The 115343-nt window shown below is 67.1% G+C and carries 102 protein-coding genes, 1 tRNA gene, 3 rRNA genes and 3 pseudogenes (2 of these 109 running past the window's edge); 51 read left to right on the top strand and 58 right to left on the bottom strand.

The window, feature by feature from the left end; genetic code table 11:
• Positions 1–3559 carry the 3' portion of an indolepyruvate ferredoxin oxidoreductase family protein gene (locus GKZ92_RS06590; RefSeq protein ID WP_155225122.1) on the top strand. The gene continues 20 nt to the left of window position 1, outside the view, so the window shows 3559 of its 3579 coding nt (coding positions 21–3579); the start codon falls outside the window, past its left edge; it ends in the stop codon at positions 3557–3559.
• A 66-nt stretch (positions 3560–3625) separates the two neighbouring features.
• Here the strand turns inward: GKZ92_RS06590 and GKZ92_RS06585 are convergent, their stop codons facing one another.
• The 7 genes and pseudogenes from GKZ92_RS06585 to GKZ92_RS06555 all read right to left on the bottom strand — a co-directional run bounded on the left by GKZ92_RS06585 (position 3626) and on the right by GKZ92_RS06555 (position 11907).
• Positions 3626–4444: an SAM-dependent methyltransferase gene (locus GKZ92_RS06585; RefSeq protein ID WP_051406013.1), complete on the bottom strand. Its 819-nt coding sequence runs from the start codon at positions 4442–4444 to the stop codon at positions 3626–3628.
• Entirely contained in the window at positions 4425–5117 is a 693-nt protein-coding gene (locus tag GKZ92_RS06580) for a DUF5336 domain-containing protein (RefSeq protein WP_155225121.1), read from the bottom strand. The genes GKZ92_RS06585 and GKZ92_RS06580 overlap by 20 nt, the downstream gene beginning before the upstream one ends.
• Positions 5118–5374: 257 nt before the next feature.
• A pseudogene (locus tag GKZ92_RS06575) lies at positions 5375–6613 on the bottom strand (DUF222 domain-containing protein).
• A 259-nt stretch (positions 6614–6872) separates the two neighbouring features.
• Positions 6873–8108 (bottom strand): acyl-CoA dehydrogenase family protein, encoded by a 1236-nt coding sequence (locus tag GKZ92_RS06570; RefSeq protein ID WP_006359777.1) that lies wholly within the window; start codon positions 8106–8108, stop codon positions 6873–6875.
• Positions 8105–9766: a class I adenylate-forming enzyme family protein gene (locus GKZ92_RS06565; protein WP_006359776.1), complete on the bottom strand. Its 1662-nt coding sequence runs from the start codon at positions 9764–9766 to the stop codon at positions 8105–8107. The genes GKZ92_RS06570 and GKZ92_RS06565 overlap by 4 nt, the downstream gene beginning before the upstream one ends.
• A gap of 39 nt (positions 9767–9805) precedes the next feature.
• A complete protein-coding gene (locus GKZ92_RS06560; protein WP_155225120.1) occupies positions 9806–10786 on the bottom strand; it encodes a cyclase family protein in 981 nt (326 codons plus the stop codon).
• 281 nt (positions 10787–11067) lie between these two features.
• Positions 11068–11907 carry a TetR family transcriptional regulator gene (locus tag GKZ92_RS06555; RefSeq protein ID WP_006359774.1) on the bottom strand — a complete coding sequence of 280 codons (840 nt, stop codon included), beginning with the start codon at positions 11905–11907 and terminating at the stop codon, positions 11068–11070.
• 97 nt (positions 11908–12004) lie between these two features.
• On the opposite strand from GKZ92_RS06555, the gene GKZ92_RS06550 reads away from it, so the two are divergent.
• On the top strand, positions 12005–13636 hold the full coding sequence (locus GKZ92_RS06550; protein WP_155225119.1) for a class I adenylate-forming enzyme family protein: 1632 nt from the start codon (positions 12005–12007) through the stop codon (positions 13634–13636).
• On the opposite strand, the gene GKZ92_RS06545 is transcribed toward GKZ92_RS06550, so the two are convergent.
• The 9 genes from GKZ92_RS06545 to GKZ92_RS06500 form a co-directional block, all read right to left on the bottom strand.
• Positions 13637–14278 carry a TetR/AcrR family transcriptional regulator gene (locus GKZ92_RS06545; RefSeq protein WP_040004255.1) on the bottom strand — a complete coding sequence of 214 codons (642 nt, stop codon included), beginning with the start codon at positions 14276–14278 and terminating at the stop codon, positions 13637–13639.
• A gap of 17 nt (positions 14279–14295) precedes the next feature.
• Positions 14296–14916 carry a nitroreductase family protein gene (locus GKZ92_RS06540; RefSeq protein ID WP_040004254.1) on the bottom strand — a complete coding sequence of 207 codons (621 nt, stop codon included), beginning with the start codon at positions 14914–14916 and terminating at the stop codon, positions 14296–14298.
• 80 nt (positions 14917–14996) lie between these two features.
• Positions 14997–15302 (bottom strand): hypothetical protein, encoded by a 306-nt coding sequence (locus tag GKZ92_RS06535; RefSeq protein ID WP_006359770.1) that lies wholly within the window; start codon positions 15300–15302, stop codon positions 14997–14999.
• Positions 15302–15595 carry a hypothetical protein gene (locus GKZ92_RS06530; protein WP_006359769.1) on the bottom strand — a complete coding sequence of 98 codons (294 nt, stop codon included), beginning with the start codon at positions 15593–15595 and terminating at the stop codon, positions 15302–15304. Before GKZ92_RS06530 ends, GKZ92_RS06535 begins: the two co-directional genes overlap by 1 nt.
• An 11-nt stretch (positions 15596–15606) precedes the next feature.
• A complete protein-coding gene (locus tag GKZ92_RS06525; RefSeq protein ID WP_230461915.1) occupies positions 15607–16956 on the bottom strand; it encodes a hypothetical protein in 1350 nt (449 codons plus the stop codon).
• A gap of 406 nt (positions 16957–17362) precedes the next feature.
• Positions 17363–17761, bottom strand: coding sequence for an NUDIX hydrolase (locus GKZ92_RS06515; RefSeq protein WP_006359766.1), 399 nt, complete (start codon positions 17759–17761; stop codon positions 17363–17365).
• Positions 17758–19227: a carboxyl transferase domain-containing protein gene (locus GKZ92_RS06510; protein WP_042376629.1), complete on the bottom strand. Its 1470-nt coding sequence runs from the start codon at positions 19225–19227 to the stop codon at positions 17758–17760. Before GKZ92_RS06510 ends, GKZ92_RS06515 begins: the two co-directional genes overlap by 4 nt.
• Positions 19228–19321: 94 nt before the next feature.
• A complete protein-coding gene (locus GKZ92_RS06505; RefSeq protein ID WP_006359764.1) occupies positions 19322–19798 on the bottom strand; it encodes an RDD family protein in 477 nt (158 codons plus the stop codon).
• The gene (locus GKZ92_RS06500) at positions 19795–20478 is read right to left on the bottom strand and encodes a hypothetical protein (RefSeq protein ID WP_230461914.1); all 684 of its coding nucleotides are present in this window, start codon (positions 20476–20478) and stop codon (positions 19795–19797) included. Before GKZ92_RS06500 ends, GKZ92_RS06505 begins: the two co-directional genes overlap by 4 nt.
• Positions 20479–20638: 160 nt before the next feature.
• Here GKZ92_RS06500 and GKZ92_RS06495 point away from each other — a divergent pair, with 160 nt between their 5' ends.
• Positions 20639–21682 carry a GmrSD restriction endonuclease domain-containing protein gene (locus tag GKZ92_RS06495; protein ID WP_042376627.1) on the top strand — a complete coding sequence of 348 codons (1044 nt, stop codon included), beginning with the start codon at positions 20639–20641 and terminating at the stop codon, positions 21680–21682.
• Between the two features lie 75 nt (positions 21683–21757).
• On the opposite strand, the gene sucD is transcribed toward GKZ92_RS06495, so the two are convergent.
• On the bottom strand, positions 21758–22660 hold the full coding sequence (gene sucD / locus GKZ92_RS06490; RefSeq protein WP_127963556.1) for a succinate--CoA ligase subunit alpha: 903 nt from the start codon (positions 22658–22660) through the stop codon (positions 21758–21760).
• A 14-nt stretch (positions 22661–22674) separates the two neighbouring features.
• Entirely contained in the window at positions 22675–23838 is a 1164-nt protein-coding gene (sucC, locus tag GKZ92_RS06485; RefSeq protein WP_155225118.1) for an ADP-forming succinate--CoA ligase subunit beta, read from the bottom strand.
• Between the two features lie 446 nt (positions 23839–24284).
• Between sucC and GKZ92_RS06480 the strand changes: the two genes are divergently transcribed.
• Positions 24285–25433, top strand: coding sequence for a M23 family metallopeptidase (locus tag GKZ92_RS06480; RefSeq protein WP_035754802.1), 1149 nt, complete (start codon positions 24285–24287; stop codon positions 25431–25433).
• A 145-nt stretch (positions 25434–25578) separates the two neighbouring features.
• Here the strand turns inward: GKZ92_RS06480 and GKZ92_RS06475 are convergent, their stop codons facing one another.
• Positions 25579–28089, bottom strand: coding sequence for a UvrD-helicase domain-containing protein (locus tag GKZ92_RS06475; RefSeq protein ID WP_155225117.1), 2511 nt, complete (start codon positions 28087–28089; stop codon positions 25579–25581).
• Between the two features lie 194 nt (positions 28090–28283).
• On the opposite strand from GKZ92_RS06475, the gene GKZ92_RS06470 reads away from it, so the two are divergent.
• Positions 28284–29840 carry a hypothetical protein gene (locus GKZ92_RS06470; RefSeq protein ID WP_035754804.1) on the top strand — a complete coding sequence of 519 codons (1557 nt, stop codon included), beginning with the start codon at positions 28284–28286 and terminating at the stop codon, positions 29838–29840.
• Position 29841: 1 nt separating this feature from the next.
• Here the strand turns inward: GKZ92_RS06470 and GKZ92_RS06465 are convergent, their stop codons facing one another.
• Positions 29842–31644 (bottom strand): hypothetical protein, encoded by a 1803-nt coding sequence (locus tag GKZ92_RS06465; protein WP_006359756.1) that lies wholly within the window; start codon positions 31642–31644, stop codon positions 29842–29844.
• Between the two features lie 65 nt (positions 31645–31709).
• Between GKZ92_RS06465 and GKZ92_RS06460 the strand changes: the two genes are divergently transcribed.
• The 4 genes from GKZ92_RS06460 (at position 31710) to GKZ92_RS06445 (ending at position 35031) form a co-directional block, all read left to right on the top strand.
• Positions 31710–32069, top strand: coding sequence for a chorismate mutase (locus GKZ92_RS06460; protein WP_006359755.1), 360 nt, complete (start codon positions 31710–31712; stop codon positions 32067–32069).
• 74 nt (positions 32070–32143) lie between these two features.
• A complete protein-coding gene (pgi, locus tag GKZ92_RS06455; RefSeq protein WP_006359754.1) occupies positions 32144–33841 on the top strand; it encodes a glucose-6-phosphate isomerase in 1698 nt (565 codons plus the stop codon).
• A 111-nt stretch (positions 33842–33952) separates the two neighbouring features.
• Positions 33953–34477 carry a hypothetical protein gene (locus tag GKZ92_RS06450; RefSeq protein ID WP_035754878.1) on the top strand — a complete coding sequence of 175 codons (525 nt, stop codon included), beginning with the start codon at positions 33953–33955 and terminating at the stop codon, positions 34475–34477.
• A gap of 20 nt (positions 34478–34497) precedes the next feature.
• Positions 34498–35031, top strand: coding sequence for a hypothetical protein (locus GKZ92_RS06445; protein ID WP_006359752.1), 534 nt, complete (start codon positions 34498–34500; stop codon positions 35029–35031).
• A 123-nt stretch (positions 35032–35154) separates the two neighbouring features.
• Here GKZ92_RS06445 and GKZ92_RS06440 read toward each other — a convergent pair whose 3' ends face one another.
• Together GKZ92_RS06440 and GKZ92_RS06435 are read right to left on the bottom strand one after the other, a co-directional pair.
• Positions 35155–35781, bottom strand: coding sequence for a response regulator (locus GKZ92_RS06440; protein WP_006359751.1), 627 nt, complete (start codon positions 35779–35781; stop codon positions 35155–35157).
• The gene (locus GKZ92_RS06435) at positions 35778–36950 is read right to left on the bottom strand and encodes a sensor histidine kinase (protein ID WP_035754880.1); all 1173 of its coding nucleotides are present in this window, start codon (positions 36948–36950) and stop codon (positions 35778–35780) included. Before GKZ92_RS06435 ends, GKZ92_RS06440 begins: the two co-directional genes overlap by 4 nt.
• A gap of 184 nt (positions 36951–37134) precedes the next feature.
• Between GKZ92_RS06435 and GKZ92_RS06430 the strand changes: the two genes are divergently transcribed.
• Complete coding sequence (locus tag GKZ92_RS06430) at positions 37135–38202, top strand: ABC transporter permease (RefSeq protein ID WP_035754888.1); 1068 nt, start codon at positions 37135–37137, stop codon at positions 38200–38202.
• Positions 38203–38230: 28 nt separating this feature from the next.
• On the top strand, positions 38231–38911 hold the full coding sequence (locus GKZ92_RS06425; protein WP_006359748.1) for an ABC transporter ATP-binding protein: 681 nt from the start codon (positions 38231–38233) through the stop codon (positions 38909–38911).
• Here the strand turns inward: GKZ92_RS06425 and GKZ92_RS06420 are convergent.
• The 6 genes and pseudogenes from GKZ92_RS06420 to GKZ92_RS23695 form a co-directional block, all read right to left on the bottom strand.
• Positions 38892–39641, bottom strand: coding sequence for an SDR family oxidoreductase (locus GKZ92_RS06420; RefSeq protein WP_006359747.1), 750 nt, complete (start codon positions 39639–39641; stop codon positions 38892–38894). The two genes, GKZ92_RS06425 and GKZ92_RS06420, sit on opposite strands and share 20 nt — an antisense overlap.
• 30 nt (positions 39642–39671) lie before the next feature.
• Positions 39672–40706: a pyridoxal phosphate-dependent aminotransferase gene (locus GKZ92_RS06415; RefSeq protein ID WP_006359746.1), complete on the bottom strand. Its 1035-nt coding sequence runs from the start codon at positions 40704–40706 to the stop codon at positions 39672–39674.
• On the bottom strand, positions 40703–41728 hold the full coding sequence (locus tag GKZ92_RS06410; protein ID WP_081474352.1) for a 3-oxoacyl-ACP synthase III family protein: 1026 nt from the start codon (positions 41726–41728) through the stop codon (positions 40703–40705). The genes GKZ92_RS06415 and GKZ92_RS06410 overlap by 4 nt, the downstream gene beginning before the upstream one ends.
• Positions 41725–41880: pseudogene (locus tag GKZ92_RS23700) on the bottom strand (SRPBCC family protein); the annotation flags it as partial. The gene GKZ92_RS06410 and the pseudogene GKZ92_RS23700, both read right to left, overlap by 4 nt.
• A 29-nt stretch (positions 41881–41909) precedes the next feature.
• A pseudogene (locus GKZ92_RS06400) lies at positions 41910–43514 on the bottom strand (thiamine pyrophosphate-binding protein); the annotation flags it as partial.
• A 396-nt stretch (positions 43515–43910) separates the two neighbouring features.
• Positions 43911–44081 carry a hypothetical protein gene (locus tag GKZ92_RS23695; RefSeq protein ID WP_006359743.1) on the bottom strand — a complete coding sequence of 57 codons (171 nt, stop codon included), beginning with the start codon at positions 44079–44081 and terminating at the stop codon, positions 43911–43913.
• A 158-nt stretch (positions 44082–44239) separates the two neighbouring features.
• Here GKZ92_RS23695 and GKZ92_RS23690 point away from each other — a divergent pair, with 158 nt between their 5' ends.
• Positions 44240–45118, top strand: a complete 879-nt coding sequence (locus GKZ92_RS23690) for a HAMP domain-containing sensor histidine kinase (protein WP_306302402.1) — start codon at positions 44240–44242, stop codon at positions 45116–45118.
• Here GKZ92_RS23690 and GKZ92_RS06390 read toward each other — a convergent pair.
• On the bottom strand, positions 45103–45771 hold the full coding sequence (locus tag GKZ92_RS06390; RefSeq protein ID WP_006359741.1) for a response regulator transcription factor: 669 nt from the start codon (positions 45769–45771) through the stop codon (positions 45103–45105). The two genes, GKZ92_RS23690 and GKZ92_RS06390, sit on opposite strands and share 16 nt — an antisense overlap.
• 3 nt (positions 45772–45774) lie before the next feature.
• On the bottom strand, positions 45775–46680 hold the full coding sequence (locus GKZ92_RS06385) for an Fpg/Nei family DNA glycosylase (protein WP_006359740.1): 906 nt from the start codon (positions 46678–46680) through the stop codon (positions 45775–45777).
• Between the two features lie 25 nt (positions 46681–46705).
• On the opposite strand from GKZ92_RS06385, the gene GKZ92_RS06380 reads away from it, so the two are divergent.
• Positions 46706–47446 carry a 3'(2'),5'-bisphosphate nucleotidase CysQ gene (locus GKZ92_RS06380; RefSeq protein ID WP_005201111.1) on the top strand — a complete coding sequence of 247 codons (741 nt, stop codon included), beginning with the start codon at positions 46706–46708 and terminating at the stop codon, positions 47444–47446.
• Positions 47447–47456: 10 nt separating this feature from the next.
• Positions 47457–48206 (top strand): ABC transporter permease, encoded by a 750-nt coding sequence (locus tag GKZ92_RS06375; RefSeq protein ID WP_042376620.1) that lies wholly within the window; start codon positions 47457–47459, stop codon positions 48204–48206.
• Positions 48207–48211: 5 nt separating this feature from the next.
• Here the strand turns inward: GKZ92_RS06375 and GKZ92_RS06370 are convergent, their stop codons facing one another.
• From GKZ92_RS06370 to GKZ92_RS06355, 4 genes are all read right to left on the bottom strand, one after another.
• Positions 48212–49792, bottom strand: coding sequence for an HNH endonuclease signature motif containing protein (locus GKZ92_RS06370; RefSeq protein WP_042376618.1), 1581 nt, complete (start codon positions 49790–49792; stop codon positions 48212–48214).
• 156 nt (positions 49793–49948) lie between these two features.
• Entirely contained in the window at positions 49949–50728 is a 780-nt protein-coding gene (gene cobF, locus GKZ92_RS06365) for a precorrin-6A synthase (deacetylating) (protein ID WP_042376616.1), read from the bottom strand.
• A 2-nt stretch (positions 50729–50730) separates the two neighbouring features.
• Entirely contained in the window at positions 50731–51540 is an 810-nt protein-coding gene (locus tag GKZ92_RS06360) for an SDR family oxidoreductase (protein WP_042376615.1), read from the bottom strand.
• A 25-nt stretch (positions 51541–51565) separates the two neighbouring features.
• Entirely contained in the window at positions 51566–51781 is a 216-nt protein-coding gene (locus GKZ92_RS06355) for a hypothetical protein (protein ID WP_042376614.1), read from the bottom strand.
• Positions 51782–51863: 82 nt separating this feature from the next.
• On the opposite strand from GKZ92_RS06355, the gene GKZ92_RS06350 reads away from it, so the two are divergent.
• The 7 genes from GKZ92_RS06350 to GKZ92_RS06320 all read left to right on the top strand — a co-directional run bounded on the left by GKZ92_RS06350 (position 51864) and on the right by GKZ92_RS06320 (position 56939).
• A complete protein-coding gene (locus GKZ92_RS06350) occupies positions 51864–52823 on the top strand; it encodes a GlxA family transcriptional regulator (protein ID WP_155225116.1) in 960 nt (319 codons plus the stop codon).
• Between the two features lie 209 nt (positions 52824–53032).
• Entirely contained in the window at positions 53033–54136 is a 1104-nt protein-coding gene (locus tag GKZ92_RS06345) for a site-specific integrase (RefSeq protein ID WP_155225115.1), read from the top strand.
• A gap of 211 nt (positions 54137–54347) precedes the next feature.
• The gene (locus tag GKZ92_RS23685; RefSeq protein ID WP_230461913.1) at positions 54348–54545 is read left to right on the top strand and encodes a helix-turn-helix transcriptional regulator; all 198 of its coding nucleotides are present in this window, start codon (positions 54348–54350) and stop codon (positions 54543–54545) included.
• Between the two features lie 152 nt (positions 54546–54697).
• On the top strand, positions 54698–55984 hold the full coding sequence (locus GKZ92_RS06335) for an AAA family ATPase (RefSeq protein WP_155225113.1): 1287 nt from the start codon (positions 54698–54700) through the stop codon (positions 55982–55984).
• Between the two features lie 261 nt (positions 55985–56245).
• The gene (locus tag GKZ92_RS06330) at positions 56246–56446 is read left to right on the top strand and encodes a hypothetical protein (protein WP_155225112.1); all 201 of its coding nucleotides are present in this window, start codon (positions 56246–56248) and stop codon (positions 56444–56446) included.
• Complete coding sequence (locus GKZ92_RS06325) at positions 56443–56664, top strand: hypothetical protein (RefSeq protein ID WP_155225111.1); 222 nt, start codon at positions 56443–56445, stop codon at positions 56662–56664. Before GKZ92_RS06330 ends, GKZ92_RS06325 begins: the two co-directional genes overlap by 4 nt.
• Positions 56661–56939, top strand: a complete 279-nt coding sequence (locus GKZ92_RS06320; RefSeq protein WP_155225110.1) for a hypothetical protein — start codon at positions 56661–56663, stop codon at positions 56937–56939. Before GKZ92_RS06325 ends, GKZ92_RS06320 begins: the two co-directional genes overlap by 4 nt.
• A gap of 438 nt (positions 56940–57377) precedes the next feature.
• On the opposite strand, the gene GKZ92_RS06315 is transcribed toward GKZ92_RS06320, so the two are convergent.
• Positions 57378–57590 carry a hypothetical protein gene (locus tag GKZ92_RS06315; protein ID WP_155225109.1) on the bottom strand — a complete coding sequence of 71 codons (213 nt, stop codon included), beginning with the start codon at positions 57588–57590 and terminating at the stop codon, positions 57378–57380.
• A 14-nt stretch (positions 57591–57604) separates the two neighbouring features.
• Between GKZ92_RS06315 and GKZ92_RS06310 the strand changes: the two genes are divergently transcribed.
• From GKZ92_RS06310 to GKZ92_RS06280, 7 genes are all read left to right on the top strand, one after another.
• Entirely contained in the window at positions 57605–59071 is a 1467-nt protein-coding gene (locus GKZ92_RS06310) for a terminase large subunit domain-containing protein (RefSeq protein ID WP_155225108.1), read from the top strand.
• A 14-nt stretch (positions 59072–59085) separates the two neighbouring features.
• Entirely contained in the window at positions 59086–60453 is a 1368-nt protein-coding gene (locus tag GKZ92_RS06305; protein WP_155225107.1) for a phage portal protein, read from the top strand.
• Positions 60450–60935, top strand: a complete 486-nt coding sequence (locus tag GKZ92_RS06300; RefSeq protein WP_230461912.1) for a hypothetical protein — start codon at positions 60450–60452, stop codon at positions 60933–60935. The genes GKZ92_RS06305 and GKZ92_RS06300 overlap by 4 nt, the downstream gene beginning before the upstream one ends.
• A gap of 20 nt (positions 60936–60955) precedes the next feature.
• The gene (locus GKZ92_RS06295) at positions 60956–61306 is read left to right on the top strand and encodes a hypothetical protein (RefSeq protein WP_155225106.1); all 351 of its coding nucleotides are present in this window, start codon (positions 60956–60958) and stop codon (positions 61304–61306) included.
• Positions 61307–61441: 135 nt separating this feature from the next.
• Positions 61442–62272: a phage major capsid protein gene (locus tag GKZ92_RS06290; RefSeq protein ID WP_155225105.1), complete on the top strand. Its 831-nt coding sequence runs from the start codon at positions 61442–61444 to the stop codon at positions 62270–62272.
• A 79-nt stretch (positions 62273–62351) separates the two neighbouring features.
• Entirely contained in the window at positions 62352–62669 is a 318-nt protein-coding gene (locus tag GKZ92_RS06285) for a hypothetical protein (protein WP_155225104.1), read from the top strand.
• A complete protein-coding gene (locus GKZ92_RS06280) occupies positions 62669–62986 on the top strand; it encodes a hypothetical protein (protein ID WP_155225103.1) in 318 nt (105 codons plus the stop codon). Before GKZ92_RS06285 ends, GKZ92_RS06280 begins: the two co-directional genes overlap by 1 nt.
• Before the next feature lie 153 nt (positions 62987–63139).
• On the opposite strand, the gene GKZ92_RS06275 is transcribed toward GKZ92_RS06280, so the two are convergent.
• A tRNA-Arg gene (locus GKZ92_RS06275) sits at positions 63140–63215 on the bottom strand.
• A gap of 301 nt (positions 63216–63516) precedes the next feature.
• Here GKZ92_RS06275 and GKZ92_RS06270 point away from each other — a divergent pair.
• A complete protein-coding gene (locus GKZ92_RS06270; protein ID WP_155225102.1) occupies positions 63517–64794 on the top strand; it encodes an acyltransferase in 1278 nt (425 codons plus the stop codon).
• An 82-nt stretch (positions 64795–64876) separates the two neighbouring features.
• Here the strand turns inward: GKZ92_RS06270 and GKZ92_RS06265 are convergent, their stop codons facing one another.
• Complete coding sequence (locus tag GKZ92_RS06265) at positions 64877–66100, bottom strand: oxygenase MpaB family protein (protein WP_155225101.1); 1224 nt, start codon at positions 66098–66100, stop codon at positions 64877–64879.
• A 150-nt stretch (positions 66101–66250) separates the two neighbouring features.
• On the opposite strand from GKZ92_RS06265, the gene GKZ92_RS06260 reads away from it, so the two are divergent.
• Positions 66251–66943: a TetR/AcrR family transcriptional regulator gene (locus GKZ92_RS06260; RefSeq protein ID WP_006359730.1), complete on the top strand. Its 693-nt coding sequence runs from the start codon at positions 66251–66253 to the stop codon at positions 66941–66943.
• A 55-nt stretch (positions 66944–66998) separates the two neighbouring features.
• Complete coding sequence (locus tag GKZ92_RS06255) at positions 66999–68630, top strand: MFS transporter (RefSeq protein WP_155225100.1); 1632 nt, start codon at positions 66999–67001, stop codon at positions 68628–68630.
• Positions 68631–68637: 7 nt separating this feature from the next.
• Here the strand turns inward: GKZ92_RS06255 and GKZ92_RS06250 are convergent, their stop codons facing one another.
• The gene (locus GKZ92_RS06250; protein WP_035754830.1) at positions 68638–69078 is read right to left on the bottom strand and encodes an SRPBCC family protein; all 441 of its coding nucleotides are present in this window, start codon (positions 69076–69078) and stop codon (positions 68638–68640) included.
• 139 nt (positions 69079–69217) lie between these two features.
• On the opposite strand from GKZ92_RS06250, the gene GKZ92_RS06245 reads away from it, so the two are divergent.
• From GKZ92_RS06245 to GKZ92_RS06235, 3 genes are all read left to right on the top strand, one after another.
• Positions 69218–70591 (top strand): MFS transporter, encoded by a 1374-nt coding sequence (locus tag GKZ92_RS06245; RefSeq protein WP_035754832.1) that lies wholly within the window; start codon positions 69218–69220, stop codon positions 70589–70591.
• Between the two features lie 16 nt (positions 70592–70607).
• Entirely contained in the window at positions 70608–72599 is a 1992-nt protein-coding gene (locus tag GKZ92_RS06240; RefSeq protein WP_035754834.1) for a gamma-glutamyltransferase family protein, read from the top strand.
• 191 nt (positions 72600–72790) lie between these two features.
• Entirely contained in the window at positions 72791–74962 is a 2172-nt protein-coding gene (locus tag GKZ92_RS06235) for a glutamine synthetase III family protein (protein WP_006359725.1), read from the top strand.
• A 121-nt stretch (positions 74963–75083) separates the two neighbouring features.
• Here the strand turns inward: GKZ92_RS06235 and GKZ92_RS06230 are convergent, their stop codons facing one another.
• Positions 75084–76691, bottom strand: coding sequence for a PucR family transcriptional regulator (locus GKZ92_RS06230; RefSeq protein WP_155225099.1), 1608 nt, complete (start codon positions 76689–76691; stop codon positions 75084–75086).
• Positions 76692–76766: 75 nt separating this feature from the next.
• On the opposite strand from GKZ92_RS06230, the gene pruA reads away from it, so the two are divergent.
• Both pruA and GKZ92_RS06220 read left to right on the top strand, forming a co-directional pair.
• Positions 76767–78419 (top strand): L-glutamate gamma-semialdehyde dehydrogenase, encoded by a 1653-nt coding sequence (gene pruA, locus GKZ92_RS06225; RefSeq protein WP_035754840.1) that lies wholly within the window; start codon positions 76767–76769, stop codon positions 78417–78419.
• Positions 78416–79366 carry a proline dehydrogenase family protein gene (locus tag GKZ92_RS06220; RefSeq protein ID WP_155225098.1) on the top strand — a complete coding sequence of 317 codons (951 nt, stop codon included), beginning with the start codon at positions 78416–78418 and terminating at the stop codon, positions 79364–79366. The genes pruA and GKZ92_RS06220 overlap by 4 nt, the downstream gene beginning before the upstream one ends.
• Positions 79367–79420: 54 nt before the next feature.
• On the opposite strand, the gene GKZ92_RS06215 is transcribed toward GKZ92_RS06220, so the two are convergent.
• From GKZ92_RS06215 to GKZ92_RS06195, 5 genes are all read right to left on the bottom strand, one after another.
• Positions 79421–81016, bottom strand: coding sequence for an oxidoreductase (locus GKZ92_RS06215; protein ID WP_006359721.1), 1596 nt, complete (start codon positions 81014–81016; stop codon positions 79421–79423).
• Positions 81013–81900 (bottom strand): FAD:protein FMN transferase, encoded by an 888-nt coding sequence (locus GKZ92_RS06210; RefSeq protein WP_155225096.1) that lies wholly within the window; start codon positions 81898–81900, stop codon positions 81013–81015. The genes GKZ92_RS06215 and GKZ92_RS06210 overlap by 4 nt, the downstream gene beginning before the upstream one ends.
• Positions 81901–81926: 26 nt before the next feature.
• Positions 81927–82433: an FMN-binding protein gene (locus GKZ92_RS06205; RefSeq protein ID WP_006359719.1), complete on the bottom strand. Its 507-nt coding sequence runs from the start codon at positions 82431–82433 to the stop codon at positions 81927–81929.
• Positions 82434–82493: 60 nt separating this feature from the next.
• Positions 82494–84206 (bottom strand): substrate-binding domain-containing protein, encoded by a 1713-nt coding sequence (locus GKZ92_RS06200; RefSeq protein WP_006359718.1) that lies wholly within the window; start codon positions 84204–84206, stop codon positions 82494–82496.
• 87 nt (positions 84207–84293) lie between these two features.
• Positions 84294–84731, bottom strand: a complete 438-nt coding sequence (locus tag GKZ92_RS06195; RefSeq protein ID WP_006359717.1) for a type II toxin-antitoxin system Rv0910 family toxin — start codon at positions 84729–84731, stop codon at positions 84294–84296.
• Here GKZ92_RS06195 and GKZ92_RS06190 point away from each other — a divergent pair.
• Complete coding sequence (locus GKZ92_RS06190; protein WP_006359716.1) at positions 84709–85350, top strand: DNA-3-methyladenine glycosylase; 642 nt, start codon at positions 84709–84711, stop codon at positions 85348–85350. The genes GKZ92_RS06195 and GKZ92_RS06190 overlap by 23 nt on opposite strands.
• Before the next feature lie 4 nt (positions 85351–85354).
• Here GKZ92_RS06190 and GKZ92_RS06185 read toward each other — a convergent pair whose 3' ends face one another.
• From GKZ92_RS06185 to GKZ92_RS06175, 3 genes are all read right to left on the bottom strand, one after another.
• A complete protein-coding gene (locus tag GKZ92_RS06185; RefSeq protein WP_006359715.1) occupies positions 85355–85594 on the bottom strand; it encodes an antitoxin in 240 nt (79 codons plus the stop codon).
• Positions 85595–85665: 71 nt separating this feature from the next.
• A complete protein-coding gene (locus GKZ92_RS06180; protein WP_006359714.1) occupies positions 85666–88152 on the bottom strand; it encodes an HAD-IC family P-type ATPase in 2487 nt (828 codons plus the stop codon).
• A complete protein-coding gene (locus tag GKZ92_RS06175) occupies positions 88149–89333 on the bottom strand; it encodes an MBL fold metallo-hydrolase (RefSeq protein WP_035754900.1) in 1185 nt (394 codons plus the stop codon). Before GKZ92_RS06175 ends, GKZ92_RS06180 begins: the two co-directional genes overlap by 4 nt.
• Before the next feature lie 174 nt (positions 89334–89507).
• Here GKZ92_RS06175 and GKZ92_RS06170 point away from each other — a divergent pair, with 174 nt between their 5' ends.
• The 3 genes from GKZ92_RS06170 to GKZ92_RS06160 are packed head-to-tail and all read left to right on the top strand — an operon-like array spanning position 89508 to position 92762.
• Complete coding sequence (locus GKZ92_RS06170) at positions 89508–90167, top strand: TetR/AcrR family transcriptional regulator (RefSeq protein WP_230461911.1); 660 nt, start codon at positions 89508–89510, stop codon at positions 90165–90167.
• Positions 90168–90216: 49 nt separating this feature from the next.
• On the top strand, positions 90217–91443 hold the full coding sequence (locus GKZ92_RS06165; RefSeq protein WP_006359711.1) for an alanine racemase: 1227 nt from the start codon (positions 90217–90219) through the stop codon (positions 91441–91443).
• The gene (locus GKZ92_RS06160; RefSeq protein ID WP_042376604.1) at positions 91431–92762 is read left to right on the top strand and encodes a D-arabinono-1,4-lactone oxidase; all 1332 of its coding nucleotides are present in this window, start codon (positions 91431–91433) and stop codon (positions 92760–92762) included. Before GKZ92_RS06165 ends, GKZ92_RS06160 begins: the two co-directional genes overlap by 13 nt.
• A gap of 2 nt (positions 92763–92764) precedes the next feature.
• Here the strand turns inward: GKZ92_RS06160 and GKZ92_RS06155 are convergent, their stop codons facing one another.
• On the bottom strand, positions 92765–93874 hold the full coding sequence (locus tag GKZ92_RS06155; RefSeq protein ID WP_042376602.1) for an XdhC family protein: 1110 nt from the start codon (positions 93872–93874) through the stop codon (positions 92765–92767).
• A 121-nt stretch (positions 93875–93995) separates the two neighbouring features.
• Positions 93996–94727 (bottom strand): enoyl-CoA hydratase, encoded by a 732-nt coding sequence (locus GKZ92_RS06150; RefSeq protein WP_006359708.1) that lies wholly within the window; start codon positions 94725–94727, stop codon positions 93996–93998.
• A 54-nt stretch (positions 94728–94781) separates the two neighbouring features.
• On the opposite strand from GKZ92_RS06150, the gene GKZ92_RS06145 reads away from it, so the two are divergent.
• The 5 genes from GKZ92_RS06145 (at position 94782) to GKZ92_RS06125 (ending at position 99048) form a co-directional block, all read left to right on the top strand.
• The gene (locus tag GKZ92_RS06145; protein WP_006359707.1) at positions 94782–95918 is read left to right on the top strand and encodes an NAD(P)-binding domain-containing protein; all 1137 of its coding nucleotides are present in this window, start codon (positions 94782–94784) and stop codon (positions 95916–95918) included.
• 79 nt (positions 95919–95997) lie between these two features.
• Positions 95998–96312 (top strand): helix-turn-helix transcriptional regulator, encoded by a 315-nt coding sequence (locus tag GKZ92_RS06140; RefSeq protein ID WP_006359706.1) that lies wholly within the window; start codon positions 95998–96000, stop codon positions 96310–96312.
• On the top strand, positions 96309–96929 hold the full coding sequence (locus GKZ92_RS06135; RefSeq protein ID WP_035754851.1) for a hypothetical protein: 621 nt from the start codon (positions 96309–96311) through the stop codon (positions 96927–96929). The genes GKZ92_RS06140 and GKZ92_RS06135 overlap by 4 nt, the downstream gene beginning before the upstream one ends.
• Positions 96926–97822, top strand: coding sequence for an ABC transporter ATP-binding protein (locus GKZ92_RS06130; RefSeq protein WP_035754854.1), 897 nt, complete (start codon positions 96926–96928; stop codon positions 97820–97822). The genes GKZ92_RS06135 and GKZ92_RS06130 overlap by 4 nt, the downstream gene beginning before the upstream one ends.
• On the top strand, positions 97819–99048 hold the full coding sequence (locus GKZ92_RS06125) for an ABC transporter permease (RefSeq protein ID WP_035754856.1): 1230 nt from the start codon (positions 97819–97821) through the stop codon (positions 99046–99048). Before GKZ92_RS06130 ends, GKZ92_RS06125 begins: the two co-directional genes overlap by 4 nt.
• A gap of 207 nt (positions 99049–99255) precedes the next feature.
• Here the strand turns inward: GKZ92_RS06125 and rrf are convergent.
• The 7 genes from rrf to GKZ92_RS06090 all read right to left on the bottom strand — a co-directional run bounded on the left by rrf (position 99256) and on the right by GKZ92_RS06090 (position 109232).
• Positions 99256–99372: ribosomal RNA gene (rrf, locus tag GKZ92_RS06120) — 5S ribosomal RNA — on the bottom strand.
• A 111-nt stretch (positions 99373–99483) separates the two neighbouring features.
• Positions 99484–102618: ribosomal RNA gene (locus GKZ92_RS06115) — 23S ribosomal RNA — on the bottom strand.
• A 462-nt stretch (positions 102619–103080) separates the two neighbouring features.
• A 16S ribosomal RNA gene (locus GKZ92_RS06110) occupies positions 103081–104603 on the bottom strand.
• Together the 16S, 23S and 5S rRNA genes form the textbook arrangement of a ribosomal RNA operon.
• A gap of 564 nt (positions 104604–105167) precedes the next feature.
• Positions 105168–106454: a cryptochrome/photolyase family protein gene (locus GKZ92_RS06105; protein WP_035750968.1), complete on the bottom strand. Its 1287-nt coding sequence runs from the start codon at positions 106452–106454 to the stop codon at positions 105168–105170.
• A 14-nt stretch (positions 106455–106468) separates the two neighbouring features.
• A complete protein-coding gene (locus GKZ92_RS06100) occupies positions 106469–106837 on the bottom strand; it encodes an FKBP-type peptidyl-prolyl cis-trans isomerase (protein ID WP_005198205.1) in 369 nt (122 codons plus the stop codon).
• 73 nt (positions 106838–106910) lie between these two features.
• Positions 106911–108233, bottom strand: coding sequence for a citrate synthase (locus GKZ92_RS06095; protein ID WP_006361229.1), 1323 nt, complete (start codon positions 108231–108233; stop codon positions 106911–106913).
• Between the two features lie 60 nt (positions 108234–108293).
• Positions 108294–109232 (bottom strand): carbohydrate kinase family protein, encoded by a 939-nt coding sequence (locus tag GKZ92_RS06090; protein WP_006361230.1) that lies wholly within the window; start codon positions 109230–109232, stop codon positions 108294–108296.
• Positions 109233–109290: 58 nt separating this feature from the next.
• Between GKZ92_RS06090 and GKZ92_RS06085 the strand changes: the two genes are divergently transcribed.
• From GKZ92_RS06085 to GKZ92_RS06060, 6 genes are all read left to right on the top strand, one after another.
• Positions 109291–109959, top strand: a complete 669-nt coding sequence (locus GKZ92_RS06085; RefSeq protein ID WP_006361231.1) for a 5-oxoprolinase subunit B family protein — start codon at positions 109291–109293, stop codon at positions 109957–109959.
• Positions 109956–110828 carry a biotin-dependent carboxyltransferase family protein gene (locus tag GKZ92_RS06080; RefSeq protein WP_035750965.1) on the top strand — a complete coding sequence of 291 codons (873 nt, stop codon included), beginning with the start codon at positions 109956–109958 and terminating at the stop codon, positions 110826–110828. The genes GKZ92_RS06085 and GKZ92_RS06080 overlap by 4 nt, the downstream gene beginning before the upstream one ends.
• A 71-nt stretch (positions 110829–110899) precedes the next feature.
• The gene (locus tag GKZ92_RS06075) at positions 110900–111295 is read left to right on the top strand and encodes a phage holin family protein (protein ID WP_035750963.1); all 396 of its coding nucleotides are present in this window, start codon (positions 110900–110902) and stop codon (positions 111293–111295) included.
• A complete protein-coding gene (locus GKZ92_RS06070) occupies positions 111296–111553 on the top strand; it encodes a DUF3618 domain-containing protein (protein WP_006361234.1) in 258 nt (85 codons plus the stop codon). It begins immediately after the preceding gene.
• Positions 111554–111576: 23 nt separating this feature from the next.
• Positions 111577–111846, top strand: a complete 270-nt coding sequence (locus GKZ92_RS06065; protein WP_006361235.1) for a DUF4235 domain-containing protein — start codon at positions 111577–111579, stop codon at positions 111844–111846.
• A gap of 45 nt (positions 111847–111891) precedes the next feature.
• Positions 111892–113013 carry an oxygenase MpaB family protein gene (locus GKZ92_RS06060; protein WP_006361236.1) on the top strand — a complete coding sequence of 374 codons (1122 nt, stop codon included), beginning with the start codon at positions 111892–111894 and terminating at the stop codon, positions 113011–113013.
• A gap of 103 nt (positions 113014–113116) precedes the next feature.
• Here GKZ92_RS06060 and GKZ92_RS06055 read toward each other — a convergent pair whose 3' ends face one another.
• Positions 113117–114190: an isopenicillin N synthase family dioxygenase gene (locus GKZ92_RS06055; protein ID WP_035751328.1), complete on the bottom strand. Its 1074-nt coding sequence runs from the start codon at positions 114188–114190 to the stop codon at positions 113117–113119.
• A gap of 44 nt (positions 114191–114234) precedes the next feature.
• Positions 114235–115343, bottom strand: the 3' portion of a protein-coding gene (locus GKZ92_RS06050; protein ID WP_035750961.1) for an MFS transporter. 160 nt of this gene lie beyond the right edge of the window; 1109 of the gene's 1269 nt are visible here — the last part of the coding sequence; the start codon falls outside the window, past its right edge — the gene reads right to left on this strand; the stop codon is at positions 114235–114237.

Genomic DNA, 115343 nt, shown 5'->3' with positions numbered 1-115343 from the left:
CGCACGCTTCCAGCAGGTGCCGACCGCACAAACCGGCTTGTCAGCAACACGCTCGTCCGAGCCCCTTCCTGACGACTTCTCGCTCGACGATCGCTACGCCCGCGAGTCGGGCACCATCTACCTCTCCGGCATCCAGGCTCTGGTTCGCATCGTCCGCGACCGCGCTCGCGTCGACCGCCGCCAGAACCTGAACACCGCCTCGTTCATCTCCGGCTACGAGGGCTCTCCCCTCGCCGGTTACGACCTCGAACTCGCCCGGCGTCGCAAGCTGCTCGCGCCCTACGACATCACCCACCGGCCCGGCCTGAACGAGGAGATCGCCGCGACCTCGGTGATGGGCTCGCAGGTGGCCGCACAGGTTGCCGACCTTGCTCCCACCACCGACGGCACGCCCCGCGACGGCGTCGTCGGCTACTGGTACGGCAAGGCCCCCGGCCTCGACCGCGCCACCGACGCGATCCGGCACGCCAACCTCGTCGGCACGCATCCGTCCGGTGGCGCCGTCGCACTGGTCGGCGACGACCCCGGCGCCAAGTCCTCGACGGTGCCGTGCGCGTCGGAGATGGCCCTGGCCGACCTCTACATCCCGATCCTCTACCCCGCGGACTCGCAGGACATCCTCGACCTCGGCGTGCACGCGGCGATCATGAGCCGCGTCAGCGGACTATGGACGTCGCTGAAGATCTCGGCCCATGTCGCCGACGGCGCGTCGACCGCACACGTCCATCCCGACCGCGTCATCCCCACCTATGGCGACCTCGGACGCAGTCCGCACGTCCCGAGCGGTCGACTCCTGGGCGCCAATCTGATGGAGCTCGAACAGAATCAGCTCACCACGCGCATCCCCCGCGCGCTGGAGTACGCGCGGCTCAACGGGATCAACAAGATCGTGGTGTCGACCCCCGACGACCGGATCGGCATCGTCGCCGCGGGGAAGACCTACCTCGATCTCCGAGAGGCATTGCGCCTGATGAACATCGGCGACGACGACCTGCGGCGTCTCGGCATCCGCATCCTCAAGCTCGGGATGGTCTACCCGATCGAGCGGGACATCCTCGATCGCTTCATGTTCGGCACCGCGCGCGGTGATCTCGACGAGGTCATCGTCATCGAGGAGAAGCGCGACTTCATCGAGACGATGATGCGCGACATCCTCTACCGGCATCCGCGTGCACCGCGGATCGTCGGCAAGGTCCACGAGGACGGATCGACCCTGTTCTCCCGCTTCGGCGAACTCGACGTCGACGCCGTCACCCGCGGTCTCGCGGATCGTCTGGCACGCCATCACGTCGACGCGGCGCAGGCGTGGATCGACAAGAAGTCGCGGCGTCGTACCCGCATCGAACTCCCCCTCGCCGTGCGCACGCCGTACTTCTGCTCGGGATGCCCGCACAACAGCTCGACCAAGGTGTCCGAGGACACCCTCGTCGGCGCCGGAATCGGTTGCCACGCGATGGTTCTCCTGATGGACCCGCGCCAGGTCGGCGACGTCGCCGGGGTGACGCAGATGGGCGGCGAGGGTGCGCAGTGGATCGGCATGGCTCCGTTCGTCTCCGCCCGGCACTTCGTGCAGAACATCGGTGACGGCACATTCATGCATTCGGGCTCGCTGGCCCTCCGGGCCGCCGTCGCGTCCGGCGAGAACATCACCTACAAGCTGCTCTACAACGGCACCGTCGCCATGACCGGCGGCCAGGACCCGGTCGGTGAGATGGACCTGCCGCGGCTGACCTCCCTCCTCGTCGACGAGGGCGTCAGCAAGATCGTCGTGACCTCCGACGATCCGAAACGTACGCGCGCGCTGGGCCTTCCCAAGAAGGTGGAGGTCCGCCACCGCGACGAGTTGGTCGAGGTCCAGACCGAACTCGCCGGCGTACCCGGGGTGACGGTCCTCGTCCACGATCAGCACTGCGCCGCGGAGAAGCGCCGGAAGCGCAAGCGCGGCACCATGCCCACCCCCACCACGAGGGTGATGATCAACGAACGCATCTGTGAGGGTTGCGGCGACTGTGGCGAGAAGTCGAACTGTCTGTCCGTGCACCCGGTGCAGACCGAGTTCGGGCGCAAGACCCAGATCGACCAGAGTTCGTGCAACCTCGACTACTCGTGCCTGAAAGGCGACTGCCCGTCGTTCGTCACCGTGACCCCGGAAACGACGCGGACCAGGGCCCGCGCCACCGACCTCCCCGGCGCACTGCTTCCGGAACCAACGCTGCCCGCCGTGCGGGACACGTTCTCGCTGCGGGTCACCGGCATCGGCGGCACCGGTGTCGTGACCGTGTCGCAGGTGCTGGCCACGGCGGCGGTCCTCGACGGCCATGCCGCCCGCACCGTCGACATGACGGGCCTGGCACAGAAGGGCGGTGCCGTCGTCAGCGACATCAAGGTCGCGCCGCACGAGGTCGAGCAGGCCGCCAAGGTCGCCTCCGACGACTGCGATCTCTATCTCGTCTGCGACCCGCTGGTCGGCACCGATCCGGTCAATCTGAAGGTCGCGGCACCGGAGAAGACCGTCGCCGTGGTGTCCACGACGCAGGTTCCCACCGGGCTCATGGTCATCGACACCTCGGTGGGCTTCCCGGCGGAGACCGCGATCCACTCCGCGATCGACGCGAAGGTGACCCGCGGCCTCTACCTGGATTCCGGGGCGCTGTCGACCGCACTCTTCGGTGACGAGCAGTTCGCCAACATGCTCATGGTCGGTGCGGCGTATCAGGCAGGCGCACTGGCGATCTCGGCCTCGTCGATCGAGCGCGCGATCGAACTGAACGGCGTGGCGGTCGACGCCAACGTGCAGGCCTTCCGGCGCGGACGTCAGGCGGTGGCCGACGCCGATGCCGTGTCCGCGACGATCGCCTCGCTGCACGGCGCCGCGTCCACGGAACCGGAGCCGTCCGACCACGCGATGAGCGTGGTCCGTGCGAGCGGTTTCGGCGACGAGCTCACGCGTACCGTGGCACTCCGCTACGACGAGCTGATCGCCTACGCCGACGAGCGTTACGCGCGTGAGTATCTCGACGTCGTCGAACGGGTGCACCGCGGCGCGGACAACGACGCGTTGACCGATGCGGTCGCGCGCAACCTGTACAAGCTGTTGGCCTACAAGGACGAGTACGAGGTCGCTCGCCTGACGCAGGATGCCGCTTTCGCGGCGAAGGTCGCCGATCAGTTCGGTGAGGACGCCGGGGTCTCGATCCGGCTGCATCCGCCGACACTGCGCCAGATGGGCATGCGGGAGAAGATGTCCCTCGGTGCCTGGGCGAACCGTCCGATGAGCACGCTCGCGAAGATGAAGAAGCTTCGCGGAACACCGCTCGACCCGTTCGGCCGCAACGAGATCCGTCGTACCGAACGTGCGCTGATCGTCGAGTACCGGGAGATCGTCGACCAACTGCTGGCCGCCGTGCAGGGCGGACGCGTCGGCGACGCCGAGATGCCGGCCGTGGTGGAACTCGCCGGCCTCCCCGACATGGTGCGCGGCTACGAGAGCGTGAAGATGCGCAACGTCGAGAAGTACCGGGCGGAGGTCAGCCGGCTGCGGGGCGGCCTCGGAATCTGACACCCCGCCCCGGAAGCCACCCGTCGCTGAACACCGCTCCTGGAATCGGCTCTCCAGGAGCGGGTTTCAGCGATGCCGCCGGAAGCGCGCGACGACGGTCTGGCCGTCCTCGCCGGGGACGGCGTCGATCACGAACGGCGACGAGTGACCATCGCGGGAGGCGACGGCGTCGAACTGCCCGACGTTCATCTCGATGAGCAGGACCCCGTCACCGGACAGCCATGTCTGGGCGCCGGTGATCAGTGCGTCGACGTGATCGAGGCCGTCCGCTCCCCCGGTCAGGGCACGCCGGGGCTCGTGGTCACGCGCTTCCGGCGCGAGCAGTCCGAAGGCGTGATCGGGAACGTACGGCGGGACGGCTGCGATCACATCCACGCGACCGCGGAGTGACTCGGGAACGGCGTCGAAACCGATGCCGTGATGGATCTGCGCGTCGACGGGCAGGTTCCGCCGGGCGTGGACGAGCGCATCGGCGGCGATGTCGGCAGCGTGCACCTGCACACCATCGACGGCTGCGGCGACTGCGGAGGCGATCGGCGCCACTCCGCAGAACGCCTCGAGGACAACGGCTCCGGGCCGCCCCGTCGCGGCGTCGACGGCTTCCTGCGCCAGCAGCAGGGATCGCTGCCGCGGCACGAACACACCGAACCCGACGCTGAGCCGGAGGTTCCCGAACTGGACCCACCCCAGCAGATGTTCGAGTGGCTCACCCGCAATCCGGCGTGCGCACAGGTCGGCGAGTTCGTTTGGACCGGCGGCGTGCCGGCTTAGCAGCTCGGCCTCGTCCTCGGCGAACACGCAGCCCGCACGACGAAGAGCATCCGCCAGCGGGTCTCCGAGAAGTCCGGCCGGCTGCACGTGTACGTCAGGAGATTGCGGCGTCATCCTTCTTGAGACCGTACAAGAACGATGCGGTCATCAGGAGCGCCACCTGCACGAATCCGAAGATCAGCCCGAGAATGGCGCCGGCCCCGAGTTCGACGGACGGCGGCATGATCAACGCCGAGGCGAACAGTGCCAGCCACCCGGCGAGCGCGATCACGGCGAGGAAGGGCAGGGCCTTTCGATATCGGGGAACCAGCATGAACGTCGTCGCGACCCCGACGACGCCGAGCACGACGAAGAACTTGCCGGGGTTCAGCACGATGTCGTCGGAGAAGAACCCGGGGATACTGTCCCGCCCTTCCATGAAATCGCGTTCCCACGAATCGAGCCCCTGCTGCGCCCCGGGCAACGCGGTGATCCAGCTGACGAAGCCCATGCAGTAGGTGACGATCCCGGCGACCGCCGCACCGAGGGCAAAGATCACCGACCGATCGGGCCGCGGCCCCATTCGCTGAGGACCCATGCCGGACGCGGGACCCCAACCACCTGTCGAGTGCTGGTACGCCGGTGGATTTTCACCCCACTGCTGGCCGGGAACCCCTCCGGTGGGCCGTCCGCCCTGGAACTGCCCGGTCTCACCGTGATTGCTGGGGAATCCGCCGGTCTGCGGCTGCCCGGGTGGGGCCGGTGACCGCTGAACGCCCTGCTGCTGGTTGGGATCGCCTGAATTCACGGTGCACTCCTCGTCCTTCACCCCCGAACGATCGCGCCTCGTCGTCGCGACCTGCGGGCCAGGGTAAGCCGACCAGAACCCCGATGCACCTGCGGCGACGAGATTCATTCGACCGGTCGTCGCACGGAACCAGACCCCGCTCGTGCCGATGGCCACGGATCGGAGATTCGGTGTTCACACTGTGGACTTGTCACGGGACGGATGCGGTCCCGGTTGGTGGCCGGGGCGCGGAAGGTACTGCGCGAAAGTCTGCTGTGTCAGGCGGCGTCGTCGAGTCGCATGGTGCGGCGGTTGTAGGCGGGTAACGGGCGGCGTCGGGGGTCGATGTCGGCCGGTGGGATCAGCCACGGGTGTCGGTCGAAGCCCATCATGATGTCCCAGCCGTTGTGGTGAACCTGGGTGTGGCAGCGTTGGCAGAGCAGGCAGCCGTTGTCGAGGTCGGTGTCGCCGTCGTCGGACCAGTGCTCGATGTGGTGCACCTGCGTGTGCGATGGTGGCGCGCCGCATTTGATGCAACTCTGGTCGCGGATGATGATCGCTTTGCGTAGGTGCGGTGGGAAGAGTCGTCGTTCGCGACCCATCTGTAGCGGCACGGTATCACCGTCGATGACGATCTCGGTCAGGGTTCCGTCGCAGGACAGTTGTCGGGCGATGGCGTGGGTGGTCGGGCCGGTCCAGGGCAGGGATGCGGGGTCACCACCGTCGGCGGGGATGGTCAGCAATATCTGGGCGCGTGGTGTGCCGATGGTGTCCATCGCAGCGCCGACTGCGGCTTGATCCAACAGCACCTCCATTGCGTCGGCACGGATCTGGGTTGCTGAGCGTCGGTCTGGGGAGCCGTCGGGTTCGGGGCACGGCACCGAGCGTTCGTCGATCATCGCGATGAACTTCTCGCCGACGGCCTGGGTGACGTTGGCGTTGATCTCCACGCGGCTGTCATCGGTCACCCGGTGCGACAACGTATCCAGTGACCGGTCGTCGCACGCGGGGATACCGCCCTCGTCGTCGGCGATGGTGTTGCCGATCGTCTGCGCGTGCTTTTGTATCTCGGCGGGTGTGGCACCTGACAGGGCTTGGGCGAGGAGTCCGCTCTCGTAGGTGCCACGGTCGTTGCCGGAAAGCGCGGCGGGTGAACGCTTCTCGATGATTGTCATGCCACGGACAATGGCGTCGGCGACCTCTCCCGAGAGGTTTCCGTCGGCCGCGCAACTCTCGAGCCTGCTCAAGGTGCCGATGCTGTCGGCGATACGAATCGCCCGAGTGGCGACCACCGGCGGGAATCACATCTCGATCAGCAGCTTCTTGGTGGTCGACCCTGCCTTCTCCGCGACACGCAGATCATCGAGATCGCCTGCACAAGTGGCGATTCGGTGATCAGCCAGATTCCGGACCTTTCTCCAGAGCTCCAGTTCGGAAATTGTCGTGCGACCAGTGGGATCGTCTGTGGGTGGAGTGATTCCCGCGAGCTGGTCGAGGAGGGATTCGAGCGGTGCCATGACGCCATGGTAATCGAACATCCGTTTGAGTACTGTAGGTATTCCACAGCAGTTTTCGGTGATTTGTCAGTGGCGGCAGGATAGTTCGCGACCCTGAGAACTGGAGGTTTGCAACACATCTCCCCCCGTCACCCCGCTAACCAAGGAGCGAGCGCCACGAAGGGCTGGCGACATCTGCTCACCAGACCTTCGTGGCTCGTCGCTTGCGCTCCTCGCACCTCAGGCAGCAAGGGTGAAGGAAACCGCTACGCGGCAACCATCACCGACGCAGCTCCGACTTCGCGATCGTGCGGAGATGCACCTCGTCCGGTCCGTCGAAGATGCGCATCGCGCGATGCCAGCCGTACATGGCGGCCAGCGGCACGTCGTCGCTGACGCCGGCGCCGCCGTGGACCTGGATCGCCCGGTCGATGACCTCGAGCGCCACGCGCGGTACCGACACCTTGGCGGCCGAGACATACGGCGCGGCGGCCTTGTTGCCGAGTTCGTCGATCGTCTTGGCGGCCAGCCGGCACAGCAGGCGGGCCTGGTCGATCGCGATACGGGACTCGGCGATCTGCTGCTGGACGACACCTTGCTCGGCCAGCGGCTTGCCGAAGGCGACGCGCCCCTTCGACCGCTGGACCAGGTGGTGCAGGGCGCGTTCGGCAGCGCCGAGCGCGCGCATGCAGTGGTGGATGCGGCCGGGGCCGAGCCGCGCCTGCGCCATGGCGAACCCGCCGCCTTCCTCACCGAGCAGGTTCTCGACGGGCACCCGGACGTTCTCGTAGACGATCTCGACGTGGCCGTGCTGGTCGTGACGACCGAACACCGGCACGTCGCGGACAACGGTGACGCCCGGGGTGTCGATCGGGACGAGCACCATCGACTGCTGCCGATGGGTCGCCGCCCCGGGATCGGTCTTGCCCATGACGATGAGCACCTTGCAGCGCGGGTCGGCTGCGCCGCTCGTCCACCACTTCCGGCCGTTGATGACGTAGGAGTCGCCGTCGCGTTCGATGCTGGTCTCGATGTTCGTCGCATCCGAACTGGCGACGTCCTTCTCGGTCATCGAGAACGCCGACCGGATTCGGCCGTCGAGCAGCGGTTCCAGCCAGGTCTGTTTCTGCTCGTCGGTGCCGAACAGGTGCAGCAGCTCCATGTTCCCGGTGTCAGGTGCCGCACCGTTGAGGGCCTCGGGCGCCAGATGCAGGCTCCACCCGGTGATCTCGGCCAGACCGGCGTAGTCGAGCTGGCTGATCCCGGATTCCGACGGCAGGAAGAGATTCCACAGGCCGCGTGCGCGGGCCCGCTTCTTCAGCTCCTCGACGACGGGCGGCACGTCGTGATCGTCGGGTCCGGCGAAGCCGCGCTCCTCTTCGTAGCGTTGCTCCGCCGGGAAGACGTCGGAGTGCATGAACGCGATGAGCTCCTCGCGCAACTCCGACGCCTTCGCCGACGGCCGGAGATCGAGCGTCTCGTCCGGGATGCGGCCGGTCAGATCTGGCTGGATCACTGTGCCACCGTCCGCAGTTCACGACGCAACAGTTTGCCCGTGGCGGTCTTCGGGATGTCGCCCATCACCACCACCTCACGCGGGTACTTGTAGGCAGCCATCCGCGTCTTGCAGTGGTCGATCAGCTCCTCCGGCGTCGCCTCGGTTCCCGGCCGCAGGCTCACGAACGCCTTCACGGTCTCGCCGCGGTAGGAGTCGGGCACGCCGACGACCGCTGCTTCCCGCACCGAAGGATGCTCGTACAGAACGTCTTCGACCTCGCGTGGCCACACCTTGAAACCGCTGGTGTTGATCTGGTCCTTCTTCCGATCGACGATGTAGAACCATCCGTCGGCGTCCATGTAACCGACGTCGCCGGTGTGCAGCACGCCGTTCGGGATGCCCTTCGCGGTCGCCTCCGGCTTGTTCCAGTAGCCGGCGACCACCTGTGGGCCGGCCGTGACCAGCTCGCCGACCTCGCCCGCGGGCAGGTCGTTGCCCTGCTCGTCGACGATCCGGACGACCGTGTCGTACACCGGGATTCCCACCGAGGTGGCCCCGGTCTCCTCGTCGGCCGGGGCCGTCACGCCGAACGGCACCGCATGCGACGGGGAGGTGGTCTCGGTCAGGCCGTACACGTTGTGGATGTAGTGACCGAACCGCTTCTGGAACTCGGCGATCGTGCTCGGCGGGATCGGCGCGCCGCCGGAGTAGATCTTCGACAGACTCGCCAGCGACGCCGGGTCGATGTCCGGCACGTTCATCAGGGCGATGAACACCGTGATCGATCCGACCGTGAACGTCGCCTTCTCGCGGGCGATCGTCGCGATGGTGTCGGCCGGGTCCATCCGGTACATCAGCACGAGCGGCGCCCCGGTGAGTTCGGCCAGCGCGATGTGCGCGATGAGACCGGTGATGTGGAACAGCGGTGCCACGCCGAGGATCACGTCGTCGCTGTCGACGCCGACCCAGTCGCGGTAGGTCTGCGCGTTGAACACGACGTTGCGATGGGTGGTCATCGCACCCTTGGGCGGCCCGGTGGTTCCCGACGTGTAGGTCAGGAAGGCGACGCTGTCCCCGGTGAGATCGGCCTTCGGCGGACGCTGTCCCCGGTAATTCGCGAGCATCGTCGCCAGGTCGACGGTGCCCGGGCAGTCGATCTTCTCGACGCCCGCCAGGGTTCCGCTGTTCGCGGTCTGGTACTCCAGCTCCGAGGTGGTAATCACGGTCCGCACCGCGGTCTTGTTGTCGCGCAACGCCTCCTGCGCGACGTCCCGGTACAGCGACTGCATCGCGACCAGTACCGTGGCGCCGGAATCGACCAGGATCTCGGCGAGTTCGCGGCTGCGGTACATCGGGTTGGCCGACACGGCGATGCCGCCGGCCTTCCAGATACCCAGCTGGGCGATGACGAACTGCGGGATGTTCTGGGCGTAGACCACCGCGCGATCGCCCGGGGTGAAGCCCAGGTCCAGGATGCCGACCGCGAACGCGTCGGTCAGCTCGTCGAGCTCACCGGCGGTGACCGATCCGTCGAAGTAACGGATCAGGTCGGCATCCGGGGTGCGCGCAGCGGTGGCCGCGAACATGTCCAGCGCGGTGTCGAATTCGATGCTCCGCGGCGCGAGATCCTGCTCGCGGTAGTGGCTGCGCCACACCTTGTCGTCGTAGACACTCATGTCTGACGTTCCTCTTTCGGCGAATGACTCGTGGGCGAGTCAGCGGATGACGACGGGGTTCACCGGCGCACCGGTGCCGCTGACGACCTTGAGCGGGGCCGCGACGTACAGGAAGCTCCAGCGGTTGTCGGCGGCACACGCCTCGGCCAGCTCCTCGAGCCAGACGATCTCGGTGAACACGACACCCAGGTTGCGCATGAGCGCGTTGTGGAGCGGAAGCGCCACACCGGATTCCGGGTCGGTGGTGACCTCGTTGGCGATAGTGTCGGTGACCAGGTTCGGGATCTCCTTGTCCTGGAACCACTGCACGAGTTCACGCGAGTAGGTCAGGCCGGGCTCGCAGAAGCCGTCGTAGAACTGTTCCGGGTTGTTCAGCTCGTACCAGTAAGTCAGCCAGCCGGTGCGGATGATCAGGATGTCGTGCGGTTCGATGGTGACACCCTGTGCGGCGGCCGCGGCTTCGAGATCGTTGTGGTCGAAGGTCTCACCCTTCTCCAGGTACTTCTTGCCGCGGTAACGGGCCATGTCGATCAGCACGCCGCGGCCGACGACACCCTTCTCGGCGATCGGCAGGACCGACGCCTTGTCCAATGCGTCGACGGTGCTGCGGGCGTCGTAGCCGTTGTAGAGCTTGCCGTCATACCAGACGTGGCCGAGGGCGTCGTACTGCGTGGAGCCCTGCAGGAAAATGTTCGCGGTGTCGTCGGCATAGTGCAGGCCACCGGGGAACTGCGGTGCGCCCTCACCGTCCCACGACGACTCGTCGAGGATGTTCTTCCGGTTGATGCCCTCGCGGCCCGGCCACAGCGGATCGCCGGGGCTCTCCGTGCGCCCCATCTCGATCTGGAGGGTGAAGGTCTCCCCCGACTTGATGTGGCCGACACCGCGCAGAACCTCACTCGCGTCCAGGTAGTTCAGGGCACCCACCTCGTCGTCGGGTCCCCACTTGCCCCAGTTCGACGGGGTGTCGGCACCCAACAGGTCACCCATGGACGGCGCAGTGGTCTCGATCTCGGTCATCTCATCTCCTTTGATTCGATCCAGAGCGGAACCGACGGTTCCGGGTCGCACACTGAACGGTGCGAACTGAATTTCTCGACTGAACTTTGTGAGCGCTCGCTCGGTAAGTTCATTGTGACGAGCATCGCACTCGTTCGCAGCGCCGTCAAGAGGCGAAATCGGTGATGTCTCAGCATTTGTCAGCAAGAGAAGGGAAAGCCCAGTACACACGGCAGGTTCAGCAAAGCTGAACTTCCCCTGTCCAGGGGTAGGCCGCCTGGACGCGCCGAAGGTCGGGGGGCCTAGCGGTCGGCCCGGAAACCCACCATGCCGAGAGCGAGATTCGCGTACTCGCGAGCGATGCGACGTCCCTGAGCGGCGTCGGAGTCATCGGTCCAGGTCGGGACGGCCAGGCACATCGTGACGATCGCCTTGGTCGCCACGGACAGGTCGCCGGACCGGAAGGCGCCGAGGTCGGCGGCGCGCCGGGCCGTATCGAGCAGGCGACCCTCGATCTGCGCCATCGACGCCTGCAGGTGAGTGCGGTTGGGTTCCTCGAGTCGCCGCAGCTCGGTCGCCAGGACCAGAGCCAGCGCGCGACGCTCGACATGGAAGAGCGTGAGCGCCTCCACCATGTTGGCGAAGGCGGTCACCGCGTCGACGCCGTCGCCGGCTGCGTCGAGACGTCGCGCCAGGTCAGCGTGGGCGATGTTGACCAGCGCGACGAGCAGGTGCTGCTTGCTCGGGTAGTGGTGATAGATGCCTGCGACACTGATGTCGGCGCCGGCGGCGATGAGGCGCATCGTCGCACCGTGATAGCCGAGTTCCTCGAAGACGTCGATCGCCGACTCCAGCACCGGGTCGAGGGTCAGCGGGGCGAACACACGCCAGTCCGTCGGGTCCCCGGCGGCCTCCGCCTTCTCCGGTTGCGGCGACTCGAGGAAACGAGCGACGGGCACGTCCAGGCACTGCGCGATCTGGCGCAACCGGTCGACGGTGAGCCCGACCTTCCCGTTCTCGATGGCGCTCATGGTCCCGACGCTCACCCCGATACCGGCCGCCAGCCCACGCAGCGTCACGCCCGCCTGCTTGCGCAACTCACGCACGGCGGCGCCGCTGTCGGTCACCGGTTGTTCGACCACGCTGAACAGCTTATGGGGAGCCGCGCATTTTTCGTAGACTCATCCTCGTGGTCCACAACCTGCCGCCTCGCTCGCGTCACCCCGAACGCTCGTACGCATGAACGCCTACGAGAGCCGTCCCTGGCTGGCCCACTACCCGTCCGGACTCTCCGAGCACCTCGACGTCGAGTTCGGATCCCCACTCGAGATGTTCGACGCCGCGATCGCCGCATCCCCCGACGCTCCGGCCGTCCACTACTTCGGCGCGACGCTGAGCTGGGCCGACCTCGACGCCGCATCCGACGCCCTCGCCCACGCATTGCAGGAACACGGCTTCGCGGTCGGCGACCTGCTGGGCATCGCCGTCCAGAACGAGCCCGCGATCGTGCTCGGGCTCCTCGCGGCCTGGAAGGTCGGCGGTGTCGCCGCCCTCATCAGCCCCATGTACAAGCGCGGCGAATTCCGCAGGGCCCTGGACGATTTCACTCCGGCCGCCCTCCTCGTGCTCGACGAGGTCCACGCGGAGGTCGCCGACGAGCTCGGGTCGATCGGACTCGTCGTCACGGCCTCGCCGCTCGACTTCGCCGGCAGCGACGATCTGCAGCGCGTGTTCGACGTGTCCCGGGTTTCCACGGCAGGCACCGTCGAACTCCTCGACCTGATCGGCACCGGCTCGCGTGCGGTCACCCGGCACGCACCCGCACCGGATGATGTCGCGGTGCTGGCGCCGACGTCGGGAACCACCGGTCCACCCAAGGGCGCCAAGCTGACGCACCGCAATCTGACGTTCAGCGCGCAGGCCTATCGCACCTGGACGGGCCTGCAATCCGGCGAGCCGATCCTGTGCATGTCGCCGATCTTCCACGTCACCGGCCTGGTGGGCTCGGTGATGCTGGCGCTGTCCCTGCGCTCGCCGCTCATCCTCACCCACCGATTCGACGCCGGCCTGGTCCTCGACGCGGTGCGCGCCTGGCGTCCGGCCTTCTCCGTCGCCTCGATCACCGCCTACATCGCGCTCGCCGACCACCCCGAAGCGACGCCCGAGGCGTTCGACTCACTCCGACTCCGCTACTCGGGCGGCGCACCGGTTCTCCCCGACGTCGCCGAACGGATCGAAGAACGCCTCGGCGGGATGATCCACAACGTGTACGGGCAGACCGAGTCCACCTCGCCGACCCACATGGTGCCGCCCGGTGTCCTCGCACCGGTCGATGCCGAAACCGGCGCTCTCTCAGTGGGTCTGCCGATCTTCGACACGATGGCGCGCGTCGTCGACGAGCGCGGCGAACCGGTACCGCCGGGGACGTTCGGCGAGATCGTCACGGCCGGACCGCAGATCGCCGCCGGCTACTGGGGTCAGGACGACGACGGCTCGGCGCTGCGCCACGGTGAGATGCGCACCGGCGACGTCGGTTTCATGGATGCCGACGGCTGGTTCTACGTCATCGACCGCAGCAACGACCTGATCAACGCGTCCGGGTACAAGATCTGGCCGTTCGAGATCGAGCAGGTGTTGCAGTCGCACCCGGCGGTGCTCGAGACGGCCGTGGTCGGCATCCCCGACGACTACCGCGGTGAGTCGACTCGCGCCTACGTCGCCCTGCAACCGGGTGCGGAGGTCACGCCGACCGAACTCATCGAGTACTGCCGCGAACGGATGGCGGCGTACAAGTACCCGCGCGAGGTCGAGATCGTCGGCGCACTCCCGCGCAGCGCGACCGGCAAGCTGTTGCGCCGCGAACTGCGCTGATCAGACCCGGCAGCCGAGCGCGGCCAGGGCCATCGCGGTGAGCAGACGCCGCAGCTGCGCCTCGTCGTAGGCGGGCAGCCGGGGCGAGGAGTTCAGCAGGCCGAACGTCGCGTGTACGCGGACGCGAGCCTCCGCCCGGTCGAGTGTGCGGCCCTCCTGCTCGTAGATGGCGATCACGACGTCGACCCAGCGTTCGACGTAGCGCCGCTGCAACAGCCGGACCCGGTGGTTGGCCTCCGGCGTCATCGACGACAGGTCGCGGTCCTGGACGACGATCAGATCGGGTTTCGTGACGAGCACGTCGATGTGAAAGCCGATGAGCGCCAGCAGGGTCTCCGACGGCGGACCGCCGCGGTCGACCACCTCGGCACCGCCGTCGTACAGCCGCTGGCTGATGTCGACGAGCATCTCGTCGAGCAGTTCGGTCTTCGACGAGAAGTGCCGGTACATGGCCGGCCCGCTCACCCCGACCGCGCGGCCGATGTCCTCGAGACGCACGCCGGCGAAGCCGCGTTCGGCCATCTGCCGCGCGGCCGCGGTCAGCAGCTCGGCGCGCCGGGCGGCCTTCGCCTGGGTGCGACGGGTCGGCGGGCGGGGAACGTCCCCCGTGTCGACCGGTGGGGTGTCACTGGTGGCGGACATGGTGATCCGCACTCTACTCACCAGCCGTCGATGTGGAGCACCGAGTCGAGGGGCTTACGCGGAGCCGGCTTGAAGTCGGTGCCGGTGTAGTAGGCCACCGGCAACAGGACACCCTGGTGGATGCCCGCGGGGATGCCGAGCAGCTCGGCGATCTCCTTCTCGTGGGCCAGGTGCAGCGTGGTCCAAGCGGATCCGAGGCCGCGGGCACGCAGCGCGAGCTGCAGACTCCAGGCGCCCGGCAGCAGCGAGCCCCAGACGCCGGCCTGGTTACCCTCGGGCAGGTCGCCGCCGGTGTATATCGCGCCGATGACCAGCACCGGGACCTGCCCCATCGTGTCGGCGAGGTACTGGGCGCTCGACGCGACCCGCTTGCCGGTCTCGTCGCGCGGCTGCTGGGCGGCGTAGTACTTCGAGAAGGACTGCGCGTAGTAGTCGGCGACCTTCTGTTTGAGTTCGGGGTCGGTGAGCACGATCCAGTGCCAGGTCTGGCTGTTGCTGCCGGTCGGCGCCTGCAGTGCGACCTCGAGCGCTTCCTTGACCACGTCGAGCGGGACCGGGCGGTCGTAGTCCAGACGTTTGCGCACCGAGCGCGTCGTCGAGAGCAGCTGGTCGGGATCGAGCGGCAGGAGTTCGGTCATGTCCCCCATCTTCCACACGTCGGGCGGTGGACACCACCAGCCGTGGTCAGATCAGGCTCGGACCGGGCGGTTTCGTCGGTTCAGGCGATGGCCGATCCGAGCGCGGCCCCGGCCAGGAGAACAGGTATCGAGATGATCGCTCCGGCACCACCCGCCACAAGTCCCGTTCCGGCCCGCCTTACCGATCGCACGCCCCGAACGGGTGCCGTGCTCAGTGCGAGCAGGACCAGCCCGGTCAACGGTGGCCCGACGACCAGCCACAGCGCATCCCTGGAGGCCAATCCGGTGAACGGCAACGACATCACGAGCATGCCGATCACGACTGCACCAAACGATTCCGGCCCGAACCAGTCCTCACGTCGATACCTCGTCGACAGGGTCGTCATCACAGTGTCACCAACGCGACGTACGCGACCACCACACTCGCGGCCAAGACACCCAGAGCTGCTCCCGCACACCGCGGTGTTCGGCGCCACCACAGGCCGACAGCGATCGTCAGGAGGACCACGCCTGCAATGCCTATCACCACTCCCAGCGACGACGACCACTCCGGATTCAGTCGGTCCGTGATCCCGGCCAGAATCATGAAGACGAAAATGGCGAATGCCACCGATACCGGTACGGCCACGGTGGCTGCCTGCCAGAATCGGGAATCCGCGAGTAGCGCACGGTGCTTCATCGGCCGCGACACTATCGCACCATGACAACGGTGGGGGGATTGTCCGGGTCTCCGAGGTTCGTCGGTCTGTTCCGTTCCCAGTTCGGGTCGTCGAAGTCGGCCTTGAAGGGATCCATCATCGCTCGGCCCCCGCCGACCTCGTGGTAGTCCGGCAGGTTGAACAACGGCCCCACTGCACTGCCGGAGTCGGCCGCGTCGATCAGCACGGGGCGGCTCTGTCCGGCCGAATTGTCCTGGTAGATCTCGACCGACGGATAATCGGTGATCTCACCACCGGCAATGATCCGAGCAGTGCCGGGGTTTCCGCTGGTCGGTTGCAGGACAAGCGAGCCGTTGACGGTGTGGCCGGTGACCGAAGCGCCGGGCGGCGCGAACGGATTCACCGCGTCGTACTGAACCATGACCGATCCATCGGGTCGCTGCTGTGCCTGGACCTCAGGCTCACCGACCCGTACCTGACCAGTGGAGTCGACCGAGGGATTCTGTCTCGTGACGATCAGGCCGTTCTCGTAGTCCACGTACATGACGACACGGGCATGCTCCGGGTCGAAGTTCGCAACCTCTGCCCGATCGTCCCCCAGGTCGTAATGCGGAGCATTGAACACCTCGGCCGCCGGTATGTACAGTGCCGCGCGTACAACACCTTGCCCGGGCACCGGTTCGATGCGCGCGACCTTGATTCCGGGTCCGACGCCTTGGTATTTCGGGTCGTAACTGTTCGGATTCAGCGCCTCGGCAGTCTTCCAGTCGACCGAGCCAGATGGTTCGCGCCCGAATATCTCCTCGAAGGCAGCCGCAGAGGCACGCATGCGCTCCGGATCTGCGCGCGGACTCTGTCGCTTGGAGTCCGCGATCACCGCGAGCGCAGACGTCAGTGCTTCCTCTGGCGCCATGGTCTCGAGAGTCTGGGTCGCCCCGGCGACCTCGGCACCCCAGGTGGCGTCGGCGCCGACGAGAGAGGACACCAATCCGCCGAGTCGGGCCAGCTGCAGTCCTGCTTCGGAACTCCAGTCCTCGACGCCGTCGACGACCCATGAATCAGACAGTGTGACAGGGGGAATCACGTAGTTCTGAATGATCGAACGAATCTCGGAAACGGGATGCGACATCGCCCCATGAGCGCCGGCCGCCGCCGCCGAGAGCGCGTCGTAGCCGGACGCCACCGCGCCGATCTGCTCTCGTTCTCGTTCGGCCCGGTCTTCAGCAGCTCGTCGCCCACCGCCTGTCCAGGCCAGATCATAGACCGTGTCTCGCATGGTCTTTGACGTCCCGACCATTGCATCGGCGATCGCCGCGGACCGGGTGGACAACTCTCGCAGAGAGTCGATGTTCCAACTCAGAACGTCACTTGGAGTGGTCACACTCACCCACCGCTAGTCGCGGAGTTGATGTCGGGCACACCCGCGATGCGAGCTGCGGCCTCCGCGTCCGAGTCGCTGTATGTGTCCGCAGACAGCGACAGGAGACTTGCGAACTGGTCATACCTCGCCTTGACCACCTGCTTGGCGCGTGTACTCGCCGTATTCGACTCACCGAGCGCAGACCCCACACTGCTCCCCACCAGTTGTGCCGCGACTTCGGCGGCGCCCAGGAAGGGAGCCGAATCGACATCTCCAGAAAGCTGAGCCAGCGTGCCCGACGCCACTCTCAGGCTGTCCGGATTCACTTCAACCGACAAGACAATCCCCTCCCCGCGCCCTGATTCGGAAGAATATACCGCTGGACGTATCGGCACTGTCGCAGCAGTCCACACCCGACCGAGGCTCCCTAGCCCAACACTCCGTGCTTGCGAAGGTGCTTCAGCAACCCGCGGGTCACCGGGAGTTCGGTCAGGTCTTCAGCCGTGAACCAACCGGCGTCCACGGCGTCGTCACCGGCGCACAGGGTGCCGGACACGATCCGCGCGGCGAAGTCATGGACCTCGAACACCACGTCGTCAGGGCCGGGGATGTCGACGGTCCACAGCAACTCCCCCACTTCGACGTGAAAGCCGGTTTCCTCCAGCATCTCCCGCGCGACTGCCGCCTCGATGGACTCGCCGGGTTCGACCTTTCCGCCCGGCACGGTCCACTTCCCGGCCTGCGGCGGGTTTCGCCGTTGGATGAGCAAGACGCGTCCCTCGCCGTCGGTCAGCACAGCACCGACCGCGACGATGCGCGTGGTCATCGGACGTCCGCCGCGGGCACCCGGGTGCGCGCCCGCGGATCCGGCGCCGGCGAACTTGCGAGATACCGGCCGATCGCCTCGCGGATCCGGTCCAGCGCGTCCGCATCGGAGTCCGCGTCGACGATCACGTCGACCATGCCCTGAACCGCGAGCCGGCCGGCGAGAATGCCCTGGCGCGTGGCCATCTCGCCGGCATGTTCGAGGTCGCGGTGGACGATGAGACTCGCCCCCTCCGGCGGTAGCGGCGACAACCACGCGTCCGCGCGGGCCACCCGCAGGTCGGCCGGGAACAGCGCCAACGCCGCACCGCCGGCACCCTGGCCGAGCATCACCGAGACGGTCGGTACCGGCACCGTGATCAATTCGACCGTGCAGCGGGCGATCTGGGCGGCGAGTCCGCCCTCCTCGGCGACCACCGACAGCTCCGCCCCCGGCGTGTCGATGACGGTGACCACGGGCAACCCGAGATCGCCTGCCGCGATGATCGCCCGGCGCGCCTCACGCAGATGCCGGGGACCGGGCAGCTCGCCGTTGTCCTGGGACACCCTGTCGTAGCCGACGACCATCGCCACGCGGCCGCCGAAGTCGCTGAGTGCGAAGCGAAGTGGCCCGGCGTCGGACAGCGCTGCCGAATCCCCTTGCGAGAGGAACTCGATCAACCCCGCCCGACCCGGTTCACGGGTCGCGAGGACGCTGGCCCAGGCGTGGTGCGCCGGCGTGCCCGAATCGTCGGGCGCGGTCTGCGGAGCCTGCGTCGGCGGCGCGCCACCGTGCAGGGTGAGCAGTCGCAACACCGCCGCGAGCCGCCCGGCCAGAGCGTCCGGTTCCACCACATCGTCGACGACCGTTGTGCGGAAGAGATTCTCGGCCGTCTGTACCCCGTCGGGAAACGGTTCGCCGTAGAGTCCTTCATAGACACGGGGCCCGAGGAACCCGACGAGCGCGCCGGGTTGCGCCCACGTGACGTGACCGAGCGACCCCCAGGAGGCGAACACCCCGCCGGTCGTGGGGTGCCGCAGATAGACGAGGTACGGCAGCCCGGCCGCCTTGTGCGCGGTGACGGCTCCGGTGATCGCGACCATCTGGAGGAACGCCGCGGTCCCCTCCTGCATGCGGGTGCCGCCCGACGCGGGCAACGCAATCAGCGGAATCCGTTCCCTTGTGGCCCGGCCGATCGCCTCGACGATGCGCGCGCCGGCATCACGGCCGATAGACCCGCCGAGAAAGCCGAACTCGCTGAGGACGATCGCCGCGCGGTGACCGCCGATCAGACCGGCGCCGGTGATCACCGATTCGTCGGAATCGCTACGCACCCGGGCGCGGGCCAGGTCGTCGGCGTAGGCACGGTCGTCGCCGTCAGAGGTGACCGCGGGGCGGACGATCGCGGTGTCCCACGACTCCCACGACCCGTCGTCGACGATCATCCCCCGCAGCTCCACGGCCGACAGCCGTGCCCGTTCACCCATGCCTCACACCGTATCCCGCTCGTGCACTGCCTCCCGGGAGATCAGCCTCCAGAGGAGAGAGCCGATGAACTCCGTCTGGCCCTGTTGAAGTCGGTCAGCGAGAGTAGATGACGCGGGTGCGCAGGACGACGTCGGCGACCGAGCGTCGTCGGCGATCGACCACCGCCCACGCCAGTCCGATCGCGAAGAGCGTGCAGATCAGCGCCCGCAGAACCGCGACCGCCGGCCGGATGCGCTCGCCCTTGCTGTTCACCACGCGGAGTCCCATCACCACCGAGCCGAGCGTGCGCCCCGACACCTCCCAGCACGTGGCCAGGTAGAGCACCGAGGTGACCACGAAACCCGTTGTGGTGAAAAACAGATTGACCTCGGGAAACCGGTACTCACTGACCGAGACCACGAATTTCATCAGCGCGAGTCCCGCGTAGCAGGCTCCCAGGATCGTCCAGACGACGAGCAGGTCGAGGAATGCCGCGATTCCGCGACTCACGATCCCGGCGTTCTTGTCCCGGTCCTGCACGGCATGCGCCCGATGGACCGCCGGGTGAGCAGGTTTGGGTTCAGCGGTCATTCGGTCGCCCCGTCCTGCCTGGTGGCCTCGACCGCCTCGGCACCACGGCGACGCAGGAAGCGGTTGACCGCGTTGGCGACCGCGTCGTCGGCACGTTCACTGGTGCTGCGCACGTCTGTCATCACGTCGGCGGTGACCGAGGTGCTGGCCTCGCGGATGATGTCGGGGAGGTCGACGCCGTCGATGATCTCCTCGGCCAGCTCGACGAGGTCGACACGGTCGAGGACCGCGTCGATGTCGAGTTTGGCGGCCACCGCGTCGAGGTCGACCTTCCCGATCACCTCGTCGAGGTCGACCAGGTCGATCGCCTTCATCAGATCCACCTGCGCGACAGCACGATCGAGGTCGACGGTTTCGATCACGGCGTTGAGGTCGATGACCGCGAGGACCTCGGCGATGAGCCGCTCGAGATCGACGTGGTTCAGCACGAGGTCGGTGAGATCCACCTCTTCGGTGAGCACCTCGACGACCTCGCGGATGACCGCACCGAGGATCGTTCGGGTCGTCGTGGCGACCCAGGCGCGGGTGTCGACGACGAACTCCTGCACGCCGGTACGCGCCGAGCCGACCACTCCGCCCACGACCGGTAGACGCTCGGCGACGTCGATGACGACACCCGCGAAATGCAGCGACTCCCTCGTCAATTGGGATAGCGCGCTGCGCCGCGCCTCGGGGTTCACCGACGAATTATCGCACGAGGGGATGAGCCCCGACCGTCGCAATCGTGTCACGTCGAGTGTCATGTAACGGCACCGGTTCAGGACCGATATGGTGCCCGAGGCCCGTCGAGACAAGTGCGCGTCATGATGGTGATCAGTCCTATGAGAGGTTTGCTCGACGATGCCCGAATCCGTACCCCCACGCGCGCACCCGGTGTCCCGATGGCTGCTCGCGGCCCCCGTCGCGGCGTTCACACTCGTCGTCGCCGGTTGCGGCATCAGCCAGCAGACCGCGGCGACGCCGCCGACGCCCGAGATCACCTCCGCCGTGGCGGCGCCGACCACCGACGCACCGCTGCCCACCCCCTCGCCCGTGATCACCGTGGCCTCGGCACCGGCTGCGGACGACGCACTGAGGACGCTCAACACCCTGGCCGTCAAGGGTCGCGCACCCAAGACCGGATACGACCGCGACCTGTTCGGCCAGGCCTGGTCCGATGACGTCACCGTCGACGGCGGGCACAACGGGTGCGACACCCGCAACGACATCCTGCGTCGCGACCTGACCGGCATCACCCTCAAGCCGGGGTCCAACGGCTGCGCCGTCCTGTCGGGCACGCTCGACGATCCCTACACCGGCACGACGATCCGGTTCGTCCGCGGTCAGGGGACGTCCTCGGCGGTCCAGATCGATCACGTCGTCGCACTCTCGGACGCGTGGCAGAAGGGCGCGCAGCAACTCTCCCCGCAGCAGCGCATCGACTTCGCCAACGACCCGCGCAACCTGCAGGCCGTCGATGGTCCGACGAACCAGAAGAAGGGTGCCGGCGACGCCGCGACCTGGCTGCCGCCGAACAGGGGCTACCGGTGCACCTACGTGTCCCGTCAGGTCGAGGTGAAGGCGGCCTACCGGCTCTGGATGACCCAGGCGGAGAAGGACGCGATCATCCGTGTCCTGTCCTCGTGCGGCGCCACGGCACCGACGACCACCGAGCGCACCGCGACGCGCACCTCAACGGCGACCCCGGTCCCCGAGACGACCTACACGCCCCCACGGCTCTACGCCCCGCCGGCCGAGACGACGCCGCCGGTGGACGCGCCGTCCTCGGCGTACTACGCCAACTGCTCGGCGGCCCGTGCGGCCGGAGCGGCCCCGCTGTACGCGGGTCAGCCCGGTTACCGCGCCAAGCTCGACCGTGACGGCGACGGGGTCGCCTGCGAGTAATCCCGCTCAGAACGACGAACGCACGAAAAAACCCGAGCGGATGATCCCGCTCGGGTTTTTCGGTGTCGAGACGACTTACAGGGCCTCGAAGAGCTCCCGTGCCAGCGAGGCGGTCTCGGACGGCGTCTTGCCGACCTTGACGCCTGCGGCCTCGAGGGCCTCCTTCTTGGCCTGCGCGGTGCCGGAGCTACCGGACACGATCGCACCGGCGTGACCCATGGTCTTGCCCTCCGGCGCGGTGAAGCCCGCGACGTAGCCGACGACCGGCTTGGAGACGTTGGCCTTGATGTAGTCGGCGGCACGCTCCTCGGCGTCGCCACCGATCTCACCGATCATCACGATCAGCTTGGTCTCGGGGTCCTTCTCGAACGCCTCGATGGCGTCGATGTGGGTGGTGCCGATGACCGGGTCGCCGCCGATGCCGATGGCGGTCGAGAAGCCGAGGTCGCGCAGCTCGTACATCATCTGGTAGGTCAGGGTGCCCGACTTGGAGACCAGACCGATCGGGCCCTTGCCGGTGATGTTGTTCGGCGTGATGCCGACCAGAGCCTCACCCGGGGTGATGATGCCGGGGCAGTTCGGACCGATGATGCGGGTCTTGGCGCCCTTCTCCACGTTGTAGGCCCACGCGTAGGCGCTGTCCTGCACCGGGATGCCCTCGGTGATGACGACCAGCAGCGGGATCTCCGCGTCGATCGCCTCGATGATGGCGTCCTTGGAGAACTTCGGCGGCACGAAGGCGATCGAGGTGTCGGCCCCGGTCTCCTTGATGGCCTCTTCGACGGAGGCGAACACCGGCAGTTCGATGTTGTTGCCGTCGGCGTCGACGTGCGAGACCGTGGTGCCGGCCTTGCGGGCGTTGACGCCACCGACGACGTTGGTGCCGGCCTTGAGCATCAGGGCGGTGTGCTTGGTGCCCTCACCACCGGTGATGCCCTGGACGATGACCTTGTTGTCTTTGTTCAGAAAGATCGACATTTTCCGTGGCTCCCTTACTTGCTCGCCAGCTCGGCGGCCTTGTCGGCGCCCGAGTCCATGGTTTCGGCGAGCGTGACCAGCGGGTGGTTCGCATCGGCCAGGATCTTGCGACCTTCGTCGACCTTGTTGCCGTCGAGGCGGACGACGAGCGGCTTGTTGGCCTCCGACCCCAGCTTCTCGAGCGCACCGACGATGCCGTTGGCGACCGCGTCACAGGCGGTGATGCCACCGAAGACGTTGACGAAGACGCTCTTGACCTGCTCGTCGTTGAGGATGACGTCCAGGCCGGCGGCCATGACCTCGGCCGAGGCACCGCCACCGATGTCGAGGAAGTTGGCCGGCTTCACGCCGTTGTGCTTCTCACCGGCGTAGGCGACGACGTCGAGGGTCGACATGACCAGACCCGCGCCGTTGCCGATGATGCCGACCTCACCGTCGAGCTTGACGTAGTTGAGGTCGTTCTCCTTGGCCTTGAGCTCCAGGGGATCGGTGGCGTCACGATCCTCGAACTCCTCGTGGCCGGGCTGACGGAAGTCGGCGTTGGCGTCGAGGGTGACCTTGCCGTCGAGGGCCAGGATCTGATCGTCCGGGGTGCGGACGAGGGGGTTCACCTCGACGAGGAGCGCGTCTTCCTTCACGAAGACCTCCCACAGCTTCGCGATGGTGACCGCGGCTGCGTCGAGGACCTCGGCGGGCAGGTGGCCCTGCTCGGCGATCGAGCGGGCGGTCTCGAGGTCGACGCCCTTGACGGCGTCGACGGAGACCTTGGCGAGCCGCTCGGGCTTGGTCGCGGCGACCTCTTCGATCTCCATGCCGCCCTCGACCGAGCACATGGCCAGGTAGGTGCGGTTGGCGCGATCGAGGAGGAAGGAGATGTAGTACTCCTCCGCGATGTCGCTGGCCTCGGCGACCAGCAATTTCTTCACGACGTGGCCCTTGATGTCGAGGCCAAGGATGTTGGAGGCGTGGGACTGCGCGTCGCCCGGGGTCGCGGCGTACTTCACGCCGCCTGCCTTGCCACGTCCGCCGGTCTTGACCTGCGCCTTGATCATCACAGGCCTGCCGATTTCCTCGGCAATCGCCCGCGCGTCGGCGGCATCATCGGTCACCCGACCGGGTGTGGTGGGAACCCCGTGCTTGGCGAACAGTTCCTTCGCCTGGTATTCGAAGAGATCCATTCAGCTCACCATCTCGTAGATTTGCCCGCCTAAGGGTGTAACGCGGGCCATATCGGACTTTAAACCCGTGCTTTATCGCCCCTTCGCGCGCACCCTGCCCATGTGCGACAGATCACTCGCTCGGTACGAACCTACTCCCGAGTACGTCTCGATACCTCTCACCTGGCAGATTCGCCGGACGCCGGACCCGGCCGGACACGCCCGCGGCCCGGGGTGTTGAATCGATCGCGGCGACAAACCCGGGGAAGCCACGCATCCAGGTCGGCAAACCCAAGATTCGACGGTTTGACGAAGTTGGAAATATCTTGTGACTCAGCTCACAAATTTCCGATTAGCGGCTTTCTACGGTTGGACTTGCCGCAATCATTTCGTTACCGTCGGCTCTCAGAGTTGGTCACAGAAGGATTACGGACATTACGTCGGATCCGCGGTAGCGAAGAGATGAGGTGGACGATTTGGCGGGACCCGGAGTCTCACGCGGATCGAGCCGCGTCCGATCGGGCGGGTTGGTCGACGACCTCACAGCAGAGGAGATGACCACCATCATCCCCTTCGTCGACGACGACACGGACTACGACCTCAGCGATTACGACTTCGGCTACGAAGCCCCCCGCTCGTCTGCTTCCACCACCCGGACACCGTCCGAAGAGACCACCTGGACCCCCTCGTCCTGGAAGGGCTACTACCGCCCGACCCACTCGGAGATCACCCAGGACATCCTGATCCCCGAGCACGAGTTCGATCAGTACGAACACGACGAGCCGTTCGACGTCGAGGGCGCCGAGCTCGACATTCTCGTCGACGACGAGAACGAGTCCGACTCCGACCTCCGTCCGTTCCGCACCAATCCGGCCGGCCAGCGCGTCCGTCGCCGCGGCAAGCACCGCATCGCGGCCCCGCCGAACGCCCTCAAGGGTGGGCGCGCCGCCCTGATCGCCATGGCGGCCGGCGCAGCCGTTGCCGCGGTCTCCCAGGTGGGTGCCACCGACGACCCGTCGACCACCACCGCCACCACCAACGCCGCAGCTGTCAACGACGCCACGGCCCCCGTCGACCTCGGCCCGGGAGTGGCCACCGCGTCGCCGGTCACCGACCAGATGAACGTCTTCACCGACCAGCTCGGCGTCGGCGCCAAGATGGCCGCCGACGAGGCGCAGCGCGAGGCCCTGGCCCGTCGCCCACTCTTCACCTCGCCGATCCCGCTCGGCAAGTACGACTTCACCTCCGCCTTCGCGATGCGCTGGGGCACCATGCACGGCGGCATCGACATGGCCGCCCCGCTCGGTACCCCGATCCACGCGGCGACCGACGGCGTCGTCATCAAGGCCGAACCGGCCTCCGGTTACGGCCACTGGGTTCAGATCCGCGCCGACGACGGCACGGTGACCATGTACGGCCACATGTCCTCGTCGGGCGTCCTCGTCAGCGCGGGACAGAAGGTCACCGCCGGCGACGTCATCGCACTCGTGGGCAACGAGGGCTTCTCGTTCGGCCCGCACCTCCACTTCGAGGTGTGGAAGGACGGCAACACCAAGATCGATCCGGTGCCGTGGCTCGCCGCCAAGGGCGTCAAGCTCTCCGGCTACACCGGCTAGATCCTCTCTCCGCCATCTGAGGCGTGCGACGCGCTCACGCCCGCCCCGTCGCTCCCTGAAATCACTGCCGGCACGATCACATTGCGATCTGTCCCGGATCAGACCATCCCGGCATGCGGGACCAAACGCAACGTGATCGTGCTGCTCAGAGCTTTTCTCCCGGGATGCCACCTGCGGTCAGCAAGGTGACGCGTCCGGCACTGCCGCCGTAGTCGATGGTGACGCGTTCGGTGGCGCCACTGCCCTCCTTGGCCACGACCTTGCCCATGCCGTACTTGGGATGGTTGTGCCGGTCGCCGATGTCGAGGTGGACCTGCTTGTTGCGTCCGCGGGCCGGGTCGGAGGAGTACGACGACCGGCCGCGACCGAACGACGAACCGCCGCCACTGCCCGAGAACGAGTCGTCGCGACCGAACACGCCGCCCGACGATCCGCCGAAGCCACGTACCGAACGACGCGGCTCGGTGCGCCGCCAGTCGATCAGGTGCTGCGGGATCTCCGGCAGGAAGCGGGATTCCGGATTCGACACCGGCTGCCCCCATGATGCACGGGTCACCGATCGGGTCAGGTACAGACGCTGCTTGGCGCGGGTGATGCCCACGTAGGCGAGGCGGCGTTCCTCACTCAGTTCGTTCGGGTCACCGAGTGCACGCATGTGCGGGAAATGCCCGTCCTCCCAGCCTGTCACGAACACGACCGGGAACTCCAGGCCCTTCGCGGTGTGCAGCGTCATCATCGTGACGACGTCGTCACCCTCGTCGGGCACCTGGTCGGCATCGGCGACCAGCGAGACCCGCTCGAGAAATGCTGCAAGAGAACCGGGTTCGGGTTCACCCTCGCGGTCCACCTCGATGGACGGATCATCGTCCGCCTCCAGATCGACCTGGGCGGCATCGGCGCTGAACTCCCGTGCGACGGCGACGAGTTCGTTGATGTTGTCGAGCCGGGCGCCGTCCTGGGGATCGTTCGACGCCTCCAGCTCGGACCGGTAACCGGTGCGTTCGACGATCGCGTCGACGAGTTCACCGATGTCGGCGGACTCCTCGGTGGCGTCGAGGAAGGCGGTGTCGGCGTCGTCGGTGTCGGATTCGCCGAAGTGCGTGAGGAAGTCGGCGCGCAGGCCCTCGATGAGTTCGACGAAGCCGCCGATCTGCTTGACCGCGCGTGTGTTCAGTAGCGCGACCTTGCCCTCGGCGGCGTCGACGAGCGACTCGTAGAAGCTGCGGCCGGTGTTCTCCGAATGCACGGCGACACAGGCCTCGGCGCGATCGCCGATTCCGCGTCGGGGGGTGTTGAGGATGCGCCGCAGGCTCACCGAGTCGTCGGGGTTGGCGACCACCCGCAGGTAGGCGACCACGTCCCGGACCTCTTTGCGCTCATAGAACTTGGTGCCGCCGACCACCTTGTAGGGGATGCCGTGGCGGACGAACACCTCCTCGATCGCACGGGAGCCGGTGTTGGTGCGGTAGAAGACCGCGATGTCGGAGTACTTGTAGCTCGATGACCCGCCGATCGAGTAGTCGGTGAGTTCCTCGATCTCCTTGGCGATGAACGTCGACTCCTCACGATCGGAGTCGGCGACATAGCCGACGATGAGCTCGCCGTCGCCGGAGTCGGTCCAGAGCTTCTTCTCGCGACGGCCGGTGTTGCGCGCGATGACCGCGTTGGCAGCCGACAGGATCGTCTGCGTCGAGCGGTAGTTCTGTTCGAGCAGAACTGTTTCGGCGTTCGTGAAGTCACGCTCGAACTCTTCGATGTTGCGGATGGTGGCGCCGCGGAAGGCGTAGATCGACTGATCGGCGTCACCGACGACGCACAGTTCGGAGGGTTCGAGGCCGCTCGCGGTGGTCTGCTCCCCCACCAGTTCGCGGATGAGGACGTACTGGGCGTGGTTGGTGTCCTGGTACTCGTCGACGAGGACGTGCCGGAAGCGGCGCCGATAGTACTCGGCGACCTGCGGGTGACGGTGCAGCAACGCGACGGTCTCGCCGATCAGGTCGTCGAAGTCGAAGGCGTTGGCCGCCCGCAGCCGGCGCTGGTACTCGGCGAAGATCTTCGCGATCGTCGCCGCGGTGAAGTCGTCCTCGTTTACCGAGGCCGCGGCCGCGTCGGGCGAGATCAGCTCGTTCTTGAAGTTCGAGATGGCCACCGAGACGCCGCGCGGACTGAACTTCTTCGGGTCCAGGTCGAGGTCGCGGATGATCATGCCCAACAACCGCTTCGAGTCGTCGGCGTCGTAGATGGAGAAGTTGGAGTTCATCCCCTCCAGCAGGCCCGACTGCGCCCGCAGGATGCGGACGCACGTCGAGTGGAAGGTCGAGACCCACATGTAGGCGGCCCGCGGCCCGACCAGGTCGATGACGCGCTCGCGCATCTCGGCGGCGGCCTTGTTGGTGAAGGTGATGGCCAGGATCTGCCCGGGCGTCACGTCGCGGGCCGCCAGCAGGTAGGCGATGCGGCGAGTCAGGACCGAGGTCTTGCCCGAACCCGCGCCGGCGACGATCAGCAGCGGCGCGCCCGCGTGGAGGACCGCGGCGCGCTGCTGCGGGTTGAGGCCCTCGAGCAGGCGGGCGACACGGTCGTCGGCGGCAGTCGTCCCCGAAGACGAGGAAGACGTGCGACCGGCGAGGAGAGGGGCAGAAGAAGAGCTGTTCATCGGTAGTCCAGGCTACCCGCCCGCCCCGACACCGCCCCGTCGGCCTTGGGCCGGATGCCCGTCGTCCGATCGCTCGACCACCCCGTGCGTTGGGACCCGAGATGCCTGGTCCCGCGGCTACGATGACCCGGTATCACTGGCTCGGGGCGCCCGTCGATGCGGTTGGCGTGCCTCGGCGACCGAAAGAGGCGAACATGAAGAGACCGTCGATTGCCCCCGCCGCCATCACCCTCGGTGTCGGAGCGCTGGCTCTCGTGCTCGCCCTGATCCTGTCGTTCGTGCCGTTCAGCAGCGCGGGCACGGTCGAACCGACCGCCGCGTTCCGCGCGCAGAAGAGCCTCGACGAGGTGCTCTTCAAGATGGCGACGAGCCCCGCGGCCAAGTACACCGGCAAGGTCGCCTACAAGTACGACGACGCCCGCGGCGAAGGCACGGTCGAGTTCAGCGATCTGATCGTGACGACATCCAACACCGCCGAGGGCACGGTGTCGCTGGGTTCCGAGCAGGGCGAATACCGCCAGATCAGCAACAACCCGTACATCAGCGCGCCCACCTCGCTGTGGAACGAGCTGCTCGTCGCCGACGAGAAGCTGAACCTCGACATGGCACCGCTGGACAACAAGTGGGCGTCGACGCGGTTCACCAGTCTGCCCCGCTTCGGGACCATCCTCGGCCCGGACAACCTGGCCGGCGACATCGGCAACGTCGAGTTCGGTTCCGAACCGCAGCTCGGCGTCGAACTGCCGGCCCCGAACAAGGGCACGCCCGACGCCCGCCGCTGGCCGACGAGCGATCCGCCCATCGAGTTCGTCGGTGACAACAAGGTGAAGGTCGGCAGCTGGGAGGTCACCTTCGACCCCGAGTCCAAGAACGTCACCAACGTCAAGGGGCAGTCCAAGCAGGGATCGGCGACCTACGACATCGACACCTCGGTGAGCCTGCAGCCGGCCGACCAGGCGCAGAAGGTGTTCGCCAATCAGCGCGCACTCGTCGGCGATCTGCTGTCGGCGCCGGCACCGGGCCTGTGGGCCAAGCAGCCGGTCGTCACCCCGCGCCTCGTCGGCGAGTGCACCACCGCGGCCTGCGCCTACGACTTCTCCGTCTCCGGTATCCCGTGGGCCGACGACGTCACCGGCCATTTCAACTACGGCATGACCCTGAACTTCGCGGTCGGCGGTCGTCCCGCGGGCGCGCTGGGCGGCGAGTGCAAGCCGGTCGTGCGCGTCGACTTCGGCCGCACCGCCACCACGAGGTGTACGGCGACCAACCTGCCGGCGAACTCGTCGATCGGACCGCGTTCGGCCTATACGTACCTGGCCTTCCTGGACACCACCGAGGCCGATCTCAACAAGCTGATCGACGACAACGAGAAGCAGACCAACACCGAGGTCGTCTACGTCCGCACCGGCAACAAGAGCCCCGACCAGGCCCGCTACGGCGCCGGGATCACCGGCCTCCCCAGCTACTACGCGGTCAAGCGCGGCGAGTATCTCTTCGACGGCATCGGCACCGACGGCAACCTGCACATCACCTTCGGTCCGGGTTACAAAGAGCACATCAGCGGCGGCAGTTTCGACCCGAGTTGGGAGGGCACCGAGGTGCTCAAGAAGCAGATCGGTGAGCAGGTCGAGGCCGCCGGGGACGTGCAGGTCGTCTACTTCGTCAACGAGCCGGAGGCGGCGTCGGCGCTGCGTGCACTGATCGCATCCGAGGGGCAGACCGACAACGTCAGCGCCTACTTCTACGAGTAGGTCAACCGCCGACGAAGCGCGCCTCGACCGCCTCGCCGACCCGGCCGGCGCCGGTGTGGAGTCGTAGGCCTGCGGTCACCGGGCGTATCGAGATCGCGTCGCCGCCGCCGTCGAGGCGGACGTAGATGGAGCCGAGGCCCAAACGGACCGTTACGCGCATGGCCTGTCCACCGTCGAGCTTCATCTCGACCTCGCCGTCGCGGGTGGCGCAGTAGCTCAGTGCGACGGTCCACGGCCACGGGAACAACGGGCCGTCGAGTGCCAGGCGCGTCGGCCCCGAGACCTCCGGCCGGGCACAGTTGCCGAGTCCCGCACCGACGAGCCGTCGCTGGGTCACCCCGCCGGGCATTGCGTTGCCCGCGGTGTCGAGGACGAGGAGCCGGTCGGTGCTGGTACCGAACTCCGGTCGCGGATCGACGCGACCGAAGATGCGGCTGATCTGATTGTCCGGGTAGACGACCGGTTGCAGGATCTCCAGCGGGACCGACTGATCCAGCAGCGTCGCTTCGGCGTTGTCGTGCAGGGTCGCGACCGCCGTCTTCAGGTAGTCGCCGGTGGGATTGTCGCGCCACGACGCGGAGAACGACACGAGCGAGACCACCGCCGACACCATCGCGAGCGCAGCGACAACCGGCACGAGCAGCACGGCGGGCGACTTCTCCTCGGCAGAGTGGCGGCGTTCCGGGGCGGGCGCGGTCGTCGACCGGGCGCCGGCCAGCAGCGCGATCGCGATGGCGAAGACGAGCGCGGTGTCGGGGAGGTACCGCATGTGCTGCGCGAGGGCGACCGCGGTCTCCGGGCTCGAGCGGTTCCACATCACCGGGATCTGGGCGGCCACCGCGTACAGCGCGGCGAACGCGATGATCGGTACCGCCCCACGCCTGCGGCTGACCGCCCACCACGTGACCGCCGCCAACACCAGCCAGCCGGCGACGATCATCCACGTTGCGGGGAAACCGGTGGGCGGGCCCGGCGTCCACCGGTCCCACTCCCACGGGCCGCCGACCAGCGACGGCACGATCGCGTGGTTCACCGACCGCCACACCAGTCGCGCGCTCTGGCCGACCGAATGGTTGCCCGCAAAGGGATCGGCGGTGACGAAGTACACGACGACCCAGAGCGCGGTCACCACGGCGAGCGACGACCACAGCTCGCGGCCGGCGCGCAGGGTCGCGGTCAGCGCGGTCCGTCCCGCACCGCTCGCGAGCACCGCGGCGACAAAGGCGATCGGGAGGATGAACAACGACTTCTCGAAGAAGGCCAGGGCGACAACGAAGACCACCGTCGAGCGGATCCACACCGCCCGGCGTCGCTCCGGGTCGATGTCTCCCCGCGCGAGTCCCACGGCGTCGGCGACGATCCACGCCAGTGCCGCCTGCATCGGTAACGTGTTGAGGCCCGACGCCCACCAGGCGAAGGCGGGCACCGTCATCGGGCTGAACAGATAGAACGCCAGCGCCACCAGCGCCCCGGCGCGGGCCGCGGGTGCGATGACGCGGATCATCCGCCACACCGCGACCGACGCGATCGCCTGCAGGACGATCAGCGTCAGCGCTGGGAGCGCCCAGTTGACCGGCGCCAGCCAGGTGGCCACCCCGGCCAGCAGGAAGGCCGCCGGCATGAAATGGCCGTCGTGGCTGTGCCCCAGGTACTCCCAGGACAGGATGGGATTCGACGAGGCCCGGGCGATCAGCACCAGATCGTCCCAGTAGAAGTTGCCGGTCGCGACGAGCCACCCCCGGATGATCAGCTGTCCGGCGATCAGGGCCACCGCGATCATCGACATCATGCGCGCGTTGAGCATGCGCTCCAGTGTCCATGTCGTGGGCACCGGCGGGCCGGGGAGGTGCGCCGTGGCAAAATCAGGCCGTGACCGATCGCAGCCCGAGCTCCGGATCCGACGAGCCCCGACAGTCGACTCCGACGTCCTTCGAGAACTCGATCGATCTCGATAAGTACCAGCTGACCTCGGACGTCGACGACCTGCCGGACGACATCGACGAGCTGCGCCTCGAGATCGACCGGCTCGATGCCGTCATCCTCGGTGCGATCAAACGACGCTCGGCGGTCTCGAAGAAGATCGGCGCCGCGCGCATGGCGTCGGGTGGTCCGCGACTCGTGCACAGCCGCGAGGTCAAGGTCATCGACCGGTTCGCCGAACTCGGCAAGGAGGGTCACACCCTCGCGATGCTCCTGCTCCGACTCGGCCGGGGTCCCCTCGGCCGCTGACGCCACGGTGAAGTTTCACCGCCGGGTGTGACGACCGTCGCGGTGGAGACGCCGACGACATAGGGTTGGGTGTCATGAGCACGCAGGCACCCGGCAGCGACTTCACCGGCACCGACCACGGCGACATCACCGCAACACAGTCCTGGCAGGCTCTCGCCGCGCACCAGCCGCATGTGTACGCCATGCATCTGCGCGAGGTGTTCGCGATCGATCCCGAGCGCGGCCGCGAACTGACCGTCGACGTCGGCGATCTGCACATCGACTACTCCAAGCACCGGGTGACGCGGGAGACGCTCGAACTGCTCATGAGCCTGGCGCGCGAGGTCGGGCTGGAGGAGAGCCGCGACGACATGTTCGCCGGGGCGCACATCAACACCTCGGAGGACCGCGCCGCCCTGCACACCGCTCTTCGTCTGCCCGCCGACGCGACACTCTCCGTGGACGGGCAGGACGTGGTCGCCGACGTTCACGAGGTCCTCAACCGGATGGGCGAGTTCACCGACCGTCTCCGCAGCGGAGAGTGGAAGGGCCACACCGGAAAACGCATCACCGATGTGGTGAACATCGGCATCGGCGGATCGGATCTGGGACCGGTCATGGTGTACCAGGCGCTTCGCCACTACGTCGACGACGGTATCCGCTGCCACTTCGTCTCGAACGTCGATCCCGCGGACATGGTCGGCACCCTCGACGGTCTCGACCCCGAGACCACCCTGTTCATCATCGCGTCGAAGACCTTCACCACTCTCGAGACGCTGACCAACGCGGCCGCCGCGCGGAGCTGGTTGCTGCAGGCCCTCGACGCCGGGACCGAGGCGGTGGCAAAGCATTTCGTCGCGGTGAGCACCAACGCCGACGAGGTGGCGAAGTTCGGCATCGACACCACCCACATGTTCGGCTTCTGGGACTGGGTGGGCGGTCGCTACTCCGTCGACTCGGCGATCGGCCTGTCGGTGATGGCCGCGATCGGCAAGGAGCGCTTCGCCGAGTTCCTCGAGGGATTCCATCTTGTCGACGAACACTTCCGCACCCGGCCGCTCGAACAGAACGCACCGGTCATCCTCGGCCTGATCGGCCTCTGGTACAACAACTTCTGGGACATCGGCACCCGGGCTGTCCTCCCCTACAGCAACGACATGGCGCGCTTCGCCGCCTACCTGCAACAGCTGACGATGGAGTCGAACGGCAAGTCGGTGACCGCGAGCGGACACCACATCACCACCGACACCGGCGAGATCTTCTGGGGCGAACCGGGAACCAACGGCCAGCACGCCTTCTACCAGCTCCTGCACCAGGGCACGCGGATCGTGCCGGCCGACTTCATCGGTTTCGCCGAGCCCACCGACGACCTACCCGCAGGCCCCGACGGGTCGGGGTCGATGCACGACCTGCTGATGAGCAACTACTTCGCGCAGACCAAGGTGCTCGCCTTCGGCAAGACCGCCGACGAGATCGCCGACGAGGGGGTGCCCGCACATGTGGTGGCGCACAAGGTGATGCCGGGTAACCGTCCCAGCACCTCGATCCTCGCTCCCCGGCTGACGCCCTCGGTGATCGGACAGCTGGTCGCCCTGTACGAACACCAGGTCTTCGTCGAGGGCGCCGTCTGGGGGATCAACCCGTTCGACCAGTGGGGCGTCGAACTCGGCAAAACCCAGGCAAAGGCGCTGCTGGGCACCATCACCCAGGCCGACGCGCCCGCCGCCGACGCCGATTCGTCGACCAATGAGCTGGTCGCCTGGTACCGCAGGCACCGGGGTCGCGCGGTCTGAAGATCGGCCGCTCCCGCGTGCGGGTTTCCTTCCCGCCCGGCCGGTTCCCTCGCGCTTATCGGATCCAATAAGCGGATGGGAAGCGGTGCCGCGGGAAGCTACCGTGGCGGGATGCTGCCACAACGGATTCGACGACTCGCGGCCGGATTCGCGGTCACCGCACTGGCTCTCGTGGGCGCCGGCTGCACGCCCGGCGATCCCGTCGACCGTGCGCCCAGGACCTCGACCTCCACGTTGCCGTTGGCCAAGGTCGTAACCGCCGGTCCCAGCAGGGACATCGAGGCGGTCGCAATCCGGTTCCCGCTGCTCGCCGACGGGAACGTCGACGGCTGGGTGGCCGGCACGCTCGGGTCCGCACCCGGCGCTTCCGAGCGTGTTCCCGGTCCCACCACCTACTGGTTCGACGCCGTCGTCGACGTCGGCCCCGACCGAGTAACCGCCTGGGCCGATGGGTACCACGCTGTGCCTGTCTCTACGCCCGACTCGGTGGCCGCCGACTTGCGCGACGTCATCCCGGCCGGCGATTTCGTGGGTGGGCCGCACGTCGACGACGCGTTCTCGTCGGGCGAATGGCAGGCGACCGTGTATCTGTCGCCGTCGACAGGCCGCGTGGTCGTGCTCGGCATCGACGACTGACGTGCGTAAGGTGACGGTCTGTGGCGAACAAGCAGGGACAGATCGTGGCGTCGGGCGCATTCCAGCTGTTCGGGAGTCGCCGTCGCGAGCAGGTCAGCGAGTTGCTAGGAGACATCTTCGGGCGGACCGACATCGAGGCACTGGCCTCGGATTGGCGTGGCGTCGTCTACTTCACCCTCGCCGAGGACGAATCGATTGACGCCGAGACGGTGTTCGGGTTCGACGCATCCAGCGGATCATCGGGTGAGCTGGCGACCCTCGTCGACGTCCTCGCCGCCGTCCGGACGGGCGAGGTCGCCGAGGCCGTCGACGTCGCCAGCTTTGACGCCTGGCGGTCCGCCACGGGAACCCGCGCACTCGACATGGGCGCCTGTGTACCACCGGCACTGTACGAGTTCCTCGGCGGTGATCCGGCCGAAAGATCCGTCGAGTCAGAAGATCTCGTGACCTTCGTGGCCACCGCCGCCGCGATCATGGGACGACTCGAGAAACTCGGCGTCGAACCGGGCGACGAGATCCCCGACGAGGTGTTCGACGAAAGCTACTGGCAGTAGTCGCCCTGGAAGTAGTCGCCCCGAAGGCGAGCGGTACCGCGTCGAGGTCGGTCACGTCGAGCTGCGGCCGCGTTCAGCGATCGGTCACGGTCCACCGGTCGAGTACTGCCGCGTACGTTCCGATCAGATGATCTGACCTCGTTCACGCGCGGCCACGACCGCGGCGGTGCGATTGTCGACGTCCAGCTTGGTGAACGCGTGCACCAGATGGGATTTGACTGTGGCTTCACTCACCACCAGCTGCTTCGCAATGGCCCGGTTGGACAATCCCTTGGCCACCAGCGAGAGCACCTCGACCTCGCGGGCGCTGAGATCGGCCGGTGGCCGCTGCATGCGTCGATAGAGGCGCCGAGCGACGTCGGGGTCCAAGACGGTCTCCCCCCGCGCCGCTGCAAATACCGATTCGATCAACACCTCCGGATCGGTGTCCTTGAGCAGATAACCGGCCGCGCCGGCTTCGACGGCTCGCAGAATGTCAGCGTCAGTGTCATAAGTGGTGAGCACCACGACCCGCGGCGGATCAGAGGCCGCCACAATCTGAGCGGTCGCCTGGGCCCCGTCTATTCCGTCGCCAAGTCGCAGATCCATCAACACCACGTCGGGCTTCGTGCTCATCGCCGAAGCCACTGCCTCCTCGCCCGAGGCAGCCTCGGCCACCACCAAAACGTCGTCGTGGGAGGCCAGCAACGCGCGTAACCCCGCCCGGACTACTGGGTGATCGTCGACGAGCAGTACCCGCACCCCGCTCACGCTGACCTCCCGATCGGAAGAGTGGCGGCGACGGCGGTTCCGTCTCCTGGGGCCGATTCGACGACGAGGGTGCCGCCGAGTTCGGCAAGTCGGTCTCGCATCGAGCGCAACCCGAATCCGCCGGCCTCACGCTGGTCGAAGCCGATACCGTCATCGACGATGTCGAGCCGCACCTCGTCCGAGGAGTAGCTCAACGTCGCCCGTACCCGTCGAGCCTGCGAGTGCAGCCGCACGTTCGCCAGGGCACTCTGCGCCACTCTGAGCAGGGCGACGTCATAGTCCATGATGGGTGACATCGTCTCGCCATCGGTGATCAGTTCAGCGGTGATGCCGGTCTGGCGCTGCAATTGATCGAGGAGACGACGCAGCGCGGACTGCAGCGGTGCGGTCTCCAGCGCGGCCGGTGCGAGGGCTTCGACCACCCGGCGTGCCTCGACGAGGTTCTGCTGCGCGGTCTCGGCGATCTGCGTGAAGATCGCTGTGGGATCTCCCGGGCCCCGCTGCCCGGCACGAGACAACAGCAGGATCGACGAAAATCCCTGCGCCAGAGTGTCGTGGATGTCCCGAGCGAGCCGGGAGCGTTCGGCGAGCGCACCGGTTTCGCGCTGCAACGCCACCAGTTCATCCTGCGCGTCGAGTAGTTCGCGGTGTGCCTCGGTGAGCTCGTCCACCAACTGCTGTCGCTGAGTCGACTGCCGCACCAGTTGCTGATAGACCACAGCCATCCCTGCGGCGGCAGCCGCTCCGAACACCGGCCCGACAATCGAGGCCGCCGTGTTGGTTGTGCCGTGCCACAGAGTCGCCGCGATCGCGGCCCCCGTCAACACGGCGGTCACCGTCAGAGCGATCGGAGTCGAGAACAAGGGAAAACACAAGAAGAACAGGGCGAACGCCAGCCAGACGAAGTTGGCATCAGCCAGCATGAGCATCAGCCACCCGACCACCAACACCGCGAACCACAGCTGCCCCAGCCGACGCTCTATCGGCTCGCCGTTCTCGAGACCTCGACGCCGCACGAACCAGATGCCGCACAGGTACCACGCCGCGACCACAGCAGCGAGCGAGACAACCGGAGCGGGATGGTCGCTGTCGGCGACGGCGCGCACGATACCGACGCTCAAGAGCAGGAAGAACAGTAGATGCGCGCCGACCTGCATGACACGCAGCACCGGTCCGCCATCGCCCGGATGGGGCACGGCGGATGCTCGCAGACCACTCCTCGACACCGCGCTCACGCTAACAGCGCATCACTGGCTTTCGTGGCGCCAGACACCGATCTCCAACTTTTGATGGATCGGCGAACCCAACCGAAGCGCGATGTCTGCCCCTCTTCACTTCGCGACCCTGGAATACATGTTCCTCAGCATCCGTGATCTTCGTTCTGCAAAGGGCCGATTCACCCTCATGAGCTCGGCCCTGTTCCTCATTTCGCTGATGGTGGTCATGCTGTCGGGGCTGACCTCCGGACTCGGCGATCAGTCCATCGCCGCGATCAAGAATCTCGGCGCCGACCACTTTGCTTTCAGCGTGCCGGCCGACGGGCAGCCGGTTTCGTTCACGGAATCGACCGTGACCCCGCGGCAGCAGGACGACCTGGCCGCCGCTGACGGCGTCCGGGCCGCGTCGATCATCGGGATCGCCTCGGCACGGATCAGCGTTGACGGCCGGGAAGTCGCTGCCGCGGCCTTCGGTGTCGACGGGCGCTCCTTCGCCGCCCCGGTCCCGCTGGGCCCCGGGACGGTAGCCGTCGACGCTGACCTGGCAAAGGACAACGGCTGGGCGACGGGAACCCGAATCACGATGAGCGACAAACACTTCATCATTGCCGCCCTGGTCGACGACTCGTTCTACAGTCACCAGCCCGTGATCTGGATGGACCGCGCCGCCTGGACAACGCTGCCGTCGGCCGGGGGCGCAGACGGCACGGTGGTGGCGCTACGCACCTCCGGTGACTTCGACGCCGGCGACGTCGAAGCCGCTACCGGAACCGCCATCACCGATCAGAACGGTGCGCTCGAAGCAATCGGCTCGTACACCTCCGAGCGCGGATCGCTGCTGTTGATGCAGGCGATGCTCATGATCGTCAGTGCACTGGTCGTCGGCGCCTTCTTCACCGTATGGACCATCCAGCGCGGCCAGGAACTCGCCGTCCTCAAGGCGGTCGGCGCGTCCACCGGGTACCTGCTGCGCGACGCGCTCGGTCAGAGCTTGATCGTGCTCGTGGTCGGTGCCGGCTCGGGGGCCTTGGCCGCGTTCGGGTTGGGAACGATCGCTGCGCAGGCGGTTCCCTTCGCGCTCACGCCTGCCAACACGCTGGTTCCATTCTTGATCCTCGTCGCGATGGGCATGATCGGCGCGGCCGCCTCTCTGGCCCGCGTCATCAAGATTGATCCCCTGACCGCCCTCGCTGCCGCCCGTTGAGTCACTCCCGAACCCAAAGACCTCGAACATGAGCATCTCCCTGAAACGCATCGTCCTCACCTACCCCGACGGCGACGAGCGATTACGCGCCCTCGACGACGTGGATTTCGACGTGGCGCGCGGCGAATTCGTCGCCGTAACCGGACCCTCTGGGTCCGGCAAGTCGAGTCTGCTCGCCGTCGCCGGGCTGCTGATCACCCCCGATGAGGGTCGCGTCATCATCGACGGCACCGACATGTCGGGACTGGGCCGTGGCGACCGCACCACCATGCGGCGCGAGAAGCTCGGTTTCGTGTTCCAGCAGTCGAATCTCCTGCCGTCTCTGACCGCAGTCGAACAGCTACAGATGATGACCCACCTCGCCGGCGGATCGGTCCGCGACAGCCGCATCCGCGCCACGGACCTGTTGTGTTCCCTCGGTCTCGAACGACAACTGGATCGACGTCCCCACCAGCTGTCAGGTGGCCAGCGGCAGCGGGTATCAATCGCCCGCGGGCTGATGAACAACCCCTCGGTACTACTTGTCGACGAACCGACCTCGGCTCTCGATGAGGACCGCAGCCGAGAGATCGTCGCTCTGCTCGCGGATCTGAGTCGCGACCGGGACATAGCGACCGTGATGGTCACCCACGACCTGAGTCAGCTCAGGCTTGTCGACAACGCCTACGGCATCCACAACGGCGCAGTGCTCAGATCATCCGACGACTGATCGACCCCGGCAGGTATTTGAGGGCCGCCGCGATCGGCGTCCACGGCCAGGCAGGCACCGGCGCCCAGGCCTTCTCGGCCTCGATCGCGGCGACCATGGCGTCGACGCCCTTGTCGGTGTCGACCATCAGCGAGGTCTTCACGCCCCGGTTGATGTCGGTCTCGATGTAACCGGGCGCCACGATCGACACCGAGATGGGCGAGTTCGCGAACTCGGCCTGCAACCCCTGCCCGAGCGCGGTGAGACCGGCCTTCGAAGCCGAGTACGCCGCCTGGGCCTTGGGCATGCCGCGAACACCCGAGATGGAGCTGACGAGCACGAGGTGGCCGCTGTTCTGCTCGCGGAAGATCTCGAGGGCGGCCTCGGCCTGCGCGAGCGCGCCGACGAGGTTGGTCTGCACGGTCTCGATGTTGGCGGCTGCCTTCCCGGTGCCGATCGGTGCGCCCTTGCCGAGGCCGGCATTGACGACGACGCGGTCGAGACCCCCGAGTTCGTCGGCCAGCGCGCGGAAGGTGACGGGTACCGCGTCGAGGTCGGTGACGTCGAGCTGCGCGATCGCGACCCGATCCGCGGACTGGCGCAGTTCGGTGGCCAGCGCCTCGAGGTTGTCGAGGCGCCGCGCGGCGAGCGCCAGCGAACGCCCCTGGGCGGCGAATCGGCGGGCCATGCCCTCGCCGAGTCCGGAACTCGCACCGGTGATGAGGATCTTCTGCCGTGTCGTCGAGGTCATGGACCCGAACCTACCGGCATCGGCCCCGGGCTACGCGGACCGCGACGTCAGCCGTAGTGCGCTGATGACCCGATCGGTGCCGGAACGGTCGCCCACCGTGATCCGCGTTCCGGCCGCGCCGCACTCCTTCACCGCGACCCCGATCCCCCGGAGCATCCGTCCGACGGCCACGCCCTCCGCGCCGGGGAGGAAGACGAAGTTGGCGTGGCTGGGCACGACGCGGACGCCCATCTGCGCCAGCATGTCGGTCAACCGGTCCCGCTCCCCCCTCATGGAGCGGACGCGTTGTGCGAGCTCGAGTTCCGCGTCGAGCGCGACCGGGACCGCCGCCATCGCCGCGCGACCCACCGCGAACGGCACCTCGTGGCCGCGCACTTCGGTGATCTGCTCGGTGGTGCCGATGCCGTATCCGACGCGGAGCGCCGCCAGACCGTACGCCTTGGAGAACGTCCGCAGCACGACGACGCCGGGGTTCCGGATCAGCCGGTGGAGATCGGATGCGGTCTCGCTGAACTCCACGTACGCCTCGTCGACGATCGTCATCACGTGTGGCGGCACCGCTGCGAGGAACCGGTTGAGGTCGCCCCCGTTCACCACGGCACCGGTCGGGTTGTGCGGCGAACAGAGCACCACGACCGCCGTATCGGGCGTGATCGCCCCGAACAGGCGGTTGAGGTCGACCGAGCCGTCGTCGTCGAGATCCACCGCGCCGAAGCGCATCCCGACCACCCGCGCGAGGATCGGATAGCCGTCGAAGGTCGGGGTGGAGGTGAGCAGCGCGGGTGTCCCGACGCCCGCGTCCACGGCCCGTCGCACCGCATACTGCAACACCGCCAGCGCAACTCCGGTCGCACCGGGGCCGACCGTGACGCGTTCCGGTACGACCCCGAGATGGCAGGCGATCTGCCCGCGCGTGCGGTCCGGCAGGAAATCGGGATACCGGTGGGACTCGGGGATCTCGTGCTGGAGCGCTGCTGCGACCGACGGCAGCGGCGGGTAGGGCGACTCGTTCAGATCCAGGCGGAGGCTCGGCCAGGACACCCCGCCGGCCAGGGGCGGGCTCATGGCCGGCCTGCCCATCTCATCGCGGCCGCCCCGGAGAAATCGCCGGCGTGGGCGAAGGCCGCCATCATCACGACGTCGCCCTCGCCGATACGTCCGTCGGAGATGGCCGCGTCGAGCGTGACCGGGATGGCGACGGCGAACAGGTTGCCGCACTCGTCGAAGGTGTCCGGGTGATGGCTGTCCGGAAGCTCGAGCGCCTCGCGCCAGTTCCGCAGGAAGATCCGGCTGGGCTGGTTGGTCACGAACCAGTCGAGGTCCGCCGGCGAGATGCCGATTTCGTCGGCGACCTCGATGGCGACCTCGGGAACCATGCGGTTCCCGCGCGCGAGCACCTTCGCGATCTTGGAGTCGGTGAACCCGATGTGCATCTGGCCCGACCCTGCCTCCCAGTACTTGCGCGGCGGATCGGAGACGCCGGTCATGTCGCCGGAGTACTGCCCGAACGAGTGGCAGCGAAGGCCCAGGATCGGGCTGGCGGCGACGTCGTCGACGGTCAGAACGGCCACGGCCGCACCGTCTCCCGGGATGGCGGCCTGCGCCTTGCCGCGGACCTGCTCCTGGGTGAAGACCTGGCCCGCGCTGTTCCGCGCCAGTCCCAGCAACGCCTTGTGGCCTCCTCCGGCGCGGAGCAGGGCTCCGGCGATCTGGATCATGAAGATGAACGCGGCACACCCTCCGTTGTGCACGTCCAGCACCGTCGACGGCCGGATGCCGAGCCGATGGGCGAGTTCTCCGCCGCAGCCGCGCACCGGCACCTCGGGCAACTGGCTGTGCGTCAGGACCACGTCGACGTCGTCGAGGAAGTCGTCGCCGTGCCGCTCGAACAGTTCGCGCGTCGCCGAGATCATCATGTCCGCCGACGTCTCCCCCTCCGCCGCGTGATGACGGAAGGCCGGGGCGCGGAACATCACGTTGTCCGCAAGGGTGTCGTCTTCGGCGTACTGCGCGTAATACGCTGCGGGAACAATCTTTTCAGGTAGGTAGGTGGCGAGGTCGACGAGGCTGACCGGGTTCGGTGTCATGATCGCATCCATTCTGGGGTGAGCGGGAGGCCGTTGCGGTGGCGGTATTCGGCGATGGCGGTGAGGTTGTCGAGTTCGATCTGGTGGCCGGGGGCGAAGGTGTCCCAGAAGTCGCCCACCCACACCGGGCGTTCGGGCGGGGCGGTCTCCGGGAGGTGCGTACGGACGCGGGATCGGAGGCACGGGCGACGAGGAGGCCGTCGAACATGGCGGCCAAACCACCGGCCAGGTCACTGGGACGAAACCTGTTGACGCTGGGCGTATCCGGGAAGAAGAGGCGTTCCCGGGTGATGCACATCGCGTGCGCGTTGTTGTTGAGCAGCACGAGGGTGACGGGGGCGTCGTGTTCGACGGCCGTGTGGATTTCCATGCCGTGCATGAAGAAGGCGCCGTCACCGGCGATCACGACGGTGCGTGTCGGCTGTCCCTCGGCCAGCGTGGAGTCCACCGCCTCGCGGATGGCATTGCCGACACCCGCCGCGATCGCGTATCCCATACCGCCCATGCCCAGTGCCACCACGAACCGGCCGTGACCGAACGGGAGGTGATGGATGGCGGCGGCTCCTGCGTTGCCGGCGTCGGCGAAAACCGGGGTGTCCGGCGGCAACATTCGCCCGATCTCCCCGATCGCGGTGCGCATGCCCAGGCCCGATCCGCCGGGCGGCACCGGCAGATGGGTCACCGCGACCGCCTCGCGCGGACGGTCGTGGCCGCGAGGGCGTCGAATCTCACCGGTGAGCTGCGAGATCGCGGCCGCGAGGTCGGTGCACCGCACATGGTCGACGTCGCCGGGCACGCGCGGCCGTTCGGACCCCAGGTGGACGAGTCGGACGCGTCTCAACGGTTCGTCGAGGTCGGCGCGATCGGTCATCGTCATCCGGCACCCGAGGACGAGGCAGAGGTCCGCGTCGGCGACGGCACGGTGCGCCGATGGGTGTCCCATCACCCCGGTGACGCCCGCGACGCCGTCGCCGTCCCGGAGGAGGTCGCGGCCGCCCGGGGCCGCGACGACGACCGCTCCGAGTGCGGAGGCGAGAGCCTCGACCTGCGGACCGACGCCCGCACGGGAGGCCTCCACCCAGAGGACCAGCCGCGCATCGGATTCCGCGAGCGCACTCAGTTCGTCGGCCAGGGCGGACAAGGACGGTCCCGTCACCTCGGCACCGTGCTGCGCCCACTCCCCCGTGTGCAGCTGCCGCAGTTCGGGGGCCGGCGCGGACTGGATGTCCTTGGGCAGCAGGACGGCAGCCGGCAGTCCTCGGCGGAGCGTGGCGAACGCCGTCGCCAGCGCGGCGGGCACCTCGTCGGCGTGACCGACGACCGAACACGAACCCGTGATGGCCGAGAGAACACCCGCGATGTCGACGGTGTCGGGCGGCGCGAGCATGTCCTGGAACGCTCCACTACCGACCAGCGACGTCGGCGCGGTCCCGGTGAGTGCCAGAACCGGCACACGAGTGTCGTAGGCCTCGGCAAGGGCGGGGACGACGTTCATGGCCCCGCCACCAGACGTGGTCATCACGATTCCGGGCGTACCGGAAATCCGGGCCGTCCCGTCCGCCATCGCACCGGCGGCGAACTCGTGTTTGGCGACGATCGCTGTCATCCCCGGCGCCCGCGTCGCGGCGTCGTACAGGTCTTCGATGTTGGCTCCGTGGACCCCGAACGCGATGCCCATCGACGATGAGATGAGTTGTTCCACAATGTATTCGGCCACGGTCGGAGCAGCTGTGCGCCCGGTGCCGGCGGGGCCTCCGCGGTGCTTGCGATCTGCGGTCAAGGTCATGCCGACAACTCTGCGACCCCGAACCTGAAGAACCGCTGAAGTAGTACACCGACCGAACACTTCTCCGACGACCCCGTGGCGACCTACGCTGAGTGATCAGCAGGTGCTGTCGCCGGATGGCTGTCGCTGTACGCACCGGCGAGGAGTTGCGATGTCCGGTCTTCCACGCCCCGCTCTTCTTCGACGCAGCCAGGGCGTCCGCATCCGATCCACGATCGTCGGGACGTTCCTCGTCACCATTGCCCTTCTGATCGGCGGCGCGGTGATGTTGTTCATGCTGAATCGCGCCGACAGCAGGACCATGTACGACGAGACCGGCTACCGGGCGTACGAGATCGCGGCCGAGATCCGCGACGGCGGTATCTCGGCGATCTCCCCGGAATCGTTGGGGATGGGCTACGGGGCCGACATCGTGCAGGTGATCGACGGAAACGGTCGGGTGGTGGCGTCCTCCCCCGGGGCGGCCGGCGATCCGGTGACGTCCGAGCGTCCGGCGATCTGGGCGTCGACGCAGGTCCAGGGCCGGTTGGTGCCCGGCAGCGAGGTCGAGTTCTGCGCGACTGTCACCGCCACCTCCCACGACGGGGCCGTCTACACGGTGGTCGTGGCGGTCTCGGCGGACGCGTACCGGCAGAGCCTGATCAACACCGCACTCGTGCTCGCCGTCGAACTCCCCGTCCTGGTGCTGCTGTCCGCGGTGGCCATCTGGTTCTTCGCGGGTCGCGCTGCGGCCGGTCGGGCGGATCACCGAGCAGGTCACCGCGATCACCGCGTCCGATATGTCCCGCCGCGTGCCGGTCCCGTCCACCGACGACGAGGTGACTCGGCTGGCCACCACCATGAACTCGATGCTCGAACGTCTCGAACAGAGCCGGGCCGCGCAGCTGCGATTCGTCGGCGACGCCTCCCACGAGATGCGCAGTCCGCTTACCACGGTGGTCGGCCTGCTCGACCTCGCCGACGACACCGACTCCCCGATCGATGTACGGACCCTCCGCACACTCCTGCTCCCCGAGGCCCGTCGGCTCCAGAACATGGTCGACGACCTGCTGCTGCTCGCCCGCTCCGACGAATACGGTGTGCCGCTGCACATCCGGGACGTCGACCTCGACGACATAGTCGCCTCCGAGGCACGTCGCCTGCGGTCGCTGGGTCTGGCCGCGGTCGCGGCGACGATCATCCCGATCCGGTTGGCCGGCGATCCGGAGAAGCTGTCCCGCGCCATCCGGAATCTCGCCGAGAACGCCGTCCGCTATGCGGCGTCGACGGTCCGGTTCGACATGTCCTTCGACCCGAGGACCGGCGTCGCATCGATCGCGGTGACCGACGACGGACCGGGGATCCCCCGGGATCGTCGCGACGTCATCTTCGACCGCTTCACGCGGCTCGACGGCGACCGCCGCAACCGCAGCGGCTCCGGACTCGGGTTGTCGATCGTCCGCGAGATCGTCCGCGCGCATGGCGGTTCGGTGTCCGTGCAGGACCCGCCCGCCGGGTTCGCACACGGCGTCACCTTCGTCATCTCGTTGCCGACGGCGCGTCGCCTCCCCGACGGCGCGGTCAGCACGGCGCTCGCGATGCCGCCACGTCAGCCGATGCGGTAGCCCACCCCGCGGACGGTCCTGATGCTGCGCACGCCGAACGGCTGGTCGATCCGCTTGCGCAGGTAAGCGATGTACACCTCGATGATGTTGGGGTCGCCCTCGTAGTTCTCGTCCCAGACCGAGTGCAGGATGTCGGCTTTCGAGACGACGGTGCCGGCGTGCCGGATGAGGCACTCGAGCACCGCGTACTCCCGTGGGGTCAGGGGAATCGGGGTGTCCCCGCGCCGGACGAGATGTTCTGCCGGGTCGAGGGAGAGGTCACCGGCGCACAGGGTCACGGGACGCTCCGGCGCACCGCGACGCACCAGCGCACGCAGTCGCGCCTTGAGGACGACAACCGAGAACGGTTTGACCAGGTAATCGTCGGCGCCGCAGTCGAGTGCCTCCGCCTGGTCGTACTCGCCGTCCTTCGCGCTCAGCATCATGACCGGCGTCCAGATCTCGCGTTCCCGAAGGCTCTGCAGCACGCGGTACCCGTTCATCCCGGGCATCATGATGTCGAGCACGATCACGTCGTAGCTGCCCTCGGTGGCCCGCCACAGCCCATCCGGACCGTCGAAGGCCACCGTGACCGCCCACCCGTCACTGACGAGCATCCGGCGGACGGTCTCCGCTGCCCTGATGTCATCGTCGACGACGAGCGCGTGCACCATCGCTCATTTCAGAAGCCGCGACATCCGGCGGTCGGCGAGGACCTTGCCACCGGTCTGGCAGGTTGGGCAGTACTGGAAGGACCGGTCGGCGAAGGACACCTCGCGGACGGTGTCGCCGCAGACCGGACACGGCAGTCCGGTGCGCGCGTGCACGCGGAGTCCGGTGCGTTTCTCCGACTTCAACCGGGCGACGGTCTGCCCTTCGAGACGCCCCGTGGCGTCGGTGAGCACGGCGCGCATCGCGTCGTACAGGGCGCTCACCTGATCGGGTTTCAGGGTCTTCGACGATGCGAACGGCGACAGTCGCGCGGTGTGCAGGATCTCGTCGGAGTAGGCGTTGCCGATCCCGGCGATGGTGTGCTGGTCGGTGAGCACGTTCTTCACACGTCCGGTGGTACCGGCGAGGATCTCGGCGAAATGTTCCTCGGTCAGTTCCAGGGCGTCGGGGCCGAGCCCGGCGACGCGGTCGATCTCGGCGAGGTCGCGGACGAGCCACACCGCCAGCCGCTTCTGGGTTCCGGCCTCGGTGACGTCGAAGCCCTCGCCAGGTAGCCCGCAGTGCACCCGCAGCGCGATCGGCGACTTGCCGCCCGGGCGTAGCGGCTTGGGTGAGAGGTCCTCGCTCCACCGCACCCAGCCGGCCCTCGACAGGTGGATGACCAGCGACAGCTCGGGTTCGGATGCGGTCGCCGGCGGATTGTCCTGGTTCTGGCCGGGGATGGTCCGGATGACCAGGTATTTGCCCACCCGGCCGACCGATTCGACGATCCGGCCGGTGAGCGCGGTGTACGGCGGGTCGGCCGTCTTGAGCACGGACAAGGACGCGACGTCGACTCGCCGGATCGGGAGTCCGGCCGCGCGACCGTCGACATAGTCGGCGATGGCGGCCACCTCAGGGAGCTCGGGCATGCCACCAGTGTGCTCTAGTAAAGGGATGACTTCCCGACTTTCCGACGCCGAGCTGGCCGCCCGGATCGCCCAGGGAGCCGGGGAGATACTCCTCGGGATTCGTCATGGCGATCTGATGACCGGCAGCATGCTCGGCGATGTCGGCGATGCGCTGGCCCAGGCGTGGATCTCCACGGTCCTGCGCAAACACCGTCCGCGCGACGCCGTTCTGTCCGAAGAGGCGGCCGATGTCGGCGACCGCTCGACGGCCCAGCGCGTGTGGATCATCGACCCGCTCGACGGCACAAGGGAATTCGCCGCGGGCAGCGCGGACTGGGCTGTGCACGTGGCCTTGACGGAGAACGGCGTGGTCACCGAGGCCGCGGTGTCGCTGCCGGCAACCGGTGAACTGTTCCGCGCCGACACCGTCGAGAAACCGGGCGGCGAACTGACCCGTCGCATGGTGACCTCGCGGTGGGGCGGCTCGTACGAGACGAGCTATGTGTCCAACCGGCTCGGCCTGCAGATGGTTCCGGTCGGGTCGGCCGGCGCCAAGGCGATGGCCGTCGTCCGGGGCGACGCGGACGCCTACGTCCACGCCGGTGGCCAGTACGAGTGGGACAACGCCGCACCGGTCGGGGTCGCCCTGGCGGCGGGCCTGCACTGCAGTCGCCTGGACGGTTCGGAGATCGTCTACAACAACCGCCACCCCTACATGCCCGATTTCGTGATCTGCCGCAGCGAGATCCGCGACGCCATGCTCGCAGCCCTGCAGCAGATCTGGTGAACTTGCCGGTGTGAACGGAATCGGCGACGCCGTCGTTCGGATCGGGCCGGTCCTGGCGGTCGCGATCGTCGTGCTCGCCGTCGTCGCGGTGCTGGTCAATCGTCGATCCGGCTTGGCGACCGACACCGTGGTGGCCTCGGTGCGGGCCGTCGTCCAGTTGGCGGCTCTCGCCGGTGTACTGACAGTGGTGATCTCGCATCGCTGGGCGTCGGCGCTGTTCGTCGTGGTGATGGCGGTGGCGGCGGCGTGGACGTCGGCGCGGCGCATCCGACCGAAGCACGCCGGGATTCGCGCGATCGCACGGTGCCTGGCGCCCGTGGCGGCCCCGACGATCGTCGTCGTGATCGCACTCGCCCTCGTAGGTGTTCTCCCGGCGAAGGGCATCGCCATCATCCCGACCGCCGGGATCCTGCTGGGCGGCGCCATGGTCACCACGTCGCTCGCCGGCCGACGCGCCGTCGACGAGTTGACGACCCGACGCGGCGAGGTCGAGGCCGCGTTGTCGCTGGGTCTGCTCCCCCGCGATGCCCGCCTCGAGATCTGCGCCGCTGCGTCGGCGAGCGCACTCATCCCGGGCCTCGATCAGACCCGGGCGGTCGGGCTGGTCACCATCCCCGGCGCCTTCGTGGGCATGGTCCTCGGCGGCGCGTCCGTGTGGGCGGCCGCTGCCATGCAGTTGTTCGTACTCATCGCACTGCTCGCCGTCAGTTCGATTGCCATGCTCGTCACGGTGGAGTTGGTGGCGCGCGAGGCGCTGTGACCCTGTCAGAACGGCGGCGGGTCTGCCTGGTCGGCGAGGCGCTGCTTCTGGTTGCGGGCACGTTCGGCTCGCCGTCTGGCGTGTTTGTCTGCCAGTCGGTTGCGTGGGCGCGGCGGTTCGTCGCCGGTGATGACCCGTGGGGTCGGTGGTGCTTGGGGTGGCTGGTCGTAGCGGATGCGACGCAGGTTCGGGAAGAAGTCTTCCAGGGTTTCGGCATCACCCGGGATGACGAATCCCTCCGGGGTGCGGTACTCGGTGACCAGGCGGCCGTCGTCGTCGCGGTACTGGGTGTCGATCCAGTCGCCGAAGGTCTTGTGTAGGTGCCCGAACCGGCATTTGGCGTTGAGGTTCTCACTCGCCGTCAACCCACCCTGGGCCGGATTGGTGTGGTCGTACTCGGCGACGTGGTCCAGATCGGAGTCGAAAGCGGACTGGGCGCAGCCCGGTTCGGTGCAGTACCCGTCACGCACCCGCACGAAATCGGCACACGCGGTGGTCGGCCGATACGGATCAGCGGCTTGCGCACCCGGATAGACGATCGCAACATCGGCCGACGTGGCCTCATTATCGGAGGCGTTGGTGGTCGGGCGTTCGGCGACCACACGCGTAGGTGGTGTGCGCACCGGGGTGACAGGTGTGATGGTCGCGTCGACCTGTTCGGCGAGATCACGCACATGCTCATCGGAGATGATCCCTTGGCCGTCGACCCAACCGATCCCCGAAGCGCCCGCGAGGGTGGCGGCATCGGTGACGACGTGGACGACGACCTCGGTGCTCACCGCGCGGATCACCTCGGCGGGGTCGGGGATCTCGGCGTCACAATCCGCTCGCCGGCATTGGCAGTCGAAGACGGTGCCGGTCAACAGCGCAAACATGGCATCGGAGTTGCGCTGGTTACGGTTGCGCCCGTCGTGGGCGCAGACCGTGTCGGCCAACGCTGTCACCGCTGTCGCGGCGATACGAATGTTCTCCGCCGCCATCACACCGGTGATCTCACCGGTCCCGTCGACGAAGTTCTCGGTCCACATCCCACGCTTGTCCAACGCTTCCTTGCGGCGTTCGCGCACCGCATCAGGATCGTGACGGAACACCAGCCGATCGACCATGTCCCGGAGTTTCGGGTTGGTCCACGCGCCCTTGCGATTACGCACGATGCGTTCGATCTCGGCATCGAGGTCAGCGATGACCGCGTCATCGGAAATGAGGTCGGTGCGGGTGATGACCGTCTGGATCAACTGGCGCGACAGGATGCCATCGCGCAGGGTGGTCAACACCTTCGGCAACCGATCGCGCAGGGCGAGCGCTTCACCCACCCACTGATCGGCCTGGTAGCGGGTGATGGCGGCTTCACGGCACACCCGGGTCACCATCTCGGTGTAGCGGTCGATGAGAAACCCGCCACCGGTGTTGACCACGAGCTGGTCGTAGACGGTGACGATCGATTCATATCGGCACCACGCCAGGTAAGCCTCGCCGTGGCGGATCGAACCGAACCGCGCCATATGAGTTGCGGTGTCGGACTGTTCGGGGTGGGCAGGATCGACCCTGGCGAGGAACCCGCCCGGTAGATCGGTCCACTTGCTCACGCTGCCCCCACAACGTCTACAGCCCAACCTGGATGGTCGAATCTGTCACCACCCAATCTAGAACACCCCACCGACAAGAACGGATCCTCATCCACAGGGGTGTGGCAAAGAGATTGCGCAGCAGCTAGTTACATCGAAATGAGGTCGCCGGCGACTTCAGTTCTGCGACGATGCCGTGTGGGGAGCCTTCCGCAGCAGATAGATGTCCATGATCCACCCGATGCGCTCGCGGGCTTCGGCTCGCGCTCCGACGATCTGCTCGGTCACGTCGCCGACCCGGCCGCTGATGAGGATCTCGTCGTCGGTGCCGACGTAGGCGCCCCACCAGATGTGGTCGTCGGGGTCGGCGGTCTGGCGGAAGGCGAGATCGCCGTCGAGCATCACGATCTGGTTGGCGTCGACACCGGCGGGGGTGTCGGCGAGGCGGCGCCCGGTGGTGATGTGGATAGGTTCACCAACGCGGTTGGCGACGATGCCGTGGGCGGCGGTCAGTGCGCTGGCGCTGGTCACGCCGGGTATCACCTCGACTGTGAGCTCGAGGTCGTCGCGTGCGGCGAGGTCGTCGACGATGCGCAGCGTGCTGTCGTAGAGGGCAGGATCGCCCCAGACGAGGAAGGCCGCGACCCCGCCGTCGCCAACCTCGTCGCGCAGTGCGCCGGCGATCAGGTCGGCGCGTGCGGCGTGCCAGCGTCGAACTTCGGCGTCATAGTCGGCAGGTGCACGATCACGCGGTGGGTCGGGGATCTCGACGAGCGAATAACCCTCGCGGGCATGCGCGTCGAGGATCACCCGGCGCGCGTCGAGCAGTCCACTCTTCGCCGTCCCCTTCTCGAGCGCGAGGAAGGCGTCGACGTCGGTCATGGCGTCGATGGCCTGCAGCGTGACCTGGCGTGGACCGCCGGGACCGATCCCGATGACCCGCAGCGTGATTCGCACGGTCAGTTCTTCACCTTCGGCAGCCCGTGTTTGCGTGCGGTCATGTCCAGGATCAGCTGGCGGGGCGCGAGCCGACGCAGGAGGAACACGATTCCCGCCTGATTTCCTTTGGCGTAGAACGGTTTCGGGTGTTCGGCGAGCGCGGCGTCGACGATCTGGGTGGCCATGTCCTCCGCGCTGATCCCAGCATCCTCGTTGCGTCGGGTGGCCGCGGCGAGGGTCTCGTATTCGGCACGGTACGGCGAGTTCTCGCCGACATGGATGGATCGGCGGTCGCCGATACCGGTGGCGATGGTGCCCGGTTCCACCGAGATCATCCGAATCCCGTACGGCGCCACCTCACGACGGGTGGCCAGTGCGAAGGCCTTCAGCGCCGACTTCGTCGCCGCGTAGTTGGACCGGAACGCGACGGGGAAGCTCGACAGCATCGAGCCGACCATGACGACCGTTCCCCGACGCCGCTCGCGCATTCCGGGGACGACCGCCTTGGTGAGGGCGACCGGCCCGAACACGTTGACGCGGAACAGATCCTCGATGGCCTGCATCGAGGTGTCCTCGAGTGCGCCGGCCTGGGATTCGCCGGCGTTGTTGACCAGGATGTCGACCGGACCGACGAGGTCCGCGCAGGCATTGGCGGAGCCGTAGTCGGCGTTGTCGAGGCGGACGTAGGTGACGCCGGGAATCGGGTCGCGCACGGCGTCCGGGTTCCGGGTCGTGCCGTAGACCCGATGGCCGCGGGCAACGAACTGTCGGGCGACTTCGGCGCCGATGCCGCTGGTCGCGCCGGTGACGAGAACGATCTGGGAGCTCACGCCCGCTACGGTATCGCAGCCCCTTTCAGACGAGGCGGTCGTAGCGGCGCGTGAGGATGCTCAGCTCGACCGCGACCCGATCGGTGTCGGGCCCGTAGGGGCGCCTCGGATCGCGAGTCCACCAGTCGACGAAACGCTGGAGCGGGGTACGACTTCCGGCAGGCGTACGGCGGGTGAAGAACACGAGTGCGGCGACGGCCAGAACGGCCACCGTGGCGAGAAGGGCGAGTGCGATGATCATGGCAGTAATTCTCCGCTCGCCTGATTACCGCCAACAGTGGCACAAAAGTCAATGTCCGCAAATCTTCTGCCATACTGTCGTCATGCTGAAAACGGTCGGGGTTCTCCTCCACGGCAACGTCGCGATGTTCGAGTTCGGCGTCGTCCACGAGGTGTTCGGCCTCGACCGCACCGACGACGGCGTCCCCGGCTTCGACTTCCGCGTCGCCTCCCCCGACCCGTCGGTGCCGCTGCCGGTCGGCAACGGCGTGTCGATACAGGTCTCGCATTCCCTCGACGAGTGCCGCGACGTCGACCTCGTCGCCATCCCCGGCGGGAAGGTCGACGGCGAGTATCCCGCGGAGATCCTCGACACCGTGCGCAGGGTGGTCGACAACGGCGGCCGCGTCCTCACGGTGTGCTCGGGCGCCTTCGTCGCCGGGGCGGCAGGCCTTCTCGACGGCCGCCGCTGCACCACGCACTGGCGATTCGGCGAGGAGCTGGCACGACAGTTCCCGCAGGCGAAGGTCGACATCGACGTCCTCTTCGTCGACGACGGCCCCATCACCACCAGCGCCGGCACGGCGGCCGGGATCGACGCGTCACTGCACCTCGTCCGCGAGGCATGGGGTCCGGGCGTCGCAAACCGGATCGCTCGTCGCATGGTCGTCTCACCCCACCGCGACGGCGGTCAGCGACAGTTCGTCGACGCCCCGATGCCCGCCTGCTCCGACGAGGGTTTCGGCGCGTTGCTCAGCTGGCTGCTCGAACATCTCGACCGTGACATCAGCGTCGACGACATGGCCGAACGCATGCACATGTCTGGCCGGACGTTCGCGCGGCGATTCGTCGACGAGGTCGGGGTGTCACCACGGAGATGGCTCACCGAACAGCGCGTACTGGCCGCGAAGAACCTACTGGAATCGACGGATGCGCCGGTCGAGGAGGTCGCACGCCTGGTCGGGTTCACCTCGGCGACGCTGCTCCGGCACCACTTCGCGGCGTCCGTCGGGGTCTCACCTCTCGTGTACCGGAGGCGGTTCGCGAAGTCCGCTGCGGTGTGAAAAGCAACAGCTGGTGCCCCGCTGTTTCTTGGTGCCCTCGGTAGGATTCGAACCTACCCATCGAGCAGGCCCGAAAAGCGGGTCTCACCTGCACGAAAACCCGCCCTTACCTGGCCGAACTGACATGATCTGATCGGACATAAGCGCACGTGAGCGGCGCGGATGTACTCTCATCTGGCACGTATCTGGCACACGGTGAGGGCTTCGAGATGGCTGGCAAACGCTCCTTCGGCAACACCCGCAAACTGGCGTCCGGGCGCTATCAGGCTCGCTACACCGGCCCTGACGGTGCCGAGCACAAGGCCCCCACGACGTACTCGGCCATGATCGACGCCGAGGGATGGCTGGTCCAGGAGCGCCGCCTCATCGAACGGGAGGAGTGGACACCTCCGGCCGAGCGGGCGGCGGCCACGGCCGCCACGGGGCTCACACTCCAGGCATACGCCGAGAAGTGGTTCGCCGAGACCGCGAACCGGCACAAGCCGAGCACCCGCCGCCTCAACAAGATCCTCCTGGACCGGACCATCGTCCCCGGCCTGGGAGAGCGTCGCCTCACAACCTTGACCGCCTCCGAGATCCGGGAGTGGCACGCGAGCCTGGAGGACTACCCGACCCGCAACGCCAACGCCTACAGCCTCCTGCGCACGATCCTGGCCCAGGCTGTCGATGACGAGCTGATCGACGTGAACCCCGCGCGAGTGAAGCGGGCCGCAGTGAAGCACCGGAAGGGGGAACCCGTCACGCTCACGACCGACGAGATCCGCGCCCTGGCCGACGAGATGCCCGCCCAGTGGCGCGCACTGGTCCTCCTGGCCGGGTTCTCCGGGCTGCGGTGGGGTGAGCTGACCGCGCTGCGGCGTTCGGATCTCGACATGGGGGCCGACGCGCTGGCCGTGACCGTCCGGCGTGCGGTGACGTTCGTCGATGGGAAGTACGTGGAGGGTCGGCCGAAGTCGCGCGCCGCGTTGCGGACTGTACCGCTCCCCGAGGGCCTCCGGCCCGCCCTGACCGAGCACCTCGAGACGCACGCGGCACCGGGGCGCGACGGCCTGATCTTCCCCGCCAAGTCGGGCGGCCCGCTCTCGGGCAACACCACGAAGACCCACCTGGCCAAGGCCGCGGAATCCATCGGCCGCCCCGGGGTCACGCCTCACGCTCTACGACACTCCGCCGCAACGCTTTTCGCGCAAGCCGGGGCCACTCTCGCCGACCACATGACACTCATGGGACACACCTCGGCCGCCATGTCGGCCCGCTACACGCACTCCACCGAGAGCCGGACCCGAGGCCTGGTGCAGGGGTTGTGGTGTTGACGCACTGCGTCATCAATGCCACTGCGCTACAACCGTTTTCGACACGCCGCTAGTTGACGGGTTCGGCCAGTACGCCTATGGTCGGTCCCGTTAACGCATGAAAGCGCGGACCGGCTGGCTTACGTCTAGACCACCGGACGCGGGACCCGGCGGGGCTCCTATTCGCGAGACGTGGACAACACCCTCAACTCACCCGACAGGAGTGCCCCCCGTGTCTTCCAAGCGCTACATCTCTCTCGCCCAGCTCTCCGAGGAGCTGGACATCTCCCCTCGCACGGCCCGCCGACTGGTGGCCGAGGGCAAACTCAAGGCCGTCCGACTGTCCGAACGCTGTATCCGCGTGGAGCGCGCTGAACTGGACAGGTTCCTGGCCACGGCATCAGGCGGCATCGGCCCCGCCGCCCCCTAACCGTTCTGACCCCCGCGAGGAATCAACACCCCTCTGCCAGAACGGATTACCAACGTGACGTTTCTGCAACTACTCATGATCAACGCCGCCGCCTGGAGCCTCGGCCTGCTTCTCGGCCTGGTGTACTGCGCCCTCGAGGGCGGTGGTCGCCGATGACCAAGGAAGTCATCCTCGGGATCACCGAGGAGCCCGCCGTCGTAGACGACGACGTGGCCGAGGAGATCGAGAACCTCCAGTCCCTCCATGCCTTGACCGAGGCCGAGAACGAGCGACTCAAGGAGGAGCTCGCCAAGTCCAAGACCGACGTCTACGAGATCGAGAAGGCTCGCGACGATGCTCGCGAACGGATCAAGGCCGAGAAGGCTGCCGCGAAGGCCGGTACTGCCCCGGTGCGGGAGCGGCTCCTGAGTGTGGACCAATTCATGGACGCCGAGCCCCCGCCCGCGCTGGTCCGGGACGTGGTCGACGGCGGCGGGCTTTCCATGCTCCTCGGCCACAGAGGCAGCTACAAGACCGCGATAGCCCTGGACATGGCTCTCTGTATCGCGTGCGGGATCTCCTGGGGACGTCACGCCACCGAGCGCGGCCGCGTGCTCTACATCGTCGGTGAGGGCGGAGGTCGCGCGTTCGGTATTCGCCTGGAGGCGTGGCTCAAGCATCACGGGGTCTCCCGCGACGAGATCCGCCCGTGGTTCCAGGGACTCGACGGGGCCGTGCCGTTCATGGCGCTGGCCTGGGACGAGCTGGTCGATTTCGCCACGGAGTACCGGCCCGCGCTGATCGTGGTGGACACCCTGGCTCGCCATCAACTCGGCCTCGAGGAGAACTCCAACACCGACGCATCCGAGGCTGTGGCGAAGATCGACGAACTCCGGGCCAAGACCGGCGCTGCCGTCATGGTCCTGCACCACCCGCCCAAGGGAGGGACCAGCGCCCGCGGGGCCGGGGCGTGGGAAGGCGGCGCGGACTCGGTATTCCACTTGGAGAAGGACGAGCCGGTCAAGGGGCAGGTCCAGATGACCACGACGAAACAGAAGCACCGCCCGGAGACGGGTATGTGGACGTTTCGGATTGAACAGGTCCAGGTCCGCCCCAATGGCACTTGGCCCTCCTCGATGGTCCCGGTGCACGCTGACCCGTTCGCCATCGACAAGGCCGAGGAGGAAGCCAAGGGTGCCAGGGATGCCGCGCTCCAGGCCGAGGTCCTGGAGTACATCCGTAGCCGTCAGGCGGCAGGAATGGCACCGAACAAGACCGAGTTTCGCGAGCATTTCCAGGAGACGAAGCGCCGAGAGGCGGCCCTGGACGCACTCGCCGAACTGCGCCGACGCGGGGAAGTCGAGGAGGTTCCGGGGAGCGGTCGAGCCAAGGTCCTGCACGTTGTATCCGAGGCTCAGATCCTCCCGTTCGCGAGCCCGCGTGAGGTACCCAATGCGTGAGCTATCCGCGCTCAATCCGCGCAACCTATCCGCGCAAGGCCCGTGAACACCAGCGCGGATAGCCGAGGCTCTCTGACCTGCAACAACGGACCTATCCGCGCATCCGCGCGCATCCGCGCTCCATCCGCGCAACCTATCCGCGCTATCCGCGGGGGGTCTATAGACCCCGGAGTGGTGGATGACAGCGGCGGTGGAAGAACGGCAAACCACCAACCCGACGGAAGGAACGCCCCGGTGAACACCCGACCAAGGAGCCTGCTCGTGAAGATTCTCAGCGTCCCCGAACACCTCCGGCGCAGAAAGCCCCGGAGCCGTCCCGCCGACGACCTCCCCACGTCCAAGACCGAACTTGTCGACCACCTTCTAGGCCCCGGTGCCGGGGACCCGATCGAGGGACACAACCTCATCAGCAAAGCGGACATGGTCGCCGAGCTGCTCGACGAGAAGGGACACCGCCAGTGAGCACAAGGCCGGGCATTCCCGGCGTAGACATCCGGGTCCGGCATCGGGGAGATCCTGCCGCCCAGGAGGTCCTAGCCATCCGTGAGTGGGCCACAACGCTGGCCGGGATGGCCGACGACTGGCTGACCGCTCGTGAGACCTACCGCGCACATCAGGCCGAACAGGCCGAGGCCCGAGAGCACCGGGCCGCCACCGAACTGTCGAGGAGACAACCGTGACCACACCAAAGATCAACCGACAGGCCTACCGCGACGCGCTGGCCTACCTGTACGCCAAACTGACCGCCGACCAGGACGGCATGCGCGCCGTGGCGACCGGGTGCGAGGACCCGGTCGGGATGGTCGATGCCATCGCGGACATGAGCCTCGGCCTGGCCTCCATCGCCACCACCAACCAGCCGCGGCTCTGGCTCGACAAGCTCCGCGACGATCTGGACCCGCTACTCGACGCATACGACTCCCGCACCGAGGACGGTGGTACCGATGCCCCTTAGCGTCTGCCTGGGCTGCGGAGAGCCCACCGAGGGCACGCGGTGCGGCCCCTGCGCCTACGAGCTCGAGCGCGCCACCGAGCGTCCGACCCGCGAGCAACGCGGCTATGACAAGCGCTGGCGTCGGCTCTCCGAGCGTGCCCGCAAGCTCCAACCGTTCTGTGAGGACTGCGGAGCCACCGGGAACCTCACCACCGACCACTCCCCGGAGGCATGGCGTCGGCGCACACTAGGGCTGGCTGTACGCCTCCAGGACGTCGCGGTCGTGTGCGTGGCATGCAACAACCGCCGAGGCCGCGCCAGGCCGTCTCCGGGCCAGCCAGACCCCAGGGGGGTAACCCCTGGTCAGAGGCCGGGGCCACCCGCCGGTGAGTCAGACTTTGTGAAAGTTGTCCCACATGGTGAGACGATGATTCCAGGAGGTGAATCGTGAGCGCTGAGCTACTCAGTCTCGATCCATGCCCACTTGGAGGGCGAAAAGATGTAGTCCCAACTGTTCTCGCCTTGGTTGGAGCTCGCGAACCGCATGAACAGCACGCCACCTTCGACCTTCCATATCACGTCGGGGTACGGGTGACCGGTCTCCAGGAGGCCCTCCTCCATCTCGGCCTTGGTGAAGTGAACCCGGACGTTGCCACGTTGCGGTTGAGTCATCCAGAGATGATCGCATGAAGTCCGGCGCAAAAGGGACAATCACCGCCGACCCTTTGTCGCTCAAGGGCTATCCAAAGGACCGGGCGCGGCGTCGGGAGCGATTCATCGGCCAGTACCTCAAGGTGCCCAAAGGCGTTGGCGCGCTGGAGGATGTGAAGCTCCGCAAGTTCCAGCGCGACATCATCCGGGAGGTCTACCGCGACGGTATCCGCACCGGGCTAGTGTCGATCCCGCGCGCCAACGGCAAGACCTCGCTGGCCGCCATGCTGGCCGTGGCCGAGTTGTTCGTCGGCCCGGCGTCGGCGGAGGTGCTGGTGGTGGCATCGGATCAGCGTCAGGCCAACATCACGCTCCGGCTGGCCAAGCGCATGATCGAGCTCAACCCTGAGCTGGCCGAGCGCGCACACATCTACCGCGACCGCATCGAGGTACCGGAGAACGACAGCTCCCTGGTGCCGCTCCCGGCTGAGCCCGGAGCGCTGCACGGCCACGACCCCTCACTCCTGATCGTGGACGAGCTCCACGTGGTCACCGAGGAGGTCTGGGAGGCGGTCACCTCGGTCACCGGCAAGAGACCGGAGTCGCTCACCCTGGCCATCTCGACACCGGCGGCCTCGGTGGACTCGGTGATGTGGAAGCTCGTGGCCCACGGTCGCGCCGGGAACGACCCGGCGTTCGCGCTCAAGGAGTACGCCGCCCCGGAGGGGTGCGCCACCGACGACGCCGAGGCATGGCGGACGGCCAACCCCGCGCTGGCGTGTGAGCGTCCGTTCCTGGCCCTCGACGGGATGGAGGCCGCACGGCAGACGTTGCGCGAACCCGTATTCCGCCAACTCCGCCTGGGCCAGTGGGTCGGCCAGGTGGACCGCTGGCTCCCGTGGGGTGCCTGGGAGGAGCTGGCCGCGCCGGAGACCAGGGTGGCTCCACGTCAGCGGGTCGTGTTGGCGTTCGACGGGTCGGCCTCGGGCGACTCCACGGCGCTGGTCGGCGCGACGCTGGGGCCTCGGCCCCACCTGTTCCTGGCCGGCCTCTGGCAGAACCCGGGGGATCCGCGCTGGCGGGTGCCGCGCTCGGAGGTCGACGCCCGGGTACGGGAGTTGTTCGACCGCTACGACGTGGTGGAGCTGGCCGCGGACCCGTGGGGCTGGCGCTCGGAGATCGAGACCTGGGCCGCACGGCATGGGGAGCGCCGGGTCCTCCAGTGGAACACCGCGCTGGCCGCGCGCATGGCCCCGGCCACCGATCGGTTCTACGCCGCGGTGACCACCGGCCAGCTCACCCACGACGGCGCGGAGGACCTCGCCACCCACCTCGGCAACTGTGTGGCCAAGTCCACGCCCCAAGGAGACCTCGTGAGCAAGGACAAGCGCGGAAGCCCCCGCAAGATCGACGCCGCGGTGGCCGCCATCGTCGCGCTGGACCGGGCCGCGCACCACACGACCAGGAAGAACCGCCGACGCGTACGGAGTTTCGCGTCATGACAAGGAGATTCACCGTGAACGAACCAACCAACGCCGAGCTGGACCAGGCCCTCAACGTACGGGCCCCGGCCCTCTACCGCCTCGGCCAGTACTACGCCGGAGAGCAACCCCTTGCCTACCTGTCCCCGGACGCGCGCAAGGCCATCGGACAGCGGTTCGACCGGATCGCGGTCAACCTGCCCCGGCTGGCAGTCTCGGCCATCGCCGAAAGGCTCCGGGTCGCCGGGTTCACCGACGCCGACGGCAAGCGGGACCCTGCGCTGTGGGCGGCGTGGGTCCGCTCGGATCTGGACCAGACCTCCCCGTCCGCGCATCGAGAAGCCTTGGCCGTGGGCGAGTCGGCGGCCATCGTCTGGGCTCGGCCGGACGGCAAGGCCTCGGTGAGCATCGAGTCCGGCCGCCAGGTGGCCGTCTACCGCGACGCCGGGACCCACGAAGTCCTGGCCGCGGTCAAGCGGTGGACCGAACTGCGGCCCGACGGCACAGAGGGAGCCACCCGGTGGGTCGTCTACCGGCCCGACCGGATCGAGCACCTCATCGGCGACGGTGCCCAGATCACCGCGGCCCGCGTCCTCAAGGTGGTCGACAACCCGCTCCTGGCCGTGCCGGTGGTCCCGCTGACCAATGCCGACCGTCCGCTGGACACCTTCGGGGTCTCGGAGTTCGCCGATCTCATCCCGGTGGTGGATGCCATCAACAAGCTCACCGCCGACATGCTCACGGCCTCGGAGTTCGGAGCGCGTCCCCGCCGCTGGGCCACCGGGCTGGAACTGGCCGAGGAGCCGCGTACCGACGACGACGGCAACCCGGTCCTCGACGAGGACGGGGAGCCGGTCATGGACGTTCTGAATCCGGTGGGCGACAACGACCGGATGATGGTCAACGAGGCCGCAGAGGGCAAGTTCGGCCAGCTCCCCGGCGCTGATCTCAGCGGATACCAGACCGCGGTCGACGTTCTGCTCCAACAGGCCTCGGCGGTGAGTGGTCTGCCCGGCCACTATCTCGGCCTCAACACCACGGTCCCGGCGTCGGCGGATGCCATCCGGGCCGCCGAAGCCGCCCTCACTGCTCGAGCCGAGGCCCGCCAAGCGGTGTTCGGCCGCGCATGGGAACAGGTCGGACGGTTGATCCTGGCTGTGGAGCATGGCGGGGAGGTCACCGACTACTCCCCGCGGGTCCAGTGGGCCGACCCCGCTACCCGCTCGGCGGCCCAGGAGGCCGACGCCGTGGTGAAGCTCCACGCCGCCGGGATCATCTCCACCACCGAGGCCCGGACTCGCCTGGGCATCGACAACCCCGACCTGGGCCCCACCCAAGCACCGGCCGCCGGACCGACTCCGGCAACTGACAGCGCAAACGTGACCGAGGAGGCCGCCGCGTGACCACCACCGACGATAAGACCACCGACCAGACCGAGGACCAGGGTCCCGACACCCCAGACGCGGCCCCGGAAACCCCTTCCACCGCGCAGGAAACCGCAGGTCAGGGCGCCGATAGCGTCACTGTGACGCAAGCGCCGGAGGCCGCGGAACCGACAGAGGACGCCGACACGTTCCCCCGCGCGTACGTCGAAGACCTCCGCCGGGAATCCGCGGGGTACCGGACCCAGGTCCGTGACCTCCAGGAGCAGCTGCACCGGGTCCGGGTGGAGCAGGCGGGCGCGCTGGCCGACCCCGCCGATCTCCCGTTCGATCCGGCACACCTAGAGAGCCCCGAGGCCCTCCAGGCCGCCATCGACACGCTCCTGGAGGCCAAGCCTCACCTCAAGGCCCGCCGGTTCGCTCCCGACGCCGCGGCGCAGGGACCTAAGGGCACGGCACCGGGAGCCGTCGACCTCCTCGGCATCCTGCGATCGAGGGCGTGAAGATGGTCAACATCGGAGGAGTGTTCGACGGATCAATGGCCTCGGAGGGCACCGGGGCCCGGGTCAAGGTCAAGGTGGATCTCCCGAAACCGCTGCCCGACATCCCGCTGGTGGACAAGCACGTACCGGGGTTCAAGCGCGGCGGCGAGGTCGGGAAAACCCCGACGCGGAGCGGTCGGGGAGGAAAGGACGCTCCGACGCGGCGGCAGACGTCCCCGTCACGTGCGGCTGCCGGATCGACGGAGTTCGGAGGGATGCCGCACCCCCTCGCGAATGTCGTGGGTGGTCGGGGCCACGGTTTCCACGGCATGGGCGGCGGGGCGTTCTACTGCTGGTCCTGCGCCGCGGGAATCACCACACCGATCCGCTGACGATTGCCGCCACCGGGCCTCATCTCATATAGTGGGATGAGGCCCGGTGCCGTTGTATAGCCCTCATCGCCGAGTGAGCCAGATGCTCCAGACGCGGAATTCGTTCCCCCGCTTTAAATCTGGAGATCCATCACCATGACTGAAACCACCGCAACCAATGGCGCGCTCCTCAAGGAACAGGTCGCCAGCCTCCTGGTCCAGCCCCTGGAGGCCGCCTCGGTCGTCTTGGCCGCCGGTCCCAAGATCTTCGATTCCTCGGAGCCGCTGCGCATCCCGCGGCTGGCTGCCGGGGCCTCGGTCGGCTGGGTCGGTGAGTCCCAGCTCATCCCGGACGCTGACGTCCAGTTCGATGAGATCAACCTCATGCCGTCGACGCTCAAGTCCATCAAGACCCTGATCCGGTTCTCCAACGAGCTGGCCCGCCAGTCGGTCATCGGCCTGGATGCCGTGCTCCGCCAGCGCCTCGTGGCCGATGTGGCCAACAAGCTCGATGACGCGCTCCTCAAGGGAGACGGGGCCTCCAACACCGTCCGCGGCCTCATCAACCAGACCGGCGTGGAGACCGGCGTCCTGGACGTGGCCGAGCCCGATTCGCTCATTGACGCCCTGGCCTCGGCCGCGGCCAACGAGATCACCCCGTCCCACTGGTTCCTGTCCGGCGCGGACTACTACGCGTTGAGCAAGATCAAGGACGCCGATGGCCGCTACCTCATCCAGCCGGACCTCACCGCCGAGGGCCGCAAGGTCCTGTTCGGCGTGCCGGTGGTCGTGACCAACAAGCTGGCCGAGGGCACCGCGGCCCTGGTGGACATGGCGAACGTGGCCGTGGTCCGGGATCTCCAGCCGTCGGTCACCGTCCTGTCGGAGCGTTACGCCGACTATGACGAACAGGCCATCCGCGTGGTCACCCGCTACGACCTCGGTCTGCTCCATCCCGAGGCCGTCACCGTCCTGACCGCGGCCTGATCGGTCCCTCAATCGTGGTCCGCGGCATCGGTTGTCACGTTCCGGTGCCGCGGGCCGCTTCCACACGTAGGAGGTAGCCGTGGCTGTCACCAACACCGATCTGGTCAAGTGGCTCGGGGCCGACACCGCCGACACCGCGCTCCTGGCCCAGGCCGCCCAGGCCGTCACCATGGCCGCGGCCATGACCGACGCCTACTGCCGGGGAGCCCACCTCAAGGCCGACGGCGACACCCGCCCCGGCGTCGACGCGGTCGTCCTGATGGCCTCGGCCCGGATGCTCGCCAACCCCGAGGGACTCAAGTACGCCACCGGCGTCGTCAGCTTCGGGGAGGGGTTCTCCGGGTTCACCCTGGCCGAACAGATGGTCCTCAACCGGTACCGCCGGAGGGCCGCGTAGTGCCCGCGCTCACGCTCCGGGACTCGGTCACCCTCAAGATCGGCGGCGGGTGGGACGAGAACAACGACCCGCTCCCGGCCCAGACCGTCGCGGTCCGGGCCACGGTCATCCCGATTTCGGGTGACACCCAGGCGATGCGCGGCCGGTCCGCGACGCTGACCACCTACCGGCTGGTGGTTGCCGATCGGCGGATCGAACAGGTCTCCACGGTCATCTGGCGGGCCAAGACCTACACCCTGGAAGGGCTCCCGATGCCGTACCGCGTCGGCGGACGACACCACCACTACGAGGTCCTCATGAGCCTCGGCCAGGGGTGAGAGAATTGGCCCACAACTGAATAACTCGGAGGAATTGATGCGCCTCCCGCTGACAAAGGCCTCGGACACCCCCGTCCGGGGCCTTCGTCCATACGCCCGACTGGCACGTATCTGGCACAAGCCCCGGAACCCGGGTCGTTTTCCCTGTTCAAGTGGTGCCCTCGGTAGGATTCGAACCTACGACCTACCCTTTAGGAGAGGGTTGCTCTATCCCCTGAGCTACGAAGGCTGGGCGCCCACGCGGGCGACGCGGCAAGTCTACGGCAGCAACCCCAGCCGTCTGTGCCCCCTCCTCAGATCGTGGGGAGCGCGAAGTTCCTGCACCGTCGCCGGCCTCTCCACGCGGCCAGATTTCGCCGATCTGCCACATTCTCCGCCGTCCGGTAACCTCGCCGACGACGGTGAACCGGGCAATTCCGGCTGTGATTGTCGCCACTGAGGACACCCCGTCGTTGAGGTTCCTGCCAGATTCGGCCCGTACACTTCGTTCAGGTAACAGTTTGGTCAACCCGGGGGAGGTCTTTGCGTTGGTGCACGCAGCGAGCTCGGCGCGCACCGCCGATACCGAGACCAGCACGACGCGGCCGACGGCAGCCCCGGTTTCCGAACCGCGCTCCCGCGCTGTTCCCGAACCGCGCTCCCGCGCTCACACCGCCGACTTCATCCGGGTGTTCCTGTTCACCTTCGTGGTGGTCGCCCACAGTGTGAACGCGATCAACGGCGGGCCCGACGAGGTCCGCGGGGCCAACCTGGTCGGCACCCTGTGTCATCTCACCCGCTACGGCTTCGTCGCAGTGACGCTCTACGTCCTCGTGCTGAGCATGCAGGGCCGCGAGATGTCCCCGGTGCAGTTCTGGCGCCGCCGCTTCGGTCTGGTGATCGGGCCCTACCTGGCCTGGACCGTCATCTATGCGATCACCGATCACATCGTCATCCGGGACAACCCGTTCCCGCCGGCCGGTGAATGGTTCTCCGGACTCGCACACGACCTGCTGGTCGGCGAGGGCAAGTACCAGCTGTACTTCCTGCTGATCTCGATGCAGATCTACCTGTTCTTCCCGCTCATCGCGTGGATCTTCGAACGCGGCCGCAGCCGGCCGTGGCTGCTGCTGTCCGGTGGCGCCCTGATGCAGATCACGATGTTCGTCATCTACCAGTACCTGCCGCGGCCGTCGGGTGCCGCCTGGGACGTCACCTACAACCATCTGTGGAAGACGTTGCCGATGTACGCGCTGTTCGTCGCCATGGGTGTGCTCGCGGCGCAGCACCAGCAGGCCGTGGACAAGTGGCTGCGCGAACACATGGCGACCGTGGTGCTCGTCGCCGCCGGATGCGCCGCGTTCACCGTCGCCGGTTACCTGCTCGCGACCTCGCCGGGCAACGTGCCGTGGAAGGCCAACACCGCCTGGAACCCGGTGTCGCTGCCGTGGCTCGTGGGCGGGTTCGTACTGCTGTGGCTGATCGGCCTGGTCTGGGACGATCGCCGGGCCGCGGGCCGGCCGGCCGCGGCGAAGTTCGTCTCGCAGGCGACACTGCGCGCGTTCGGCGTCTTCGCCGTGCACCCGCTCATCCTCGACGTCCTCGGGCGCGTCGGCTTCCTCAGCGGACTGTTCGAGTGGTTCCCGCACTCCGCGATCCTGCGGTCGCTGATCCTCATCGCGGTCGTTCTCAGCAGTTCGCTGATCGTCGTCGACCTGCTGCTGCGTCTCCCGTTCAGCAAATGGCTGACCGCCCGGCCCCGCATCCCCCTGCTGCCGAAACGGCGCGAGAAGAAACAGGACCGAGCGGTCGGAGCCGAAACCTCGTAGCCTCGTCGGCGGCTGAGAGGGGTTGACCGCCGGTGGGGGTCGAGGTCGACCCGTTCGGGGCGTCGGACCACTTCTGCACGGGCTACTTGTACTTGGGGTTGTTGAACACCGGGATCTCGATGTTGATCGGCATCCGCAGTTCCGACATGTAGAAGAGTACGAACTGGCGGAGGAATTCGTCGATCATCCAGTACGCCTCGCGCGGCATGCCGACGTTCAACAGGCCTTCACGGACCAGGACATACGGCGTCCAGGCGGTCTCCAGCAGCGGCGTCCACACGGGTTCGCGCGGGATGTTCAGCCCGTCGGCGGCCTTGTCGCCGAGCATGAACCGGGTCAATGCCCCGAGCACTCCGCGCGAGAGCAGGGTCAGGTCCAGATTCATGCCCAGGTCGAGCAACATGTCCGCGAGCTTGCGGCCCTCCGGCGTGGGGTGCTGGATCGGGTCGAGCACCTGCTTCGCCTGGGATTCGGCCGCATTCCACGACGCCGGGATGTATTCGTCCTTGACGCCCAGCATGTGTGCGGTGATCTGCCACGAGTGCAGGAAGCCCGCCGATTCGTCGGCGGCGATCGGCACCTGCCACTTGCGGAAGTTGCGCATCACGGTGGTCGGCAGGCTGTGCCAGGTCACCATGATGTCGGCCTGGCTGATCGGCACGTCCTCCGACGCGGAGTGCACCCAGTGCGGCGACTGCGGGAGGAGGTGTCGGACGCCGGCATGCGCCATCCGGGTCTTCAGGCAGGTCACGACCATCTCGCCGCCGGGTTGGTAGGCGTTGAGCGAGCCGATGTCGTAGCCGAGTTTGGCGGTCTTGGAGATGCGGTCCTTCAGGTCCCATCCACCCTTGGAGTAGTAGACCGCACGCGCCTCCTTGGGGATGAGGGTGCTCATCATGCCGCTCGCGAAGCCGTAGATGACGCCGAGATACGTGCCGCGCTTCTCGTTGAACTTCACCGCGTCGGCCAGCTTGGACTGGTCGGTCCACGATGGGAGCTGCCGTGCGTGCTCCATGAAGTCGCGCAGCTCCGGCGGCAGCCCGGCCGGCAGCGGCTGCGCGTTCTTGTGCCAGGTCCGCAGCAGCTTGTTGACCTTCGGCGCCTGACCGCTGTCGATGACCTTGGCGATCACCGGGTCGGCCTCGTCGTCCCAGAGTGTGCGCGGGTCGGTGCCCGCGCCGCGGCCCGGCAGCGAGTTCGCGGGCGACCACGTCCACGGTGTCGCCGGAGCCACCGCGGCCACCGCGCCGGCTGCCCCGACCACTCCTCCGGCCTTGAGTAGCCTGCGTCTGTTCAGATCTTCCATGACCCCGTCCCATCTAGTCCGATGTATCAATGTGACAATTCTCGTAACCTTGTATCCTTGATAGCATCGAGTGACTCAGGACACACCGACATTCTCGGATTTGCGATCATTGATCCGGGCAGATCGATCGCCACAGGAAGGGAATCGCCGATGCAGTTGTCCGCAGCAGACATCCCGAATCCGGGCATGATGCCGGCCGGCTCGTCGTCGAGTTCGGTCATCCACCGCGCGTTCCTCGGGTCGGTGAACCCCACCGACACCGAATCCGATCCGACCGCCGAACGCCTCCTCGACGCCGCCTTCGACCTTTTCTGCCGACTCGGCATCCAGCGGACCCCGATGGAGAAGGTCGCCAAGAACGCGGGCGTGACGCGGGTGACCCTCTACCGGAAGTTCGCCACCAAGGACGCCTTGGTGGACGAGGTGGTGCTGCGCGAGTTCCGGCGCTACTTCGACCAGTTCCGCACCGACATCCCGGCCGCGCAGACGGTCGCCGAGCGCGTGGTCGTCGGATTTGTCGGATCATTGCGGGCCGTCGCGAGCAACCCCCTGATCAGCGGAATGGCCGACTCCGAATCGAGCATGCTCATCGAATCGATGATCGGCGACGACGGCCTCCTGCTGTCCGTGGTGCAACAGTTCGTGGCCGCCCAGCTACGGCGAGAACAGTTGGCCGGCAACATCTCCGAGGACCTCGATGTCGAGATCGTGGCCGAGATGATGGTGCGCATCTCGGCGTCGTTCCTCACCGTGCCGAGTCGCGTCGTCGACATCACCGACGACGCCCAGCTGGCCGACATCGCGAGACGATTCCTCGTCCCGATGCTCGATCCGCCACGCTGACGGCTCCCGGCTGGGACAATCGTCGGATCACTTTCCAGCTGAGGGGAGTTCCGCGATGCGTTCGTGGTCGGTCATCGTCATCCTCGCGGTCTCCCAATTCGTGATGGTGCTCGACAGCACCGTCATGAACGTGTCGATCTCGGTCGTGGCAGCCGATCTCGACACTTCGATCACCGGCATGCAGGCCGCGATCACGTTCTACGCTCTGACGATGGCGGCGTTCATGTTGACCGGCGGCAAACTCGGCGACCTCATGGGTCGCGCGCGGGCCTTCAAGATCGGTGCCGTCATCTACGGGATCGGTTCCCTCACGACCGCTTTGAGCCCCAACCTGACCGTCCTGATGCTGGGCTGGTCCCTGGTCGAGGGACTCGGCGCAGTGCTCGTGATCCCCGCGATCGCCTCCCTGGCCGCCATCAACTACACCGGAAAGGCACGGGTCACCGCGTTCTCGGTCCTCGGCGCGGTGACCGGACTCGCCGCCGCCGTCGGCCCGTTGCTCGGCGGCCTGATGACCACCTACGCCTCGTGGCGTTACGTCTTCGTCGCCGAGACGGTGGTCATGGTCGTCGTCCTGTTCGCGGCGGCGTTGATCCACGACGTCGAACGCGACCGCGACGTACGGATCGACCCGCTCAGCGTCCTCGCATCCTCCGGCGGCCTGGCCCTCATCGTCTACGGAGTGCTGCAGTCGAAGACCTGGGGGTGGCTGAAGCCGCAGCACCCGCCGGAGGTCGGCGGCACCGAGATCGCCCCGCTGGGCGTCTCGCCGGTCGCCTACCTGTTGCTGATCGGTGTCGTCGTGCTCTGGTTGTTCGTCGATCGTCAACGCACGCTTGCCCGTACCGGCCGGCAGCCACTGCTCCGCGTCGAACTGCTGCGGATCCCCGCGTTGCGCAGCGGCCTCGGCGGATTCCTCGCCCAGTACTTCGCGATCGCCGCCCTGTTCTTCGTGGTGCCGGTCTACCTGCAGACGATGCTGGGGCGCGATGCGCTGCAGACCGGGGTCAAGATCCTGCCGCTCTCGGTGGGCCTGGTCTTGTTCTCGGTTCTCGGATCGTGGCTCACCGCACGACGCTCCGCCCGCTTCATCGCCCGCGGCGGACAGATCATCATGGCCCTCGGCGTCCTCTTCGTGATCGCCGCGGTCGGGGTCGACCTGCGGAGTGTGGCCTTCGCCATCGGGATGTTCGTCGTCGGAGCGGGTTTCGGCCTTCTCGCCTCCCAGCTCGGCAACGTCAACATGTCCGCGGTCGAGGAGAAGGACACCTCCGAGGTCGGCGGGCTGCAGGGCACCTTCCAGAACCTCGGCTCGTCGTTCGGGACGGCGGTGGCGGGTTCGGTGTTCATCCTCCTGCTGTCGTCGGGTTTCCTCTCCGCCGTCGGCAACACCGAATCACTGTCCGCCACAGAGCAACAGCAGATCACCTCGACCGTCGACGACGCCGGGGTACCGATCATCTCGGCGGATCAGGCACGCACCCTGGTCCTGGACTCCGGCGGCTTGGAGTCCGGCGCCCAGGCCGTGTCCGACGCCTATGCCGACGCGCAGGTCGCCGCAATCCAGCAGGCCCTGTTCATCGTGTTCGTCCTGCTCGTGCTGGCTCTGCTCTTCTCGAAGAACCTGCCGAACCGCGTCGTCACGCACGACGACGACGACGCGGCCGACGGGGTCACCGGAACCTGAGGCGTGCTCAGCCCCGGGCAGCCACGTTCTTCACGATGGTGGACTCCGTGTGCTTGATGGCCTGGGCGGCGAACGGCCCGACGATGCCACCGAGCACTCGACCCGCGATACCGCCCGGCAGGGTGTAGCTGAACTCCACCTGCAGCTCGGTGCCCGTGTCGGCGTCGAGGAACCGCCAGGTGGTGTCGGCCTGGAAACCCTCGATCGCCTTGAGCTCGATCAGTTCGTCGACGACGTACCGGGTGCATTCCACAACCGACTTGAGCTTCTTGGGACCGACGTCGATCGACAGCTCGAAGACGGAGCCCAGGCCCTGGGTCTGTTCGGTCCTCGGCTCGAAGCGGGTCACCCCCATCAGGTACTCGGGAACGTTCTGGTACCCGCCGACGTACTGGAAGACCTTGTCCCGAGGTGCATCGACCACGGCCTGATGACGTACCACTCCCACGCTCTACCCCGTTCTCGCGTGCCCGGCCGGTGTGGCCGTGCTGTTCCCGATCGACACTATCCGGTCGGCACCGCCTCCGGGTGCGGGACACGGCCGACCGATTTGACCGCCGTCGTCGGGTCGGATATTCTTTCAGACGGTGTCGACGTCAACGGGCGGATGGTCCGAACTCCTCGCCCGTGAACACCGCGCCGCGGTGTCGGTCTTCGCCGGCGGCATCCTCGTCTTCGCCATCAACACCTTCCTCACCTCGGCCTCGTTGCCCAGCACCGTCGCCGACATCGGCGGCGAACAGTTCTACGCCTGGGTCGTCACGGTCTTCCTGATCGCCTCCGTCGTGGCGTCGATGTTGGTCACACGCGCGCTGGCGCAGTTCGGCGCACGGGGCGCCTACCTGATCGGCTTCTCCGCGTTCGCCGCGGGTTCGCTGGTCTGCGCGCTCACCCCGACCATGCCGATCCTGTTGGCCGGCAGGCTGATCCAGGGACTCGGTGGCGGACTGCTCACGGGCCTGGCGTTCGCGGTCGTGCAGATCGCACTGCCGCAGCGCATCTGGGGCCGGGCCGTGGCTCTGATCTCGGCGATGTGGGGTGTCGGGAACATCGTGGGGCCCGCGATCGGCGGTATGTTCGCCGAGGTCGGACTGTGGCGCGGTTCCTTCTGGTTCCTCACCGTGGTCACGCTTGCCATCGCCGCGGTGGCCGGGCAGGTGCTCCCGCGAGGTCGCGGCTCCGACGAACGGCACCCGTTGCCGTGGGCGTCGCTCGCCGCGGTGACCGTCGCGGCCGGGGCCGTCTCGGTGGCCGCGGTCTCCGGTTCGACGACGGCGGTCGTGGTTCTCGGCGCCGTCGCGCTGCTCGCCCTCGCCGGGTTCGTCGCCGTGGACCGACATGGCGACACCGGCCTGCTCCCCCGCCTCACCTATTCGGTGGGCAATCCGCTCAAGTGGATCTATCTCTCGATCGCGGTGTTGGCGGCCGGGTCGACCGCCGAGGCCTTCCTCCCTCTGTTCGGCCAGCAGGTCGGCGGCCTGTCCCCATTCGCCGCGGGCCTTCTGCCGGCCGCGCTGTCGACCGGGTGGACGGTCGCGCAGATCGCCAGCAGCACGTGGGCCCGCGGCCGTTCGGCGTCGGCGGCCCGCATCGCGGGGCCGGCGTTCCTCGCCGCAGGCATGGCCGGTTACGGCCTCCTCCAGTCCTCGACCGCACCGATCGCGATCGCCGGTTGGTACGCCTGCCTCGTCGTCGCCGGCATGGGCATCGGCATGGCCTTCCCGCACATCGCGACCGCCGCCATGGGCATCACCACCGATCAGGCCGAGGCCGCTCGGGCGTCGGCCGGTATCAACTCCGTGCAGATGGTCGCCAACACCGTCGGGTCGGCAGCCGCCGGTCTGCTCGTCAGCTTCGGCGCCGATGCAGTCGGATCGGCACGACTGCTGACGTTCGGTTTCGCCTGTCTCGCGGTGATCGGGGTGGGCATCGCCGTTCGGTCGGTCCGGTCTGCCCGGTGACCGTACGCTGAGGTCCATGAGACGCCGTCGGGGAAGTCCTCATCCCGGATCCCGGGGCCTCCGGCTGACGGTGGCCGCGGTCGCCGCAGCACTGGTCGTCGCCTCGTGCGGAACCGACACCGACGAGCCTTCCGCCGCGCCGGTCACCTGCGCGGAGATCCCGAACGGCGAACTGATCGACGCGCAGGAGGTCTCGGCCGCCCCCACCGACATCGCGACCCGACCCGAGATCGCTTCGGGCTACCGGAGCGGGATGAAACCGGTCGTCACCGGGACCTACGCCGCGGCGACGGCCAATCCGCTGGCCACCCGCGCGGCGTGCGAGGTGTTGCGCGACGGTGGGACTGCGGCCGATGCCCTGGTGACCGCGCAGATGGTGCTCGGTCTCGTAGAACCGCAGTCGTCGGGTATCGGCGGCGGCGCCTTCGCCCTCTACTACGATGCGGCGTCGAACTCGGTGCGCGCCTTCGACGGCCGCGAGACGGCCCCCGCGGCTGCCACCGAGACCTACCTGACGCAGATCTCCCCCACCGACCCCGCACCACCCGTGCCGAGTGCCCGCGCCTCGGGACGATCGATCGGCGTCCCCGGCGTGCTGCGGATGCTCGACATGGTCCACGGCGAGTACGGCAAGCAGACCTGGCGTGACCTGTTCACCCCGGCGATCACTCTGGCGGACAGCGGTTTCGAGATCAGCCCGCGGCTGGCCGGGGCGATCGCCGCCTCCGCGCCTGACCTGAAGGCCGACCAGGAAGCCCGCACCTACTTCCTGACCGACGAGGGCACGGCGAAGCCCGCGGGCACCGACCTGGTCAACCCCGCCTACGCGAAAACCCTTGGTGTACTCGCCACCGACGGCGCCGACGCGATGTACGACGGCCCGCTCGCGCAGGCGATCGTCGCCGAGGCGGGCAGCACCGCGGGCGGTCTGACGCCCAGCCTCATGACCGTCGACGACCTCCGCAACTACCGGGCGGTCACCCGCGATCCCATCGTGACGGGATACCGCGGCCGCCAGATCGTGGCGATGCCCGGACCATCGTCGGGCGGCATCGCCGTCGCCTCCACGCTGGGCATCCTGGAGAACTTCGACCTGCCGTCGATGCGACCCACCGAGTCAGACGGCGACGCCGAGGCGAGCCGGGACGGTGGCCGGCCGGATCCCGCAGCGGTGCACCTGATCACCGAGGCCGAGCGACTCGCCTATGCCGACCGTGACAAGTACGTCGCCGACCCGGATTTCGTGCCGCTGCCGGGACGCGGCGTCGAGACCATCCTCGATCCCGCATATCTGCAGGCGCGCGCCGGGTTGATCAAACCCGATTCCTCCCTGGGTGAGGCACCGGCCGGGGACCTCGGTCCGGTCCCGCTCGGTTCGCATCCCGGCAACGAACACGGCACCAGCCACATCACCGTCGCCGACCGCTACGGCAACGTCGCATCGATGACGACGACCATCGAATCGGCGTTCGGCAGCTACCACATGGTCGACGGCTTCCTGCTCAACAACCAGCTCACCGACTTCGCGGCCGAACCGCGCGACGACGACGGCGCCCTGCTCGCCAACCGGGTGTCCCCCGGTAAGCGTCCGCGGTCGTCGATGGCGCCGACCCTGGTGATGCAACCGGGCACCGACGGCGCGCCGGCACAGGTGATCGCCGCGCTGGGTTCGCCGGGCGGATCGGTCATCATCCAGTTCGTCGTGAAAACCCTTGTCGGAATGCTGGACTGGGGCCTGAACCCGCAGCAGGCGGTGTCGATGATCGACTTCGGCTCGGCCAACACCCCGACGTCGAACGTCGGTGGCGAACACCCACTGGTCGACACCGCCGACGACGGCGCGCACGATCCGCTGGTGCGGGGCCTCCGCGAACGGGGCGAAGAGGTGTCCGTCGACGAACAGTCCAGCGGTCTCAGCGCGATCATGCGCCACGACTCCGGGTGGATCGGCGGCGCCGACCCGCGTCGTGAAGGTGCCGTGATGGGCGACGACGCCACGCTGCAGTGACCTGCTGAGTAGTCCGAACGGACGAATTGTGCCGAGACACCTGCCGGGACACTAGTTTTCCTCAGCGTCACACGGGGGCAACGGGGCGCATACACCCAGCTCATAGCGTCGAGTCGCTCGCAACCAGCGACAACCTAGCGACGTCGTCGTGCCGACCTGCCGGTGGTCGACGATAAACACCAGGAGTAACCATGAGTGGCAGCATGTCCCGCCGTCAGGCCATCGAGGCCGTGACGACCTACGAGGTGTCGGCACCCGGATTCACCGAGCCGTTGGCAGACACCTTCGGACGCAACGTGTTCAGCTTGTCGGTCATGAAGAAGCGCCTGCCGAAGCATGTCTTCAAGGCGGTTGCGGCAACGATCGACACCGGTTGCCCGATGGACCCGACCCTCGCCGACTACGTCGCGGTCGCGATGAAGGACTGGGCCATCGAGAAGGGCGCCACCCACTACGCGCACGTCTTCTACCCGCTCACCGGATTCACGGCGGAGAAGCACGACTCGTTCCTCGAACCCGATTCGAGCGGTGCGTCGCTCGCCGAGTTCGCCGGCAAGACGCTGCTGCAGGGTGAGCCCGACGCGTCGAGCTTCCCCAACGGCGGTCTGCGCGGCACCTTCGAGGCCCGCGGTTACACCGGCTGGGACGTCACGAGCCCGGCGTACATCCTGGAGAACCCGAACGGCAACACCCTGTGCATCCCCACGATCTTCATCTCGTGGACCGGTGAGGCACTGGACAAGAAGACCCCGCTCCTGCGCAGCCAGCAGGCCATGAGCAAGCAGGCAATGCGTCTGCTGAAGCTCTTCGGCCACGAGAACGTCGACACCGTCGTCTCCTACGCCGGCGCGGAGCAGGAGTACTTCCTGATCGACGAGCACTTCTTCTACGCGCGCCCCGACCTGATGACCTCCAACCGCACCCTGTTCGGCGCCCCGCCGTCGAAGGGTCAGGAGTTCGACGACCACTACTTCGGCGCCATCCCCGAACGCGTGCTGTCGTTCATGATCGAACTCGACCGCGAGCTGTTCAAGCAGGGCATCCCGGCCAAGACCCGCCACAACGAAGTCGCCCCCGGCCAGTTCGAGATCGCACCGGTCTTCGAGCGCTCGGTGCTGGCCCATGATCACCAGCAGCTGATGATGACCACGATGAAGGCGGTCGCGGAGAAGTACGGCATGAAGTGCCTGCTGCACGAGAAGCCGTTCTCCGGCGTCAACGGCTCGGGCAAGCACGTCAACTTCTCACTCGGAAATGCCAACCAGGGCAACCTGCTCAACCCCGGCGACACCCCGCACGAGAACATGCAGTTCCTCACCTTCTGCGGTGCGATCATCCGCGCCGTCCACTCCTACGGCGGCCTGCTGCGCGCCGCCGTCGCGTCGGCGTCGAACGATCATCGTCTGGGTGCGAACGAGGCTCCGCCGGCGATCATCTCGATCTTCCTCGGCGAGCAGCTGATGGACGTCTTCGAGCAGATCGCCAAGGGTGGCGCCACCGGTTCCAAGACGGCCGGCGTCCTCGAGCTCGGCGTCGACACCCTACCGCCGCTGAAGGCCGACCCGGGCGACCGCAACCGCACCAGCCCGTTCGCGTTCACCGGCAACCGATTCGAGTATCGCGCACCGGGTTCCAACCAATCGATCTCCGACCCGATGGTCGCGATCAACACCATCCTGGCCGACTCCATCGACTACATCTCCTCCGAACTGGAGAAATTGCTCGCCGACGGCGCCGACCTCAACGACGCCGTGCAGAAGGTGCTGCAGGAGATCGTCAACGCCCACGGTGCCGTGATCTTCAACGGCAACGGCTACTCCGACGAGTGGCAGGAAGAGGCCGCCGCGCGCGGTCTCAAGAACCTCCGCACCACCGTCGACGCCGTCACCGAGTACACCGCACCCGAGGTCGTCGAGATCTTCGAGAAGTACGGGGTGCTGTCGGCCCGTGAACTCGAGGCCCGCGAGGACGTCATCTTCGAGTACTACGGGCTCACCATCCTCGTCGAGGCCAAGGAGACCGCGGAGATCGCGAAGACGATGATCATGCCGGCCGCGATCCGCTACCAGGGCGAGCTCGCCGGCACCGCCGCGTCACTGAAGATGGCCGGGATCGAATCTCCCACACCGCTTCTCACCGAGATCACCGAACTGATCGGCACACTGCACGCCGCCGTGGTCACCCTCGACGAGGGCATCGCGGGTATGCACGGCGAGAGCACCTACGAGGAGTCGAAGTACGCACTCGAGACGCTGATCCCGGCGATGGCCGCGGTGCGCGAGGTCGCGGACACGCTCGAGAGCATCGTCGCCGACGACCTCTGGCCGCTGCCCACCTACAACGAGATGCTCACGATCCTCTGACATCTCGGGTACTCACCCGAGCTGGAAACCGCCCCTGAGGTCGACCCTCCACGGCGGCGCCGAAGACATAGTGTCGTCGGTGCCGCTGCACAGGGTGGTTTTCGGGGGCGGTTTTCAGCTCCTACCGCACCCGCAACGACAATGCCACGACGAGCCGGGTCGCCGGGTCCTCGAGGTCCATCCCGGTGAGGGTCTCGATGCGTCGGATGCGGTAGCGCAACGTGTTCGGGTGGACGTGCAGATCGTTGGCGGCCGACCGGACGTCGCCGAAACGGTCGAGGTAGGCGCGCAGGGAGACGGTGAAGTCGCTACCGGTGCGGGCGTCGAGGTCGGCGAGGTCAGAGACCCGCGGGTCGACGAGGTCGGGGTTCTCGGCGAGGAGCGCGACGATCTCGCCGAGCAGGACCCCGGTGCGTGAGCCCGCGACGGTGGTGACGTCGTCGATCAGTTCGCCTTCGAGGGAAGCCGCGTCGAGCACGCGGTCGATCTGGCTGCGCAGTTCGGGTACCGCGGCGAGGGTGTGGGGTCCGGCGACCACCGCGCGGATGCGCAAACCGAACTGCCGCTGCGTCACCTCGACGGACACCTGCGCCCATTCGACCGCGGCATCGTCCGTCACACCGGGGAGCACCACGTAGGCACGGTCGCCGATGGTCGAGGTCACCGACAGCGGACTGAACGCGCTGGCGTGCAGGGTGAGCGCGGAGATGCGAGTGGCGTTCTCCGACAACGGCACCGAGGCGTCTTCGGCCGAACCGGTCGTCGCGAATCCGACGAGGACCACTGCGACGGACGGGTCGACGCCGAGCTGAGCGGCGAGTGCGTCGACGTCGATGATGTCGCCGCGCGCGCCGAGGAGCCGACGGACCAGTTCGTCGTGTTCGGTGCCCGCGGATCGACGACGGGCGATCACCCGGGCGGCGACCGCGGCCGCTCCGGTGAGCCCCTCGTCAGTGTCGTCGGCGAACGGTCCGGCACCGCGCTGCAACCAGACGACCCCCAGAAACTCGGCCGTGCCCGGGGCCCGGATCGCGACCGCGCGGCGTTCCCGCAGGCCGAGGTCGGTGCGCGCGTCGACCGCGACCACCCGCGCCGACGTGCGCAGCGCGTCCATCACACCCCACTGCCGAAGCCAGGCGAGCATCTCCGGCGGGCCCTCGCGGCCGAGGATCGACAACCGTCGCAGATCGTCGGCCTCGTCGCCGGCCGTGCTGTAGGCCAGCACGTGCGATCGCTCGTCCTCGATGCTGATCAGTCCGCCGGTGCGCCGTGCGACCTCGGCCGCGAGTTCGAAGAGATCGCCGGTGGCGCCCGACTCCATCGACTCGCCGTCGTCCGGCGAACGCCGCGCGGTGTCGAGGACGCGCGACACGAGGTTGTAGATGCGCTCCCACCGGGCGTGCGGGTCGATGGCGACGACCGCGATACCGAGTCGATCGGCGAGGTCGGTGAGGGTCGCCGACGACGTCTTGCTCATGACGGCGACGGGGCGATGGATGCCGAGGCCGGCCAGCAGTTCGGTGCTCACCTCGTCGGGCAGGCCGACCAGCAGGAACACATCGGCGGACCGTGCCGCGCGACCGAGGCCGAAGTGGACGTCGTCGATGTCGATCATCGCGAGGCTCCGCACCGGCACGTCGAGTCCCTGCGGTGCGGTGACCAGGGTCGCCACCGTCCGGTCCAAGGCCAGGATGAGACGCCCGAGCGCGACGCCCGGCGATTTGTCCATACGGACAAGGCTACGGCTGTCGGGTTTGCCGATCGGCCATATCGCGGGAACGCCCTCCGCAGGTGAACTGACGTCATGGACGCCATCACCACTCCCCCTCGCCCGGTCAACGAGCCGGTGCACACCTACGCCCCCGGATCGCCCGAGCGCACCCGGATCGTCAACGAACTCACCCGCCAGTCCAGCGCCGGCCGGCGCGAGCTGCCGCACATCATCGGCGGTCGACTGCATCTCGGGCACGGCGATCAGATCGACGTCGTGCAGCCGCATGCGCACCACGAGGTGCTCGGATTCCTCACCAACGCCACGCACGACGACGCCCGTGCGGCCGTCGACGCCGCGATGGACGCAAAGGACGACTGGGCGCACACCAGCTTCGACGACCGGGCCGCGGTGATCCTGCGCGCGGCCGAACTGCTGTCGGGGCCGTGGCGTGAACGGATCGCCGCCGCGACGATGCTCGGCCAGTCGAAGTCGGTGCAGCAGGCCGAGATCGACGCGCCCTGCGAGCTCGCCGACTTCTGGCGGTTCAACGCTGCTTTCGCGCGCGAGATACTCGCCGAACAACCGGTGTCGTCACCGGGTGTCTGGAATCGGCTCGATCAGCGTCCGCTCGACGGATTCGTCTACGCGGTCACCCCGTTCAACTTCACCGCCATCGCCGCGAATCTGCCGACGGCGCCGATGCTGATGGGCAACACCGTGATCTGGAAGCCCTCTCCCACACAGGCGTATTCGGCGCAGTACACGATGGCACTCCTCGAAGCCGCCGGACTGCCTCCCGGAGTCATCAACCTCGTCCACGGCGACGGACGTGCCGTGTCGGATGTGGTTCTCGCCGACGAGAACCTGGCCGGAATCCACTTCACCGGATCGACCACGACCTTCCAGTACCTGTGGCGAGCGGTCGGCAACAACATCGACAAGTACCGCAATTACCCGCGCCTGGTCGGCGAGACGGGCGGCAAGGACTTCATCGTCGCCCATTCCTCCGCCGAACCGCACGCTCTCCGAACGGCATTGATCCGCGGCGCGTTCGAGTACCAGGGGCAGAAGTGCTCGGCCGCCTCACGCGCCTACATCGCCCGGTCGGTGTGGGACAAGATGGGTAACGACTTCCTCGGCGAGACAGCCGAAATCACCTACGGCGACGTCCGCGACCTGTCGAACTTCGGTGGCGCCCTGATCGATCAGCGTGCCTTCGACAAGAACATCGCGGCGCTGCGGCGCGCCAAGTCCTCGCCGCAGGTCACCGTCGCCGTCGGCGGGCAGGTCGACGACACGGTCGGGTACTTCGTGCGCCCCACCGTGTTGCTGTCCGACGACCCGCGGGACGAGTCGTTCTCCACGGAGTACTTCGGCCCGATCCTGGCGGTGTACGTCTACGACGACGCCGACTACGAGACCGTGCTCGACCTGGTCGACACGACGGCGAAGTACGCGCTGACCGGCGCGGTCATGGCGACCGACGTCGCGGCGGTCGCTCTCGCGTCGGACCGGCTCCGCAATGCGGCCGGAAACTTCTACATCAACGACAAGCCGACCGGTGCCGTCGTCGGCCAACAGCCGTTCGGTGGCGGTCGGGCGTCGGGCACGAACGACAAGGCGGGGTCGAAGCAGAACCTGTTGCGCTGGACGTCGAGCCGCACGATCAAGGAGACGTTCACGCCGCCGACCACGACCCGGTACCCGCACATGAGCACCGACTTCACGGGGGTCTCCAGTTGAGCACGCTCTTCGACACCCTCCTGCGCCCGACGATCACCGCCGCGGCGCGCAGCGAACGGATCAAACAGACCTCGCAGCGATGGTCGGTGACCGAGAAGGTCGTGCGCCGGTTCGTGCCCGGTGAAACGCTCGACGACGTCCTCGCCGCCATCCGACGTGAACTCGACGACGGGCTGGCGGTGACCATCGACTTCCTCGGCGAGGACACCGTCGACGAATCACAGGCCGACGCCACGGTCGCCGCCTATGTGTCTCTGCTGGAGGCGATGCCGGGCCTGGGTCCGGTACGTCCGGGTGCGCTTGAGGTGTCGGTGAAACTCACTGCGCTGGGTCAACGGCTGCCCGAACACGGCGCCAAGATCGCCGAGGAGAACGCCCGGACCATCGCCGCGGCAGCGCACCACGCCGGGGCACTGATCACCATCGACGCCGAGGATCACGCGACCGTCGACGAGCGTCTGGCCATCGTGCGGTCACTGCGACAGGATTTCCCCGAGGTCGGGACCGTGCTGCAGGCGTATCTGCGTCGTACCGAGGCCGACTGCGCCGAGTTCGCGGCAACGGGCGCACGAATCCGGTTGTGCAAGGGCGCCTATGCCGAACCGCCGGCGGTCGCCTACCCCGACCGTCGCCAGGTCGACGAGGCCTACCTCCGCTGCCTGCGAATCCTGATGAAGGGCAACGGCTATCCGATGGTCGCCAGCCACGACCCGACGATGATCGAGGAGGCCTCGATCATCGCGGCGGAGTTCGACCGCGCCCCCGGCACGTGGGAGCACCAGATGCTGTACGGCATCCGGGTTGACGAGCAGCGACGGCTCGTCGAGTCGGGCGCCCGAGTGCGCGTGTACATCCCGTACGGCACCGAGTGGTACGGCTACTTCGTCCGTCGCCTCGCGGAGAGACCGGCGAATCTCGGCTTCTTCTTGCGGGCGCTGGCCGGGTAGAGCGCCGAACTCCCGCGTCAGGGGTGACGATCTCGCAGGGATCTTCGAAGCCCATCAGTAACCGGTGAACGAGTCGGTGTGGATACGCCACGGACGCAACCTGGTCGACGGATCGAGATGCCGGATCGTCGACGAGGTGCGTTCGACGAATCCCGGTGTGCCCGACACGTAGTAGTGCGCACCCGCGATGTCCGGACCGACGAGCTCCGCCAGACGGTCGGGATCGTCGACGCCGTCGGCGAGTTCCGGCGCGATGACCGTGACCACCCGTGCCGAGGCCCCTCTGGCAGAGTCCAACTCGTCGTCGTAGACGGTCCGTTCCGACGAGCGCAAGACATGGACCACGGTCAGTCCCGACAGGTCGGCGCCGTCGAGCGACCGCACCATCGACACGAACGGCGTGATCCCGATACCCGACGCGAGGAGCACGACCCTGCCCTTGGCCGGAAACACCCGCGGGAGGACGAAGTCGCCACCGATCTCGTCGACCCACGCGCGCCGGGCACGGCCGTCGATGAGGGCGGCCTTGAACGACGACGGCACCCCCGCGACCGTGAAACCGAACTCGACCGGCGCCTCCCTCGGCGCGGACACGAACGAGAACACCCGGCGCGAACCGGTCCACACCGGCGCCGACCACCGCGGCACACTCACACTCGACCACTGCCCCGCCCGGAACGACGGTGCGCCACCGGCGGGTTCACCGCGCAACACGTAGGTGCGGTCGGCCAGTGACGCGGTCTCGACGTCGAGGCGCACCCGGCGCGCGGTGCGCGTCGCCAGGCGTACTGCGAAGGCGTACAGGCTGCCGACGAGCAGAGCGATCTCCGGCACGAAAGCCAGTGTGTACGAGTCGGTCACCTCGACCGTGTACTGGCAGTGCATCAGCACCCCGACCAGGGCCGCGTAGATCAGCCGATGCGGCTGTCGCGCCGGAGATGTCAGCGGTTCGGGCAGCATGACGGCCGCGACGAAGAGCATCGGCGACGACACGACCCACGTCGACAGATCCTGGCCGCCGCGAACCAGTTCGACCACGCCGATCGTCACCAGCGACGCGACGAGGAACACGGCCACGAGGAGCCACTCGCGGACCAGGGTGACCACGGCCGCGCCGATGACGATCATCGGGATCAGCAGCGGCTCGGCCGCCACCCACCAGAACGGGTAGCTCAGTCCGTCGACACCGGCGTAGGCCAGCGCATAACAGCCGACGGCGCCGGCGACCGCCGGGTTCAGGATCAGCCGTCGACGCCATGCCAGAACGTATTTCGACGCCGCGGCGATCACCGCCGCCGTTGCGACGGTCGCGACCGCGGTGTCTACCGAACCGCCGGGCACCACGAAGAACAGGATCAGTCCGGTGATGAGCCACGAATCGGAATTCGGCGGCACCCGGAACACGGCCGCTAACAGATAGGTGGCCAGGCCGCTCACCCCGACCGCCACCAGCAGCCACACCGCGAGTTCGTCTGGTCCGTAACCGAAGTCGGCGTCGACCGCAGACACCACGAAGGCCGCGACCGCGAGAAGGACCAGCCCGCACAACACCGCCCGGTACGGGGTCAGGTGTCGCCGCGTGGCATCGAACGGCGCGAGGATCCGCGGGAAGAACGCGGTGGGTCTGGTCGTCGAAACGCCGGTCGTCACAGGAACAACTCCAATCCGGGGATCGCGGTGTGTTCGACACTGCAGTTGCGCCGGACGGTCACGTGATGAAAACCCTCCGCGTGATGGTCGAAGTCGCCGCGCAGGAACGCGGCCGGGGTGAAGAACAGCGCGGTCGCCAGCCCGTCGGCCTCCATCGCCGACGGTGCGATCACCCACGTGGCCAGCACCTCCCTTGCAGGTGAGGCGGTGCGGGGGTCGACGATGTGATGCCAGTCCGCCCACACCCGACGATTGCTCGCCGACGCGCAGATCGCCCCGGCGTCGAGCGTGACCACGCCGATCGCCTTGGTCGGGTCCATCGGGTGCTCCAGCGCCACCCTCAGCCCGCGGGTGCGGGGTGAGACGACCATGTCGCCACCGGCGTCGACGACGAAGTCATCGGTGGCCCGCCCAACGATCTCCGCCACCCGGTCGGCCGCGAAACCCTTTCCCGCCGCACCGACATCGAGCAGCGCGGGTTGGCGCAGTTCCAGCGCGCCGTCATGCCCGGCGATCACCTCGTCCCAACCCGGGATCCCGGCCACCCGGGCGGCGGGCCGCAGGGTGTAGTCCGCGTCGTAACCGGCGTCGGCAAGGGTCTGTCCGACCAGCGGTGTGACCGCACCGCGGGTCAGCCGATAGAGCCTGCGGTACCAGTCGACGAGCGGCTGATCCGACTCCGCGATCGGGTGGCGTCCGGCCGTCCGCGCCATCTCGGCGACCGCCGAGTCGTCGCGGAATCTCGACCACGCCAGGTCGATTCGGTCGATCTCGGCGCGCACCGCGTCGACGACGTCGTCGGGCAGTGGCGCCGGTGTCGTGACCGTCCACCGGGTACCGATGGCGTCGAACACCCAGTCATGGATGGCTGCAGGAGAATTCATGCCGGGGGTGGTCACGCCGGTCGAACTCAGTTGATGGCTTCCTGTTTGATCTTCTCGATCGCCTCGTTGAAGCCACCCGAGGTCAGCGACGAGCCGGAGACCTTGTCGACATCGATGTCGTTGATGTTCTTGCCCACGACGACATCCGAGATCCCGCCGGCGAACTTGCCCTGGTACTCCACCGACGGGCCCTTGGTCTGGCTCGTGTCGACCGACACCGCGGTGATGACGTCGTTCGACAGGGTGACGGTGACGCCGACCTTCTGCGGTCCGCCGGGTGAGATGTACCCGCCTTCCGCGGTGTACTCGCCGTCTTTGTACTCCTCGCCCGTGGCGCCGTCGGTGACTGTCGCGGTGGAGGTGTCCGCAGCGGTGGTGCTGCCGGAGCCGGAGTCGTCGGAGGAACAGGCCCCGGCGGCGAGACCGACGGCCGCCATCGCCGCGAGGACGCCGCCGGTACGCAGCAGAACCGACGAACGGCTCGAACCGGACAGCTCAGATTCGGACGGGGCAGGGTTCGAAGTGGAGGTCATCGGCCCATTGTCCCTGATCGCCCGGCGCGCCGCCCCGCTGGCTCGCCGAATCGCCGCCGGTCAGCGACCGGCCGCAGCGACACGCGCCTGGATGGCGTCGACGAACACGGTCCGGATGTCGGCGGCGTTCTCGGCGACATAGGTGGTGCCGCCGGTGGCCTCGGCGATCTGCTTGAGCGCGTCGGAGTCGGCGTCGTCGGAGATGCCGATGGTCAGTACCAGCACCGGCCGTGCCGGGTCTTCGAGTCGCTTCAGCTCGGCCAGCAGTTCGTCCAGGCTGATGCTGTTCGGATCCTCGTTCTGGCCGTCGGTCATGATGATGACGCTGTTGGAGTAGTTCGGGTCGTAGGTGTCCTGGACCTTCTTGAACGCCGCGAGCGTGGTGTCGTAGAGGCCCGTACCGCCACCCAGGTCGGACAGGCCTTCCTCCACCGCCCGGCTGAGCGCATCACGGTGCGTCCCACTGCCCGAACGCGCGTCGAGCCGCCGGATGGGCGCCATCTCCAGCCAGTCCTGACCGTCGCCGCCCTTGTCGACGCCGAATGCCCAGCCACCGATCATCGTGTTGTTGGGGAACAGCTTCAGGCCCGTCTGGGAGGCGTCGATGAGCAGACCCGCGCGGGTGGTGCCACCGGCAGGTGTCTCCATGGACCCCGAGGTGTCCTGGACGACGAGGCTGCGGATCGGCACGCCGAGGACCTGCCACTGACGCAGCGCCTTGTCGACCGACGACGGGTCGCGCAGCTGCAGCTCCTTGACCGGCTCGCCGACCCCGTTGCCGTCGGCGTCGCGGTAGCCCGCGTCGGTCAGCGCCTTGCGACCGGAATCGGTGCCCAGCGCCGCGACGAGCGCGGCCCCCGCCTCGTCGGCCACCTGCTGGCGAGCCGCAGATGCGGTGTTCACCAGGGGGTAGTCGAGCATGACGGTGCCCGAGGCGGGGATGGTCGACGTCAGCTTCGACCCCTGATGGGTGCGCATGAAGAGCTCGTACTGCTGCTCGGTCGTCACGACCGGCACACCCGAGGTGTTCGCCAGGTTGAGTCGGGTGCCCTCGTTGTCGTTGGTCAGACGCGCGTTGTTCTGCTGGATCGCCAAGATCGTCATGGCCTCGGTGAACTTCTCTTCCGGAAGCTCGCCGGCGTCGACGGCCGCGAGCGCACCGATGATCGGGGCATCGCCGGTGCTGGTGTCGACGGGGCTACCGGTCCTGAGGTCGGGGAGCTTCATGACCTCGACCCACGTGCCCAGTTCGGGGACGTTCTCCCCGGCGACGACGGTCGGGGTCGAGGCGATGGAGGGTGCCACCAGATCGAGGTCGCGGCGGACCTGCGTCGTCACGCGGCGTGCCTGCACCTGAGAGTCGGCGACCCAGAGGTCGGGCGCCGCGGCGCCCTGCGTCAACAGGCCGGGCACGTCGGCGCCGGCGGCGGTCTGGACGTCGTAGTCGTAGCAGGAGTCCGCGGATGCCTGTCGTGCCACCTCGCGGAGGGGGCCGGTCATCGCGGCGTCGGAGGCGACGGCGACCCGGGTGCGATCACCGCAACCCCCGGAGCCGGCCTGCCAGATGATCACCCCGGTGACGAGGGCGACGACCGCGACCAGGGCGACGATCGCCCACAGCCAGCCGCCGCGGCGACCGCTGCCGGCCTCGCGGTGCTCGAAGCCGAAGTCGTCATCGGACCGGCTCGCGCCGCTCGCGGGTCCCCCGCTGCTCGCGGCAGCCCGGGTCCATTCGTTCCCGCCGCGATCGGCATCTGAGCTGTGACGCCCCATAGTTACTCTCGTTCCCCTCGTATGGCGGTGTCCTCACACCGCCTGACGCATCGCCGTCATCCGCCCCCGCGTGACGTCACGCACGGGTCAGCCGAAGATCTCTCGGAATTGCTGCAGCGACTTCCGCAGATCTCCCGACACCGCCAGGGCCGCGGTCTTACCCACGGGCCCGATCAGCGGCAACCCACCCAGATCAACAGTGAAGGTTACTTCCGATCCGATCGAAGTGGGAAGGATGCCCAGATCGAGCTTGGCCTTCACGCCGCCTTTGCCGCTCCCCTTGAGGCGTACGTGCGACACCGGGTCGAACTTCTCGACGACCCAGTCGAAGCGGACCCGGGTGCCCTTCACGACGACGATCGAGGCGATCTGCGTGCCCTTGGCCAGGTCCTCGTAGGCCGGGAGCGGGCTGCGCCAGGAGTCGTGGATCAGCAACCATTCGTCGTACCGGGACAGGTCCGAGGCGGCCGCCCAGGTATCTTCCGGAGACAGTTCAACCTCGATGGAGTCACTCGTCTTCGCCATGGTCCCAGAGCCTAGTGTCCGCACCTCCGACTTTCCCGCGCCGGTGGCCGATCAGGCCCGGGCGCTGCTCGGCGCGCACCTGACGGGTCACGGCGTGACGATCCTGGTCACCGAGGTGGAGGCCTACGCCGGACCCGACGATCCGGCGTCGCACGCGTACACGCGAACGGCCCGATCGGAGATCATGTACGGCCCGCCGGGCCGCCTGTACGTCTACCGCATCCACGGCCATCACTGCGCGAACATCGTGGTGCGGGGGCCGGGACCTGCGGCGGCGGTCCTGCTGAGGGCCGGCGAGGTGGTCGACGGGGTCGAGCTGGCACGTGACCGACGCGGTGCCGCGCGCTCCAGGCCGGTGTCCGACGACCGGCTCGCCAGCGGCCCCGGGAACCTCTGCCGCGCGCTCGGGATCACGATGGCCGATCTCGGCACCGTTCTCGCCGATCCGCACACCCCTGTGACTCTCGACACATCTCCGGGCGGGCCGCTCCCCGACCTGCCGGTGGCCGCCGGACCGCGCGTCGGCGTACGACGCGCGGCCGACGTTTCGTGGCGATTCTTCTTCGACGGTCACCCGACCGTGTCGGGGTACCGCCGTCACCCGCGCGCCGGCGGCTGACCGGCTACTGCTGAGGAGCGTCCGGCTTGTTCTCGGGCGCCTTGTTGTTCTCGGGCGTCTTGTTGTTCTGGGCGGCCGTGTTCTGGGCTCCGACGGCCTTGCGGACCGCGTCCTGCGCCTTGTCGACCTGCCCGGCGTACTTGTTGCCGGTGGCCTTGTCGATGGCGTCGCCGCCCTTCTCGATCAGATTCGGGTTCTTGCGCAGCGTGTCGCGCGCCTTGTTGACGAGTCCCTTGAGATCCATGACGTCTCCTGTGTCCGAGCCGGATGTCTTCCGGCCGCCCGTGGCAGAGTTTAGTCGCCTACACGGCGTCTTTACGCGGCTGCCACCTCGACGTCCGCGGAGTGCCCTTCAGAACTGCTGTGGTTCGCGATCCACCGCGGCACGATCCGCGAAACCGCTTCCACGAGCACGATTCCGACGGCCGCCGAGGTGAGCGCGACCGAGTTCATCGTCCAGTTCGACGAGTCGAGGTGGAAGAGGTCCTGGGTGAACGGCCACCCAAAGATCAGCATGTAGGCACCCGCTGAGACGACGAGCAGGAGAACCTTCCACCAGTTGTAGGGCCGGGCGACCACCGCGAGCACGTAGACCGCGATCGCGATGAGCGTCATCAGCGACGCGGTGGCCGCCTGGGTCTGCGCCGGCGACAGGTCGACGGCGTCGCCCCCGACCTCGACACCCGGCCCGCCCGGGTTGACGATCACATAGGTGACGAAGGTGCACAGGCCGACGATGATGCCGTTGGGGACCGCGGTGAGCAGGACGCGACGCACGAAGCCTCGGCGGGCTCGCTCGTTGTTGGGTGCCAGCGACAGCACGAAGGCGGGGATGCCGATCGTGAACCACGCCGAGATCGTCACGTGGATCGGCTGGAACGGGTAGCTCAGCGGGTCCGAGCCGAACAGCTTGCCCAGCACGCCGCCGACGCCGACGAACAGCGCCAGCAGCACCGCGTAGACCGTCTTGGTGAGAAACAGGTTGGAGACGCGTTCGATGTTGCCGATCACGCGACGACCCTCGCCCACCACATACGGGAGGGTCGCGAACTTGTTGTCCAGCAACACGATCTGCGCCACCGACCGGGCGGCCGAACTGCCCGATCCCATCGCGACACCGATGTCGGCGTCCTTGAGGGCGAGCACGTCGTTGACGCCGTCGCCGGTCATCGCGACGGTGTTGTCCCGCGACTGCAACGCCTTGACCATGGCGCGTTTCTGATCGGGACGGACACGACCGAAGGTCACGCCGTGTTCGACCACGTCGGCCAGTTCGTCGGTCTCCTCTGGCAGTCTGCGCGCGTCGACGGAGGTGTCGGCCGAGCCGAGGCCGAGCGACTCGGCGACCGCACCGACCGAGCGAGCGTTGTCGCCGGAGATCACCTTGACGGCGACGTTCTGCTGTTCGAAGTAGTCGATGGTGCCGCGGGCGTCGGGCCGGATCCGCTGTTCGAGCACGACGAGCCCGACCGGGGTCACGGTGCCCGGGGCGACCGCGCCGGCGGCCGGTTCGGTGTCGACGGGGACGTCGGTGCGCGCGAGCAGCAGCACGCGCAGTCCGGCCGCGCCGATGTCGGAGGCCAGTTGAGCGGTCTCCCCGGCCGGGTCGAGCAGCACGTCGGGTGCGCCGATCAACCAGTTGCCTACGTCGGTGCCGGACGCGTCGTCGAACGACATCCCGCTCCACTTGGTGGCCGAGGTGAACGGCTTGATCGCGGACACGGTCCACGACGGCGGGGTCGGATACGCCTCGGCGACGGCGATCATGCTGGCGTTGGGACGCGGATCGTGGGCGGCGAGTGCCGCGAGCACCTCTCCGGCCAGGTCTGGCGGATCGTCGCCGACGACGCGCAGTTCGGACAGGCGCATCCCGTTCTCGGTGAGGGTGCCGGTCTTGTCGGCGCACACGACGTTGACGCGGGCCAGGCCCTCGATCGCGGGGAGTTCGTTCACGAGGCACTGCCGCTGCCCGAGGCGAACGACGCCGACCGCGAAGGCGATCGAGGTCATCAGCACCAGACCTTCGGGCACCATGGGCACGAGCGCGGCGACCATGCCCAGCAGCGCCTGCTTGAGACTGTTGTCGCTGATGAACAGCTGGTTGACGATCGTCAGGATGCCGGCGGGGATCAACAGCCAGGTGATGACCCGCAGGATCTGGTCGATTCCCGAGCGGAGTTCGGAGGAGACCAGGGTGAACTTCGACGCCTCGGCCGCGAGCTGCGCGGCGTACGCGTCGGCCCCGACCTTGGTCGCCCGGTAGGCGCCGCCGCCGGCGACCACGAAGCTGCCGGACATGACCTGCGCGCCCGGGTCCTTGTCGATCGGATCGGCCTCACCGGTCAGCAGCGACTCGTCGACGTCCAGTGCGGTGGCCTCGATGACCTCGCCGTCGACGACGATCTGGTCGCCGGCACCGATCTCGATGATGTCGTCGAGCACGACCTCGTCGGGCGCGACCTCCACGACCTCACCGTCGCGTCGGACCCGCGGCCGGGTCTGACCGACGATGGCGAGCTTGTCGAGGGTGCGCTTGGCGCGGACCTCCTGGACGATGCCGATCGTCGAGTTGGCGATGATCAGCAGACCGAACAGGCCGTTGATGAGCGAACCGGTGAACGCGACGATGGCGAACAGAACACCGAGGATCGCGTTGATGCGCGTGAAGACGTTGGCGCGCACGATGTCCGCGACGCTGCGGCCCGAGCGGTCGGGCATGGAGTTGACCTTGCCCTCGGCGACCCGCTGGGCCACCTCTGCCGCGGTAAGACCGGGCTCGATCGTCTCCGTCGTGGTGCTCACGCCGAAACCTCCCACCAACTCGAATGCGCCACACCGGTTCCGGTGCGGTGTTCGAGGTCGATCGAACCACCGGGCTGCGGGACGAGCACAGTCGGGTCGCCGTGGTGTGCGGCGGCTTGCAGCCGCGCGATCGGCTCACCCCATGGGTGACGGGCGAGATTGAAGGTGCCCCAGTGGATCGGGACCAGAACCGAATCGGCCCCGGAAGCCGGCGAGACCATCCGATGCACCGACAGCGCCTCCTCCGGGTTGACGTGGATGTCGGGCCACATCACGTCGTAGGCGCCGACGGCGATGAGCGTCAGGTCGAAGGGGCCGAGCCGGGCGCCGACGTCGGAGAATCGCTCGGTGTGGCCGGTGTCGCCGGAGAAGAAGACGCGGTGGGTGTGGCCGGCGATCGCCCAGCTCCCCCACTGGGTGAGGTTGCGTGCCAGCCACCGTCCGGAGAAGTGGCGTGCCGGTCCGCAGGTGAACCGCAGCTCTCCGCCGCGTGTGGCGACGACGACCTCGTCCCACCAATCCGCCTGCCGGATGCGGTCTTCGGCGATCCCCCAGGACATCAGATGTGCGGCGACGCCGAGGGTCGTGACGAACACGGCGTCCGGCTGTGTCGCCGCGATGGTGGTGACCGTGTCCATGTCGAGATGGTCGTAGTGGTCGTGGCTGATGACCACGACGTCGATCGGGGGCAGCTCGCGCGCGGCCAGCGGGGCGGCGTGCATGCGTCCCGGACCGACGAGTTGGCTCGGCGAACACCGGCGGCTCAGGACGGGGTCGGTGATGATGCGCGCGCCGTCGATGTCGACGATCGCGGTGGCATGTCCCAGCCAGGTGACCGCGAGGGGCGACGGGGCGTCGAAGGTCGGGACGGTGACCATCACCGGACGTCGGGGCCGGCCCGGGCGGCGCGCCATGTCGGCGAGCACCTGGCGGTCCGGGGCGACGGAACCCTCCGGCGGCTCGGGGTTGTCGAAGACCCCGTCTCGCAGGTGGGGGGACGTGCGCACGTGCGGCACGATCTCCTCGCGGGTGGCGCCGAGTGCGCGAGCCGGGCCGAGACCACCGGCGGCGAGCCGTTCGGCCACCGCGTCGGCCATCATCGCCCCAGCCGATGTCACCCGCCCCAGCACCCGCGAGGTCGCGTCGGGGCCGCTTCTTTCGGGATCCGTGGTCACATCCACACAGTAATCCGATCGGGTGAGGTTCGACGCGAAGCGCAACGGCGTCGGACCAGAAGGCTCTCACGGCGACCATCGAGATGTGAGCATCAACAAACATCGGCACGTTTCGGGCGGTCAACCGTGCAAACGCGGACAACGGCACTGATAGGCTGCGGCGAACATTGTCCATTGCACATGCGCAAGCGCATGTTGGCCAAGGGGTTGACCGTCTTGCCACGGATGTCCGTCGAACAGCGTCGAAGCGCGCTCATCGAGTCGGCGTACCGAGTGATCGCCGATCACGGAGTCGAGGGTGCCACCACCCGCCGGATCTGCGCTCACGCCGGAATGCCCCTCGCGAGTTTCCATTACGCATTCGAGAGCCGCACGGCGCTGTTGTGCGCGGTGATGGATCATGCGGTGCCCGTCGACATCGAGCGCATGCTGCATTCGGTCATGCCTGCCGCCGACTTCGGCCCGGAGCCAGACATCGACGCGCTCAAACAGAACATGGTGCGGCAGTTCCATGCCTTCGTCGACCTGCTCAAGGCCGATCCCGGCCGGATGCAGGCGACCATCGCGCTCGGCATCTACGCGCACAACCATCCGGAACTGCAGCAAGTCGGCAAGGTCATGTACGAGCAGCTCTATCGGGTTGCGGCGTCCGGCATGCGGGAGATAGCCGAACTCGCGGGTCTGACCTGGACCCGGCCGACGGAGGAACTCGGCCCGCTCATCATCGCCGCGACCAACTCGATCACCCTGATCTACCTGAGCACCGGCGACGACAAGGTGGTCGACTCCCTCATCGCGGCAGTCGCAGAGCAGCTCGCCACCTATGTCACGTTCGAGTGACCCTCGTTCCCACGCCTCGTCCGGAACATCCCCCGTCGACGGTCTGTGGGTGACCGACCCCGACCGGTACTGGGCGTCGATCGACGACGCGGTCACCGACGCAGGGCTCGATGCCCCGGTCCTCGCACTCGACCGCGCGGCGCTCGAACACAATGCCGCAGATCTGTTGCGCCGCTCCGCCGGTGTCCCCATCCGGGTCGCCAGCAAATCCCTCCGGGTGCGTTCGGTGATCACCGATCTCGCCACCCGTCGCGGCTTCCACGGCGTACTCGCCTACGACCTCGCCGAGGCGCACTGGCTGGCGACGACGACGGAGATCACCGACATCCTGATCGGTTATCCGAGCGTCCGACGGGAAGCACTGGCAGGCTTCGTGTCCGACGAGGTGGCGGCGAGCCGGGTGAGCCTGCTCGTCGACTCGGTCGAGCAGCTCGACATCATCGACGCCGTCGCCCCACCCGCATCACGACGACCGATTCGGGTCGCCATCGACCTCGACGCGTCGTACCGGCTCCTCGGCGGCCGCGTACACGTCGGGGTCCGGCGTTCCCCGGTGCATTCCCGGCGCGACGTCCTCGATCTCGCCCGGACCATCGTCGCGCGGAACGGTTTCGACCTGGTCGGCGTGATGTCGTACGAGGCGCAGGTCGCCGGTGTCGCCGACGCGGTTCCGGGGAAGGCAGTCGTCAACCGGGCGATCGGGATGATGCAGCGCCGGTCGATGGCCGAACTGCGCCGCCGGCGCGGGAAGATCATCGGCGAGCTGCGGCAGATCGCCGACCTGGAGTTCGTCAACGGCGGCGGCACCGGCTCGCTCGAGGAGACCGCCCGCGACCGGTCGATCACCGACATCGCCGCGGGCAGCGGACTTTTCGGTGGCCATCTCTTCGACGGTTATGCACGGTTCCGACCGGCCCCTGCGCTGTCGTTCGGACTCGACGTCGTCCGGCGTCCGGCCCGCGACATCGTCACCTGCGCCGGCGGCGGCTGGATCGCCTCCGGACCGCCAGCACCCGATCGCCTCCCGAAACCGGTGTGGCCGAGCGGACTCGAGTTCGTCGGCACCGAGGCCGCCGGCGAGGTGCAGACCCCGCTCCGCGGGAAGGCTGCGCCGGGCATCGCGATCGGCGATCGAGTATGGTTCCGGCACACCAAGTCCGGCGAGGTCTGCGAACGCGCCCGGCACGTCGCGATCATCGACCGCGACGACGCTGGTCACGCGGTGGTCAGTGAGGTCGTGCCGACCTACCGAGGCGAGGGGAAATGCTTTCTGTGAGCGGTACGTCGACTGCCGCCGGGCACGGCTGGCGCAACTGGGGTGGTACCGCGTCGTGCACACCGAGACGAGTGGTGCATCCGACGAGTGTGGGCGCGATCGCCGACATCGTGCGGGAGACCGCCGAGCGGGGCGGCACGGTCAAGACCGTCGGTGCCGGACACAGCTTCTCCCCCATCGCCGTCGCCGACGACGTCCAGCTCGAACTGTCCGGCCTGCGCGGTCTGGCCGGCGCCGACGGCCACCGGGTGACGCTGCACGCGGGCACCCACCTGCACGAGATCCCCGCGCTACTGGCACCGAGGGGTCTGGCGATGGCCAACCTCGGTGACGTCGACCGGCAGACCATCGCGGGCGCGACCTCCACCGGAACCCACGGCACCGGACTGGCATTCGGCGGCATCAGTACGCAGATCGCCGGCGTCACCCTCGTGAACGGCAAGGGCGAGATCGTCACCATCGGTCCCGCCGACCCCGAACTACCCGCTGCCGCACTGGGTCTCGGCGCACTCGGGGTGCTCGTCGAGATCACGCTCGACTGCGTCGACAACTTCCGGTTGCATGCCGTCGAAGGGCCGGCCTCCGCCGACGATGCGATCGCCGGCTTCCTCGACCACGTCGCCGAGTCCGACCATCACGAGTTCTACATGTTCCCGCACACCAATTGCGCACTCGTGAAGACCAATACGCGGCTCGGGACGGATGCACCGATCACCGGACCGTCGCGATTCCGCCGCTACGTCGACGACGAACTGTTGAGCAACAAGGTGTTCCGGCTGCTGTGCGAGGTCGGTGTCCGCGCACCCCGGCTCGTTCCCGCCATCAACGCGGTGGCCGGCCGCAGCCTGTCGTCCCGCGAGCTGACCGACACGTCGACCAAGATCTTCGTCTCCGACCGCGACGTACGCTTCCGCGAGATGGAGTACGCGATCCCCCTCGAGGACGTCCCGGCGGCGTTGCGCGAGCTCCGCGCCCTGCTGGACCGCCGCGAGTACCGCGTCAGCTTCCCCATCGAGGTGCGCGCCGCCGCGGCCGACGACCTGATGCTCTCCACCGCCACCGGACGCCGCAGCGGCTACATCGCCGTCCACCGCTACCACCGCGACGACCCGGCCGACTCCGCCGCGTACTTCGCCGACGTCGAATCGATCCTCACCGGCTTCGGCGGACGCCCCCACTGGGGCAAGATGCACACCCGCGACGCCGACTACCTGCGCAGCGTCTACCCGCGCTTCGACGAGTTCCGTGCGGTGCGCGATCGGTTCGATCCGTCTCGAGTGTTCGCGAACGACTACCTGCGGCGGGTGCTGGGGGACTGAGCTCAGCGCCGATGGATCGGCCCGCTTCCTTCGTGCAGTGGGCTCGCCTGTGCGCCATGACGTTCGGCGATGATCTGTGCTGCGATCGCCACCGCCACCTCCGCCGGTGTGTGCCCGCCGAGGTCGAGCCCGAGGGGCGACCGCAAGCGCGCGAGCTGTGCCTCGTCGACGCCCTCCTCGCGAAGACGACGGTTGCGGTCGTCAGCGGTCCGGCGAGATCCGAGGGCACCGATGAAACCGAGGGTCGGCGCCTGCAGGGCGGTGCGGAGAGTCGGCACGTCGAACTTGGTGTCGTGGGTCATCACGCACAGTGCCGTGGTCGAGCGGACCTCCCGGTCCCGGATCTGGTCGGCGAGATAGCGATCGGGCCAGCCGACGATCACCTCGTCGGCGTCGGGGAATCGTTCCGGGGTCGCGAACACCGGTCGGGCGTCGACAACGGTGACACGCATTCCGAGCGTCGACCCCAGTGAACTGAGCGCGCGCACGAAGTCGTTGGCGCCCACCAGGATCAGACGTGCCGGCGGGGCGAAGGTCTGCACGAAGGTGCGTGGCCGGTCCTCGGTCGGCGCAGCGGGATCGGTGGCCTCGCAGTCGTCGAGGCCGATGACGCCGGTGCGGCCGGTGTCGAGCATGTCGGCGACGTCGTGGTCGAGGCGTCGCCACGGCGGCCGGGAGGCCTCGGTCGCGACATACCAGTCCGGGTGGGCGTTCAGCGTCGTGGCGACCGCGATCGGTTCATCGGCCGCGAGTGCGTCGGCGAGGCGTCGGAGCTGACCCAGCCGTTCGGGCGTCGGCTCGATGCGTTCGACGGCGACGTCGATCTGACCACCGCACGTCAGGCCGGGCGCGGGATCACGAGGGTCCTCGATGCCGAACTGCTCGACGACTGCGAGCCCGTCTTCGAGCACCTGCTGCGCGGTGTGGACCAGGGCCGACTCGACGCACCCACCGGAGACCGAGCCGATGACGGTGTCGTCGTGTGTGACGACCATCGACGCCCCGACCTCGCGTGGCGCCGACCCGGACGTCGCGATGACCCGACACAGCGCGACGGGGCGTGCATCCGGCCGGCCGAGGACGGCCAGCAGGTCGGGCAGGATATCGCGCATGCTCTCCAGTTGACCAGATGTTCCGGTGACCGGCCACCTCGCCACCACCGGCCGATCTCATCTCGACAAGCAGACGTCGATCGAAGTCGGCACGTCGAAGCGAGGTTCGCCGGTCGGGATCTCAGTGCCCGACGAACTTCGGCTGCCGCTTCTCGTTGCGTGCGGCACGCCCCTCGGCCATGTCGTCGCTCTGCCAGGCGCGGACCATCGCGGCGACCCGGTCCTCGGGTGCGGTGTCGCGGGCGCCGTCGCCGTTGAGCACCAGCTTGTAGTGCTGCAGGGTGAGCGGGGCGAGATCGGCGATGGTGGCCGCCCAGTGCTGGGCGTCGGCGAGATCGCCGATGCGGTTGGCGAATCCGAGAGTGTGGGCACGGTCGGCGTTCAACGGGTCGCAGCCGATGAGCATGCCGCGCGCCTGGCCGGCACCGACGAGCGACACGAGCCGGCGGATGGTCCACTCATCCACGGCGACACCGATTTTGGCGGCCGGGATGGCAGCGATCGCGTCGGGCGCCATCACGCGGAGGTCGGCGGCCATGGCCAGCTGGAGTCCACCGCCGATCGCGGAACCGTTGAGAGCCGCGATGACCGGCACCGGCGTCTGCTCGATGCGATGCAGCGTCGAGACCAGCTTGTCGAGGAAGCCGGGGTCGTAGACCGGCCCGGACAGATCGGCACCCGCACTGAACACCGGACCACGTCCGGTCACCACGATGGCCCGCGCACCGGCATCGACCGCGGCGCCGAAGGCGTCGGCCAGCCCGCTGAGCATCTCCTCGTTGAGGGCGTTGCGCTTGTCGACACGGTCGAGCTCGATGGTGACGACGGCGCCGTCGGTGGTGGAGTGAATCATGGGGGCCAAGCCTACCGATGACACTGTCGAGCCGACTCGTGACAGGGTGGTGACGTGCCGAACACCACGCCGAGCAGCGCCACGCCGATCGACGTCGAGGGCCACTCGGACGTCCTGATAATCGGCGGCGGGCAGGCAGCACTGTCGTCGGCCTACTTCCTGCACCGCTTCGGCCTCGGGGAGCGCTATCAGATGCTCGACCATGCGCCCGGCCCCGGCGGAGCCTGGCAGTTCCGCTGGCCGACGCTGACCCTCGCCACCGCCAATCGGGTCCACGACCTGCCTGGGTGGGGGCTCGTCGAGGCACTCGGACTCGACTGCGACCGGCTCCCCGCCGCCACCGCGGTCCCGGACTACTTCGGCCGATACGAGCAGAGGTTCGGCCTCAACGTCCATCGGCCGGTACACGTGCGGGCGGTTCGACGGGACGGTGAGGGTTTCCGTGTCGAGTTGGCCGACGGCCGTACCCTCACCACCAACGTCATCATCAACGCCACCGGCACATGGGACCGGCCGTTCATCCCGCACATCCCCGGCGCCGCGGATTTCCGTGGCCGCCAACTGCACACGCACGACTACAAGACCCCGGCGGAGTTCGCCGGCAAACGCGCCCTGGTGGTGGGTGCCGGCATCTCGGCGATCCAGTTGCTCATCGAGATCGCCCGCGAGGCGCCCGGCGTCGAGACGTTCTGGTGCTCTCGACGCGAGCCGGTCTTCAGTACCGAACCGTTTACGCCCGAACAGGGACGCGAAGCCGTGGCGCGGGTCGAACGCCGCGTCCGCGCGGGGCTGCCCCCGACCTCGGTGGTCTCGGTGACCGGACTCGCCCTGACACCCGCGATCGCGGCCGCCCAGCGCGACGGCATCCTGTCGTGGCGCCCGATGTTCACCCGCATCACCGAGACCGGCGTCTGCTGGGACTGCGGCCCGGAAGGCGGTGAACACCTCGATCTCGACGTCATCTTCTGGAACACCGGCTTCCGCAGCTCGCTCGATCATCTGACGCCGCTGCGGCTGCGCGCACCGGGTGGCGGCATCACCATGACCGGCCGTCTCGCGACGGTCGTCGAGGCCGATCCGCGGATTCAACTGATCGGATACGGGCCGTCGGCATCGACGATCGGGGCCAACCGGGCGGGCCGCGAGGCCGCGAGAGTGGCCGCTGACCTGCTCGGAGTCGCCGCTCACTGACCCGCCACCGCCGCGACGACGCTCACGTCGCCGTTATTGGGGATTGACAGATTGTTGTGTTTTCCTAACACTTGGTGGGGTGAGTCCAATACGCCGTGGGGAAAAACTCCCCATCTTCAACCGCATCGGCGTCCTGCGTGCGGAACGGCAGATGTCGCGGGCCGAGCTCGCGAATCTAGTCGGCATCAACGTCCAGTCCGTCGGCGCACTCGAGCGGGGCGACAACTACCCCAGCCTCGACCTCGCCTTCCGCATCTGCGACGTCTTCGACCTCCCCGTCGAAGCCGTGTTCAGCCGAACCCCGTTCGGCGCCATGTCCGCCGAGCTCTACCGGCGCGACACGCGTCCGGCCGCGAACGGCTCACCCACCAACGACACCGGAGGTGATCGATGAACGACCCGAACTCGGCGTTCCCGGAGGAGGCCAAACCCGCGATCTGGCGCCGTTACGAGAACTGGCGTGGGCGCCGGCACGAGGAGTTCAACGCCAAGCACGCCCACCGCCTGACCACGTGGCGTAACCAGCGCGCATACCGGCGGCTGGTCATCACGCTGCTCTGCGCACTGGCGTTGATCATCGCCAGCTCCTACCTGGCCTTCCACTCGTCGGGATGGTTCCTGCTGCCGTTCGGCATCGGGTTGGTCTCGGTCATCACCATCCAGACCGCACTGCGCATCGTCACCGGCTCCATCGCCGACGCACCGGTGTCGGCGCTCGACGAGATCCAGCTGGCCCAACGTAATTCGGCGCGGTCATTCGGCTTCTTCGTGCTCTACGCGGTGATGTTCATCCCGTACTTCGTCCTCGTCGCGATCAGCATGCGCGACGAGGTACCCGGCCAGTGGGTCTACGGGAGCGCCATCCTGCTGATCTCCCTGGTCCTCACCGCGATCTGCGTGCCCACCATGCTGATCGCCTGGTGGATGGCCGATCCCGACCCGGAAGACCTGGTCGAGCCCCGACAGACACCCTCCGACACCGCCACGGGCGGAAAGGGACGTGACTCATGAACGCACCACTCATCGTGGACGGCCTGAACAAGCGCTACGGGGATCTGGTCGCATTGCGCGACATGACCTTTCACGTCGACCCGGGAGAGATCTTCGGCTTCGTCGGCAGCAACGGCGCCGGCAAGTCGACCACCATGCGCATCATTCTCGGAGTCCTCTCCGCCGACGCCGGCGAGGTCCGGCTCGGCAACCGACCCATCGATCTCGACCTGCGTCGTCGTATCGGCTACATGCCCGAGGAACGCGGCCTCTACCCGAAGATGAAGGTCGGCGAACAACTCACCTTCCTCGCGAAACTCCACGGCATGGACACCGCGGAGGCCGAGGAATCGGTGCGGCGCTGGACCGATCGCCTCGGCGTCGGCAGTCGGTACGACGACAACGTCGCCGACCTCAGCCTCGGCAACCAGCAGCGCGTCCAGCTCGCGGCCGCGCTGGTCCATGATCCCGAGGTGCTGGTGCTCGACGAGCCGTTCTCCGGGCTCGACCCGGTGGCCGTCGACGTGATGAGTGACGTACTCAAGGAGAAGGCCGCCGAGGGTATCCCGGTGATCTTCTCCTCGCATCAGCTCGATCTCGTGCAACGACTGTGCGACCGCGTCGGCATCGTCACCCGCGGCGAAATGCGTGCCCTGGGCACGGTCGACGCACTGCGTTCCCGCGACGGCATCACCCTCGAGGTCACCGGACCGCGTGCCGACGTCGCGTGGGCCGACGCCCTGCCCGGCGTCCGCGAGGCCGCCTACGGCGAGACCATACGACTCCTCGTCGACCCGGATGTGGTCGACGACCAGCAGATCCTGGCTGCGGCACTCGATCACGGTCCGGTCCACCGCTTCACGACGTCCACCCCGTCCCTCACCGACATGTTCCGAGAGGTCGTTTCGGCATGACCACACTGCACGACATCCCCACCACCACACCGAGCCCGTCCCCCAAGGCCTCGGCTGCGCAGGCCATCCGGCTCGTCGCCGAACGCGAGATCACCACTCGAGCCAAGACCCGGTCCTTCGTCGTCAGCACCGTGCTCCTGATGGTCGTGATCATCGTCGGCGCCATCGTCATCAACCTGCTCGCCGGTGGCGAGGACGTCGAGAAGGTCGCCGTCGTCGGACAACCGGCGGCGATCAGCGAGTCGATCGTCGAACTCGGCGACTCCGCCGGCACGTCCATCGCGACCGAAACCGTGGACACCGTCGAGCAGGCACGCGCCAAGGTCGCCGACGGCGATGTCGCGGCGGCACTCGTGCCGGGTGAGAACCCCGGGTCCTACGTGATCCTGACCAAGGACGGCGCCGACCCGGCTGTCGAGGCCCCCATGCGGACCGCCGTCTCCCAGGCCGGCCTCACCGACGCACTCGCTGCCCGCGGAGTCGACGCGGCGTCCCTCCCCGCGATGGCCATCTCGGTGACGCAGCTCGAACCTGCCCGCCCGGATGAGGGAGAGCGGCTTGTCATCGCCCTCGTCGGAGTCATCCTGTTGATCACCGCGATCATGATGGGCGGCACGATGGTGGCCGTCGGCGTCGTCGAGGAGAAGACCTCGCGGGTCGTCGAACTGCTGCTGGCGACGATCAAGCCGCTGCACCTGCTGTGGGGCAAGATCATCGGTATCGGTGCGGTCGCCCTCACACAGGTCGTGCTGCTCGGTGCGACGGCGCTGATCGCCGGTACCGCCACCGGAATCCTCACGTTGCCCGGAGCAGCGGTCGGGATGTTCGCGGCCGTCATTGCGTGGTTCGTGCTCGGCTTCCTCTTCTTCGCCTCTCTCTACGCCGCGACCGGCGCGATCGTGTCGCGCCAGGAGGAACTGAGCTCGGCGTCGTTCCCGTTGACTGTTCTGGCCATGGCGGTCATGTACGCCGGCATCTTCGGAGTGCAGGCACTCGATTCGACGCTGATCAAGACCCTCAGCTGGATTCCGCCGTTCAGCGCGGCACTGATGCCGATGCGGATCGCCAGCGGCGACACCAACACCCTCCAGATCGTGCTCACGTTCCTGATCATGGTTGCGGTCTGCGCGCTCGCCACCTGGCTCGCGGCACGTATCTATCAGCGCTCGATCCTCCGTACCGGTTCCCGCCTGGGCTGGGGCGAGGTGCTCAAGCTGGCTCGCTGACAAGGGATTTCGTAGAGGCAGCGGACGGAGAGACGACAGATGTCTGTGGGCCGAGCCGGCCGCACACCCACCCTTTTTCCGTAGATCCACCACCCGGTCAGGGGGTGGAAGTACGGAAAACCGGTGGGTTTCCTCTATCAGCGACAGCCCCGGAAATGCATTGTGGCCCTACACGATTACTCGTGTAGGGCCACAATGGGATGTTGTGTTCGGCGGTGTCCTACTCTCCCACACTGATTAAGGTGCAGTACCATTGGCGCTGGAGGGCTTAGCTTCCGGGTTCGGAATGGGGCCGGGCGTTTCCCCTCCGCTATGGCCGCCGTAACTTTATGAAACAATCCACAACGGTTTGTTTGTTTGTTGTGTGTTGTCTCAGAAGATGCATAGTGGATGCGAACACACCAAAACCTGTTGTTTGGTGATGTTGTGGGTGTTGTTGGTAAGTCCTCGGCCGATTAGTACCAGTCACCTGAACACATTGCTGTGCGTACAGTTCTGGCCTATCAACCCCATGGTCTGTAGGGGGCCTTAACCCCGCAAAAGGGGGTGAGAAACCTCATCTTGGAACAGGCTTCCCGCTTAGATGCTTTCAGCGGTTATCCCTTCCGAACGTAGCTAACCAGCAGTGCCCCTGGCGGGACAACTGGCACACCAGAGGTTCGTCCGTCCCGGTCCTCTCGTACTAGGGACAGGTTTCCTCAAGTTTCTTACGCGCGCGGCGGATAGAGACCGAACTGTCTCACGACGTTCTAAACCCAGCTCGCGTGCCGCTTTAATGGGCGAACAGCCCAACCCTTGGGACCTACTCCAGCCCCAGGATGCGACGAGCCGACATCGAGGTGCCAAACCATCCCGTCGATATGGACTCTTGGGGAAGATCAGCCTGTTATCCCCGGGGTACCTTTTATCCGTTGAGCGACACCGCTTCCACTTGCCGGTGCCGGATCACTAGTCCCGACTTTCGTCCCTGCTCGACATGTACGTCTCACAGTCAAGCTCCCTTGTGCACTTACACTCAACACCTGATTGCCAACCAGGCTGAGGGAACCTTTGGGCGCCTCCGTTACTTTTTAGGAGGCAACCGCCCCAGTTAAACTACCCACCAGGCACTGTCCCTGAACCCGATCAGGGTCCGAGGTTAGAAGTCCAATACGATCAGAGTGGTATTTCAACAACGACTCCATGAACACTGGCGTGCCCACTTCACAGTCTCCCACCTATCCTACACAAACCGAACCGAACACCAATACCAAGCTATAGTGAAGGTCCCGGGGTCTTTTCGTCCTGCCGCGCGTAACGAGCATCTTTACTCGTACTGCAATTTCGCCGAGTCTGTGGTTGAGACAGCAGAGAAGTCGTTACGCCATTCGTGCAGGTCGGAACTTACCCGACAAGGAATTTCGCTACCTTAGGATGGTTATAGTTACCACCGCCGTTTACTGGGGCTTAAATTCTCAGCTTCGCCACCCAAAGGTGACTAACCGGTCCTCTTAACCTTCCAGCACCGGGCAGGCGTCAGTCCGTATACATCGTCTTACGACTTCGCACGGACCTGTGTTTTTAGTAAACAGTCGCTTCTCTCTGGTCTCTGCGACCCACACCCGCTCAGAGAGTAAATCTCGTCACCGGTCTGGGTCCCCCTTCTCCCGAAGTTACGGGGGCATTTTGCCGAGTTCCTTAACCACAGTTCTCTCGATCGCCTTAGTATTCTCTACCTGACCACCTGTGTTGGTTTGGGGTACGGGCCGTGTACCAACTCACTAGAGGCTTTTCTCGGCAGCATAGGATCATGGAATTCGCCGCAACGGCTACGCATCACCTCTCAGGCTATATGTGTTCCGGATTTGCCTAGAACACGCCCTACAGGCTTACACCAGTACAACCACTGACTGGCCCCACTACCTTCCTGCGTCACCCCATCGCTTGCCTACTACCAGCCAAGGTCCCATGCATCACCCCACCCGGCACCCGAAGGTGCTCCTGGGGGATCTGGATGGTTAGTACAACTGATTCAGCATGGGCGCGGATACACGGGTACGGGAATATCAACCCGTTGTCCATCGACTACGCCTGTCGGCCTCGCCTTAGGTCCCGACTCACCCTGGGCGGATTAGCCTGGCCCAGGAACCCTTGGTCATTCGGCGGAAGAGTTTCTCACTCTTCTTTCGCTACTCATGCCTGCATTCTCACTCCCACACCCTCCACCACTAGATCACTCTGTGGCTTCCACGGATGCAGGACGCTCCCCTACCCACCCACACACCTGGTTGACACTCCGTAGAACATCAACGGGCTAACGTGTGAGTGCCGCGGCTTCGGCGGTGTACTTGAGCCCCGCTACATTGTCGGCGCAGGATCACTTGACCAGTGAGCTATTACGCACTCTTTCAAGGGTGGCTGCTTCTAAGCCAACCTCCTGGTTGTCTTCGCGACCCCACATCCTTTTCCACTTAGTACACGCTTAGGGGCCTTAGCCGGCGATCTGGGCTGTTTCCCTCTCGACTACGAACCTTATCGCCCGCAGTCTCACTGCCACACTCTCACTTACCGGCATTCGGAGTTTGGCTGACGTCAGTAACCCTGTGGGGCCCATCGGCCATCCAGTAGCTCTACCTCCGGTAAGAAACATGTGACGCTGCACCTAAATGCATTTCGGGGAGAACCAGCTATCACGGAGTTTGATTGGCCTTTCACCCCTACCCACAACTCATCCCCTCCATTTTCAACTGAAGTGGGTTCGGGCCTCCACGACGTCTTACCGTCGCTTCACCCTGGCCATGGGTAGATCACTCCGCTTCGGGTCTAGACCCGGCGACTCAAACGCCCTATTCAGACTCGCTTTCGCTACGGCTACCCCACACGGGTTAACCTCGCCACCGAGCACTAACTCGCAGGCTCATTCTTCAAAAGGCACGCCATCACCCACCCTCCGAAGAGGCACAGGCTTTGACGGATTGTAAGCGTCCGGTTTCAGGTACTATTTCACTCCCCTCCCGGGGTACTTTTCACCTTTCCCTCACGGTACTTGTCCGCTATCGGTCACCAGGAAGTATTCAGGCTTACCGGGTGGTCCCGGCAGATTCACAGCAGATTCCACGAGCCCGCTGCTACTTGGGCACCCATCACGCAAGACCATGTGTTTTCAGCTACCGGACTCTCACCGTCTACGGCAGACCATTCCAGGCCACTTCACCTAACACACGATTTTCTGACTCACGCTTCCACAGGTAGATGGAAGAAGATGAACCCCACAACACCACACACACAACCCCTACCCGGTATCACATGCGCATGGTTTAGCCTCATCCGCTTTCGCTCGCCACTACTCACGGAATCACTTTTGTTTTCTCTTCCTATGGGTACTGAGATGTTTCACTTCCCCACGTTCCCTCCACACCCCCTATACATTCAGAGGTGGGTAACACGACATCACTCGTGCTGGGTTTCCCCATTCGGACACCCTCGGATCACAGCTCGTTTGACAACTCCCCGAGGACTATCGCGGCCTACCACGTCCTTCATCGGCTCCTGGTACCAAGGCATCCACCGAACGCCCTTACACACTTACAACAACACCTACAAACCACCCCCACCCCAAAAGAACGAGGATCGAATGTAGACATCACAAAACAAACAAATTTCTGCTAAATCACAGACCAAGCACTCCAACCCCAAAGAGTCGAAGCAATTGATTTGAAATAAAGATGCTCGCATCCACTATGCACTTCTCAAACAACACACACCGTCTGACCGCCCACACCTCCGCGCCCCATCACAGGACACCTCACCAGCATGATTGACCGAACAGCTAGGTCAGAGACAACCCGACACACACCCGAAGGCATGCCGCGTGTTCTCTCAGAACCCCGATAGTGTGACGTGAACCCGCCGGCCTCACAGCCCAGCGGTACCCCCAACATTCCGTCCTGTGACAGAACATCGAACAGGGGCTGTCTGATGTTTCACCCTCGAACACACACCCACCGCACAGACATACGCCGGCAGAAATGGGTGATGTTGTGTGCTCCTTAGAAAGGAGGTGATCCAGCCGCACCTTCCGGTACGGCTACCTTGTTACGACTTCGTCCCAATCGCCGATCCCACCTTCGACAGCTCCCTCCCACAAGGGGTTAGGCCACCGGCTTCGGGTGTTACCGACTTTCATGACGTGACGGGCGGTGTGTACAAGGCCCGGGAACGTATTCACCGCAGCGTTGCTGATCTGCGATTACTAGCGACTCCGACTTCATGGGGTCGAGTTGCAGACCCCAATCCGAACTGAGACTGGCTTTAAGGGATTCGCTCCACCTCACGGTATCGCAGCCCTCTGTACCAGCCATTGTAGCATGTGTGAAGCCCTGGACATAAGGGGCATGATGACTTGACGTCATCCCCACCTTCCTCCGAGTTGACCCCGGCAGTCTCCTGCAAGTCCCCGGCATAACCCGCTGGCAATACAGGACAAGGGTTGCGCTCGTTGCGGGACTTAACCCAACATCTCACGACACGAGCTGACGACAGCCATGCACCACCTGTACACCAACCACAAGGGAACATGTATCTCTACATGCGTCTGGTGTATGTCAAACCCAGGTAAGGTTCTTCGCGTTGCATCGAATTAATCCACATGCTCCGCCGCTTGTGCGGGCCCCCGTCAATTCCTTTGAGTTTTAGCCTTGCGGCCGTACTCCCCAGGCGGGGTACTTAATGCGTTAGCTACGGCACGGAACTCGTGAAATGAGCCCCACACCTAGTACCCACCGTTTACGGCGTGGACTACCAGGGTATCTAATCCTGTTCGCTACCCACGCTTTCGCTCCTCAGCGTCAGTTACTACCCAGAGACCCGCCTTCGCCACCGGTGTTCCTCCTGATATCTGCGCATTTCACCGCTACACCAGGAATTCCAGTCTCCCCTGTAGTACTCAAGTCTGCCCGTATCGCCTGCACGCCTACAATTGAGTTGCAGAATTTCACAGACGACGCGACAAACCGCCTACGAGCTCTTTACGCCCAGTAATTCCGGACAACGCTCGCACCCTACGTATTACCGCGGCTGCTGGCACGTAGTTGGCCGGTGCTTCTTCTCCAGGTACCGTCACTTGCGCTTCGTCCCTGGTGAAAGAGGTTTACAACCCGAAGGCCGTCATCCCTCACGCGGCGTCGCTGCATCAGGCTTGCGCCCATTGTGCAATATTCCCCACTGCTGCCTCCCGTAGGAGTCTGGGCCGTGTCTCAGTCCCAGTGTGGCCGATCACCCTCTCAGGTCGGCTACCCGTCGTCGCCTTGGTAGGCCATTACCCCACCAACAAGCTGATAGGCCGCGGGCCCATCCTGAACCGCAAAAGCTTTCCACCCCAGAGCATGCACTCCAAGGTCATATCCGGTATTAGACCCAGTTTCCCAGGCTTATCCCAAAGTTCAGGGCAGATCACCCACGTGTTACTCACCCGTTCGCCACTCGAGTACCCAGCAAGCTGGGCCTTTCCGTTCGACTTGCATGTGTTAAGCACGCCGCCAGCGTTCGTCCTGAGCCAGGATCAAACTCTCCATGAAAAAATAGCGAAACAAAACCAACACCCAAAGGCGCCAGCGTTTCAACACAATCAGGAAAGCAAAACCTGACCAATCCAAAACTAGCAAAACATGTGACACCCAGACAAAGCCGAGCGCCACACAAAAAACAAACATCTACATCCATAAAGAATGCACGATGCCAAAATGGCATCAGACAATTCATCATCACACTATCGAGTTCTCAAAGAACACACACCCACCAACTACTCACCCCCACAAGGGCTTTCACCAGCAGACTTCGTTCTGACGTTCACCGCCACCCCGTCTCCGGGGCAACTCTTCCACCCTACCAGACCCAAACCCCGCCCGCAAAATCCGAAGATCCGCGCACCAGGACAGTCCAGCAACCCCACACACCCAGCCCGAGACACCAAGTCTCAAACCAGAAGATCAGGGGCGGCCAACGAAAAACCCGGTCTCCACTCCCCACCAGTCAGACCCTCTCAGGTCCTCCGGGGCGGCGCCGTGGCTCGCTGACTCGACATAAGTTACGCACAGTTTACCCTCAACACAAATCGGCTGGTCAGAGGCTTCTCTGTGCGGTCAGATCTGGCCGAACCGTCGCAGTGCTTCCTCACGTTCGGCTTTGTGGTCGACGATCGGTTCCGGGTAGTCGTCGGCGTCGACATCCCCTACCCAACGCCGGACGTACTCCCCCTCGGGGTCGAACTTCTTGGCCTGCGCTTCCGGGTTGAACACCCGGAAGTACGGCGCCGCGTCGGTTCCGGTGCCGGCCGCCCACTGCCACCCGTGGTTGTTCGACGCCATGTCGCCGTCGACGAGCTGTTCGAGGAACCATTCCGCACCCCACCACCACGGCAGGTGGAGGTCCTTCACGAGGAACGACGCGGTGACCATGCGGACCCGGTTGTGCATCCAGCCCGTCTCAGCCAACTGCCGCATACCGGCGTCGACGAGAGGAAAGCCGGTGCGTCCGGCCTTCCACGCCTCGAAGCGTTCGTAGGCCTCGTCGTCGGTGTCCAGCTCGATGTCGTCGAACTGCCGATTCCAGTTGTGCCACAGGCTGTGTGGCCAGTGGAAGAGGACATCGGCGTAGAAGTCGCGGAACGCCAGCTCGCGAAGGTAGGCCTGACCGCCGGCAGAGCGGCCGAGGTCGGCGGCGAGCGTGCGCGGGTGGATGTTGCCGTACTTCAGGTACGCCGACATCCGACTGGTCACGTCGGCAGCCGGGTCGTTGCGGCCGGTGTCGTAATCGGCGAGATCGTCGTCGACGAATTCTGCCCATCGGGCCAGGGCGGCGTCCTCGCCGGCGGGGAAGGACAGCGTCGTCGGCGCCTTCGGGGTCTTGATCCGGCCGGACTTCTTCACCCCCGACGGGTCGAGGACTGCAGAACCCGGGATCGAGGAATCGGCTGGTTGACGCCAGCCGTGTTCACGCCACCGGCGGAAGTACGGGGTGAACACCTTGTACGGTTCGCCGTCGTCCTTGGTGATCCGACCCGGTGAGACCAGATACGGCGAGCCGGTGGCCTCCAGTGGGACGTCGCCGAGCGCCTCGGCGACGGCCTCGTCGCGGCGTCGGCCGAAGGGGGTGAAGTCCCCGGAGATGTGGACGGCCTCGGCGTCCACGGCTTTCGCCAGACGCGGGATCTCCTCGTCGGGGCGGCCCCGCACGATGAGCAACTTCCCGTCGAGCTTGGCGTCGAGCTCGCGGAGCGAATCGAAGAGGAACGCGAGTCGTCTCTCGCCCGATGATCTCTCGAGCCGAGGATCCACCACAAAGCACAGAAGGACCGACGAATCGTCGGTCCCTCTGGCTGTGGCTAGTGCTGGTAGGTCGCTCAGACGCAGGTCGCGTCTGAGCCACACCAGGTTGGTGGACGTCAGCCCACTCCGAGCAGATCGATGACGAACACGAGGGTCCGTCCCGAGAGGCGGTGCCCCGCGCCGGCCGGTCCGTAGGCCAGCTCCGGCGGAACGGTCAGCTGGCGACGGCCGCCGACCTTCATTCCGGGGATGCCCTCCTGCCAGCCCGGGATCAGCCGGTCCAGCGGGAAGTTGGCCGACTGGCCGCGGTCCCACGAAGAGTCGAACTCTTCGCCGGTCTCGTAGTCGACACCCACGTAGTGGACGTCGACCACGCCCCCGCGGACGGCCTCTGCGCCGTCGCCGACGATCAGGTCGGTGATGGTGAGATCGGCCGGCGGAGGACCCGCCTGGAACTCGACTTCGGGCTTCTCAGTGCTGGTCACAGGACTCTCCTTTGAGTCGGGCGGTCAGTCGGGGTTCCGGGTGGTCGGCGGCCCGACCCGGCGGGGCGTTCGCTCAGCGATCGCCCATCTGCACGTAGTCGCGCTCGGTATAGCCGGTGTAGAGCTGACGCGGACGGCCGATCTTGGTGGTCGGGTCCTCGTGCATCTCACGCCAGTGGGCGATCCAGCCCGGCAGGCGGCCAAGCGCAAACAGGACGGTGAACATCCGCGTCGGGAAGCCCATCGCACGGTAGATGACACCCGTGTAGAAGTCCACGTTCGGGTACAGCTTGCGCTCGATGAAGTAGTCGTCGGACAGCGCGACCTCTTCGAGGCCCTTCGCGATGTCGAGCAGCTCGTCCTCGACACCGAGGGTCTGGAGGATCGAGTCGGCGGTCTTCTTCACGATCGCGGCGCGCGGATCGTAATTCTTGTAGACGCGGTGACCGAAGCCCATCAGCTTGACGCCGGCTTCCTTGTTCTTCACCCGCTTCATGAAGTCCTTGGTGTCGCCACCGTCGGCGCGGATGGCGTCGAGCATCTCGAGCACCGCCTGGTTGGCGCCACCGTGCAGCGGACCCCAGAGGGCGTTGATGCCACCGGAGATCGAGGTGAACAGGTTGGCCTGCGACGAGCCGACGAGCCGGACCGTCGAGGTCGAACAGTTCTGCTCGTGATCGGCATGCAGGATGAACAGCATGTCGAGGGCCTTCGCGACATCCGGGTTGACCTCGTAGGGCTCGGCCGGGAAGCCGAAGGTCATGCGCAGGAAGTTCTCGACGAGGCTCAGCGAGTTGTCCGGGTACAGGAACGGCTGGCCGGCCGACTTCTTGTAGGCGTAGGCGGCGATGGTCGGCAGCTTCGCCAGGAGCCGGATCGTCGACAGCTCGACCTGCTCGTCGTCCTTGGGATCGAGCGAGTCCTGGTAGTACGCCGAGAGGGCGTTGACCGCACTCGACAGCACCGGCATCGGGTGCGCGTTACGGGGGAAGCCGTCGAAGAAGCGCTTGAGATCCTCGTGCAGCAGGGTGTGCCGCTGGATCTTGGTGGTGAAATCCTCGAGCTGCGACGGGGTCGGGAGCTCGCCGTAGATGAGCAGGTAGCTCACCTCGATGAAGGTCGACTTCTCCGCGAGCTGGTCGATCGGGATACCGCGGTACCGCAGGATGCCGGCGTCGCCGTCGATGTAGGTGATGGCCGACTTGGTCGACGCGGTGTTCACGAAACCACCGTCGAAGGTGGTCAGATTTGTCTCGGCAAGGAGCTTGCCGAGTGCGACCGAGTCGGTGCCCTCGGTGGCCTTCAGGATCGGGAGCTCCAGCTGTCCACCGGGGTAGGTGAAGGTCGCTGAGGCCGTGTCGGACGCCTGGTCGGCTGGGACTGTTTCAGCAGACACACGAACCCCTTATTCAGATCAGAGTATTGACAGTGTCCGGATAGGACACACAGGTACAAACTAGTCGCTTCTCAGCTCGCTTGCCCAAGGAGGGTCGGCGCCGGGCCTCGAGACCGTGACCGCAGCGACGTGAGCTGCGAATTCGGCGACCTCACGCCACTGATCGGTCGTCAGTGAGCGAACGGAACGCGGTGACAGCGCACCCAGACGGTCGAGCTGGTGGACGATGCCTCCCAGGACGCTGTCGCCGGCCCCGATCGTGTCGACGACGTCGACATCCCGGGCGGGCACGGTGACCTCGTCATCCGCGGTGGTCACGGTGATCCCGGACGCCCCGGCGGTGGTGATCACCGCGGCGACACCGTCGGCGAGCCAGTCCTTCACGCTGCTCCCGCCGGCGCCTTCGCCGAGCCATGCGGCGTCCTCGTCGGACAGCTTCACCACGTCGACGGACGGCATCCAACTGCGGAAACGGCTCCGGTAGGCGTCGGCGTCGGGGATGACGACCGAGCGAATGTTCGGGTCCAGCACGACGAGTCGGCGTTCGGCGTGACAACGCCGCATCAGGTCCTCGTAAACGGTCGCACCGGGTTCGAGCACGAGCGAGAGGGTTCCGAAGGTCACCGCCGCGACGGTCGGGGCCAGCGAACCCGGGTCGGTGACAGCGCGATCCGCGGTGCCCTCGACGTAGAAGGAGTACTGCGCGGAACCGTCGTCGGCGATGGTGGCCAGGGCCAGCGACGTCGGCTCCTCACGCCGCTGCAGCATCGCGGTGCCCACCCCGGCGCCCTGCAGTGCGCCGACGATCGCCTGGCCGTAGTTGTCGGTGGACACCGCCGACAGCAACGACACGGCACTCCCCAAGCGTCCCAAGGTGATCGCGACGTTGAAGGGCCCGCCACCCAGCGCCGGCTGCAGCGGCGCCAGCGTCGCGCCGGATGCCGCCTTCTCCTGCACCACGTCGACGAGCGCCTCGCCGCAGACGACGATCTCTCTCATGGGACCCCTCTTCTCTGTGTGACACAGTCTGCCATTCCCGCGGCGGTAGATTCGGTGCATGCGTGAGTTGCCGGCGGGCCCTGATGCGGTCGTGCTCGACTTCTCGGCCGACGAGTCCCCGTCGGCCGCAGTGCTCGACGCGACGGTCGCCCTGCGTGATGCGGTGGACCGAGGAGAGTTGCCGGAGATCGCCGACCTGGTGCCGAGCGCGCACACATTGTTGGTGCAGGCCCGGCCCGGTCGCGGCGTCGACGAACTCGGTGTGCGGCGGGCGTTGCGCCGCCGACGTTCCGGTGTCGATCGCGGTACCGGATCTGCCGATGAGATCGTGATCCCCGTCCATTACGACGGCGAGGACCTCGCGGATGTCGCTGACACACTGGACATCTCGGCCGACGAGGTGATCGGCCTGCACTGCAGCACGCGCTGGCGAGTGCAGTTCATGGGCTTCGCACCAGGGTTCGGATATCTGGTCGCCGACGGGCCGACACCGCACCCGTTCGACGCGGTGGGCAGGCGCGCGGAGGCACGTCCACGCGTTCCGGAAGGTGCGGTGGCGATCGCCGCCGGTTACAGCGCTGTCTACCCGAAGGCGAGTCCGGGTGGATGGCAGTTGTTGGGCCGCACCGATGTTCGCCTGTGGGACGAGAAGGCCGACCCGCCTGCACTGTTCGCGACCGGGCGGATCGTGCGGTTCGTCGACGCCGGGACGGGCCACCGCGGATGACCGCTGTCACCGTGCTCGCGACCGGCCCCCTCGCGACCTTCCAGGACCTCGGCCGCCCCGGCTACGCGCATCTCGGGGTGCCCGCGTCCGGCGGCGCGGATCGCGGCTCGCTGACCTTGGCCAATCGTCTCGTCGGCAACGACGAATCGGCGGCCACGATCGAGACGACCCTCGGCGGCCTGCGCATCCACGCGCACGGCGACGTACTGGCCGCGGTGACCGGAGCCCACACCGAGGTGCGTCACAACGGCATTCCGGTCGGACTCGCCGCGACCGTCGTGCTGCACGAGGGTGATGAACTGGCCGTCGACCCACCGGCGTGGGGACTGCGCAACTACCTGGCGGTCCGCGGCGGGTTCGACGTCGAGCCGGTTCTGGGGTCTCGGTCGACCGACACCCTGTCGGGGCTGGGGCCTCCGGTGCTCACCGCGAACGTGACCGTGAAGGTGGGTCGTGCCGCCGGCGAATGGCCCCCGGTGGAGTCGGCGCCGTCGAACACCACGCATCCGCGGGTCGTCGTACTCGAGGTGGACGAGGGACCACGCGCCGAGCTGTTGGCGGTTCCCGCGAATCTGCGTTCGGGAACGTGGGTCGTCGGCGCAGACAGCAACCGCGTCGGCGTGCGCATCGACCGCGCCTCGGGATCGTCGCACCCCCTGCTGACGCATCGGGAGGACGCCGGCGAATTGCGTTCGGAGGGCGTCGCACACGGGGCGGTGCAGGTGCCGCCGAGCGGGCGGCCGGTGCTGTTCCTCGCCGACCATCCGGTCACCGGCGGTTATCCCGTCGTGGCCGTTCTGACCGATGCCGCGGTCGATCTCGCGGCTCAGCTCGTCCCCGGTTCGGAGGTCCGCTTCCGGCGGCGATAGCGTCCGGCGCTCAGGTTTGGGACCGCGGACGGCAGGGAACGCGGGGGACGTCCCCGAATGGAGGTACCAACGTGAGCGATCCTTCAGTGAACGACCTGTCGACCGTGCAACTCATCGAGCGCCTACAGAGTCAGACGACAACCCTGGTCAAGACCGAGTTGCAGCATGCGGTGGCGGAGATGAAGGGCAAGGGCACCCGGATCGGAGTCGGCGCGGGGATATCCGGCGCGGGCACCCTGCTGGTGCTGTTCGGCCTCGGAACATTGGTCGCGGCCGCCGTCCTGGGCTTGGCCAACGCGGTTCCGGCGTGGCTGGCCGCGGTGATCGTCGGCGTGGTGCTGCTGGTGATCGGCGGAGCGGCTGCGGCCATCGGTGCGAAGCGTGCGAAATCGGCCGTCCCGCCCGCCCCCGAGCACACCGTCGAAAGCGTCCAGCGCGACATCGCAACCGTGAAGGAGCACCTGTAGATGAGTGACACGCAACCTGACCGGAACCCGGCCGGCGACCCGCCGCTGGTGGAACAGCAGCGCGAGGAACTCGCCGAGACGGTCGATGCGCTGGCCGCGAAGCTCGACGTTCCGGCCCGGGTGAACACGGCTGCCGCGGAGACCGCCCACACCGCGAAGGTGAAGGCCGAGGAGAACCGGACGACGCTGATCGGCGTCGCGGTGGCCGCGGTTCTCGCGATCGGAACCGTCATCGTCGTCAAACGCCGTCGCCGCTGACCCGACTCACAAGGAGTTACGACATGAGTGCCGTGTCCAAGACGTTCTACAAACCGCTCTCCCTGGCGACGAGCGTGCTCGGCGGTATCGCCGCCGGGGCCGTCTTCGGTCAGATCTGGAAGCGGATCTCCGACGACGCCGAAGCCCCCGACCCCAAGGACCTCGAACGCAGCAATGTCGAGGTCTTGGCCGCCGCTGCGCTGCAGGGACTCGTCTTCGGGCTGGTCCGCGCGGCCGTCGACCGGGCCGGAGCACGCGGCTACAAGGCGGTCACACACGAGAACCCCGACTAGGCGAATGGTTGACACCCACCTGAGACGAACCTAGGGTTCTGTCTCATGACTGAGGTACTGAACGACGCACAGAACACCTGTCCCGTTCACGCCACCGACTCCGGGCCGGCCGGGGCCGACTGCCCGGCCGGGCACTCCCCTGATGCCCAGTTGTCGGAAGACGGCTACGAGATCAACGCCTCGGGAGTCAAAGCCGCGCACGAGTACGAACCGCTCGGTCCGGACTCGCTGACCTGGCAGATCTGGGGCACCTGGACCGGCATGTTCCAAGGGCTGTGGGCCGGCTCGATCCAGAACATGCACCCCAAGCTGGGTGCGGCCGTCTGGGACCACTCCGACTTCTTCGGCGAACGCTGGCAGCGCCTCATGCGGTCGCTGTACCCGATCAGCGGCGTCGTCTTCGATTCCGTCGTCCCCGGCGCGCAAACCGGTCTCGAGGTGCGCGACTACCACAAGACGGTCAAGGGCACGATGGAGGACGGATCGCGGTACCACGCACTCGATCCCGATGTCTTCTACTGGGCGCACGCGACGTTCTGGTACGGCAACGTCCGACTGTGTGAGCGGTTCGGACCGTTCCTCACCGAGGATCAGAAACGTCAGCTGTTCGAGGAGTCCAAGGCCTGGTACGCGCAGTACGGTGTCTCGATGCGCCCCGTCCCGGAGACCTACGAGGATTTCCTCGAGTACTGGGATTACATGTGCCGCAACGTTCTTCGTGACCACGTCTCGGTACGCACCGTCCTCGACATCACCCAGCTGCCGCCGCCGCCGTTCCTGAGCTTCGTCCCGAAGTCGGTCTGGGACCGCTACCTCGTCCCGCAGAACCAGAAGCTGTTCATGTGGCTGACGACGGGTTTCTACGACGAGCCGATCCGCGAGATCCTCGGGCTCGAGTGGACTGATGCGGACGAGCGTCGATTCCGCCTGCTGGGCAAGGGCATCAACCTCGTCATGCACAAGATGTTGCCGAAACGCCTCCTGCGCCACCCGCGGCCGCGCGACGCCTGGGACCGCGTCAACGGCAAGGTCGCGACGGACGCACCGATCGTCCACACGCCCAAGCGCAACCTGCCGCCGCTGGACCAGCGCGACAATCCGATGCACTACTGCCCGGTGACCGCCGCTCGTCGGGCTACCTATCCGACGGTGCTGACCTCGGACTGAGTCCTTCACTATTGTCGTCGGGGGCGGTTCCCGCTCACGAGTTCCGTTGCCGCTCACGCCCTTCGTGTGAGCGGGAACGGACTGAGTGAGCGGGAACTGTCGTCTACTGCTGTCCCAGTCCCCGACGCATCGCGTGCCGCACTCGTTCCGCCTCCCGCTGGGCGTACGGGTTCGGCCGTCCGGCCCGTGATCCGGCGAGTTTGGCACCGATGTGTTCCCCGACCGTGATCGGCGAATACCGGCTTCCCGCACCGACACACGACGGCAGGGTCGCGATCATCGCGTCGATGTTGCCGTCGTGGAAGTACGCGGCGGAGCGTCGACGTTCGATCGAGCCGTCGACGATCGGCGGTTTCACCCGATGCAGCGTCGACATCCACCGCTCATTGGTCCAGCGGGCCATCAGGTCCCCGAGATTGATCAGCAGTGCACCGTCTTCGGGACTGACGTCGTGCCATCGCCCCTGACGGTCGAGAACCTGCAGACCCTTCACCTGGTCCGCCCACAAGACGGTGACGATGCCGTAGTCGGTGTGTTCCCCCATTCCGGTCAGCTCCCCGTCGAGTTCGATCTCGCCGGGCGGGAGGGCGTAGTTGTTCATTCGCAGGACGTCGAGCGAGTGGTCGGTGAAGCCCTCGAAGAAGTCGGCAGGAAGGTCGAGGGCGTCCGCGAAGATGCGGGTCAGGGTGTGCGCGACGCGTCGTGCCTCGGCGAAGTACGCCGACACCGCCGCCTCGAAATGGTCGACGGCCGGCCACGTGTTCGCGGCGTAATGGTCCTCGGGAAGGGCGAGGTCGGGGTACTCGCGGGCCTCGACGCCGACGTTGAACGCCTCGAAGAAGTCGTTCATCCGGTCCGCCTGCTCGACGCCCAGCGACAACGACAAGGACTCCGATCTCGGTGGCGCATAGCCGCGATTGATCTCGGGTGGCGTGCGGTAAGCCTTCTTCACCTCGAGTGGCAGCGCGAAGAAATCGTCCATGACCGCGGTGAATTCCTCGATGACCGCCGACGGGATCTCGTGGCCGACGATCTGCATGAAACCCACCGAGCAGGCGGCGGCGTCGACCTTGGCCGCGACGACGGCCCGATCGGCGGGGTCACCGTTGCGGATGTAGGGCGAGATGTCGATGATCGGCACTCCGAAACCCTCGGTGGCGGCGGTCATGGCGTCAATGGTGACACCGAAACGCCGAAACCGCTGGCCAGGGGTCGAACAGGTCAGGTGCGCTGACCTGCCCGGTACTGGACGAAGGCCGGGATCAGCAGCGCCGCGATGATCGTCGCGATCACCACCGCGACGCCACCGAAAGCCGTTGCCGCCGCGACGCCGATCGATGCGGCGGCGGTGCCGTGCGCGACGTCGGCGATGCGGGGTCCGCCGGCGACCACCACGATGAACACGCCCTGCAGGCGTCCGCGCACCTCGTCGTTGGCCGCCGCGAGCAGGATGGTCTGCCGGAATGCGGCCGACGCCATGTCGGCGGCACCGCCGATCATCAGCAGCACCACCGCGACGACGAGCATCGGCATCGTCGAGCCGTCGGCGAAGGACACCGCGATGCCCGTGCCGGTGATCGCCAGGCCCCAGATGATGATGCACACGACGACGGCCAGACCTTGCCGTTCGACGCGCGTGACCCAGCCCGAGAAGATGCCGCCGACCACGGCGCCCGCCGAGATCGCGGTGAACAGCAGGGCGAAGGCGATGCCGCCGCCCTCGGGCCCGCCGAAGTTCTCGTGTGCCATCTGCGGGAAGAGCGCACGGGGCATGCCGAAGATCATCGCGATGAGGTCCACGAGGAAGGACGCCATCAGGATCTTGTGGCCGGTCAGGTATCGGAGACCTTCGATGACCGATCGCAGGCCCGCGACCTTCGGTGCCGCGTCGCTCTCGGGACGCAGCGACGGCAGCATGACGACCGCGATCAGTGTCGGCAACAGCAACAGGGTGTCGGCGAAGTAGAGCCACGAGTAGCCGAGGATCGGGATCAGCGCGCCACCGACGAGCGGCCCGGCGATCGCGCCCGCCTGCATGACCGTCATGTTCAGCGACAACGCCGCGGGGAGGTCCTTGGCGTCGATCAGGCGCGGCAGCACCGCCGTTCGTGTCGGCTGGTTCACCGCGAAGAACGCCTGCTGAACGGCGAAGAGCACCAACAAGATCCACACGTTGTCGCCGCCGGCCGCGGCCTGCGCCCAGAACAGCAGGCTGCAGACGATGAGGCCGATCGTGGTGACGACCAGCAGTGTCCGACGGTCGACGACGTCGGCGAGCGCACCGCCCCACAGCCCGAACACGACGAGCGGGACGAGCCCGAACACGCCGG

Origin of the sequence: Gordonia sp. 135, from assembly GCF_009720185.1 — a bacterium.
Classification (GTDB): domain Bacteria; phylum Actinomycetota; class Actinomycetes; order Mycobacteriales; family Mycobacteriaceae; genus Gordonia; species Gordonia alkanivorans.
This window is presented reverse-complemented; position numbering and strand designations above follow the sequence as displayed.

Bases quoted from the DNA above. Each gene is read 5' to 3' on its own strand.
- GKZ92_RS06585 (WP_051406013.1), bottom strand. From the start codon at position 4,444: ATGACGCCGCAATCTCCTGACGTACACGTGCAGCCGGCCGGACTTCTC.
- GKZ92_RS06565 (WP_006359776.1), bottom strand. From the start codon at position 9,766: ATGAGTGTCTACGACGACAAGGTGTGGCGCAGCCACTACCGCGAGCAG.
- GKZ92_RS06560 (WP_155225120.1), bottom strand. From the start codon at position 10,786: ATGACCGAGATCGAGACCACTGCGCCGTCCATGGGTGACCTGTTGGGT.
- GKZ92_RS06550 (WP_155225119.1), top strand. From the start codon at position 12,005: ATGAACGCCTACGAGAGCCGTCCCTGGCTGGCCCACTACCCGTCCGGA.
- GKZ92_RS06545 (WP_040004255.1), bottom strand. From the start codon at position 14,278: ATGTCCGCCACCAGTGACACCCCACCGGTCGACACGGGGGACGTTCCC.
- GKZ92_RS06540 (WP_040004254.1), bottom strand. From the start codon at position 14,916: ATGACCGAACTCCTGCCGCTCGATCCCGACCAGCTGCTCTCGACGACG.
- GKZ92_RS06535 (WP_006359770.1), bottom strand. From the start codon at position 15,302: ATGACGACCCTGTCGACGAGGTATCGACGTGAGGACTGGTTCGGGCCG.
- GKZ92_RS06530 (WP_006359769.1), bottom strand. From the start codon at position 15,595: ATGAAGCACCGTGCGCTACTCGCGGATTCCCGATTCTGGCAGGCAGCC.
- GKZ92_RS06515 (WP_006359766.1), bottom strand. From the start codon at position 17,761: ATGACCACGCGCATCGTCGCGGTCGGTGCTGTGCTGACCGACGGCGAG.
- GKZ92_RS06510 (WP_042376629.1), bottom strand. From the start codon at position 19,227: ATGGGTGAACGGGCACGGCTGTCGGCCGTGGAGCTGCGGGGGATGATC.
- GKZ92_RS06505 (WP_006359764.1), bottom strand. From the start codon at position 19,798: ATGACCGCTGAACCCAAACCTGCTCACCCGGCGGTCCATCGGGCGCAT.
- GKZ92_RS06495 (WP_042376627.1), top strand. From the start codon at position 20,639: ATGCCCGAATCCGTACCCCCACGCGCGCACCCGGTGTCCCGATGGCTG.
- sucD (WP_127963556.1), bottom strand. From the start codon at position 22,660: ATGTCGATCTTTCTGAACAAAGACAACAAGGTCATCGTCCAGGGCATC.
- sucC (WP_155225118.1), bottom strand. From the start codon at position 23,838: ATGGATCTCTTCGAATACCAGGCGAAGGAACTGTTCGCCAAGCACGGG.
- GKZ92_RS06475 (WP_155225117.1), bottom strand. From the start codon at position 28,089: ATGAACAGCTCTTCTTCTGCCCCTCTCCTCGCCGGTCGCACGTCTTCC.
- GKZ92_RS06470 (WP_035754804.1), top strand. From the start codon at position 28,284: ATGAAGAGACCGTCGATTGCCCCCGCCGCCATCACCCTCGGTGTCGGA.
- GKZ92_RS06465 (WP_006359756.1), bottom strand. From the start codon at position 31,644: ATGCTCAACGCGCGCATGATGTCGATGATCGCGGTGGCCCTGATCGCC.
- pgi (WP_006359754.1), top strand. From the start codon at position 32,144: ATGAGCACGCAGGCACCCGGCAGCGACTTCACCGGCACCGACCACGGC.
- GKZ92_RS06450 (WP_035754878.1), top strand. From the start codon at position 33,953: ATGCTGCCACAACGGATTCGACGACTCGCGGCCGGATTCGCGGTCACC.
- GKZ92_RS06430 (WP_035754888.1), top strand. From the start codon at position 37,135: ATGTTCCTCAGCATCCGTGATCTTCGTTCTGCAAAGGGCCGATTCACC.
- GKZ92_RS06425 (WP_006359748.1), top strand. From the start codon at position 38,231: ATGAGCATCTCCCTGAAACGCATCGTCCTCACCTACCCCGACGGCGAC.
- GKZ92_RS06420 (WP_006359747.1), bottom strand. From the start codon at position 39,641: ATGACCTCGACGACACGGCAGAAGATCCTCATCACCGGTGCGAGTTCC.
- GKZ92_RS06415 (WP_006359746.1), bottom strand. From the start codon at position 40,706: ATGAGCCCGCCCCTGGCCGGCGGGGTGTCCTGGCCGAGCCTCCGCCTG.
- GKZ92_RS06410 (WP_081474352.1), bottom strand. From the start codon at position 41,728: ATGACACCGAACCCGGTCAGCCTCGTCGACCTCGCCACCTACCTACCT.
- GKZ92_RS06390 (WP_006359741.1), bottom strand. From the start codon at position 45,771: ATGGTGCACGCGCTCGTCGTCGACGATGACATCAGGGCAGCGGAGACC.
- GKZ92_RS06385 (WP_006359740.1), bottom strand. From the start codon at position 46,680: ATGCCCGAGCTCCCTGAGGTGGCCGCCATCGCCGACTATGTCGACGGT.
- GKZ92_RS06380 (WP_005201111.1), top strand. From the start codon at position 46,706: ATGACTTCCCGACTTTCCGACGCCGAGCTGGCCGCCCGGATCGCCCAG.
- GKZ92_RS06355 (WP_042376614.1), bottom strand. From the start codon at position 51,781: ATGATCATCGCACTCGCCCTTCTCGCCACGGTGGCCGTTCTGGCCGTC.
- GKZ92_RS06350 (WP_155225116.1), top strand. From the start codon at position 51,864: ATGCTGAAAACGGTCGGGGTTCTCCTCCACGGCAACGTCGCGATGTTC.
- GKZ92_RS06345 (WP_155225115.1), top strand. From the start codon at position 53,033: ATGGCTGGCAAACGCTCCTTCGGCAACACCCGCAAACTGGCGTCCGGG.
- GKZ92_RS06335 (WP_155225113.1), top strand. From the start codon at position 54,698: ATGACCAAGGAAGTCATCCTCGGGATCACCGAGGAGCCCGCCGTCGTA.
- GKZ92_RS06315 (WP_155225109.1), bottom strand. From the start codon at position 57,590: ATGACTCAACCGCAACGTGGCAACGTCCGGGTTCACTTCACCAAGGCC.
- GKZ92_RS06310 (WP_155225108.1), top strand. From the start codon at position 57,605: ATGAAGTCCGGCGCAAAAGGGACAATCACCGCCGACCCTTTGTCGCTC.
- GKZ92_RS06290 (WP_155225105.1), top strand. From the start codon at position 61,442: ATGACTGAAACCACCGCAACCAATGGCGCGCTCCTCAAGGAACAGGTC.
- GKZ92_RS06265 (WP_155225101.1), bottom strand. From the start codon at position 66,100: ATGGAAGATCTGAACAGACGCAGGCTACTCAAGGCCGGAGGAGTGGTC.
- GKZ92_RS06260 (WP_006359730.1), top strand. From the start codon at position 66,251: ATGCAGTTGTCCGCAGCAGACATCCCGAATCCGGGCATGATGCCGGCC.
- GKZ92_RS06255 (WP_155225100.1), top strand. From the start codon at position 66,999: ATGCGTTCGTGGTCGGTCATCGTCATCCTCGCGGTCTCCCAATTCGTG.
- GKZ92_RS06240 (WP_035754834.1), top strand. From the start codon at position 70,608: ATGAGACGCCGTCGGGGAAGTCCTCATCCCGGATCCCGGGGCCTCCGG.
- GKZ92_RS06235 (WP_006359725.1), top strand. From the start codon at position 72,791: ATGAGTGGCAGCATGTCCCGCCGTCAGGCCATCGAGGCCGTGACGACC.
- GKZ92_RS06230 (WP_155225099.1), bottom strand. From the start codon at position 76,691: ATGGACAAATCGCCGGGCGTCGCGCTCGGGCGTCTCATCCTGGCCTTG.
- pruA (WP_035754840.1), top strand. From the start codon at position 76,767: ATGGACGCCATCACCACTCCCCCTCGCCCGGTCAACGAGCCGGTGCAC.
- GKZ92_RS06210 (WP_155225096.1), bottom strand. From the start codon at position 81,900: ATGAATTCTCCTGCAGCCATCCATGACTGGGTGTTCGACGCCATCGGT.
- GKZ92_RS06205 (WP_006359719.1), bottom strand. From the start codon at position 82,433: ATGACCTCCACTTCGAACCCTGCCCCGTCCGAATCTGAGCTGTCCGGT.
- GKZ92_RS06200 (WP_006359718.1), bottom strand. From the start codon at position 84,206: ATGGGGCGTCACAGCTCAGATGCCGATCGCGGCGGGAACGAATGGACC.
- GKZ92_RS06190 (WP_006359716.1), top strand. From the start codon at position 84,709: ATGGAGTCACTCGTCTTCGCCATGGTCCCAGAGCCTAGTGTCCGCACC.
- GKZ92_RS06195 (WP_006359717.1), bottom strand. From the start codon at position 84,731: ATGGCGAAGACGAGTGACTCCATCGAGGTTGAACTGTCTCCGGAAGAT.
- GKZ92_RS06185 (WP_006359715.1), bottom strand. From the start codon at position 85,594: ATGGATCTCAAGGGACTCGTCAACAAGGCGCGCGACACGCTGCGCAAG.
- GKZ92_RS06170 (WP_230461911.1), top strand. From the start codon at position 89,508: ATGCGCAAGCGCATGTTGGCCAAGGGGTTGACCGTCTTGCCACGGATG.
- GKZ92_RS06160 (WP_042376604.1), top strand. From the start codon at position 91,431: ATGCTTTCTGTGAGCGGTACGTCGACTGCCGCCGGGCACGGCTGGCGC.
- GKZ92_RS06155 (WP_042376602.1), bottom strand. From the start codon at position 93,874: ATGCGCGATATCCTGCCCGACCTGCTGGCCGTCCTCGGCCGGCCGGAT.
- GKZ92_RS06150 (WP_006359708.1), bottom strand. From the start codon at position 94,727: ATGATTCACTCCACCACCGACGGCGCCGTCGTCACCATCGAGCTCGAC.
- GKZ92_RS06135 (WP_035754851.1), top strand. From the start codon at position 96,309: ATGAACGACCCGAACTCGGCGTTCCCGGAGGAGGCCAAACCCGCGATC.
- GKZ92_RS06130 (WP_035754854.1), top strand. From the start codon at position 96,926: ATGAACGCACCACTCATCGTGGACGGCCTGAACAAGCGCTACGGGGAT.
- GKZ92_RS06125 (WP_035754856.1), top strand. From the start codon at position 97,819: ATGACCACACTGCACGACATCCCCACCACCACACCGAGCCCGTCCCCC.
- GKZ92_RS06090 (WP_006361230.1), bottom strand. From the start codon at position 109,232: ATGAGAGAGATCGTCGTCTGCGGCGAGGCGCTCGTCGACGTGGTGCAG.
- GKZ92_RS06085 (WP_006361231.1), top strand. From the start codon at position 109,291: ATGCGTGAGTTGCCGGCGGGCCCTGATGCGGTCGTGCTCGACTTCTCG.
- GKZ92_RS06080 (WP_035750965.1), top strand. From the start codon at position 109,956: ATGACCGCTGTCACCGTGCTCGCGACCGGCCCCCTCGCGACCTTCCAG.
- GKZ92_RS06070 (WP_006361234.1), top strand. From the start codon at position 111,296: ATGAGTGACACGCAACCTGACCGGAACCCGGCCGGCGACCCGCCGCTG.
- GKZ92_RS06065 (WP_006361235.1), top strand. From the start codon at position 111,577: ATGAGTGCCGTGTCCAAGACGTTCTACAAACCGCTCTCCCTGGCGACG.
- GKZ92_RS06060 (WP_006361236.1), top strand. From the start codon at position 111,892: ATGACTGAGGTACTGAACGACGCACAGAACACCTGTCCCGTTCACGCC.